Annotated in this window: 97 protein-coding genes and 2 tRNA genes (1 of these 99 only partly in view); 41 read left to right on the forward strand and 58 right to left on the reverse strand. The window is 60.5% G+C overall.

The features are described 5' to 3' along the window. Positions 1-98 precede the first annotated feature (98 nt). Complete coding sequence (locus CS903_RS04245; RefSeq protein ID WP_099332320.1) at positions 99-989, forward strand: class II glutamine amidotransferase; 891 nt, start codon at positions 99-101, stop codon at positions 987-989. An 87-nt stretch (positions 990-1,076) separates the two neighbouring features. Here the strand turns inward: CS903_RS04245 and CS903_RS04250 are convergent, their stop codons facing one another. The 7 genes from CS903_RS04250 to CS903_RS04280 all read right to left on the reverse strand — a co-directional run bounded on the left by CS903_RS04250 (position 1,077) and on the right by CS903_RS04280 (position 11,721). Then, positions 1,077-2,420, reverse strand: coding sequence for a C1 family peptidase (locus tag CS903_RS04250; protein WP_099332321.1), 1,344 nt, complete (start codon positions 2,418-2,420; stop codon positions 1,077-1,079). Positions 2,421-2,489: 69 nt separating this feature from the next. Then, a complete protein-coding gene (locus CS903_RS04255) occupies positions 2,490-3,848 on the reverse strand; it encodes a C45 family autoproteolytic acyltransferase/hydrolase (protein WP_099332322.1) in 1,359 nt (452 codons plus the stop codon). 2 nt (positions 3,849-3,850) lie between these two features. Then, positions 3,851-5,245 carry a C45 family autoproteolytic acyltransferase/hydrolase gene (locus CS903_RS04260; protein WP_099332323.1) on the reverse strand — a complete coding sequence of 465 codons (1,395 nt, stop codon included), beginning with the start codon at positions 5,243-5,245 and terminating at the stop codon, positions 3,851-3,853. Then, positions 5,229-7,382, reverse strand: a complete 2,154-nt coding sequence (locus CS903_RS04265; RefSeq protein WP_099332324.1) for an amino acid permease — start codon at positions 7,380-7,382, stop codon at positions 5,229-5,231. Before CS903_RS04265 ends, CS903_RS04260 begins: the two co-directional genes overlap by 17 nt. A 32-nt stretch (positions 7,383-7,414) precedes the next feature. After that, entirely contained in the window at positions 7,415-8,788 is a 1,374-nt protein-coding gene (locus CS903_RS04270; RefSeq protein ID WP_099332325.1) for a C45 family autoproteolytic acyltransferase/hydrolase, read from the reverse strand. Positions 8,789-8,977: 189 nt separating this feature from the next. Continuing rightward, positions 8,978-10,495, reverse strand: a complete 1,518-nt coding sequence (locus CS903_RS04275) for an APC family permease (protein ID WP_164996672.1) — start codon at positions 10,493-10,495, stop codon at positions 8,978-8,980. 182 nt (positions 10,496-10,677) lie between these two features. Beyond that, positions 10,678-11,721, reverse strand: coding sequence for a helix-turn-helix domain-containing protein (locus CS903_RS04280; protein ID WP_099332327.1), 1,044 nt, complete (start codon positions 11,719-11,721; stop codon positions 10,678-10,680). Positions 11,722-11,940: 219 nt separating this feature from the next. On the opposite strand from CS903_RS04280, the gene CS903_RS04285 reads away from it, so the two are divergent. The 6 genes from CS903_RS04285 (at position 11,941) to CS903_RS04305 (ending at position 16,161) form a co-directional block, all read left to right on the forward strand. Next, positions 11,941-12,013, forward strand: a tRNA-Thr gene (locus tag CS903_RS04285). A 41-nt stretch (positions 12,014-12,054) separates the two neighbouring features. After that, positions 12,055-12,306: a hypothetical protein gene (locus CS903_RS04290; RefSeq protein WP_129587596.1), complete on the forward strand. Its 252-nt coding sequence runs from the start codon at positions 12,055-12,057 to the stop codon at positions 12,304-12,306. 98 nt (positions 12,307-12,404) lie between these two features. After that, positions 12,405-12,614 carry a hypothetical protein gene (locus tag CS903_RS04295; RefSeq protein WP_099332329.1) on the forward strand — a complete coding sequence of 70 codons (210 nt, stop codon included), beginning with the start codon at positions 12,405-12,407 and terminating at the stop codon, positions 12,612-12,614. Continuing rightward, positions 12,611-12,775 carry a hypothetical protein gene (locus CS903_RS09350; protein ID WP_164996670.1) on the forward strand — a complete coding sequence of 55 codons (165 nt, stop codon included), beginning with the start codon at positions 12,611-12,613 and terminating at the stop codon, positions 12,773-12,775. The genes CS903_RS04295 and CS903_RS09350 overlap by 4 nt, the downstream gene beginning before the upstream one ends. Before the next feature lie 21 nt (positions 12,776-12,796). Next, positions 12,797-13,606 carry a YaaA family protein gene (locus tag CS903_RS04300; RefSeq protein ID WP_099332330.1) on the forward strand — a complete coding sequence of 270 codons (810 nt, stop codon included), beginning with the start codon at positions 12,797-12,799 and terminating at the stop codon, positions 13,604-13,606. A 185-nt stretch (positions 13,607-13,791) separates the two neighbouring features. After that, the gene (locus CS903_RS04305; RefSeq protein WP_099332331.1) at positions 13,792-16,161 is read left to right on the forward strand and encodes a glycogen/starch/alpha-glucan phosphorylase; all 2,370 of its coding nucleotides are present in this window, start codon (positions 13,792-13,794) and stop codon (positions 16,159-16,161) included. Positions 16,162-16,250: 89 nt separating this feature from the next. On the opposite strand, the gene CS903_RS04310 is transcribed toward CS903_RS04305, so the two are convergent. After that, a complete protein-coding gene (locus CS903_RS04310) occupies positions 16,251-17,459 on the reverse strand; it encodes a class I SAM-dependent methyltransferase (RefSeq protein ID WP_099332332.1) in 1,209 nt (402 codons plus the stop codon). 122 nt (positions 17,460-17,581) lie between these two features. On the opposite strand from CS903_RS04310, the gene CS903_RS04315 reads away from it, so the two are divergent. The 3 genes from CS903_RS04315 to CS903_RS04325 are packed head-to-tail and all read left to right on the forward strand — an operon-like array spanning position 17,582 to position 20,415. Beyond that, positions 17,582-17,806 (forward strand): cation transporter, encoded by a 225-nt coding sequence (locus CS903_RS04315; protein ID WP_099332333.1) that lies wholly within the window; start codon positions 17,582-17,584, stop codon positions 17,804-17,806. Positions 17,807-17,809: 3 nt separating this feature from the next. Next, positions 17,810-19,747: a heavy metal translocating P-type ATPase gene (locus CS903_RS04320; protein ID WP_099332334.1), complete on the forward strand. Its 1,938-nt coding sequence runs from the start codon at positions 17,810-17,812 to the stop codon at positions 19,745-19,747. Further along, positions 19,744-20,415, forward strand: coding sequence for a Crp/Fnr family transcriptional regulator (locus CS903_RS04325; protein ID WP_099332335.1), 672 nt, complete (start codon positions 19,744-19,746; stop codon positions 20,413-20,415). The genes CS903_RS04320 and CS903_RS04325 overlap by 4 nt, the downstream gene beginning before the upstream one ends. Here CS903_RS04325 and CS903_RS04330 read toward each other — a convergent pair. The 9 genes from CS903_RS04330 to CS903_RS04375 all read right to left on the reverse strand — a co-directional run bounded on the left by CS903_RS04330 (position 20,412) and on the right by CS903_RS04375 (position 32,523). Next, positions 20,412-21,365, reverse strand: a complete 954-nt coding sequence (locus tag CS903_RS04330; RefSeq protein ID WP_099332336.1) for a tRNA uridine(34) hydroxylase — start codon at positions 21,363-21,365, stop codon at positions 20,412-20,414. The two genes, CS903_RS04325 and CS903_RS04330, sit on opposite strands and share 4 nt — an antisense overlap. 257 nt (positions 21,366-21,622) lie before the next feature. Beyond that, positions 21,623-23,212 carry a glycoside hydrolase family 1 protein gene (locus CS903_RS04340; RefSeq protein ID WP_099332337.1) on the reverse strand — a complete coding sequence of 530 codons (1,590 nt, stop codon included), beginning with the start codon at positions 23,210-23,212 and terminating at the stop codon, positions 21,623-21,625. 24 nt (positions 23,213-23,236) lie between these two features. Next, positions 23,237-24,043, reverse strand: coding sequence for a zinc transporter ZupT (gene zupT / locus CS903_RS04345; protein WP_099332338.1), 807 nt, complete (start codon positions 24,041-24,043; stop codon positions 23,237-23,239). A gap of 58 nt (positions 24,044-24,101) precedes the next feature. Then, on the reverse strand, positions 24,102-27,377 hold the full coding sequence (locus tag CS903_RS04350; RefSeq protein WP_099332339.1) for an ABC transporter ATP-binding protein/permease: 3,276 nt from the start codon (positions 27,375-27,377) through the stop codon (positions 24,102-24,104). 101 nt (positions 27,378-27,478) lie between these two features. Next, positions 27,479-28,405, reverse strand: coding sequence for a carbamate kinase (locus CS903_RS04355; protein WP_099332340.1), 927 nt, complete (start codon positions 28,403-28,405; stop codon positions 27,479-27,481). A 7-nt stretch (positions 28,406-28,412) separates the two neighbouring features. After that, the gene (locus CS903_RS04360; RefSeq protein WP_099332341.1) at positions 28,413-29,642 is read right to left on the reverse strand and encodes a hypothetical protein; all 1,230 of its coding nucleotides are present in this window, start codon (positions 29,640-29,642) and stop codon (positions 28,413-28,415) included. Between the two features lie 239 nt (positions 29,643-29,881). Then, positions 29,882-30,904: a class II fructose-bisphosphate aldolase gene (gene fbaA / locus CS903_RS04365; protein ID WP_099332342.1), complete on the reverse strand. Its 1,023-nt coding sequence runs from the start codon at positions 30,902-30,904 to the stop codon at positions 29,882-29,884. Positions 30,905-31,069: 165 nt separating this feature from the next. Next, positions 31,070-31,711: a TrmH family RNA methyltransferase gene (locus tag CS903_RS04370; protein WP_099332343.1), complete on the reverse strand. Its 642-nt coding sequence runs from the start codon at positions 31,709-31,711 to the stop codon at positions 31,070-31,072. After that, positions 31,711-32,523, reverse strand: a complete 813-nt coding sequence (locus tag CS903_RS04375) for an exodeoxyribonuclease III (RefSeq protein WP_099332344.1) — start codon at positions 32,521-32,523, stop codon at positions 31,711-31,713. Before CS903_RS04375 ends, CS903_RS04370 begins: the two co-directional genes overlap by 1 nt. An 82-nt stretch (positions 32,524-32,605) precedes the next feature. Here CS903_RS04375 and CS903_RS04380 point away from each other — a divergent pair, with 82 nt between their 5' ends. After that, positions 32,606-33,403 (forward strand): SDR family NAD(P)-dependent oxidoreductase, encoded by a 798-nt coding sequence (locus CS903_RS04380; RefSeq protein WP_099332345.1) that lies wholly within the window; start codon positions 32,606-32,608, stop codon positions 33,401-33,403. 6 nt (positions 33,404-33,409) lie between these two features. Here the strand turns inward: CS903_RS04380 and CS903_RS04385 are convergent, their stop codons facing one another. Together CS903_RS04385 and clpB are read right to left on the reverse strand one after the other, a co-directional pair. Further along, a complete protein-coding gene (locus tag CS903_RS04385) occupies positions 33,410-34,246 on the reverse strand; it encodes a serine hydrolase domain-containing protein (RefSeq protein ID WP_242491758.1) in 837 nt (278 codons plus the stop codon). A gap of 47 nt (positions 34,247-34,293) precedes the next feature. Further along, entirely contained in the window at positions 34,294-36,897 is a 2,604-nt protein-coding gene (clpB, locus tag CS903_RS04390) for an ATP-dependent chaperone ClpB (RefSeq protein ID WP_099332346.1), read from the reverse strand. Between the two features lie 135 nt (positions 36,898-37,032). On the opposite strand from clpB, the gene CS903_RS04395 reads away from it, so the two are divergent. Beyond that, positions 37,033-39,177, forward strand: a complete 2,145-nt coding sequence (locus tag CS903_RS04395; RefSeq protein WP_099332347.1) for a prolyl oligopeptidase family serine peptidase — start codon at positions 37,033-37,035, stop codon at positions 39,175-39,177. On the opposite strand, the gene CS903_RS04400 is transcribed toward CS903_RS04395, so the two are convergent. The 8 genes from CS903_RS04400 to dnaK form a co-directional block, all read right to left on the reverse strand. Beyond that, a complete protein-coding gene (locus tag CS903_RS04400) occupies positions 39,174-40,691 on the reverse strand; it encodes an N-6 DNA methylase (protein WP_164996673.1) in 1,518 nt (505 codons plus the stop codon). The two genes, CS903_RS04395 and CS903_RS04400, sit on opposite strands and share 4 nt — an antisense overlap. A 45-nt stretch (positions 40,692-40,736) precedes the next feature. Further along, the gene (locus CS903_RS04405) at positions 40,737-41,564 is read right to left on the reverse strand and encodes a hypothetical protein (protein ID WP_099332349.1); all 828 of its coding nucleotides are present in this window, start codon (positions 41,562-41,564) and stop codon (positions 40,737-40,739) included. Continuing rightward, the gene (locus CS903_RS04410) at positions 41,557-42,342 is read right to left on the reverse strand and encodes a type 1 glutamine amidotransferase (RefSeq protein ID WP_099332350.1); all 786 of its coding nucleotides are present in this window, start codon (positions 42,340-42,342) and stop codon (positions 41,557-41,559) included. Before CS903_RS04410 ends, CS903_RS04405 begins: the two co-directional genes overlap by 8 nt. Further along, on the reverse strand, positions 42,339-43,643 hold the full coding sequence (locus CS903_RS04415; protein ID WP_306345674.1) for a Mur ligase family protein: 1,305 nt from the start codon (positions 43,641-43,643) through the stop codon (positions 42,339-42,341). Before CS903_RS04415 ends, CS903_RS04410 begins: the two co-directional genes overlap by 4 nt. 11 nt (positions 43,644-43,654) lie before the next feature. After that, complete coding sequence (locus CS903_RS04420; protein WP_099332351.1) at positions 43,655-44,311, reverse strand: heat shock protein transcriptional repressor HspR; 657 nt, start codon at positions 44,309-44,311, stop codon at positions 43,655-43,657. Then, on the reverse strand, positions 44,308-45,312 hold the full coding sequence (locus CS903_RS04425; protein ID WP_099332352.1) for a DnaJ C-terminal domain-containing protein: 1,005 nt from the start codon (positions 45,310-45,312) through the stop codon (positions 44,308-44,310). The genes CS903_RS04420 and CS903_RS04425 overlap by 4 nt, the downstream gene beginning before the upstream one ends. A 23-nt stretch (positions 45,313-45,335) precedes the next feature. Then, positions 45,336-45,905, reverse strand: coding sequence for a nucleotide exchange factor GrpE (locus CS903_RS04430; RefSeq protein WP_099332353.1), 570 nt, complete (start codon positions 45,903-45,905; stop codon positions 45,336-45,338). Between the two features lie 115 nt (positions 45,906-46,020). Then, on the reverse strand, positions 46,021-47,874 hold the full coding sequence (gene dnaK / locus CS903_RS04435) for a molecular chaperone DnaK (protein ID WP_099332354.1): 1,854 nt from the start codon (positions 47,872-47,874) through the stop codon (positions 46,021-46,023). A gap of 265 nt (positions 47,875-48,139) precedes the next feature. On the opposite strand from dnaK, the gene CS903_RS04440 reads away from it, so the two are divergent. The 3 genes from CS903_RS04440 to CS903_RS04450 are packed head-to-tail and all read left to right on the forward strand — an operon-like array spanning position 48,140 to position 50,320. Then, positions 48,140-48,595: a GNAT family N-acetyltransferase gene (locus CS903_RS04440; protein WP_099332355.1), complete on the forward strand. Its 456-nt coding sequence runs from the start codon at positions 48,140-48,142 to the stop codon at positions 48,593-48,595. A 12-nt stretch (positions 48,596-48,607) separates the two neighbouring features. Continuing rightward, entirely contained in the window at positions 48,608-49,945 is a 1,338-nt protein-coding gene (locus tag CS903_RS04445) for a M18 family aminopeptidase (protein ID WP_099332356.1), read from the forward strand. 3 nt (positions 49,946-49,948) lie between these two features. Then, positions 49,949-50,320, forward strand: coding sequence for an RNA-binding S4 domain-containing protein (locus tag CS903_RS04450; protein ID WP_099332357.1), 372 nt, complete (start codon positions 49,949-49,951; stop codon positions 50,318-50,320). Between the two features lie 8 nt (positions 50,321-50,328). Here CS903_RS04450 and CS903_RS04455 read toward each other — a convergent pair whose 3' ends face one another. Next, a complete protein-coding gene (locus tag CS903_RS04455) occupies positions 50,329-50,994 on the reverse strand; it encodes a hypothetical protein (protein ID WP_099332358.1) in 666 nt (221 codons plus the stop codon). 153 nt (positions 50,995-51,147) lie between these two features. Between CS903_RS04455 and CS903_RS04460 the strand changes: the two genes are divergently transcribed. The 6 genes from CS903_RS04460 (at position 51,148) to CS903_RS04485 (ending at position 59,297) form a co-directional block, all read left to right on the forward strand. Then, positions 51,148-52,884 carry an ABC transporter ATP-binding protein gene (locus CS903_RS04460; protein ID WP_099332359.1) on the forward strand — a complete coding sequence of 579 codons (1,737 nt, stop codon included), beginning with the start codon at positions 51,148-51,150 and terminating at the stop codon, positions 52,882-52,884. Then, positions 52,884-54,809, forward strand: a complete 1,926-nt coding sequence (locus tag CS903_RS04465; protein WP_099332360.1) for an ABC transporter ATP-binding protein — start codon at positions 52,884-52,886, stop codon at positions 54,807-54,809. Before CS903_RS04460 ends, CS903_RS04465 begins: the two co-directional genes overlap by 1 nt. 44 nt (positions 54,810-54,853) lie before the next feature. Continuing rightward, positions 54,854-55,693: an aldo/keto reductase gene (locus tag CS903_RS04470; RefSeq protein WP_099332361.1), complete on the forward strand. Its 840-nt coding sequence runs from the start codon at positions 54,854-54,856 to the stop codon at positions 55,691-55,693. Positions 55,694-55,830: 137 nt separating this feature from the next. Then, on the forward strand, positions 55,831-57,438 hold the full coding sequence (locus CS903_RS04475) for a polysaccharide deacetylase family protein (protein WP_099332362.1): 1,608 nt from the start codon (positions 55,831-55,833) through the stop codon (positions 57,436-57,438). Positions 57,439-57,506: 68 nt separating this feature from the next. Beyond that, positions 57,507-57,929, forward strand: a complete 423-nt coding sequence (locus CS903_RS04480; protein WP_099332363.1) for an ACT domain-containing protein — start codon at positions 57,507-57,509, stop codon at positions 57,927-57,929. Between the two features lie 51 nt (positions 57,930-57,980). Then, positions 57,981-59,297, forward strand: coding sequence for a DUF4921 family protein (locus CS903_RS04485; RefSeq protein WP_099332364.1), 1,317 nt, complete (start codon positions 57,981-57,983; stop codon positions 59,295-59,297). On the opposite strand, the gene CS903_RS04490 is transcribed toward CS903_RS04485, so the two are convergent. Next, complete coding sequence (locus CS903_RS04490; protein ID WP_099332365.1) at positions 59,275-60,282, reverse strand: hypothetical protein; 1,008 nt, start codon at positions 60,280-60,282, stop codon at positions 59,275-59,277. The two genes, CS903_RS04485 and CS903_RS04490, sit on opposite strands and share 23 nt — an antisense overlap. A 77-nt stretch (positions 60,283-60,359) precedes the next feature. Here CS903_RS04490 and CS903_RS04495 point away from each other — a divergent pair, with 77 nt between their 5' ends. Further along, positions 60,360-60,641 (forward strand): DUF4235 domain-containing protein, encoded by a 282-nt coding sequence (locus CS903_RS04495; RefSeq protein ID WP_099332366.1) that lies wholly within the window; start codon positions 60,360-60,362, stop codon positions 60,639-60,641. Here CS903_RS04495 and CS903_RS04500 read toward each other — a convergent pair. The 9 genes from CS903_RS04500 to CS903_RS04540 form a co-directional block, all read right to left on the reverse strand. Then, entirely contained in the window at positions 60,638-61,024 is a 387-nt protein-coding gene (locus CS903_RS04500; RefSeq protein WP_099332367.1) for a sterol carrier family protein, read from the reverse strand. The genes CS903_RS04495 and CS903_RS04500 overlap by 4 nt on opposite strands. Before the next feature lie 7 nt (positions 61,025-61,031). Then, the gene (gene gdhA / locus CS903_RS04505) at positions 61,032-62,369 is read right to left on the reverse strand and encodes an NADP-specific glutamate dehydrogenase (protein WP_099332368.1); all 1,338 of its coding nucleotides are present in this window, start codon (positions 62,367-62,369) and stop codon (positions 61,032-61,034) included. 293 nt (positions 62,370-62,662) lie between these two features. Then, positions 62,663-63,586: a hypothetical protein gene (locus CS903_RS04510; RefSeq protein ID WP_099332369.1), complete on the reverse strand. Its 924-nt coding sequence runs from the start codon at positions 63,584-63,586 to the stop codon at positions 62,663-62,665. Next, a complete protein-coding gene (locus tag CS903_RS04515; protein WP_099332370.1) occupies positions 63,573-64,589 on the reverse strand; it encodes a vWA domain-containing protein in 1,017 nt (338 codons plus the stop codon). Before CS903_RS04515 ends, CS903_RS04510 begins: the two co-directional genes overlap by 14 nt. Beyond that, positions 64,586-65,602, reverse strand: a complete 1,017-nt coding sequence (locus CS903_RS04520; protein ID WP_099332371.1) for a vWA domain-containing protein — start codon at positions 65,600-65,602, stop codon at positions 64,586-64,588. The genes CS903_RS04515 and CS903_RS04520 overlap by 4 nt, the downstream gene beginning before the upstream one ends. Continuing rightward, positions 65,599-66,057 (reverse strand): hypothetical protein, encoded by a 459-nt coding sequence (locus CS903_RS04525; protein WP_099332372.1) that lies wholly within the window; start codon positions 66,055-66,057, stop codon positions 65,599-65,601. Before CS903_RS04525 ends, CS903_RS04520 begins: the two co-directional genes overlap by 4 nt. Continuing rightward, positions 66,038-66,922, reverse strand: a complete 885-nt coding sequence (locus CS903_RS04530) for a DUF58 domain-containing protein (RefSeq protein ID WP_099332373.1) — start codon at positions 66,920-66,922, stop codon at positions 66,038-66,040. The genes CS903_RS04525 and CS903_RS04530 overlap by 20 nt, the downstream gene beginning before the upstream one ends. A gap of 2 nt (positions 66,923-66,924) precedes the next feature. Next, the gene (locus CS903_RS04535) at positions 66,925-67,866 is read right to left on the reverse strand and encodes an AAA family ATPase (protein WP_370737648.1); all 942 of its coding nucleotides are present in this window, start codon (positions 67,864-67,866) and stop codon (positions 66,925-66,927) included. 234 nt (positions 67,867-68,100) lie between these two features. After that, positions 68,101-69,939: a phosphoenolpyruvate carboxykinase (GTP) gene (locus CS903_RS04540; RefSeq protein WP_099332374.1), complete on the reverse strand. Its 1,839-nt coding sequence runs from the start codon at positions 69,937-69,939 to the stop codon at positions 68,101-68,103. 249 nt (positions 69,940-70,188) lie between these two features. Between CS903_RS04540 and CS903_RS04545 the strand changes: the two genes are divergently transcribed. From CS903_RS04545 to CS903_RS04555, 3 genes are read left to right on the forward strand one after another with little or no spacing between them, the layout of a single operon-like run. Continuing rightward, positions 70,189-70,818 carry a DUF47 domain-containing protein gene (locus CS903_RS04545; protein WP_099332375.1) on the forward strand — a complete coding sequence of 210 codons (630 nt, stop codon included), beginning with the start codon at positions 70,189-70,191 and terminating at the stop codon, positions 70,816-70,818. Positions 70,819-70,821: 3 nt separating this feature from the next. After that, on the forward strand, positions 70,822-71,883 hold the full coding sequence (locus tag CS903_RS04550; protein WP_099332376.1) for an inorganic phosphate transporter: 1,062 nt from the start codon (positions 70,822-70,824) through the stop codon (positions 71,881-71,883). A gap of 18 nt (positions 71,884-71,901) precedes the next feature. Then, a complete protein-coding gene (locus CS903_RS04555) occupies positions 71,902-72,363 on the forward strand; it encodes a septum formation family protein (RefSeq protein ID WP_164996675.1) in 462 nt (153 codons plus the stop codon). 13 nt (positions 72,364-72,376) lie between these two features. Here CS903_RS04555 and CS903_RS04560 read toward each other — a convergent pair whose 3' ends face one another. The 4 genes from CS903_RS04560 to CS903_RS04575 all read right to left on the reverse strand — a co-directional run bounded on the left by CS903_RS04560 (position 72,377) and on the right by CS903_RS04575 (position 77,362). After that, positions 72,377-73,405 (reverse strand): NUDIX hydrolase, encoded by a 1,029-nt coding sequence (locus tag CS903_RS04560; protein ID WP_099332378.1) that lies wholly within the window; start codon positions 73,403-73,405, stop codon positions 72,377-72,379. A gap of 28 nt (positions 73,406-73,433) precedes the next feature. Beyond that, entirely contained in the window at positions 73,434-75,887 is a 2,454-nt protein-coding gene (locus CS903_RS04565; RefSeq protein ID WP_242491759.1) for an RNA degradosome polyphosphate kinase, read from the reverse strand. A 28-nt stretch (positions 75,888-75,915) separates the two neighbouring features. Next, positions 75,916-76,542: a hypothetical protein gene (locus CS903_RS04570; protein WP_099332379.1), complete on the reverse strand. Its 627-nt coding sequence runs from the start codon at positions 76,540-76,542 to the stop codon at positions 75,916-75,918. 112 nt (positions 76,543-76,654) lie between these two features. Continuing rightward, positions 76,655-77,362, reverse strand: a complete 708-nt coding sequence (locus CS903_RS04575) for a copper homeostasis protein CutC (RefSeq protein ID WP_099332380.1) — start codon at positions 77,360-77,362, stop codon at positions 76,655-76,657. 83 nt (positions 77,363-77,445) lie between these two features. On the opposite strand from CS903_RS04575, the gene CS903_RS04580 reads away from it, so the two are divergent. Continuing rightward, a complete protein-coding gene (locus tag CS903_RS04580; RefSeq protein ID WP_099332381.1) occupies positions 77,446-78,093 on the forward strand; it encodes a hypothetical protein in 648 nt (215 codons plus the stop codon). On the opposite strand, the gene CS903_RS04585 is transcribed toward CS903_RS04580, so the two are convergent. Together CS903_RS04585 and CS903_RS04590 are read right to left on the reverse strand one after the other, a co-directional pair. After that, positions 78,090-78,788, reverse strand: coding sequence for a response regulator (locus tag CS903_RS04585; RefSeq protein WP_099332382.1), 699 nt, complete (start codon positions 78,786-78,788; stop codon positions 78,090-78,092). The genes CS903_RS04580 and CS903_RS04585 overlap by 4 nt on opposite strands. Next, positions 78,785-79,930: a sensor histidine kinase gene (locus CS903_RS04590; protein WP_099332383.1), complete on the reverse strand. Its 1,146-nt coding sequence runs from the start codon at positions 79,928-79,930 to the stop codon at positions 78,785-78,787. Before CS903_RS04590 ends, CS903_RS04585 begins: the two co-directional genes overlap by 4 nt. A 141-nt stretch (positions 79,931-80,071) precedes the next feature. Here CS903_RS04590 and pstS point away from each other — a divergent pair, with 141 nt between their 5' ends. The 4 genes from pstS to pstB are packed head-to-tail and all read left to right on the forward strand — an operon-like array spanning position 80,072 to position 83,970. Then, positions 80,072-81,193, forward strand: a complete 1,122-nt coding sequence (pstS, locus tag CS903_RS04595; RefSeq protein WP_099332384.1) for a phosphate ABC transporter substrate-binding protein PstS — start codon at positions 80,072-80,074, stop codon at positions 81,191-81,193. Beyond that, positions 81,186-82,148, forward strand: a complete 963-nt coding sequence (gene pstC, locus CS903_RS04600; protein WP_099332385.1) for a phosphate ABC transporter permease subunit PstC — start codon at positions 81,186-81,188, stop codon at positions 82,146-82,148. Before pstS ends, pstC begins: the two co-directional genes overlap by 8 nt. Next, positions 82,145-83,188 carry a phosphate ABC transporter permease PstA gene (pstA, locus tag CS903_RS04605; protein WP_099332386.1) on the forward strand — a complete coding sequence of 348 codons (1,044 nt, stop codon included), beginning with the start codon at positions 82,145-82,147 and terminating at the stop codon, positions 83,186-83,188. Before pstC ends, pstA begins: the two co-directional genes overlap by 4 nt. A gap of 2 nt (positions 83,189-83,190) precedes the next feature. Continuing rightward, positions 83,191-83,970, forward strand: coding sequence for a phosphate ABC transporter ATP-binding protein PstB (gene pstB, locus CS903_RS04610; RefSeq protein ID WP_099332387.1), 780 nt, complete (start codon positions 83,191-83,193; stop codon positions 83,968-83,970). Between the two features lie 30 nt (positions 83,971-84,000). Here pstB and CS903_RS04615 read toward each other — a convergent pair whose 3' ends face one another. Beyond that, the gene (locus CS903_RS04615; RefSeq protein WP_099332388.1) at positions 84,001-87,375 is read right to left on the reverse strand and encodes a PPi-type phosphoenolpyruvate carboxykinase family protein; all 3,375 of its coding nucleotides are present in this window, start codon (positions 87,373-87,375) and stop codon (positions 84,001-84,003) included. Between the two features lie 283 nt (positions 87,376-87,658). Between CS903_RS04615 and CS903_RS04620 the strand changes: the two genes are divergently transcribed. Both CS903_RS04620 and CS903_RS09355 read left to right on the forward strand, forming a co-directional pair. Continuing rightward, positions 87,659-90,316: a YhgE/Pip domain-containing protein gene (locus tag CS903_RS04620; protein WP_099332389.1), complete on the forward strand. Its 2,658-nt coding sequence runs from the start codon at positions 87,659-87,661 to the stop codon at positions 90,314-90,316. Between the two features lie 230 nt (positions 90,317-90,546). After that, complete coding sequence (locus CS903_RS09355; protein ID WP_164996676.1) at positions 90,547-90,723, forward strand: hypothetical protein; 177 nt, start codon at positions 90,547-90,549, stop codon at positions 90,721-90,723. Positions 90,724-90,731: 8 nt separating this feature from the next. Here CS903_RS09355 and CS903_RS04625 read toward each other — a convergent pair whose 3' ends face one another. The 3 genes from CS903_RS04625 to CS903_RS04635 all read right to left on the reverse strand — a co-directional run bounded on the left by CS903_RS04625 (position 90,732) and on the right by CS903_RS04635 (position 94,450). Further along, positions 90,732-91,076 (reverse strand): cupin domain-containing protein, encoded by a 345-nt coding sequence (locus CS903_RS04625; protein WP_099332390.1) that lies wholly within the window; start codon positions 91,074-91,076, stop codon positions 90,732-90,734. Between the two features lie 59 nt (positions 91,077-91,135). Next, the gene (locus CS903_RS04630; RefSeq protein WP_099332391.1) at positions 91,136-92,275 is read right to left on the reverse strand and encodes a threonine synthase; all 1,140 of its coding nucleotides are present in this window, start codon (positions 92,273-92,275) and stop codon (positions 91,136-91,138) included. 84 nt (positions 92,276-92,359) lie between these two features. Further along, a complete protein-coding gene (locus tag CS903_RS04635) occupies positions 92,360-94,450 on the reverse strand; it encodes an acyltransferase family protein (protein WP_099332392.1) in 2,091 nt (696 codons plus the stop codon). Positions 94,451-95,112: 662 nt separating this feature from the next. Between CS903_RS04635 and CS903_RS09445 the strand changes: the two genes are divergently transcribed. The 4 genes from CS903_RS09445 to CS903_RS04650 are packed head-to-tail and all read left to right on the forward strand — an operon-like array spanning position 95,113 to position 97,765. Next, entirely contained in the window at positions 95,113-95,619 is a 507-nt protein-coding gene (locus CS903_RS09445; RefSeq protein ID WP_207203753.1) for a hypothetical protein, read from the forward strand. Next, entirely contained in the window at positions 95,616-95,933 is a 318-nt protein-coding gene (locus CS903_RS09450; protein WP_207203754.1) for a hypothetical protein, read from the forward strand. The genes CS903_RS09445 and CS903_RS09450 overlap by 4 nt, the downstream gene beginning before the upstream one ends. Beyond that, a complete protein-coding gene (locus CS903_RS04645; protein ID WP_099332393.1) occupies positions 95,926-96,780 on the forward strand; it encodes a hypothetical protein in 855 nt (284 codons plus the stop codon). The genes CS903_RS09450 and CS903_RS04645 overlap by 8 nt, the downstream gene beginning before the upstream one ends. After that, positions 96,731-97,765: a LacI family DNA-binding transcriptional regulator gene (locus CS903_RS04650; protein ID WP_099332394.1), complete on the forward strand. Its 1,035-nt coding sequence runs from the start codon at positions 96,731-96,733 to the stop codon at positions 97,763-97,765. Before CS903_RS04645 ends, CS903_RS04650 begins: the two co-directional genes overlap by 50 nt. A gap of 39 nt (positions 97,766-97,804) precedes the next feature. Here CS903_RS04650 and CS903_RS04655 read toward each other — a convergent pair whose 3' ends face one another. From CS903_RS04655 to CS903_RS04670, 4 genes are all read right to left on the reverse strand, one after another. After that, positions 97,805-98,641 (reverse strand): MBL fold metallo-hydrolase, encoded by an 837-nt coding sequence (locus CS903_RS04655; RefSeq protein ID WP_099332395.1) that lies wholly within the window; start codon positions 98,639-98,641, stop codon positions 97,805-97,807. A gap of 33 nt (positions 98,642-98,674) precedes the next feature. Further along, positions 98,675-100,048 carry an MFS transporter gene (locus tag CS903_RS04660; protein ID WP_099332396.1) on the reverse strand — a complete coding sequence of 458 codons (1,374 nt, stop codon included), beginning with the start codon at positions 100,046-100,048 and terminating at the stop codon, positions 98,675-98,677. A gap of 212 nt (positions 100,049-100,260) precedes the next feature. Beyond that, positions 100,261-102,222, reverse strand: coding sequence for a glycoside hydrolase family 2 protein (locus CS903_RS04665; RefSeq protein WP_099332397.1), 1,962 nt, complete (start codon positions 102,220-102,222; stop codon positions 100,261-100,263). 490 nt (positions 102,223-102,712) lie between these two features. After that, positions 102,713-102,784 (reverse strand) — tRNA-Lys (locus tag CS903_RS04670). Between the two features lie 146 nt (positions 102,785-102,930). Between CS903_RS04670 and CS903_RS04675 the strand changes: the two genes are divergently transcribed. Then, positions 102,931-106,152, forward strand: coding sequence for an HAD-IA family hydrolase (locus tag CS903_RS04675; RefSeq protein ID WP_099332398.1), 3,222 nt, complete (start codon positions 102,931-102,933; stop codon positions 106,150-106,152). 65 nt (positions 106,153-106,217) lie between these two features. Here the strand turns inward: CS903_RS04675 and CS903_RS04680 are convergent, their stop codons facing one another. Together CS903_RS04680 and CS903_RS04685 are read right to left on the reverse strand one after the other, a co-directional pair. Then, a complete protein-coding gene (locus tag CS903_RS04680; protein ID WP_086992420.1) occupies positions 106,218-106,316 on the reverse strand; it encodes a 30S ribosomal protein bS22 in 99 nt (32 codons plus the stop codon). Between the two features lie 150 nt (positions 106,317-106,466). Continuing rightward, positions 106,467-106,676 (reverse strand): helix-turn-helix domain-containing protein, encoded by a 210-nt coding sequence (locus CS903_RS04685; protein WP_099332399.1) that lies wholly within the window; start codon positions 106,674-106,676, stop codon positions 106,467-106,469. 143 nt (positions 106,677-106,819) lie between these two features. Here CS903_RS04685 and CS903_RS04690 point away from each other — a divergent pair, with 143 nt between their 5' ends. The 4 genes from CS903_RS04690 to disA all read left to right on the forward strand — a co-directional run bounded on the left by CS903_RS04690 (position 106,820) and on the right by disA (position 111,635). Beyond that, entirely contained in the window at positions 106,820-108,352 is a 1,533-nt protein-coding gene (locus tag CS903_RS04690) for a TrkH family potassium uptake protein (protein WP_099332400.1), read from the forward strand. A gap of 49 nt (positions 108,353-108,401) precedes the next feature. Beyond that, entirely contained in the window at positions 108,402-109,073 is a 672-nt protein-coding gene (locus CS903_RS04695; RefSeq protein WP_370737644.1) for a potassium channel family protein, read from the forward strand. Positions 109,074-109,152: 79 nt separating this feature from the next. Beyond that, the gene (radA, locus tag CS903_RS04700; RefSeq protein ID WP_099332401.1) at positions 109,153-110,544 is read left to right on the forward strand and encodes a DNA repair protein RadA; all 1,392 of its coding nucleotides are present in this window, start codon (positions 109,153-109,155) and stop codon (positions 110,542-110,544) included. A gap of 20 nt (positions 110,545-110,564) precedes the next feature. Further along, complete coding sequence (disA, locus tag CS903_RS04705; RefSeq protein WP_099332543.1) at positions 110,565-111,635, forward strand: DNA integrity scanning diadenylate cyclase DisA; 1,071 nt, start codon at positions 110,565-110,567, stop codon at positions 111,633-111,635. On the opposite strand, the gene CS903_RS04710 is transcribed toward disA, so the two are convergent. The 4 genes in view from CS903_RS04710 to folP are tightly spaced (at most 19 nt apart) and all read right to left on the reverse strand, a layout consistent with a single transcriptional unit that may run on beyond the window. After that, positions 111,636-112,211 carry a hypothetical protein gene (locus tag CS903_RS04710; RefSeq protein WP_099332402.1) on the reverse strand — a complete coding sequence of 192 codons (576 nt, stop codon included), beginning with the start codon at positions 112,209-112,211 and terminating at the stop codon, positions 111,636-111,638. A gap of 2 nt (positions 112,212-112,213) precedes the next feature. After that, a complete protein-coding gene (locus tag CS903_RS04715; RefSeq protein WP_099332403.1) occupies positions 112,214-112,711 on the reverse strand; it encodes a DUF3180 domain-containing protein in 498 nt (165 codons plus the stop codon). Next, positions 112,708-114,552, reverse strand: a complete 1,845-nt coding sequence (folK, locus tag CS903_RS04720; RefSeq protein WP_099332404.1) for a 2-amino-4-hydroxy-6-hydroxymethyldihydropteridine diphosphokinase — start codon at positions 114,550-114,552, stop codon at positions 112,708-112,710. The genes CS903_RS04715 and folK overlap by 4 nt, the downstream gene beginning before the upstream one ends. 19 nt (positions 114,553-114,571) lie before the next feature. Continuing rightward, on the reverse strand, positions 114,572-115,343 hold the 3' portion of the coding sequence (gene folP, locus CS903_RS04725; protein WP_099332405.1) for a dihydropteroate synthase. It continues 59 nt past the right edge of the window; the window shows 772 of its 831 coding nt (coding positions 60-831); its start codon lies off the right edge, out of view — the gene reads right to left on this strand; its stop codon occupies positions 114,572-114,574.

Consider the following 115,343-nt stretch of genomic DNA (forward strand, 5'->3'; position numbering starts at 1 on the left):
GGAGGGTGCGACTGCACCCTCCCACTGGTTTAACCACAAGGTATGTCGGGCAACGCACTAGGGTGAGGGCAGCCGTTTCAACCCTGCAAGGAGGCAGCATGTGTCGCTGGATCGCCTACCTGGGCTCCCCCATCACGATCGATGTCCTGGTTACCAAACCCGATCACTCCCTGGTTGATCAGAGCATCAATGCCCGCTATCTCTCCCTGCCGGACTACCCCCTGGCAAAGCAGTTCAGGGGCCATGACTTCCCGACGAATGGTGACGGGTTTGGCGTGGCTTGGGCCGGTCGGGGCGGAACGATTGGCCAGTACCACGAGGTCGGTCCGGCCTGGGATAGCGACAACCTCCACAGCTTGGCGGAGCAGATAGAGACCTCCGCTGTCCTCGCCCACGTCCGTGCCGCACCCGGGGGATCCATCGCCGAGGATAACTGCCACCCCTTCGTTCACGGGGGCTGGATGTTTCAGCACAACGGTTTCATCGGGGGATTTGCAAAGCTGAAGAGGGACCTGACCATGGATGTGGATCCGGCGCTCTACCCCTACATTCGGGGGAACTCTGACACAGAGGTCTGTTTTTACCTGGCACTGACCTACGGCCTTGCGACCGATCCGGTCGGAGCCCTGCAAAAGCTCAACGAACGGGTGGAGCGAGCTCGCGCGGAACAGGGCGTTACCGAACCCTTTGTCGGATGCTTTGCCGCATCGGATGGGAAGCAGCTGGTGACGATGCGGGTCTCGAGCAGGAAGAACCTCGGCGGTTCCCCAGCACCGGAGTCGCCCTCGCTGTTCCATGCCCAGGGGGCCGTTGATATTCGCCTGGCCGACGGCACGGAGACCACGCTGCCAGCAGACACCCACCTGGTCTGCTCCGAACCACTTGAACTGGACTTTAGTGACCACACCTGGGAGCAGGTTGCCGACAGGACCATCACCGTCCTCCGCACGGGTGAGGCCCCGGCCATCACCGCGATCCCAGAGGACTAGGCGGGCAAAGTGCTGCGGGGGTCCGCGCCCTAAAGCCCGCGACCCCCGCACCCAATCTTGAAGAACCCTCTGGTTCAGCCTACCTGTTTAGAGCGGGTTGAAGGTGGTCCAGAAGGGCAGGATAATCGGCTCGGTATCGAGAACTGACAGCAGCTCATCACCCAGGTGATCCTTATGGATTACGACCTCGTAGGTAAACTGATCCATCCAGTCATCCCCCATGACGAAGTATCCGTTGTTGCCAACCTTCTGGCCATCGACGTTCGCACCCCAGCTATTTTCAACCTTCCAGCGGGTCGGCTTGTCGTCAACCAGGTCAACACCTCCGATCACCATGGCGTGGGTCGGCAGGCTCTCCCGGTAGAGGAAACGCTCGCCCTTGTCCTGGGTGAACTCGAAACCGAACGCCTCATCAAGGCCGTAGAGTCCCATCGCCATGACGCCCTTGTGAATGTCTGAAGACTGCAGAACATCGGAGCCGAACCAAACGGGCTGACCCGCCTTGAGCTGCTCGATCGCCAGCTTCTTCATGGTCTCCATGTCGACATTGATGTAGCGGTTCGGTCGGCCCTTGATGATCTCGTTGGAGAGGTCAATGCCGTAGAGCTTTCCGTAGGGCATCGAGTCGATCGGGACATTGATGATGCCCACGTAGTCTTCGAGGTCGACCGGGACGTACTTGTCATAGAACTCAAGTGCTGTCAGGCCAAAGTCCCCGTGGTAGTTCTTGTCTGTGTCGCGGTACTCGAAGTCGAAGGTCTCCGGTGGGGTCCCCAGTGCGACAGACACAATGGAGTAGACATCGTCGAGCATTCCCCTGCGGGCGGCGGTGATCTCCTCTTCCGACGCTTCCGAACGAACCATCTCACGGAGCTTCTGCGCATCCTGACGCAGCTTTCGGTTGAGGACGGTGTTGAGTTCAGCCGAGTTGATACTGGAGCTGGTCTCATCCATCGCGGTCTTTGGAACCACTCCGTACTTCTTGATGATGGCGGCGATCAGGTCCCAGTCTCCGCCGTCCTGCTGGGGCGTCTGCACCAGGAATGTCACCTTGCGGTCGTTGATGTCATCAAGGGCGGTGTCGATGATGGCCTGGTGGAAGAAGTTAGCCTTCTCGATCTTGTCGTAGAAGTAGCTGTAGTTCTGCGAGAGCTGGAACGTGCCCTTGGGCAGCTTGAGTGACTTTTCAATATGCAGGCGAAGCAGGTTGAGTGCCGCAAACATCCAGCAACGTCCGCTCTGAGCCTGGTTGGCCACGGCTTCGGAGTCGATGTCGATTGAGTAGACAAAGGGGTGGTCCTCGATGACCTCGAGGTTCTGGGTGGACTCGAGGATGCCATTCTTGGTGACCGCACGCTGCGCAATATGCTGTCCGGTCTTGTCCTTATAGCCGGTCCTCATGCGTTCAATATCGTCATTGGTGATTTGCATTCTTACCACTTCCTCTTGCATGGGGCGGGCCAGCGGGGTCCCCGCCGGGGCCGCCCTCGTAAGTGTTTTCTAGGTGAACAGCGTCCAGGGTTGCGAGGGACGACTCTTCAGGTGTCCCTCCTGCCAGTTCCACAGGGGGTGCTGGCGCAGGAACGCTTCGGCATCAAACTCGACGCCGTCGGCGCGTCCGATTCGGCCCCACATCCGCATGGCCAGGATGTCGTCCTGGCCCGCGGCCTTGCCGTCAACGGACCCTGCCGGGAAGAACGGCACGTTCCACACCCCGCCGGGGTCATCGGCGTAGTACATGGGGTCGACGTCGTAGTGACTGCAGATCCCTCTCGAAGAGGGGTTCTGGTAACCAAGGTAGGGGTCGAACGTATCGGCAAGGATCTTCTTCGCCACTTCGACATCAATCGTCCCGTGGTACTGCTCTAACAGCTCCATGAAGCGTTGGCGCCGTGCCCCGGTCTGCTGACGGGGATCGTTGAAGCCCTGATCAGCACACTCAAGGTTGCGAATCCTCGGATCGAAGGCTGCGTTACACCCGAAGTAGGCCCCGTCCTTGGTCCGACTGAGACTCTGGTAGACCAGTCCCTCTTCATAGCGAGCAATCTCTCCGGTATTGGCATCAGCCAGCAACCAGGTGTTGGCGTAACCGCCGTTGCTATCCTTGTTCATCAGTTCGACCCACTCGTCGATCGTGCTGGCGAACTGGGCCGCATTGCGGGCTCGGACGTACTCGGGCACGCGGGACTCGTCGTACCCCTTGAAACCCGCAAGCGTCGTCTCGGTAATTGCCAGTCCCGCAGAGGTGACGTAGTAGTCCGTCATCGAAGCAAGGTAACCGGCCACCGTTTGCATGACGATGCGGTTGCCGTCCTCCGGTGTCATATCAAGGAGGACGTTGAAGTATTGCCCCGCCCAGAACTCATCAAATGACTCGTGGGCGAGGACGACCTTTCCGTCCACCGTCGCCGAGCCGGTCGCAACCAGGCCCGAGCAGTGTGAACCGCGCGGCCCGTTGGGTGGGTTGGTGGCGTACTTGGCCGCCACCGTTGGCCACCAGTAGTCCGTCAGTTCCATCCAGGCGTTCCAGCCGATGAGGTCGTCCTGAGTGGTCGCCACCCCTGCCGCGGTGAAACCGTCGGCTAGACCCTGCAGTTCCTCCATCAGGTAGGGAGGAATCTTGTCCTTATGCAACCTCACTGCTGCATCAACGAAGAAGGAGTACTCCATGCCGAAGCACTCGATAGTCATTGCCCAGTAGGTAGCAAGCGCCTCCTGGTACTGCGGGGCGAGCAGGTAGCCGTGCTGGAACCCCATCTCATAGGGACTTCCAGAAACTTTCAGGTGGTGCCAACCGTCCTGTTCGGTTAGCTTCGCGTGGTTGACAATGGACCGCTGCTTATCAGTCAGTGTTGCCATGGCTACTCCTTGTTCTCAAGCGTTCCGGTCGACTCGGTGACCGTGCTTCCGTTGTCGAAGTAGGTCCATGGCTGGCTCGGCCTCGATTTGAGGTAGCCCTTCTGCCAGTCGAACTGCGGGTGCTGACGCAGGTGCTCCACGGCGTCGAATGGCGCACCATCAGCCCTGCCGAATCGTCCCCACATGCTCATGTTGAGGACGTCCCTGCCGGTTGCGAGTTTGGCGTCAACGGAACCAAAGGGGTTGAACGGCACGCCGTGAGCGGAGAGGAAGTGGAGAGGATCGGCATCGTAGTGACTGCAGATCGTCCTCATCGAGGGGTTGGAGAAACCGAGGTAGACATCGTAGGTGTCCCCGATCATCGCCTGACCGACCTGTGTGTCGATCTGCCCGTGGTGCTGCTCAAGCAGTTGCGTCCAGCGCACCCGTCGCGCACCGGTGGGCCAGCGAACATCGTTGTAGCCGTAGTCGCCGCATTCCAGGTGCATGATGCGTGGGTCTGAGGGCGCGTTGTCCCCGAAGAATGACCCATCTCGGGTCTTCTCAAGGTTCTGGTAGAGCAGCCCCTCCTGGTACCGGGCGATCTCGTTGGTGTTGGCATCCCCCACCAGCCAGGTGTTGGCGTATCCACCGTTGTTGTCTTTGTTGAGGATCTCAACCCACTCATCAATCGAGCGGGCGTACTGGGTCGCCAGGCGCGAGCGAACGTACTCGGGCGCCCGGGATTCGTCGTAACCCTGGAAGGCACCAATGGTGGTTTCGGTGACGACGAGGCCGGAAGAAGCCACCCAGAAGTCGGTGAATGAACCGACAAACCCGGGCACCGACTGCATGACCATGCGTGAGCCTTCGGACGGGGTGAGGTCAAGCAGCAGGTTGAAGTACTGCCCGGACCAGAAGTCATCAAACGAAGTGTGGGCGATAACCAGGTTGCCGTCGGTTGTAGCCGATCCGGTCGCAATAAAGGCCGAGCAGTGTGATCCGCGGGGCTCCTTCGGTCCGGCTTTCGAGTACTTTGACGCCACCGACGGATACCAGTAGTCGGTAATCTCCATCCAGGCATTCCAGCCGATGATGTCCTCGTAGGTGGCGGGGACTCCGGCGGCCGTGAACCCCGCGGCAATCCCCTTCATTTCATCTGCAATCTCCTCGGGGATCTTGTCCCGGTGCAGCTCTACTGCGTGCTCCTTGAAAAAGTCATAGGTGAGGCCGTAGTTCTGGTAAGTCATAGCCTTGTAGACGCGCTGGGCATCCGCCCACTCATCTGCCACAAGGTAGCCGTGCTGGAAACCACGGGCGAAAGGATCACCATTAATTCTCAGGTAGATCCAACCGTTGACCTCGCTACGAGAGGCCTGGCTGACCCATTCCTTCTGCTGACTAGTTAGTTTTGCCATCTTCATCCTCCTTTGGGTTCTGAAGGTGCTGACTGGGTGTGAAGTGAGCTCGTTCCTCGGCTGCGAGTGCGGCCTCGTGAGCCGCCTTGGCCTTGGCCTGCGCCTCGGCTAGTTCTCGATCTGCTAGGGCTTCTTGCGCGAGCGCTTGGGAGGCTGCTGCGAGTGCCTGTGCCTGAGCAGCTGCTTCCTGAGCGGCCGCTGCAGCCACTGCCGCGGGATCGCTTGGATCAACAGGGGTTGTGGTTGCCTTGACCGGTGCCGTGGGGGCTGGAGCCGGAGCCGCTGGAGAAGAAGCACTGGGTGCCACTGTCTTGGGCGTGTCAACCGGAGAGGACGGCGTAGCGGCCGGAGCTCCCTCGGCCGTGACCGTTTCACCGGGTCCACGCCTCGGCGAGGTGGCCGTGGTGGTTGGAACCTGGGCCATGGTTGCCTGCGCCGGAGCTCCGGTCTTACCGCGGTGCTTCTCGGGCAGGAATCCTCCGGCGATCAGCTGCTCTTCAGTGATCTGGTCGTTAGGCGAGTATGGTTTCACGATCGGCTGCCCCATTCCTGCTTGGCCATCTGACAGCATTTCGGTTGGCACATTGGACTTGACTGGAACGGGCTTCTTCAACCCCTCGATCTGCCACGTGAATGGCGGGGCCGGGTTGGTCGGATCCACCCATTCGGGCTTGCGGGCCTTGATGATTGCGAAGGCCAGCAGGATGGTTAGACCAACCATGAGGGCGATTCCACCAACGTAGATAATCGGTGATCCGACCTCCTTCGCAATCTGTGAAGGAGGGAAGAAAGCCAGCAGAATCCCGAAGCCCGATACACCTATACCAAGGACGGTGACAATCCAGGCTCCGGCCTTACCACCCGGGACCCTGAAGGAACGGGGACGGTGCGGCTGGGTGCGGCGGAGGCGAATGAATGCCAGGAACATCAGGACGTACATCAGCAAGTAGAGGATCGTCACCGTCTGCGTCAGCATGGCGTAGAAGCCCTCAACATCCGGGAACGCGACCAATGCGATGAGAATCAGGGAGATCACCGTCGCCATGAGGAACATCAGGCGAGCAGGCATACCCTTTGAGTTGGTTTTCTGTGCCCAACGCGGCAGGAAACCACCTCGGCCAGCATTCACAAGCATGAGCGGAACACCGGCGAGCCAGGAGATAACTCCGGCGAGCCCAGCGATAAGCGTCAACCAGGCAACAGCTGTAAACACCCAGGGGATACCAGCGGCCTTACCGATCTCATAGAAGGTTGAGTAGAGGGCGTAGATGATGTTGATGTCCTTCTGCGGAATCACCATCGCGATGATGACTGTACCGATCATGAAAATCAGCATCGAGAGGATGGCCGCAATGAGAATGGCAGCCGGGTACGCCCGACGTGGGTTCTTCAACTGTTTGATGTGAGCCGCGTTCATCTCCATACCTGCATAGGAGAAGAAGACACCAGCTGCAAGTGCCAGCGTTCCGAGACCCGACCACTCGGGAATCAGTCCACTAAAGGACATGTCAATGGCAGGCTTGTTACCGGCGCCAAGCCAGATAAGAACGAGGACGACCATGGCTGCCAGTGGGAGCAGGGTCCCAAACACCACGCCGTACTTTGCGACGTTCTGGAACACCGTGACCCCTCGGGTCGCGAGCAGGGTAACCGCCCAGAAATAGCAGATCCCAAAGACCAACACCACCCAGGTCGTCGGGTTCTCTGCCCACTTCATAGCGACTTCGATATCGGTCTGGAAGAAACCGAGGATGTTGGCGGTGCTCGAAAGTCCAGCAGCCTGTGAGATGGTGACCTCAACGAAGAGCAGAAAGATGGCGGTGAAGCCTAGGCCCGCTCCCAGTCCCTCACCAATCCAACGGAAGACACCTCCGGGTTCCGGCCAGCCCGTTGCCAGTTCAGCGGCCACCAGGCAGATGGGGACCAGGAACAGAAGGGCAGCAATAGCAAAGTAGGTGACTGACGCCAGGCCGTACTCAGCCTGTTGAGAGTCGTTCGCCAGGGCTGCAACAGCCGCAACATTGAGCATCGCCAAACCGAAAATGGTGATGCCACCTGAAGAGGACTTGGACCTCTTTTTCCCGGAAGAGACCGGTGGCGCGGAGGGGACCTGCGCGGTAGTTGCTTGAGAACTCATGCGTTCTTCCTTTCAGACCTAAACTTGTCGCCTCAGATTGACTGCTGAGTAGTTACAGAACCGTTGTCGAACAGCGTCCAGGGCTGCGAGGGGCGGTCGATCAGGTAGGGAGCCCATGTGTCCCACTGGGGGTGCTCGGCGTTGTACTGCTTGGCGTAAAAGGGCGCTCCATCGGCTCGGCCAAAGCGGCCCCAGAACCGCATCGCCTTGATGTCCTCAGCATCTGCAACCTTGCCGTCACAGGAGCCGAATGGTGCAAACGGTGGCGGCCCGCCGACGTCACCCGGATCGGAGTCGCAATGAGCACAGATGGTGCGCAGGCCCGGCTTTCGGAACCCCAGGTAGGGATCAAAGTCGTCAGCCAGGAATCTCTTCCCCGCCTCTCCCGTGATCTCACCCTTGTGTTCATTGAGGAGTTGCATCCAGCGGACTCGACGTGCCCCGACCTGGGTGCGGATGTCGTTGTAGCCAACAGGTGAGGCTTCCAGGTGCTGAATCCGGGGATCGTTCGGACCGTTGTCACCGAAGTAGTAACCATCCGTGGTCTTCTCAAGATTGGTGTAGATCAGCCCCTCTTCGTAGCGGGCGATCTCTCCGGTGTTGGCGTCAGCGAGCAACCAGGTGTTGGCGTATCCGCCGTTGTCATTCTTCCTGACCAGCTCTACCCACTCGTCAATGTTGTTGGCGTACTGGCAGGCCTCGCGAGCACGGACGTACTCGGGGGTTTTCTTGGGCTCATATCCCTTGAAACCACCCATCGTGGTTTCGGTGATCGCCAGACCCGCATCGGTGACCCAGAAGTCGGTAAAGGAACCGATGTACCCGGGCACCGTCTGCATGACCATGCGGTGCCCGTTAGCCGGGGTGAGATCCAAAAAAACATTGAAGTACTGGCCGTAGGCGAAGTAGTCAAAGGAGGTGTGGCCCATTACGGGCTTTCCATCCTTTGACCATGACCCCGTCGACACAAAGGCCGAACAGTGCATGGCCTGTGCCTTCTTAGGTCCGTCCTTGGCGTACTTATCTGCCACCGTGGGCCACCAGTAACCCGTCACCTCTTCCCAGGCATTCCATCCGATGATGTCGTCAACCGTGGTCGGGTAGCCCCCGGCGGTGAACCCCGCTGCCATCCCCTCCATCTCTTCGAGGATCTCGGGGGTGATCAGCGGCTTGTGCATCTCTACCGCATGCTTCACGAAGAACGAGTACTCCATACCCAGGGTCAGGTAGGTGGTTTCGGAGTAGACCCGAACCGCATCCCTGAACTCATTGACAGTGCAGAACCCCATCTGGAAGCCCCGTTTGAAGGGTTCCCCCCCAACGCGTAGATAAATCCATCCGTTGATGTCTTCGCGATGGGCCTCTTCAACCCACTGCTGCTGCTCATCCGTGAGCGTTTTCGACATACTTCCCCCTAGGAATCAAACAATGGCTTCATTTAAGTACAGTCGAGGACACCACCTGTGGTTCATGACACAATTTAGGCCCCCGGCGGCGCAAAACGTCTCGTACAAGGCATAACGGCAACTGCTCGACCCCGTTTTTGAGGCAGAAAGAGGGAACCTGACAGTGTCAGGTTCCCTCTTCCAAACGGTCTAGTCGTTCAGATGCTCTGCGGTATCCGTGGCTGCCTGGGCTGCCTCTGCAGCCCGCTTCGCTGCGTCCTGTGCAGCATCCACGGGATCCGCTGCTGCGGAGACTGGGGCCCGACCGGGTACAACCTTGGGCTTTCTGAGCAAAGCACGACCCATGGGGGTGTTTCCAGCAGCAATGTGGTCACGAATATCCTGCTGCTCAGTGACGTCAAACTTAGAACGCCTGGCCCAAATCGGGAAGCCCACCGCCACCATGGCAAGCCCGACCAGAACCTGCCACCAGCCCAGCGACGGCACCTGAAGCAGGGCGGTGACAATCGCCAGGATGGGAATGATCGGTCCCCCCGGAAGCTTCATGCCCGGGGTCTTCCACTTGCCCAGTCCCATCTTGAGGGCTGTAACATCGACGATCACCATGGCCGCGATTGCTGCCACGTTGCAGAAGATAACGATGATCTTCAGGGCTGCCGCACCAATTCCCGGGAGAACCCCGATCAAGAGAAGTGCGATGGTGATGATCGCGGTCAGAGCTACCGAGCGAACCGGGTCGCCCTTCTTGTTGAGGCGTCCCAGTTTCGAAGGCAAATCGCCGTTTCCGGACATGTTAACGATGAGGTCGGCGGAGCCCAGCATGTTGGCGTTCGCCCCGGATAGGGTCGAAACACAGGCCGCGAGAGCTACCAGGTAGCCACCCCACGACCCCATCAGTTCCTTGGCCGCCAGGGTCAGTCCGTGTTCTGCGAACCCCTCGGCTCCCGACTGCTTTGACATGACGAGGGCGATAGCCACCCCGATGTAGACAATCGCCACGATAGCGAGTGAGAGGATGATTGCCTTCGGCACCACCTTGCCCGGGTTCTCCACTGAACCGGACATGTTGGTAATAACATTGAACCCCGTGTAAGCGGTAAAAAGCAACGCCGTGGTCGAGAGAATCGACCCCCCACCGTGAGGCACCCAGTTCGAGAGCTCAGCGGGCGCAAAGTGCATGAAGCCGAAGAAAATCAGCATGAGCAGGACCACCAGCTTGAAGACCACCATTGCGGTTTCAGCTTTTCCAACCAGGGCCGCAGGACCAAAGTTGAGTAGGGCAAGTAGTACGGCCGCACCGAGGGCAAACCAGATGGACTGGTCCTTCATACCCGGGATGAAGGTCAGAAGGTAGTTGGCGAAAGACATCAGAACGTAGGCGATGCCCGTAACCCCGGCGATGTAGAAAGCCCACATCGTGATGAACCGCCACTTCGGTGACAGGACCGTTGCAATAGGGGCATATCCGGATTCACCCCGCTTCGCCCTCGACGCCACTGCGGCGAAGCACAGTGCGGAGAGCAGCATGACCAGGCCCGCGAGGACGTAGGAAATGATGGCTCCGGGACCCGCGTCCTTGACGACGATGCCCGAAAGAGCGAACACACCACCGCCGACCATCGTTCCGACCGCGAACGCGACCAGGGGGATCAGACCCAGCGTCTTGTTGCTTGATTTACCCGTGGTAGCCGAAGCACTACTGCTCAAGATCCCGCCTCCAGTTTTGCCATTTCTTGGTCGCTGTCCCAACAGTGTGGGTTGCATTGGCGAATGTGACACACCGCCCCCAATTTGCCCCTAACGCTATCCCGACGGCTTTATACCCGCAGGTAGAAGCTTTGAAGCGGCACGCGATGATGGTTGAAGTAGCACATTTACGCACTCCGCCCCTACGCTTCCTTTCCGCTCAACCTCCTACGAACTTCATCTCGGTAGATCGAGGGCAGCATGCTGTAGGCACGCGTGAAATGGTCCCGCATTCGATTAGCATCCGAGAAACCAGACAGGTGGGCCACTATGGTCAGCTCAAGATTGGGATCGACCTCGAGGATTTCCTTGGCCGTCTCAGCCCGCCGTCTACCCAATCGTGCCGCCACACCCTCGCCCGTGTAGCGGTAAAGCTGGCGACGACTAAGACCGACGAGATCAGCCAAACGATCAACCGATAGGTTCGGGTCCCGGTGGTGCAACTCAATCTCAGCATCGATGATGCGACGTACTGTCCCATCAGGGGTGCCCCCTCCCTCGCGCAGCGCTGGAATGAGGGCGGAGCGGGTGACGCCGACGAGGGCGTTTTCCGCATCCGACTCATCAGCCAGGGGGTCGGGCGTTCCCACGAGGCGTCTAAAGAGGAACCTGCTTGCAAAAGCCAACATGCCCATGGTGATCGCACTGTCCGGAAGGAGCTGGGCTGGCGTAACACGCAGACCATCAGCCAGTTCCGGCATTCGCGAGATGGGGACAGTCAGTGTCAGCACGTCACTCAACCCCGTGTAGAGGGTTGAGGTGGGGAACGTGCTGCAAACGTACCTGCCGTAACCCGGCGGTAGCTCCATGTTGATCGAACCAACGCGGACCCGACTGGCCCCGGAGTACTGAACGCTGATGGTGATCTTCTGTCCGTCAACCAGTTCGGCCTTGCTGGGAACGGCCCCCTGGATCTCCTGGCCCACACTGTTCACCTGAGACGGGGTGATCAACATCCGCGAAACAGAAGCCGAACCAACCCGAGTATCCATTACGTAGGCGGAAAAGTCTTCGGGGTTCTGGACGAGGACGTCCCCGCCTCGAGCGAACGCCTCCAGCCCCTCGGGACCGACGTAGCGCTTTGTTGCCTTGTCCAGTTGAGCATGTACATCGCCCAGAGATGTGAGTGGCGGGGCCTCCGCCACTCGGCGATGCCACTCCAGCTCATTCTGGCGAGAAATTGTCATGCTCACCGTCTCTTTTGGTCTTCGACAGGAAGGATTACCTCTACCTTCCTTACTAAATGAACATCGTAGTGAGACGAACTCTGCGTGCCATTTTCAAGGAGATTGCGGCACAAAAGCGGCCGTTTCTGTCACGATAACACACATTTGATTGCGTTACCAGAAGTGACTTTTCCGCCCAGTTTTGACCGAGACTCGACATTCAGGCAGACTTACTTTCGCGCCGCCTTAGCTCAGTTGGTAGAGCAGTTGCCTTGTAAGCATCAGGTCAGGAGTTCGAGTCTCCTAGGCGGCTCTCTTCATGCCTATTTTCCCTTCGCCCAGTGCGCTTCACCCGTGAGCGGACAACAAGGGAACCACGGCGCTCTAACACCGCATGTTGCCGAGACGAAAAGAGATGCCATGTGCCGGTGGATCGCCTCCTCGGGTTCACCCATCGCCCTAGAGAACATCCTCACCAGGCCGGTGAACTCACTGATTGACCAGAGCCTCAATGCCCAGCTTCTCGACATGCCGGTCAAGATCCCCGTCGTGTTGTCACCCAAGCGCCGCATCGCGACGAGCGGCGAGGGCTACGGCTTCTCCTGAGTGGGCCGCACCGGGCAGATCGGACTCTTCCGAGACCCTCCCCCAGCCTCTTCTACACCTCGGGACCACTCAGCCTGCAGGGCCATGGCGGGAGATCCGTGGAGATTTCGGAGGAATCCACCCTGGTTTTCTCAGAACCTCTGATCCTTGAGAGCTACGAGAATGAGTGGCTCCCCTTCCCCGATCACACCATCGGCATCTTTGAGCCGGGGAAGGATCCTGTCCTGCTCAGCGCCCTTCCTGAAAATGAGTCATCTTTAACCTCCGCCGACGGAACCCCAGGCCTAAAAGGTAGGCTGAACCCATGATTTGGCTACTTATTCTTCTCATCGTCCTGTGGGTATTCCTCGCGATCGCCGGTTTCCTCATCAAGGGCCTCATGTGGCTGGCCTGGGTCGGCATCATCGCCCTGCTCATCACCCTGGTGGTGGGTTTTGTCGCCGGACTCTTCACAAAGGACGGGGATTAGGCGCGCCCCAAAGATCACTCCGTGCAAATCTGGCTTCCGCCCTCCGAGGGCAAAACTGCTCCACTCTCCGGCCCCAACCTGACCCTTTCAGAGTTGTCATTCCCAGGTCTGGAGGACGCCCGCAAGGCCGTAATCGATGCTACCCAGAGCCTTGGTGCTGGCCCTCGGGCCGCCGAGGTCCTCAAACTCGGGGTGAAATCAGCCGAGGAGGCCGAGGCCAACCTCGACCTCTTCCACTCCCCCTGCGCGCCGGCCATCGACCTCTATACCGGGGTTCTTTTCGATCACCTCGAGGCCTCCACCCTGGACGAGGCCGCTCGCCTCCGCCTTGGTCAGCGCACCCTCATCTCCTCCGGCCTCTTCGGCGTGGTCCGCCCGGACGACCTCATCCCAAACCACCGCCTTTCCGTAGCGGTCAACCTTCCTTCTGTCGGGCCGCTTACCACCTGGTGGAAAAAGCGGCTGCCGGAGCAAGTCAGGGTCGAGGACGGCAGCACTATCTTCGACTGTCGTTCCGGTTCCTACCGGACCCCCCTGCCGACGCCGTCCTCGAACATTATTGAGATGTCTGTCGTTCACCCCCGCCACGGGGTTCGGAAAACCATCACCCACATGGCCAAGAAGTGGCGGGGCCTCGCGGCTCGTCACCTCATCGAGGACGTGACCCTTAACGATCACGCCGGTGTCGAGGACGTCCTGAGCTCCCTACACCGACTGGCCGAGGACCCCGGTAGCGGGGAGATCACCGACTTCGAGGTTGAACCGACCATGCCCAACAGGTCTGGGGGCTCAACCACCTCGGTCACCATGGTCCTTAGTCCCATCCCTTGAGTTTGCACCCTTCAATTGCCCCAAATTGCACAGTCGAACGCACAACTGTGCCTAAGCGCGCAGCGAATGAATAGCGATGAAGGGGATTCGTTTGCAACACTGTAACAGTTCGTTCCATTTACTTGTGCCCGCGCCTTCCTGGCGCGGGCTTACGAAGGTCCTTTTCAAACAAGGAGAAACTAACGATGTCTACAAGCCTTTCGTCAGACCTGGGTGCGTTCGTACGCTCGCAGTCCGGGAAAGCAGCGCGTAACTCAACGCCCGCAGAGTTTTGGCTTGGCCTTTCCAGCCTGGTCGTCGACCGCATCGCAGACCGCTGGGACGCCACCACGACCGCATACCAGGCCGGTCGCCAGGAACACTACTTCTCAGCGGAGTTCCTCGAGGGTCGCGCCCTCCTCAACAACCTGGTCAACCTCGGCATGCTCGACGAGACCGCCAAGGCTGTCGCAGCCTATGGTGTCAACCTGACCGAGGTGCTTGAGGCCGAGCCTGACGCAGCCCTCGGCAACGGCGGCCTCGGTCGCCTGGCAGCCTGCTTCCTGGATTCCTGCGCCACCATGGACCTTCCGGTCACCGGTTACGGAATCCTCTACCGCTACGGACTGTTCAAGCAGACCATCGACAACGGGTTCCAGAATGAGCACCCTGACCCCTGGATGGAAGAGGGCTACCCCTTCGTCATCCGCCGCGAAGAGCAGGCCAAGTACGTCAACTTCGCTGATATGCACATTCGCGCTGTCCCCTACGACATGCCGATCGTCGGCTACGGTACCGACAACGTCAACACCCTGCGCCTGTGGAAGTCCGAGCCGATTGAAGAGTTCGATTACGACGCCTTCAACAGCCAGCGCTTCACCGACGCGATCGTCGAACGTGAACGCGTTGCCGACCTTTGCCGCGTCCTCTACCCGAACGACACCACCTATGAGGGCAAGGTCCTGCGTGTTCGCCAGCAGTACTTCTTCGTCTCAGCCTCGCTGCAGACCATCATTGAGAACTACAAGGCCACCTACGGCTCTGACTTCTCGAAGTTTGCCGAACTGAACTCGATTCAGCTCAACGACACCCACCCCGTCCTCGCCATCCCAGAGCTGATGCGCCTGCTGATGGATGAGGAGGGACTCGGTTGGGATGAGGCCTGGACCATCGTTCAGAACACCTTTGCCTACACCAACCACACCGTGCTGGCGGAGGCCCTGGAAACCTGGGAGATCTCCATCTTCCAGCAGCTCTTCCCCCGCATTCTTGAGATCGTCTACGAGATCAACCGTCGCTTCTACCTGGAGATGACCGAGCTCGGCGTTGATCCCGCCACCATCGATTACATGGCTCCTGTTTCAGGCGGTCGTGTTCACATGGCCTGGATCGCGACCTACGCTTCCTTCTCCATCAACGGCGTTGCAGCCCTTCACACCGAAATCCTCAAGCGGGACACCTTGAAGGACTGGTACGCCCTCTGGCCGGAGCGCTTTAACAACAAGACCAACGGTGTCACCCAGCGTCGCTGGCTCAACAACTGCAACCCGAGGCTGGCTGCTCTGCTCACCCGTGAGCTTGGAAGCGATGCCTGGGTCACCGATCTCAGCCAGTTGAAGACCCTTCTTCCCAAGGTCGAGGACGACGCCCTCATGGCCGAGGTGATGGAGATCAAGCGCCAGAACAAGGCTGATTTCGCCACCTGGCTCGAGGGTCGCCAGGGCGATGTCATCCCCGTTGATGCCATGTACGACGTTCAGATTAAGCGTCTGCATGAGTACAAGCGTCAGCTGCTGAACGCCATGTACATCCTGGACCTTTACAACCGCCTCAAGGCTGACCCGACCCTGGACGTCACCCCCCGTGTCTTCCTGTTCGGCGCCAAGTCGGCCCCCGGTTACCGCCGTGCCAAGGCGATCATCAAGCTGATCAATGAGGTCGGCCGCATCGTCAACTCTGATCCCACCATGAAGAACCGCCTGGCGGTTGTCTTCATTGAGAACTACAACGTCACCCCCGCGGAACACATCATTCCCGCGGCTGATGTTTCGGAGCAGATCTCGACCGCCGGTAAGGAGGCCTCGGGAACCTCGAACATGAAGTTCATGATGAACGGCGCCCTCACCCTCGGCACCCTCGACGGCGCCAACGTTGAGATTGTCGACTCCGTCGGTTACGACAACGCCTACATCTTCGGCGCTCGTGAGGAAGACCTTCCCGAACTGCGGAAGAACTACCGCCCGCGCGACCTCTACGAGACTGTTCCCGGCCTCAAGCGCGTCCTCGACGCCTTCGTTGACGGCACTCTCCAGGATGGTGGCAACGGCGACTTCCACGACCTGCTCTGGTCACTGCTTGATGGAAACTCGCACGAACCAGCAGATATCTACTACCTGCTGGGCGACTTCGCCGACTACCGCGAAACCCGCGACCGGATGGCTGAGGACTACCGTGATGAACTGGCCTGGGCCCGCAAGGTGTGGGTCAACATCTGCGAGTCCGGACGCTTCTCTTCGGACCGCACCATCGCGGACTACGCCGAAGAGGTCTGGAAGATTGACCCGGTAGCGATCTAGGTCAACGCCAGGCACAGAAGGCTTGAACCGTGATTTCGGGGGCTCCACCACCATGGTGGGGCCCCCGATTTCTCTGCCATGGTTGATTTCTACAGGGTCTCGGCCGCAACCTCGGAGCGGATCGACCTCGTCACCGTGAACTTCTGGTTTCGTCCCAACTGGGTGGTCGGTCCCACCACCCGTTCAAGGGTGTGGCGGTGGTGCAGGTGAGAGTTGTACACCGTGAGGAGTACCCCACCTGAGCGTAGTACCCGGGCGGCCTCGTCAAAGAGGAGGTCCGATGCTGCGGAGGAAACCGTTGATTCGGTGTGGAAGGGCGGGTTGAGGACGATGAGGTCAACAGAGGAATTAGGCTGCTCTGAGAGCCCGTGATCCCGCTTCACCTGTAACCGGTCCAGCTGATCTGAGCTGAGGTTGAGCAGGGCACTCTGCTTCGTCGAAGCCACGGCTGCCGCGGAGCGATCAGTAGCGATCACCCGGAGGTGTGGATGAGCCCGGGTAAGAGCCACCGCCAGCAGTCCTGTGCCGCACCCCAGGTCGACCGCAAGCGGGGTGGCGTCTGACATCGATGGGGTCGGAAGATTGGCCTCATCCTGAAGAAACGGGATGAAGAAACGCGCCCCAATGTCGACCTTTCCGTCAGCGAATGCGCCCGGGTAGGAGGCCACCCACAGGTCCAGGTCGCGGTTGTAGGTCTTGGTCAACCCCTCCCCTTCCCCTGCACTTTCGAGGTCGTCGCGAGGGTTGGTGGCTGAGAGGACGCGTGATTTCTGGCGGGCAAGCGAGGCCCTCACTGACCCGAAGTAGCGTCCCAGAACCTCGTTCATCGCCCTGGTCATGTGCTTGACCCGGCCCCCCGCAAAGACCTGGACGTCCGGATCTGCGTAGCTGGCAATCAAACGGGCCCACGCATCCAGCTGTCGCAGGTCACGCGGTAGTTGAATGAGGACGACGCGGGCGCCCCTGACCAGCGCTGCATCGAGGGCCATGTCTTCGTAGAGATCCGCCGGAAGTTCGAGGGACTCAGCCAAGCGCCGATAGTTCTGAGCCAGGGCAAGGACAGCGGTGTAGGAGTCCTGGTGGACACGGATGTTTCTGGCGCCAAGGTGCCCGCAGGCCAGGGTGAGAGCCCCGTAACGATCCCCGATGATCACCACCGTGCCCTCCGCTGCGGCCTTGATCGCCTCTTCTGCTGTGTCAACGAGAAGCCGATCCGTCGCATCGAAGGCGAAGAGGTTCTGCGCTTCGGTGTCGGGGTGTCGCGATAGTGCGTCAAACGGAAAGTTCACGGTGCTCATTCCCCCAGCGTAGTGCGCCTCAACCCGTGCCCCGAAGCTTGACCTCGGTCAAGGCGTCCCGCGATGAGACCCGATGAAATAGAGGAAGTCGACAAGCGACCCACTCTCTAGGAGGAAACACCATGGCTCAGACAATCACCCTCACCACCGAACAGTTCACCTGCCCCTCATGCGTCGCCAAGATTGAGAAGACGCTGGACCGGACCCCGGGAGTACTGGAGTCCAAGGTTCGCTTCACCTCAAACAAGGTCGAAGCCTCCATTGATGAGGCCGTCACCGACGCAAACACCATCGCGGATATCGTCTCCGGCCTCGGCTACGCGGTCCTGAAGACGAAGGTTCGATAACTCATGGAAAACACGACTCCAAAGGGGTGGGCCTGGATGTGGTACACCCCGCTGGGGCGCCGAGCAGTAGCCATGGCGTCTTCAGGAACGCTGATCGTGACGGCCCTGCTCGCAGGTCTGCTCGGCGCACCAGCCGCCCTCGGTAACGTCCTGCTGATTGCCGCCAGCGTCATTGCCGGGACCCCCATCGCGGTTCGGGCCTGGCAGGCCCTCCGTGTCCGCACCTGGTCCATCGACCTCCTGGTTACCATTGCGGTTCTCGGGGGGATCGCCATCGGGGACTACTTCGAGTCCTCGGTCGTTGCCTTCCTTTTCCTTTTCGGCGCCTGGCTTGAGGGACGCACCCTTGCAAAAGCCCGTCGTTCTATTCAGGGCCTTATCGACCTCAGCCCCACCACCGCTACCGTGGAAAGGGATGGGGAACGGGTTCGGGTAGACGCTGATGACCTCGATGTTGACGACCTCCTGATCGTGACCACCGGTGAACGGATTGCGGCAGACGGTGTCATTGTTTCGGGAACCGCCACCATCAACGAGGCCTCCATTACCGGAGAGTCGGTGGCTGCGTTCAAGGAGCCCGGCGACACGGTTCACGCCTCTACCATCGTCGAGGCCGGTTACCTGGAGGTTCGTGCCACCGAGGTGGGAGATGAGACCACATTCGGGCGCATCGTCGAACTGGTTGAGGAATCTCTAGAGTCACGCACCCGCGGAGCACAGTTCCTGGAGCGGTTCGCCAAGTACTACACCCCGGGGATCCTCATTGCTGCCGTCGTCCTCTTTATTTTCACCCGCGACATTGAGAAGGCCCTGGTCTTCCTGGTGATCGCCTGCCCCGGCGCCCTCGTTATCTCCGTACCTGTTGCGGCTGTGGCCGGACTGGGTAACGTGGCACGCAATGGCGTCCTCATTAAGAACGGGGAGGCGTTGGAGGCCCTGGCACGTGCCAACACCCTGGCCGTTGATAAGACAGGGACCATCACCTTTGGTGAGCCGAAGGTGACCCTGGTTGAATCGTTTTCCAAGCATGATGAGGACGATCTGCTCTCCCTCGCTGCAGCCGTCGAAACCTCCAGCGAACACCACCTGGGGCGTGCTGTGGTTGAAGAGGCAACCGAGCACGGGATGGTCTGGGATGATCCCCAGGACGTTGATGTCGTTAGTGGCCGGGGGATTAGTGCGACGACCTCAAACCGTCGGGTGCAGGTTGGCAACGCCACCTACCTGGCAGGCGAGGGAATCCACCTCAGCCCCAGCGAAGAGAAACGTGTCCACGAGCTTGAGGACCGGGGTCAGACCGTCCTCCTCATCGCCATTGACGCAAGGTTTGCCGGACTAATCGCCGTTGCCGACCGGATTCGCCCCCAGGTCAGTGAGGCCGTAGCCGCACTGCGTAACTCAGGTTTGAAGGAGGTCGTCCTCCTCACCGGTGACAATGAAGGCGCTGCCCGCACCATCGCGGAGGAAGCCGGAATCACCCGGTGGCAGGCGCGGATGCTGCCCCATGAAAAGGCAGAGTTTGTCACCCGCCTTCAGGATGAGGGCCGCAGGGTGGCCATGGTGGGTGATGGCGTCAATGACGCTCCGGCTCTGGCCACCGCCGAGGTGGGTATCGCAATGGGACAGTCCGGGACCGATATCTCCATGGAAACCGCCGGTGTTGTCCTGCTCAACGACCGCCTCGACCAGCTGGCGCACGCCTCCCGCGTCTCAAGAGCCACCCTGCGCATCATGAAGCAGAATACGGCCCTGGCACTGGGTACGGTCGCCATCCTGATCGCCGCGGTGCTCTACGGTTCCCTCGGTTTGGCCGGTGGCATGTTTGTGCACGAGATCAGTGTGCTGCTAGTTATCCTTAACGCACTTCGGCTCACCCGCTACCGGGGTCCACACCTCCAGGAGGGGCGAGTGCGCCAATCAAGGAAGGAACTGGTTGCGTGAGCACGCCCCAGGACACCTGTGTCTCGAAGGTCCCCCTCTTTGCGACGCTGACCTTGGATCAGCAGCTTGAGGTGGCACAGTTCGCTTCAGCGGTTCGCCGCGGGGCCGGAGAGACACTGCAGCTTCCCGGGGACACCGACTCTGTCCTAGTCGTTGTTCACCGGGGGGCTATCCGTGTTTCCAGGCTGGCAGCTGACGGTCAGGAACAGCTGGTCCGACTGCTACACCCCGGGGACTTCGCCGGTGAAATCGACTATGTCACGGGGAAAAGCGCAGGACACATGCTGACCGCCGAAACCGATGTTGAAGTGTGCCAATTCCGCCACAGTGACCTTGAAACCCTGATCAAGCAGTTCCCCGACATCGCGGTGCAGATGCTGCAGGCCGTGACAGGAAGACTGCGCGACGCGGAGCAGGCCCTTTCGGCTGCGACCAGCACCGATGCGACCGCGCGCCTCGCTCACTACCTACTCGGCTTGACCCGGGTCGAGGTCGGTGACTCCATTGCTGTTTACCTGCCCACGACCAAACGACACGTCGCCTCACTGATCGGGGTGACCCCCGAGACCCTCAGCCGCCGCCTCAAGCAACTTGCAACCAAGGGACTGATTGAGGTGGAGGGTTCGAAGATCACCCTGCTTGACCTCAGCGCCCTCGAGAAGCTCTAGGCAGTCGCCGCCGCATGTTCCGCGCAGGGATGGTCGCCCTGATCATGCAGATCGCAAACCACCATGCGGGTCTTGCAGGACTGATCGACGCAGTTGGCAAGCAGCGCAGCTGGCTCCCCACACACGTCACAGCTACCAATCACCTTGGTTTGATCTGAGAAGTTAATGGTCTCCCGGGCATCAAATACAGCCAGCGAACCCTCCCAAAGCCCCTTGTCACCAAACGCCTCGCCGTAGCGGACGATACCGCCATCAATCTGGTAGATCTCAGAGAAACCACGGTTCTTCATGAGCGCGGAAAGGATCTCGCAGCGGATTCCCCCCGTGCAATAGGTGACGACAGGCCGGTCCTTGATGTCGTCAAAGGCGCCACTCTCGATCTGCTCGATGAAGCCATGGGTGGTTTGCACATCGGGGACAATTGCTCCGCTGAAACGGCCGATCTCAGCTTCCCAGGCATTACGACCGTCAAAGAAGACGACCTCATCCCCACGCTGTTCCACCAGATCATTGACCTGCTGGGGGCTGAGGTGGGTCCCCCCTCCGATAACTCCTTCCGGTCCTACTTTGACCTCTTCGGGGGCACCAAAGGCAACCAGTTCATCGCGAACCTTGACCGATAACTTCGGAAAGTCAACGATCTTCTTCCAGGGGGCACTGCGATCAAAACCGCCGTTCCACTCTGGCTGATCCTCTTCGAAACCCGTCCCATCCGACCACTTGATGGTCTCGGAGAGACCACGGAACGCCGGGTACTCACGGGTCTTCTTGATGTACTGCTTGCAGGCAGCAATCTCACCACCCACGGTTCCGTTGATGCCGTGGGGCGAAATGATGATTCGTCCCCTGAGTCCCAGTCTCTCGCACAGCTCACGCTGCCAGAGCATTACAGCCTTCGGGTCCTCAACGGGCGCCATTACGTAGTAGAGCAGAATCTTCGGAACAGTCATGCTTCGATGATAGAACGCCCCGGGCCAATCACCTTCAAGAATCAGTGTGATCCGAGGACGAGTAATGCACTAACGGAACTACCGGTAGCTACACCCCCGCGGTCTCTTTCAGGTCAAGCAGTTCAACCGCAAGCGCCTAAACGCGGTTGCCGGCAAAGCGCCGCATGTAAGCGGCGGCCATCTGGGATTTGCCAGCGTTATGAACGCAGACGAACAGGACTGAGGGTCGCTTGGTAGTCATAGCCATCTCCTAGTTCTCACTGACTAGCGGGGTAGGGGACATTCTCAACGATGGTTCCGCGTCGCACCAGCAGGCCCGCATCCCTCGCGACATTGAGTTCCCGCGACTTGATGATGCGTGAGTAGGTCAGGGCGCTGTCTTTGGGGATGCGTCGCTGGGTTGGGTAGTCGACGTAGATGAGACCGAAGCGCTTGTCATAGCCCCAGGCCCACTCAAAGTTGTCCATCAGTGACCAGTAGAAGAAGCCGCGGACGTCGGCGCCCTCATCCCTGGCGTCCAGGGTGGCGGCGAGGTGAAGTTCCAGGTAGGCCTCGCGCTCTGGATCGTGAACTACGGGGCCGTCTGCTGTCTCGGTAATTCGGTCTGGCATGGCCGTTCCGGTCTCGGTGACATAGAGGGCGGTGTTGGCCTCTGCGGTGTAGTCGCGGCTGACTCGAAGCAGCAGGTGCTTGAGCAGAACCGGGTCAATCTCCCACTGCATATCACTGCGCGGCAGGTAGGTGTCAGGACCGAAGAAGCCCCGTGATGCTCTCATGGGGGACGAGGTCGGCCAGGTGGTTGCCGGGACGGCCACTGGGGGCAGCTCGAGGACGTCGAAACCGATCTTCTCCCGCAACTGCGGGCTGAGCTGGCGTGATCCGGTGACTATTTCACCCTGGTAGTAGTTCACACCCAGGGTCTGGATCGGCGTGGAAATGACCTCGAGGTCACCCGGCCTGACTGCCGCTTCAAACGCGGTTACCGACTCGGGTTCCAGTTCACGGTATTCCTCTACCGTGTCGGCGGGATAGTGGCCCTTGAAGAGGGGGTCGAGGAACCAGCGGTTGGCCTGCCCGTCGACGAGGCGGGCGGCGCGGCGGTCCGCTTCACTTTCGGGGTCGAGGGGTTGGGCCGGGGTCAGGTTGACGGTTAAACCCAAGTTGAGTTTGTCATCGGCCTCGCCCAGAGCCTGCACAGCCAGGCCGTGACCCAGCAGAAGGTGGTGGCTGGCCAGCATGCCCTCACGAAGGCTGCGGTGTCCGGGGGCGTGTTCACCGCCGGTGTAGGAGAGGAACGAGGAGCACCACGGTTCATTCAGGGTCGTCCATACCCCAACCCGGTCCCCGAGACGCTCGTGAACCTGCATGGCGTAGTCACGGAAGCGCATGGAGGTGTCGCGGTTGGTCCACCCGCCCCGGTCTTCCAGAGCCTGGGGGAGGTCCCAGTGGTACAGGGTGAGCCAGGGTTTGATGTGGCTGGCCAGCAGTTCATCCACCAGGCGACTGTAGAAGTCGACGCCTTCACGGTTCAGGGTCTTGCCGTCGGGGTTGACCCTTGCCCAGGAAACGGAGAACCGGTAGCTGTCCAGGCCCAGGCGGCGCATCAGCGCCACGTCATCCCGGTAGCGGTGGTAGTGGTCGCAGGCAACATCGCCGGTGTCCCCGTTGACGACGGTCCCGGGGGTGTGGCTGAAGGTATCCCAGATCGATGGGCCCCGTCCGCCCTCAGACGCAGCGCCCTCAATCTGGTAGGCGGCAGTTGCGGCCCCGAGGAGGAAGTCCCGCGGAATCGGCCTGGGGGTTTCCAAACGCGCATCATTGAGCGCTGATAACAGTCCTGTTTTCATGTCCCCACGATAGACCAGGGTGGGTCACGGTGTGGCGAAAAGTATAAAGCTGACGGCCATCACGGCCATCCCCCCGAGCATTCCGTAGATGGTCTGGTGCTTGTCCGTCTGGTAGCGCCAGGCCCCGGGAAGCAGTTCGTCGAGGGCGAGGAAGACCATCATGCCTGCCACCAGGCCGTAGAAGATTCCAAAGAACTGCGGGGCCACAACCCACTGCATGACACCGGCAGCAACCAGCGCACCCATCGGTTCGGTGAGCCCCGAGAAAGTCGCCCACCAGAATGCCTTCTTGCGTGAGCCAGTCGCCGCGAAGACGGGGGCCGCCACGGCAATCCCCTCAGGGACGTTGTGAATCGCAATCGCCAGGGCCAGGGACAGCCCCACCTTGGGATCCTGGTAGGTGGTGAAGAACGTGGCCATCCCCTCGGGGAAGTTATGCAGTCCGAGGACGGCGGCGACAAGGATCCCCGACCTCATCAGCTTCCGTGTCGACCGTTCCTCGCGGACGTCGAGGTCGTGTTCCCGCCCCTCCATCTCATTCGGATTGAGGACGTCCGGCAGGATCCGGTCGATAAGGAGGACGGTGCCGATGCCGATGAAGAACGACGCCCACACGACCGTCAACGAGGTCCGCTCCGAGGCAGTCTGGCCCATGTACTCAATGCCGAGGGGAATGATCTGACCCAGGGAGATGATGATCATCGCCCCGGCAGCAAAAGCCAGTGCAACTGCCAGGTAGGAGCGTTCGAGCGTCCTCTTACTGAGCGCCAGCAGACCACCCACAGAGGTGGCAAGGCCGGCAAAGAGGGAGACGAGAAGCGCAGGGATCATGCCCTAACCGTACGCTTTCGTCCTCCTTCCTAGTAAATTGGCCGACTAGCGACGGAGATTACTCTGAACGCAGTGCCTCCACCGGGTCCTTCCGCGATGCCGCTGAGGACGGGATCAGACCCGCCATGAACGTCAGTCCCATGCTGATCGCAATCAGGATCAACGCGGCAGTCCAGGGCAAGATCGCCACGTTCGCAATGCCGAACCTCCCGTAGACGATGGCGTTGGCCGGCAGGGTAATCAGCAGTGTCACAAGGATGCCCATCACTCCGGCTACGAACCCGACGATTAGGGTCTCCGCATTGAAGACGGTCCGAATGTCCTTCTTCGATGCACCGATCGACCTGAGGATACCGATCTCTTTTTTACGTTCGAGGACGGAGATATAGGTGATGACACCAATCATGATCGAGGAGACAATCAGCGAGATCGCCACGAATGCAACCAGGACGTAAGAGACGACGTTGATGATGTCGGTGACCGAGGACATGAGTGTGCCCACCAGGTCCGTGTAGGTGATGACCCTGTCGTCCTCACCCTTGTCTTCCATCTGCTGGTTGTAGTCGTCGAGGACGTTGATGACCTCAGCTTTGGCTTCGAAGTCCTTCGGGTAGATATCGATCTGGCTGGGTCGGGCAAAGTCGGCGTAACCGAGGGCGGCCAGGTTACCGTCGAAGGAGCTCTGCGTGTTCTGCAGCATGGCGATCATGAGGGCGCTGAGCTCATTTTCATCCATGTTGAACTGGAAGGCCTTGGCGAATGCCGCCTCATCGATTCCCATGGCGGCTGACATGTTGGCGGTTAGGTCCGACATGGCAGAGTTCAGAGCCCCGCCAATCTGCTGCTCCAGAGCGGAACCGATCTGGGCCTGCACCTGGGTGGAGATCGCGTTCATGGCCTCAGCCATATAGGCTGCCATGGCGCCCTGCAGGGAGGCTTGAAGTTGCGCCGAGTTAGCCTCGATAGCCTCCTGCACGGACTTGGCGATTGCGTCCCCAATCTGCTTGGTGACGGCCTCTTGAATCGCGGTGAGGTCGCCCTCCACCCCCGTGACGTACTGATCCAACTTGGCCATGACTGCCTGACCCTCGGGGGTGGCCATGAAGGCATCGAAGGAGGCCTGAGGATCGGTGCAATCGTTACCCGCCATACAGTAGGCGGCGTATCCAGTGGCCAGTTCGGTGGCGATCTCGGTGGCTAGTTCGGGGTTGAGGTCGACCTCTATCCCACTGAGGTCGATGCTGCCCAGCACCTCATTGATATCAATATCGATCATGGAGCCGAGGTCGAGGTTGCCCATCAGATTTCCCAGATCAAGACTGGGAAGGGCGCCTGGATCAATGTCCAGAGAGGGCATTCCAGCCATGCTGAAGTCAAGGGCAGAGGGATCAAGTTGCAGCTGCGACTCATCAAACGTGAAGGCAGCCGCGATGGCATCCTGGTCGATGGTCACCATCTTCGACATATCGAACCCATCATCACCGTCGCCGGCCTGCTCCTCGGCAAAGGTGCGCCCGGTGAAGATGTTGACGTTCGGGTTATCCAGCTGGGCCTTGACGACCCCGGTCTCAGCTGCCTGATTGATCAGGTGTTCTATCAGGTCCGGGGTGTAGTAGAGACCCGGCGTCAGAGCGGTTGCCGTCACCCCGGAGCGCGGCTGAATGATGGCGCTGATGTTCAGGGTCTCGCCCTCATCCACCAGTTTTCTGAGGAACTTGCTGTCCCCACTCTTGTCCGCCCAGACGTCATAAGCCTTGTCATAGACGTAGTAGTCCGCTGAATTCACCATGCGGAAGGTGACGTTCATGATTTCTTCGTAGGAGAAGGCAAGCGTCTCGTCATCCAACTCGGGAATATCCTCGCCGTTGGCGACAGCCTGGACCATGGCATCCATTTCGGATGGGTCCCGCAGGTTCATGGCGTAGAGCAGGAAGTCGGAGATTCCCCCACCGGGGGTAAGGACGAGGACGGTCTCGTTGTAGTACTTGGGCCAGTCCCCCGCCACCACGTCATACTGCTGCTCGATGAGGGCCGGGTCCCCAATCATCTCCATGAACGCATTTGAGTTCATGGCGGCCAGAGGTCCGCCGCTCGCCCCACCAAATCCAAGCGCAGCAAAGGTGGAGTCCGGGTTGACCTGACGGACCTTGTCGTCGTCGGATACAGAGAAGATCTGCGGGGTGACGTTGTACTTGTACTGGATCAGGTTGGTGAAGTCGTCGATGTTGCCACCGTTGTCATCCAGGTACGTCTTGAGCGCTGCGATGTCGTTGGAGCCAACCGAGCCGAAGGCCTTCTGCAACATGCGTACTTCTGACACCTCCCCCGCAGGGGTATCGGCGTCACCCGCCGCGGCCTCCCCCTGGACATCAGCGGAGAGCCCGAGCAGGGCCGTCATGTCCATACCCTGGCTCTGAATGGTCAGGGGGTAGACAGAGAGTGTGTCTTCTTCGATCCCGCGAACGTAGGCGTTGACACCATTGGCGAGGGCGAGGATGGTGGCGATCCCGATGATGCCGATTGAGCCGGCAAAGGCCGTCATCAGGGTGCGGCCCTTCTTCGTCATCAGGTTCTTGAAGGAAAGGGATATGGCGGTCAGGAAGGACATGGAGGCGCGCTTGGCGGCCTTCTGCGAAAGCTTCGCCTCCTCCTGAGGGTCGAATGGGTCTGTGTCCGCGAAAATGCGCCCGTCCTTGAGGGAGACGATGCGGGTGGCATACTCCTCGGCAAGCTCCGGGTTGTGGGTCACCATGATGACCAGACGATCCTTGGCGATCTCGGTCAACAGGCCCATGATCTGGACCGAGGTGGTTGAGTCGAGTGCGCCGGTGGGTTCATCAGCCAGCAGGATCTCGGGGTCATTGATGAGGGCGCGGGCAATCGCGACGCGCTGCATCTGACCGCCAGAAAGCTGACTGGGCAGCTTGTTGACGTGGTCACCAAGACCAACCTCAATGAGGGCTTCAGTGGCCCGCTGCCGACGTTCCGCGCGATCCACACCCGTGAGGGTCAACGCCAGTTCAACATTGGCGAGGACGGTCTGGTGGGGGATCAGGTTGTAGCTCTGGAAAACAAAGCCGATCCGGTTGTTGCGGTAGGTGTCCCAGTCACGGTCACTGTAGTTCGACGTGTTGATGCCATCGATGATGAGGGCACCGGAATCGTAGTGGTCGAGGCCGCCAATGACATTGAGCATTGTGGTCTTGCCCGAACCTGACGGTCCAAGAACTGCCACAAACTCATTGTCACGAAACGCAATAGAGACGTCATCCAGAGCGACCTGGGTGAAATCGGCGACGGTATAGGATTTACGGATGTCAAGAAGCTGGAGCATTGGTGCCCTCCCCGCGTGAGTTTACCGAGAGAATTCCCAGTTTCTTCGGGCCATAAGCCGCAGGCGAACACAGATGACCACCCTCGGGGCCCCGACCTTAACTAGGTGTAAATCAAGGCCTCTGCGACGTCGTTGCTGACCCTGGTTCCAACTTTCCCCTGCAGGATGTCATCAACGCGTCCAAGCGGACCGATGAAGGCAGTTCCGCCGCTCTCAGCCATGGCGCAGGCCGCCTCAACTTTGGGACCCATCGATCCGGCTGCGAAGTTCATTTTGGCCAGGACAGAAGGCCGAGCCGCGGCGATATTGCGGGGCTGATCTTCCCCATAACCCTCGACCACGTAGTCGGCGTCAGTGAGGATAAGAAGGACATCCGCACCCAGCTCTTCTGCGAGGACCGCTGAGGCAAGATCCTTGTCTACCACGGCCTCGACCCCCAGCTCTAGGCCGTCGTCCAAGACCACCGGGGCACCGCCACCACCGACACAAATCACTAGGAAGCCCTGTTCAACCAGGGTGGCGATCGCAGCGGACTCAAGGATCTGGGCTGGCTGAGGTGAAGGCACCACCCTGCGGTATCCGACCCCATCAGCCTTGATATCCCACCCGAAGTGCTCGCTGTGAGCCTGCGCCTCTTCCTGGCTGTAGAGAGGGCCGATGAACTTGCTGGGGTCCCCGAAGTCGGGGTCACTAGAACTGACAAGCGTCGTGGTGAGCACCGTGGCAACCTGGTGGCCTGGACCCAGGGCATTCCTCAACTCCCGCTGCAGCGGGTAGCCGATCATGCCCTGGCTCTGGGCCCCAAGAATATCCAGCGGGTAGGGAGGCACCTCCGGGTAGGCAAGGTTCTGCAGGTCAAGCAGTCCCACTTGGGGACCGTTACCATGCGTCAGGACCACCTGGTGCTCGCGCGCTAGTTCCGCCAGCTCCCCCACCGTCGAGCGAATGTTCTCAAGCATCCGCTCAGCGCTGATAGGTTCACCCCGCCGAGCAAGAGCATTGCCCCCCAGGGCGACCACGACTCGCATACTCTGTTTAGTTATCCCTTGCTTCGTGACGGTCCAGGCGGCGCGCAGTGAGACGAGCCAGCGTGGTGTCGGCAAGTGCATCCACCAGTAGGAGAATCGCGGCGCCCGTGGCTACCTTGCCGCCGGTGGTTCGCAATCCCTCACGCTTGCGGCCCGCGATCAGCAGTGCGGTTGCCGCAGTAATCTCTCCGACAGCGATGGCTGGAATCAACCAGGGCTTCTCACGAACGATGTTGGTATAGGTATCCCAGAACTTGGTCTCTCCGCTGCGCTCATCCAGCAGGATGTCAACGCTGCGGCCGATGGCGTTAGAGATGCCACGGGCATGGTGAACCTTGGCTCCGGTGACCTGCTCGAGGGTGAGCCAGCCCAGCAGGAACTCTGCCGCCTGGGGGTCAAGGCCCAGGGCGCGGATAAACCTGGTGATAGCTGCTGAGCCACGCATCTTCGAAGCTTCAAAGGCGGCCTCAACGTCGACCCCGGGAACCGCATCGTGAATCGCGGTGATCTCTGCGCGACCACCGACGAGGTTCTGGACCTCTACCGGGATCTCACCATCCCAGCCCTTGGCGCCTGCAATAACGATCTCGTTCATTCCCCAGTTGTAGGTAATAGTCGACTCTGGGTCATCCTCGGGCATGAGGTGCGCGTGGAACTCATCCCCCTGCAGGGTCAGCCGGACCAGGGGCGGATCACCAAAGTGCCAACCGGAGCGGTGGGCTGGGACCTGCGCCAGCAGCACGCGTCGGGTTTCATCGTGGGGCAGCTCAGCTACATCAACACCCTCAAACGCGGCCAGAAGGGGAATCGCTGACGATGGCGTCGCGCTGATCTCAACCACCCGGATGGGGAGTGCCTCGGCCTTGTCGTGGTCGTGCTCGCGGGGATCAACACCCTCGAGAGCCTCCACATCGTCCTCGGCCTCTTCACCCTCTGGAGCTACAAACTTGTCAACCTGAACGTCACCCAGCATGACCTCTGCCGCAAACTTCTCGGCTATGGCGTTGGCAAAGAACTCAACACTGGGACCGGCCTTGAACACTTTGCCCCGCTTGCTCAGGGTCGCAAGTTGATCATCCTGGGCTGCCACGTTGACACCAACCAGTTCGGGAGTGGCGTCGTACCAAACCAGAGACGCAACAATCCCGCTCTTCTTAAACTCTTCGGCCAGGGCAAGCGGATCCAAGGATCCAGCAATGATCATGCCCTCAATCTTCGACCAGGTTCCTTCAGCCATGGTTCTCCCTTTCGGTCAGATCCCCGTATTGCCGGCCCCTAGGGCGGGCGGCAAAGTCAGGGAAGTCACACTTCTCCAATTGCAACACGTCGCGGCTCTTTTGTCTCCCCCGACGGGGACCAGTTTGGGGAAAGACGATATGTGCGCCGCACTGTGGATGTTCCGAACATCGGTTCGGAGGGCAGGGAACCCCGCCAACAACGAGGTTGGCGGGGTTCCCTGTTTCGCTTAGAAGGAAGCTACATCTTCTTCCCGGCAGAGCCGAGCTGAACGCAAGCCTCAACGACGCGAGCAGCCATGCCAGCCTCAGCAGCCTTGCCCCATGCGCGTGGGTCGTACTGCTTCTTGTTGCCAACTTCGCCGTCGACCTTGAGGACGCCCGCGTAGTTCTCATACATCCAGGCAGCCACCGGACGGGTGAATGCGTACTGGGTGTCGGTATCGATGTTCATCTTAATGACACCGTTAGCGACAGCGGTCGCAATCTCTTCCGCTGATGAACCGGAACCACCGTGCATGACGAGGTCAAACGGACGATCACCCTTGCCGTAAGCAGCCCCCACGGCCTCCTGAATCTCACCCAGGATCTCCGGGCGCAGCTTGACTGCACCCGGCTTGTAAACACCGTGAACGTTGCCGAAGGTCAGAGCGGTCAGGTAGCGACCGTTCTCACCCAGGCCCAGCGCCTCAGCGGTCTTCATGCCGTCGGAAATGGTGGTGTACAGCTTTTCATTAATCTCTGCCTCAACACCATCTTCTTCACCGCCAACAACACCGATCTCAACCTCAAGAACGGTCCTTGCAGCAGCAGCCATGGGGAGCAGACGCTGGGCAATCTCAAGGTTCTCAGCCAAGGGAACAGCCGAGCCGTCCCACATGTGTGACTGGAAGGCAGGCAGACGACCTGCAGCTACCTCAGCCGCCTCAATCTCAAGCAGAGGAATGACCCAGGACTCAAGGTTTTCCTTGGAGCAGTGGTCGGTGTGCAGGGCGACGGTGACGTCGTAGTTCTTGGCGACCTGGTAGGCGTAGGCAGCCATGGCAAGTGAACCGGCAACGCGGTCCTTGACGGTCGAACCCGACCAGTACTCAGCGCCACCTACCGAAACCTGGATGATGCCGTCGGAGCCTGCGTCGGCAAAGCCCTGCAGTGCTGCGGTCAGCGTCTGTGATGAGGTCACGTTCACGGCCGGGTAGGCAAACTTGCCTTCCTTGGCGCGGTTCAGCATTTCCTGGTAGACCTCTGGGGTTGCGATTGCCACAAGGACCTCCTAATTATTGGCGCAAATCTCTGCACCGAAGTGTGTAAGTCTCGCAGGCCCCATTGTCCCACATTCGGGGACCTTTCCTGTAGGCCTAGGACCTAGGTTAAGCGAGATTATTCTGCCTCCAGCGTGCACGCTTTCCCGGCAGGAACGGCTCTGCCGCTAGTGAATGTGCTGGCTACTCCACGCAAACATCGCGATTGCCGCCGCGTGGCCGACGTTCATCGAGCGGGTCGAACCGTACTGGGTGATGTGGAACACCCCGTCGCAGGCGGCGACCATGTCGTCACTGAGCCCGGCAGACTCCTCTCCCATCACCAGCACGGTGTCTCGCGGCAGAGTGCTGGCCTCAATCGGCTCTGAACCGGGTCGGTTGTCTATTCCCGCAATGTAGAGGTGTCGGGGTCGAACGTCCTCGAGAAAACTCTTCACATCCGGGTGGTGCACGACGTTGAGATAGCGATCCGTCACCATGGCACCGCGCCGGTTCCAGCGTCGACGTCCCACGATGTGCACCTTGCTAACCCCCAGCGCATTGGCCGTCCTGACGATGGAACCGATGTTGAAGTCGTGGCCCAGGTTCTCAATGGCCACTTCAAAACCCAGTGACCGAGCTGCGATCTTCTCCCTGATCGCTTCCCGGAACATGTAGCGGAACTCGTCCTCGACATTACGGTAGTCACCGTTTTCTAGAAGTTCCGGGTCCCACTGGTCACCGACCGGCCACTCCCCCTCCCAGGGGCCGACGCCACGTCGCTCGCCCTCGCCCTCATCTGCAAAGGAGCGTTCACCGATGTCGGACACTAGAAGCGCATCCAGTCTTCGTCGAGGTCGACAATGACCGGGACGTGGTCTGAAGCCCCGGTACCCTTGCGTTCGTCACGATCAATCTCGGCACCCGTGACGCGTTCAGCCAGCGGCGGGCTGGCGAGGGCGAAGTCGATCCTCATTCCCTGGTTGCGGGGGAAACGCAGCTGCTGGTAGTCCCAGTAGGTGTAGTTATCGACCCGCGAGCGAGTCACCTCTTCGAAACCATCGTCAAGAAGGGCCGCAAACGCCGCGCGTTCCGGCTCGGAGACATGGGTCTTACCCTCGAAATAGCCCACGTCCCAAACATCGTGGTCTTCGGGCGCAATGTTCCAGTCACCCACCAGCATGATTTGCGCCTCGGGATCATCCGCCCGACGCTCGGCAACGTAGCTGCGCAGTGCGGCAAGGAACTCGAGCTTGTAGGTGTAGTGCGGGTGGTCCAGTTCCCTGCCGTTAGGGATGTAGAGGCTCCACAGTTCAAATGGTTCGCCATCTTCGGGATGCACGGTCGCACCAATCGCGCGGGCCTCAACCGTGTCGTTTCCCGACCACACGGGTTGGCCCGGGAACTCATGGCGCACATCCGTTAGCGGCAGACGGGAGGCAATCGAGACGCCGTTCCACTGGTTGTAGCCGACCACCTCGACGTCGTAACCGGCCTCATCAAATGCGGCCAGCGGAAACTGCTCCGGTTTGCACTTCGTTTCCTGCAGGGCGAGGACGTCAACGTCCGCCCTCTCCAAAAAGGCCACGGCTCTGTCGACGCGGGCGCGAATCGAGTTGATGTTCCACGTTGCAAGTCTCATGCCCTAACCCTAACCAGAGATTTTGAGGTGGACACATGGGGTAACTCGCACACGTTAGGTAAGGGAGCCCTACTATGAGGGAATGGGAACAGCACTTATAACAGGCGCAACCTCAGGTATTGGCCGGGAGTTCTGCTGGCAGCTCTCCAATGCCGGCCACAACCTGGTGATTGTGGCGCGTGACCGCGACCGCCTTGAAGAGTTGGCGGACAACGTTCGCCGCGTCAACCGAGTCACCGTTGAGGTCTTTGATGCAGACCTAGCTGAACCGGCAGAACTGGCGGCGGTGTGCCGAAGACTATCCGTGAACGGAAGCGATGAGGACGGTGGGTTCGATGGCGAACTGGCACCGGTCGACATCCTCGTCAACAATGCCGGTTTCGGCTTTGGGACCAGCTTCCTCAAGGATGACTTTGAAAACCAGCTCTACGGCCTCGACGTCATGGTCCGCGCCGTCATGGCAACCTGCTACTACGCGGGGCGTCAGATGCAGGAACGGGGCAGCGGAACCATCATCAATATCTCCTCCGTGGCAGCCGATACGGGAATGGGCCCCTACTCCGCACATAAGGGTTGGGTGCGGGCCTTCTCTGAGGGACTGCATGAAGAGCTGCAGGGCAGTGGTGTCAAGGTGGTCTGCTCCATGCCCGGCCTCACCCACACCGACTTCCACAGGCGCTCCCAGGGTGGTGGCTTCGGGAATCCCCCCGAGATGATGTGGATGAACCCGAACCAGGTGGTGAAGGAAACGCTTGAGGCGGCTCAGCGGAACCAGGCGCTCGTAACCCCCTCACTGCGCTACAAGGTCATCTATCACGCGCAGCGGATTGCGCCACGGTCGGTGGTTCGCGCTGTCGTCAACCGCCTGCCGCACAGCTAGCGAGGGTTAGGCGCCGGCACTCTCAAGAATCTTCTCTCCGAGCAGGGGCCAGTTCTCTTTGTGCCAGGGCCCGAACGGCTCCGAACCAAGGAACACCGCGGCCAACTTCCGCTGCGGGTCCACCCAGAGAAATGAGCCGGACATGCCGAAATGGCCAAAGGTCCTCGGCGAGGCCTCAGGTGGAGTCCAGTGGGGGTGCTTCGAACCCCTGATTTCAACCCCCAGGCCCCAGGTATTGTCGCGCATCATGCCGTAACCCGGCAGGATGCCGCGAAGACCCGGGAGCGCCACCTCGCGCATGGCGCTGGCCATCTTGGGGCTGAGGATCTGTGGCTCCATCAGCTCCTCGGCCAGAATGGTCAGGTCGATGGCCGAGCCAAAACCCGAGCGCGCCGGAGAGCTGGGAACCGTAGTCGACTGCAGTCCGAGCGGAGCGACCACCTCACGATCAATCCACCTGCTTGTCTTGAGGCCGGTTACGTCACGCATGAACCTACCGAGGACATCAAAACCCTGGTTGGAGTAGATGCGCCGACGTCCCGGAACATCCCGAAACTCAGTGCCACTGCCTTCTGCTGCCAGTCCGGAGGAGTGGGACAGCAGGTGGGCCACGGTGAAGGGGATCCCGGGTTGATCAGGCTCCCGGTCAGGCGCGAGCCCCACCACAGTTGGTAGGGCAGTCTGCCCCCGTTCAACCGCGCGCAGTGTCGCCAGGGCGGTGATGATTTTGGTAACCGATGCCAGGGGAAAGACCCGGGTGACGTCACCCTGTTCCCAGATCACACCGCCGTCAGCAGAGATGGCAGCGATGGAATGATCAAACGGAACAGGGTACGTACTCACCCCTTCACGATAGCCCGAACCAGACGCAGCCGAGCTTGGCTTTCCTCTCAGTTAGCGGGCTCGACCTTCAGGGAGTCACTGTCGTCGGCCACGGAAACCAGCACTGTCTGTCCGTCCTCGACCTCATTGGCAAGAATGAGGATGGCGAGCCTGTCCCCGATCTCTTTTTGCACCAGGCGACGCAGCGGTCTAGCCCCGTAGGCCGGGTCGTATCCGAAGTCGGTGAGCCAGCGCCGTGCCGCGTCATCGATCTCAAGAGAGATGCGGCGCGAAGCCAGCCTGCGGCTCATGTTCTGCAGCTGCAGGTCAACAATCTCTCCCAGTTCTTCCTTATCGAGAGGCTTGAAGATGACAATCTCATCCAGCCGGTTGAGGAACTCTGGTTTAAAGTTCTGCCGCACGGCGTGCATCACGGCCTCACGCTTACCCTCGGCTGAAAGCTCCGGGTCAATCAGATAGCCGGAGCCAAGGTTCGAGGTGAGGATGAGGATGGTGTTACGGAAGTCAACCGTGCGCCCCTGACCATCTGTGAGGCGACCATCATCGAGGACCTGCAGCAGGATGTTGAAGATCTCGGGGTGGGCCTTCTCGACCTCATCCAGCAAGACAACCGAGTAGGGACGGCGACGCACCGCCTCTGTCAGCTGACCGCCCTCGTCGTAGCCAACGTAGCCGGGAGGGGAACCAACCAGGCGCGAAATCGCGTGCTTCTCTGAGTACTCAGACATATCGATGCGGATCATGGCGCGTTCGTCGTCAAAGAGGAACTCAGCCAGCGACTTGGCCAACTCCGTCTTACCGACGCCCGTCGGACCGAGGAAGAGGAATGAACCAGTGGGACGGTTCGGGTCCGAAACCCCGGCGCGAGAGCGACGCACTGCGTCCGCCACGGCCTTGACGGCATCCTTCTGGCCGATGAGGCGGCGCCCCACCCACTCTTCCATCTCAAGCAGCTTCTCAGTCTCTCCCTGGAGCAGGCGACCGGTGGGAATCCCGGTCCACGACTCAATCACCTCTGCGATTTCAGTGGGACCTACCCGCTCTGCGATCATCGGCTCTACCGTCTCGCTGCGCTCTTCAATCTCTGCCAGCTCGGCAGCCGCAATCGCATCCTGGATCGCAGGGATCTCTCCGTTTTGAATGCGCCCGGCCTCGTCGTAGCGCCCCTCGCGCATCGCCACCTCAAAGGCCGTGCGCAACTCATCCAGTTGGACGCGCAGGTCACCGACCCGGTTGCGCCCCGCCTTCTCATTCTCCCAGCGGGCCACCAGGGCATTCAGCTCCTCACCCGTCTCTGCGATACTTTCACGCAGCTTGAACAGGCGGTCCTGGGTGGCACTGTCCTCAGCCTCCGGATCGGACTCATTCAGGTAGGCCTCTTCCATCTGCAGGCGGGACAGCGACCTCTGCAGCTCATCGATCTCTACCGGTGAGGAGTCCAGTTCCATCCGCAAGCGCGAAGCGGCCTCATCAATCAGGTCGATCGCCTTATCAGGAAGCTGGCGTCCCGTGATGTATCGATCCGATAGCTCAGCGGCGGCGACCAGCGCACCGTCGGAGATGGTCACCTTGTGGTGAGCCTCGTACTTCGGGGCGATGCCACGCAGGATGGCCACCGTGTCTTCAACCGAGGGTTGACCGACGAAGACCTGCTGGAAGCGTCGTTCCAGTGCCGGGTCCTTTTCAATGTTCTCCCGGTACTCATCCAGGGTGGTGGCACCGACCATGCGCAGTTCACCGCGGGCCAACATGGGTTTGAGCATGTTGCCCGCATCCATTGAACCCTCTGAGGCCCCGGCACCGACGACCGTGTGCAGCTCATCAATAAAGGTGATGACCTCTCCGTCTGAGTTCCCAATCTCGTCGAGGACGGCCTTCAGCCTCTCTTCGAACTCTCCACGGTACTTCGCACCTGCGACCATGGCGCCAAGGTCAAGGCTGATGAGTTTCTTGTTCCGCAGCGACTCTGGAACATCGCCCTCGACGATGCGCTGTGCCAGCCCCTCTACCACCGCGGTTTTGCCGACCCCGGGTTCACCGATGAGAACGGGGTTGTTCTTAGAACGACGGGAGAGAACCTGAACCACGCGGCGAATCTCTGAGTCGCGGCCAATCACCGGGTCCAGTTTTCCTTCGCGGGCCACTTCGGTCAGGTCACGTCCGTACTTCCGTAGAGCCTGGAAGGTCCCCTCTGGGTCAACCGAGTTGATTGGTTCTGGGCGCAGCTTTTCTAACTGAATTTCTAACTCATCCGGGGTTGCCCCATCCGAGCGAAGGATGCGTCCGGCCTCTGAATCCGAAGCGGCAATGGCGATCAGCAGGTGTTCGGTAGAGACATAGGCATCCCCCTTCACCTCTGCCCTCTTCTGAGCATCGGTGAGGACGTTCATCAGGGCACGGGATGTCTGAGGTTGTGCGACCGAGGATCCGCTTGAGGTAGGCAGCGCCACCAGGGCTGTACGCACCTGCGCGCCAACCTGCCCCCTTTGCGCGCCGACGGCCGCAAGTAGGGAGAGGGCGATCCCCTCGGGTTGTTCAAGTAGGGCTTCCAGAAGATGCAGGGGTTCGACCTGCGGGTTGCCCGCCGCCGATGCCATTTGCACCGCCGCAGAGACTGCTTCCTGCGCGCGGGTAGTCAGTTTGATGCTCACCGATTCCTCCTCAAGCTGGGTTGCGAGTTCACTTTACCTTCGTCTTCGATCTTAGATCTCCCCTACGACAGCCGCGAGGGTTCGGGGTCCCACCAGGGAGTTGCCCGCGGAAACTGGCGGTGCAATAGTGGGCAAATGACTGATTTTTCGCCCATCACGAACCACGATGATCCCCTGCAACGGCTCACGCCTGCCTTCCTTGAGGAGGTCCTCGGCGAGGAGGCGCTGGCCTGGGTGCGGGCCCGCAACGACATCGCCAACCAGACTCTGGCCACCCCGCCACCTGGCCTACCGGGAGTCCAGGAACTCGAGGAAGAGATACTGGAGATACTGGAGAACCCGGACCGGATTCCCATGGTGCGCGTGCGCGGCGAGTGGGCTTACAACGTGTGGACCGATGGCGACAACCCCAGGGGTCTGTGGCGCCGCCAGCCCTACGCCGACTACCTGGCCGGAGGGACTGACTGGGATGTCCTGATCGATGTCGACGCCCTCGCCAAACGAGAGGGTAAGTCCTGGGTGTGGCACGGCGCGTCCGTCTGTTTCGATAACCCGGACCGCGCCCTCATCACACTGTCTGATGGTGGTTCCGACGCGGACTCCACACGCGAGTTCGACCTCGTCACCCGCGACTGGGTCGAAGGTGGCTTCTACCGCCCCGAAGCCAAGGGAAGCTTGACCTGGCTGACGGAAGACATCTGCTGGGTGGCCCAGTCCGGCAACCCCGAGACCACCTCTCCTTCAGGCTACCCACTGCAGGCCGCACTTCTGCGCCGGGGACAGAGCATCGAGGACGCCGAGGTGATCTTCACCGCCCCTTCCACCAGTATGGGGGTCTGGCCCGCGACCATTCGTGACAGGCTTGGGGTGCGGTCGGTTCTCGGCGTAATGGAGGACTTTTACACCGCGGATCACTACCTCATTCCGGCCCGACCGGAAGAGGTTGATAGTCGAGGTGTCATCCCCATTCCCGCCCCGCGTTCCAGCGAGGTTTCGGTGTGGAATGACTGGACCCTGGTGTGGTTGCGTGAAGACTGGCAACGCGGTGAACGCCTCCACCCTGCGGGTAGCCTGCTCTCATTCGCCACGGATATTCTGCTTGCTTCACCTGAGGACGCCGTGGCCGGGGAACTTTTCGTACCCACCTCAAACGAGGTTCTAGAGGACCTCACCGCCACCCGCGACTTCATTGTTTTAACCACCATCCGCGATGTTGTCTCCAGGCTCACGGCAGCGCACCCTCCACTGGATGAGGTCGAGGGCGAGTGGGTTCAGACAGACCTTGAGTCCCCCGGATCCGGGGCCAACTCGGCATTTTCCACCATTGTCGCCAGTGCACTTGACGCCACCCGCAGCAACGACCTGTGGCTGGTGACCACCGGGTACACCCAGCCCTCCTCTTTATGGCTGAGCAAACTCGAGTCATCCGCCGGGGCGCCCACCACCGTCGAAACCACTCTGGTGCGGCAGGCTCCGACCCTGTTTGATGCGGACAGGCTTACCGTGTCTCAGCATTTCGCCACCTCGGAAGACGGAACCAAGATCCCCTACTTCGAGGTCAGAAACGAGTCGGTCGAAGGGCCGACCCCAACCCTGCTCTACGGCTACGGCGGTTTTGATGTCAGCCTGCTGCCCTCCTATGCCCCTGCCGTGGGACGCGCGTGGCTGAACCGGGGCGGAGTTTACGTCGTCGCCAACATTCGGGGCGGTGGAGAGTATGGGCCGCAGTGGCACCGCAGCGCACTGAAAGAGAATCGTCCTCGTGCCTACCAGGATTTTGTGGCCGTGGCACGCGACCTCGTGAGCCGCGGTGTCACCACCCCGCAGCAGCTTGGGGTTCAGGGAGGCTCAAATGGCGGCCTCCTGGTGGGCAACATGTACACCGGGTATCCGCAGGACTTCGGCGCTGTCCTCTGCCAGGTTCCGCTACTGGACATGGGTCGGTACCACACACTTCTGGCAGGTCACTCCTGGGTTGCTGAGTACGGTGACCCCACCGAGCCTGAAGAGTGGAGCTTCATCCGCACCTTCAGCCCGGTGCACCAGTTCGATCCGGACCGGGACTATCCGGCCTTGATGCTGACAACCTCTACCAAGGATGACCGGGTCCATCCGGGTCACGCCCGTTCACTCGGGTACCTGGCTGAAAAGAGCGGCAAGTCCGTCCTCTACTACGAGAACATTGAGGGTGGTCACGCCGGAGCCGCAGACAACCGGCAGCGGGCCCACAACCAGGCCCTAGGCTGGGCTTTCCTTTGGCGTGAGTTGGGCCTGAACTAGGCGGCAAACATGTCCTGGGCAAACACCGCCTGCAGGCTGGCGGGCACCTCGGGCAACACAGCCTGATCGATCTCTGCGATGAGATCCGAAGGACGCCGGACGTTTTCATTCTTACGTCCGGCGTTCAGCTTCACCTTAAGGTCCTCGGTGTCGCTGGCGACCAGGCGCTGCACCAGGTCGGGACGTTCCCGTACCACCCGGTCCAGACTTTCTGGAAGCGGCAGCGTGGTTAGGGTGCGCTTCTGCAGGGTGATTCCACCGTCAAGGCAGCGCCACCACCAGTAGGAAAGCGAAGAGTTGAGGGCCAGGTAGGCCTTATCCCGCGCCTGGGAGGTAGGGAAAAAGAGGACGTGCTGACTCTTGCGGTCAAGCGGTCGGGCGCTGGCCGAAATGTAGTAGCGCGGAGTGGAAGCCACCCAGAGGGGATAGGCACTCTGTTCCCTGGTGAGCAAATCGGACATGCGCCGCCCTCCCCACAGTGAGTCCCACAGGCGCTCGGTTCCCGGCATGATGCGGGCCCAGTCCCCCGCCGGGCCGTGCCGCAGGGGAACCAGGTAGCCCTCGATCTCTCGCCACATTCTCTTTCTCGAGGTCGAACGCCAGCGGATGATGGGCGTGACCTGCCAGTTCGGGTTGATTCCTCCGTCTCCAATCACCCCGGAGGCCGGACCCCCGGGCAGCACGACGGTGATGCAGGATCGAACGAAGTTGGCCTTGCTTGAGTTCTCCGAACCGTACTTGACACCGCTGAACACCGTGTCGGGGACGTTATCAAAGACATAGGCGCGACCGCGTCGGGTCTCTAAGCCCCTCCGCACCGTCCCGTACTTGGCTCCCCCGAGGAAGGAGGACGGCGTAATGGCGATAACCCCCTTTGAGCCGCGCACCGCCTTTTCCAAGAAGTAGGCGTAGAGCTCACGGGTATGAGCCGTACTCAGGTAATCGCGAGACTCACATCGGCCGTAGGGAGGGTTCATCAGAACGTAGTCGGTCCCGACATCCACGTCCTCATCCAGAAAGTCTACGGCCCGCGAATGAGCAACTAGTGCCGGCAGAACCTCCTCACCGTCAGGGCGCGCGAAAGCGGCCGTGAGGATCGCCTGAGCACTTGCCAGCGCCACCTCATCCTTATCAACCAGGTGCAACTGTTCGGTCAGGAAGGCACTGGGATCCTGCTGGGAGCGGGTGAGGTGCCAGGACAGGTTCCCCACCCCGCAGGCAGGATCAAGCCAGCTTCCCCCCGGAAAGCGCGCGGCTTGGGACACCATGAAAAGGGAGACATCATCGGGGGTGAAGTACTGACCCGCCGCCCGGCGGGCCTCGTGATCAGAGTGCGCCAACAGGCCCTCATAGACCACCCCGAGTTCACCGATCGTCATTCCTGCCAGCGGTGAATCCACCATGGCAGTCGCGCCGAGATGCTCGGTCAGCTGCTGCGCCAGGTCGGGACGCGCGCCCGATAGCGAACCGGCGAGAGCACTCTTCCAGTTCGCCACCGCTGAGCTGCGGTTCACCGCAGAAAGGTTCGCTACGGCCCTGGAGACAGCACGGCGGTTCACCTAGAGGGGGTAACCCGACCTAATGGCTTGACGCTGACGATTACGTTTCACCAGCCAGACAATCCCGGCGATGAGAACGCCGAGTCCGATCAACCCCACCACCGAGGACCAGGCCAGCGCCTGCATGGTGGCGGGCATCATCCCAGCCAATGTCTCTCCGTCAAGGACGACGATGGTATCTGTGGATGACAGACCGGTGCAGGACAGGGTGTACTGACCCGGTTCCATGCCCCGGGCAACCAGAACCGCTCCCTCCAGTTCGGGTGCCAGCTCCGTATCGTTCCCACCCGCATCGGTGATGAGGCAGCTCTGCGGCAGGGTTGAACTGGTGACGACACCCACCGTTCCCGAGCTATCCACGGTGACAATGCCACCGTTAGTGGCCTCCATTGAGCTTTCAACAATGCTGCCGATACCGACACTGGAAAGAATCAGGCCGACGAGGACGATGGGGGCAACCACCACCATGAGCAGGATGCCACCGACGATGCTGAGCACCGGCCCCGTCCTGGAGGGAAGCTCAGTGGGCGGAACATACCGGCCCCCCTGGTAGCCGCCGTAGGGGGTTGAAGCAGGGTGCGGAGGGGTGGCCTGCTGGCCGTAGTGAGGCTGCTGGTAGGGCGAACCGTAACCGCCAGCCGGGGGCTGCGGTACCGGCCCCGGGTTCGGCTGAGGGTTCGTGGGCTGGCCCCCGTAGACCGGCCACGGCGCGTTTGAATCGGAGGGACCCGGAGGGGTGGCTCCGGGCTGACCCTGGCCATAGACGGGCCAGGGGTTGTCCCCCTGACCTTCCGGAGGAGGGTTCGGACCCCATCGGTTGTCACTCATTTGAGTCCCCTTCTACACCAGTTGCAAGCAGACGTTCTACACCAGTTGCAAGCAGACGTTCACGACGAAGTCGCTGGACAAACGGCACTTCGAGTACCGGCAGCTCAGCAGGATCGACCCCTATCGCAGCCGCGATAAGGAAGTCCGCCAACTGGGGGTTTCGCACCAGCGCAGGCCCGTGAAGATACGTTCCGATGATACTTCCCTGAACTGCACCCTCATAGTGGACCTCATCGTCCTGTTCGCTTAGAGCACCGTTCCCCACCCCGGAAAGGACACGGCCCAGGGGTTGGGCATCGGCCCCCAGGGACGTGCCACCCCCGTGATTCTCAAATCCGGTCAGCAGTTCACTCAGTCCCGGAATCAGAGGTGCGGCAACCAGTTCACCGATGGCCCGAGAACCTCGCGGCATCGTCACCACATCGAGCAGGCCCAGCCCCTCAACCTCTCGTCCCTCAGCGTCCGTGTAACTGCGCCCCAGGACTTGCAGGGAAGCGCAGATGGCCAGGATCGGCCTCGCCGACCCAGCTGCCCTGAACAAGCCCCGGTCCCCCCGCATGCGCCCGGCCGCAAGCGCCTGCGCCGTGTCTTCTCCCCCACCGAGGACGTAGATGTCGAGGTCGGCCGGAATGTGGTCGGACAGACTGACCATAAGTGTTTCGGCGTCAATCCCCCTACGCTGCGCTCGCTCGCGAAGAACGTCACCGTTGCCGGTATCGCCATAGGTGCCAAGCACCTCGGGGTAGATGACACCGATGCGGAGTTTGCTTTCAGTCATCGTCCACTTCCCTCGGTTGGTCCAACCTCCGTGTGGCGGACTTCCAGTTCCTTCTTGAGGTCGCGGAAAGCCGTGTAGTTGGCAAGGACCTGGACGGCCCCGGGCTCCATTCCAAGAACGGCCTCGAGGGGGCTGTCCACCACCTCGACGTGGATCCCGGCGTACTCAAGCCGAACCGCCAGGTCTGCGGCCCGCTCACCACTGGCGGTGACTCGGCGTGCGTCGAGGGCGGCCAGAGGTGCAAAGTCAACGTCCCAGAGCCAGGAGGTATCGGTGCCGTCGGCCCGCTGCGCGTTGACTGCCACAACCACCTGTTCTGTGGTGGGGGGAATAGCAGTCTGTGATTCCTGCCAACCCGCAGGGTTCTTCGCCAGCAGCAGGTTGGTAACCCGGCCCTGGACGTCGTAGGTCTGGTAGCGTCCCGCCACCCCGTCAACACCCTCCACCGCATGAACTGCGCGTTGAGGAGAGACCCCCAGGGCCACGGCAGCCGCGATGGCCTGGGCACTGTTTCCCCTGTTGGCGCGTCCCGGCAGGCGAAGCCGGACAGTTAGTTCGAGGCCGTCCGGACCGTGGAGGACGAATGAGCCATCGTCATTCACGGTTCCGATCCACCAGTCCGGACTCGGGCGCCTGTAGCTGCCCTCGCCCTCAACAACCCAGTCCTCACCCTGGCGAAGGACGAGGGAACCTGTGCGAGGAAATGAGACCGCATCGTTCTTCCACGGGGCTCCGGCAGCCACCCAAACCACGTTGGGGGCATCCCAGGCGGCGGAGACAATCAGGGGATCGTCACAGTTGGCGACAATGACTGCCTGCGGATTTTCGTTGACGGCCTCGCGGATGCGCTTCTCAACCGCCCCGATCTCTCCGACCCGATCCAGCTGATCACGGGAGAGGTTGAGCAGGATAATCGCCTCGGGACGAACCCGACCCGCGATATCAGGCATGTTCATCTCATCGACCTCGAGGGCTGCGAGATGCGCCTTGCGGCCGACCATCAGGGCGGTTGTCACCCCGGTCTGCATATTGTCGCCACCGAGATTCCCGGCCACTCGGCCAAGATTGCCAAGGGCGGAGGCCACCATCTTCGTCGTGGTGGATTTCCCGTTGGTTCCGGTGATGAGGACGGAGCGTTTACCAGCCGCCAGCTCATCAATCATCGAGGGGTTGAGCCGCAGGGCGACGCGCCCCCCGAACATCCCACCGGCACCCTTCCCTAGAAGTTTGGAGGCGTTTCGGGCTGACAGTCCCGCCAACATCGCGACTCGCGACCTCGGGGAGAGATTGTTTGGTCGCAACTTCGTCCCTCTCATGAGCTCTTTCCACGTCTATGGCGCTTTCTCGCCAGGGCACTGAGCTGCAGTTCCGCAAACAGCTGCCACCCGGTAAGTCCCTGCTTAGACAGGGCCGTTCCGGGACGCACTGGCAACTGTACAGCCGGGTTTCTTCTTTGCGCCTCCGTGAGCCCAACGAGTTCAGCCCCGGTCCGACTCGGGACCGGAAGACGAACCTCCCGGCTCATCTCGATGGCCTCCGAGACCTCGTCCTCACCGTGGACCGGGATGGACAAGGACGAGACCGGACGGGGGCGGAACTGGACCCTGCCGGTAGAGTCCGCCGTGTAAACACCCTTGACCGGGACGCGACTCTTGGCCAGCGCACCGTGAAGGTCAACCAGTTGCGCCTCCAGTTCACGGACCCGGTCCTCAAGGGAAAGGATGCGCTGCACCCCGGCCAGGTTGATCCCACTCTCTTGGGTGAGCTGCTGGATGTAGCGGAGGCGCTCAATATCTGAGTGAGAGTAGCGGCGTCCTCGCCCTTTGGTGCGACCCGGAACCACCAGGCCGATTCGGTCGTACTGGCGTAGCGTCTGGGCGTGCATTCCCGACAGGGTGGCAGCGACCGACACGGTGTAGGTCGCCTGCCCCGTCACTCCACCTGAACCTGACGCTACTCCCTGACTCATTTGGCAGCCGCCACCTTCAGTGCTTCACGGGGATCCCAGTTTCCGAGCTCCGCAGCTAGTGCCTCGATACTGGCCTTGGCACCCTCAGAAAGCTCCGCCGGCGTGGTGATCTGTAGTTCAACGAGGACGTCGCCGCGTTTACTGGCTCTCTTCACGCCTCGTTCACGAACGCGCAGAACACGTCCTGACGAGGTGTTGGCAGGAACTTTGACACCCACTTTGGTTCCATCGGGAAGGGGGACGTCGATCCTCGCCCCGAGGGCTGCCTCGGGGTAGGAGACGGGTACCTTGACCCGCAGGTTGGCCCCATCCATCGTGAATGCAGCACTCTTCTCAACGGCAACCTGAACCACCAGGTCGCCGGCTGGACCACCAGCCACACCCGGCTGGCCCTTGCCGCGCAGACGGATCTTCTGTCCGTCACGCACCCCCGCCGGAATGCGCACCTTCATGGATTTCCCGTCCATGGTGAACTGCAGGGTCTCGCCCTCGTACGCCTGCTTGAATGTCAGGGTGGTCGAGGTCGAGATATCCCCACCCTTCTGCGGGCGCGGAGCGGCGCGCTGACCGCCGAAGGGCGAACCGCCACCAAAGGAGGCGTTTCCCCCACCGAACAGGGAGGAAAAGATGTCTTCGGCGCCGCCGAACCCAGCCCCACCCCCCTGGTACTGACCACCCGGGGCACCCCCGCCGAACATGCCGCCAAAGAGGTCCTCAAACCCCGCTGCCTGGCCCCCACCTGCACCCTGGAACGGAGCTCCCCCGGCTCCCATGGCACGGATCGCGTCATAGCGCTCGCGCTGGTCCTTGTCGGAGAGGACCGCAAACGCCTCACCGATTTCCTTAAACTTGGCCTCTGCCTTGGCATCACCGGCATTCTGGTCCGGGTGCCACTTGCGGGCGAGCTTGCGGTAGGCCTTACGAATTTCCTTCTCGTCAGCCTTCTTGTCGACCCCGAGGACCTTATAGAAGTCCTGGTCCAACCAGTCCTGTTCTGCCATCGGTACTCCTTCTTAGTCTCACCCTAGGCAGGGTTGTCAACGATCACCTTGGTGGGACGCAGGACCCGGTCACCAACCTTGAAGCCAACTTGAAGAACCTGGTTGATGACGGCCTCCTCAACATCCGGGTTGCTGTTGGCCATGAGTGCGTCATGCAGGTTCGGATCAAAGAGATCCCCTGCCGCACCGAACTTCTCGAGACCAAACCGGCCTCCCAGAACCTCATCGAACTTATCGGCGATAGCCGCGAACGGTCCCCCTTCGAGGGCCCCGGCAGCGCGTGCAGCCTCGATGTCATCCAGGATGGGCAGCAGTTCCTCAACCACATCCACCCGGGCCTCGACCTTTCGGTTCGCTGCCTCTGCCTTGGAGCGGCGCACAAAGTTGGCGTACTCCTGACGGACGTTGTAGGTCTCTGCTTGGCTGCGAGCCAACTCGTCCCTAACCTCTTCGAGCTCACCCTGCACCTTCAGCAGCTCGCTACCGTCACCAAAGTCATCTTCAAAGGCCGCGAAGTCCGCATTCTCAGGGGTGTTCTCACCCGGCTGTTCCTGTGGATCCTGCTGCGGATCCACGCTGTTGTTTTCAGTCATACTCTCTTCTCCACCTGCCCTGCGGCAACGCGTTCTACTCCAGTCTTTACAGACGGCAGAGGGGGCCGCAGACGCGACCCCCTCTCCCGGTTATCTGCCCTGTGAGGAACAGCGGTTACTTGTCGTCCTCGTCATCAACGATCTCAGCGTCGATAACCTCTTCCTCGGCGTTGACATCCTCCTGGCTGGGCAGGTCTTCCTCGGCTGCCTCAGCGGCTGCCTGCTGGTAAACCTCTTCACCAATCTTCATGCCGACCTCGTTGAGGTGGTCGAATGCCTTCTTGACAGCATCGGTGTCTTCGCCCTCGAGCGCCTTCTTGACATCGTCAATAGCCGACTGAACGGAGGAGCGGGTGTCCTCAGAAACCTTGTCCTCGTTGTCCTTGAGGAGCTTCTCAATCGAGTAGGCCGTCTGCTCGGCAAGGTTACGAGTCTCCAAATCCTCGCGACGCTTCTTGTCTTCCTCAGCGTGCTCTTCGGCTTCCTTGACCATGCGCTCAATATCTTCCTTCGGAAGGGCTGAGCCACCGGTGATCGTCATCGACTGCTCCTTGTTCGTACCCCGATCCTTAGCGGAAACGTGCACGATGCCGTTGGCGTCAATGTCGAAGGAAACCTCAACCTGCGGAACACCACGGGGAGCCGGGGCGATACCGGTCAGCTCGAAGGTTCCGAGCGGCTTGTTGTCGCGGGTGAAGTCACGCTCACCCTGGAAGACCTGGATCAGAACGGAACTCTGACCGTCCTCAGCGGTCGAGAAGACCTCGGTCGCACGGGTCGGGATCGCAGTGTTGCGCTCGATCAGGCGGGTCATTACGCCACCCTTGGTCTCAATGCCCAGCGACAGCGGGGTCACGTCAATCAGAAGAACGTCGGAACGCTGGCCCTGCATGACACCGGCCTGGAGAGCAGCGCCAATGGCGACTACCTCATCCGGGTTCACCGTACGGGTCGGCTCCTTGCCACCGGTCAGCTTCATAACGAGGTCGCTGACGGCCGGCATACGAGTCGAGCCACCCACCAGGACTACGTGGTCAATGTCCGAGATGGAAACATTGGCTTCCCGAATGACGTCCTTGAACGGCTTCTCGGTGCGATCCAGAAGATCCTTGGTCATGTCCTCAAACTTGGCGCGCGACAGCTTCTCATCCAGGTGGATGGGGCCGGCCTCACTCATCGAGAGGTACTGCAGCGAGATGTTGGTCGTCGTTGCGGTCGACAGCTCACGCTTGGCCTGCTCAGCGGCTTCCTTGAGGCGCTGTACCGCCACCGGATCCTTACCCAGGTCAACGCCGGTCTGTGACTTGACCTGCTGGATCAGCCAGTCAACGATGCGCTGGTCCCAGTCGTCACCACCGAGGCGGTTGTCGCCGGCGGTCGCACGAACCTGGATGGTCGAGAACCCGTCCTCGTCCTTAGCAACCTCAAGCAGCGAGACGTCGAAAGTTCCGCCGCCGAGGTCGAAGACCAGAATGTGCTCTTCTTCCTTACCCTTGTCGAGGCCGTAGGCGAGTGCAGCAGCCGTGGGCTCGTTGATGATGCGCAGGACGTTGAGGCCCGCGATCTGACCGGCATCCTTGGTTGCCTGACGCTCAGCATCGTTGAAGTAAGCCGGAACCGTGATGACCGCGTCGGTGACGGGCTCACCCAGGTAGGACTCAGCGTCATGCTTCAGCTTGGACAGCACCCGCGCGGAGATTTCCTGAGCGGTGTATGCCTTGCCATCAATCTCCTGTGACCAGTTGGTGCCCATGTGGCGCTTCACTGAGGAAATGGTGCGGTTAACGTTGGTGACTGCCTGACGCTTGGCAATCTCACCAACAAGAACTTCGCCGGACTTGGAGAACGCAACCACCGAGGGGGTGGTGCGAGCGCCTTCGGCGTTCACAATAATCGTGGGCTCGCCACCTTCCAGCACCGCCAGTGCGGAGTTGGTGGTTCCCAAGTCAATACCTACTGCACGACCCATTTGTCGGCCTCCTGTTTTTACTTAGATGGTCTACAGACCCAGGCTTTCCCTGCCTTGAGCCTCATGGACTCAACTCTAAAAGTTGATACGTGCGGACGCAACCCCCAATTCCGCCAAACTTGAGCGCGCTAGACTCAACTTTGCAGTTTTCCTTGCAATTCCAACAAAAATGCAGTGTTGGAGTTTTGTGTGAGCCCTACCACTTTTGAACTGGATGTACTGTTAAAGGGTTCAAAGTTGGCACAGACAAGCGAAAGAGCGCCTTATGACCGTCGATCTCGTCACCGAAGTCACGCCCGATCTGGTTGAGGCCTTTGAGTCCCTCACCCCCCAGCTTTCCTCCTCCGCCAAGCCCCTTGGCAAAAAGGGCATCAAGAAGCTGATTTCCCAGCCCGGCGTCTACCTCTTTACCTTCCGCGCCGTTCCGGTGGGTGAGGCACCCGTCCCGAACCTCGACCCCATCCTCGGCATGCTCACGCTTGTGACCTTCGAGATTCCGACGGGCAAGCGGGCCTGGATCGAAGACGTTGTGGTTGATCAGGGCGCTCGGGGAAGTGGAGCGGGACAGGCCCTGGTTGAGGCAGCCATTGACCAGGCGAAGGTCCTCGGCTGCTCCACAGTCGACCTCACCTCCCGTCCGTCTCGCGAAGCCGCCAACCGCCTATACGTTCGTTGCGGGTTTGAACGCCGCGAAACCAACGTCTACCGCTTTACGGAGTAGACACCAGCAGAAATGAGTAACTCGTTGAGTAACAGCGAAGTGGAAGAGAAGTCGGCCCTGACCCCCGCAAGCCCGGAGGTCATCGACTACGCGGCCGACTACGCAGACTTCATCCTCTCCAGCCCGACCTCGTACCACGCAGCCGATCAGGGAGCCCAGCTGCTCACGGAAAGCGGCTTTACCGAGGTCGATCGCAAGGGAGAGTGGCCCACCGCAGCCGGCCGGTACTTCCTGGTCGAGGACGGCGCCCTGGTTGCCTGGGTGCAGGATCCGCGATCCCACGGGTTCGCCATCACAGCCACCCACTCCGACTCCCCCGCCCTCAAGCTGAAGCCCATTCCCCAACGCACCACAGCGGATGGCTGGGGGCAGCTCATGGTTGAGGTCTACGGTGGGCCGCTGAACAACGCGTGGCTGGACCGTGAACTACAGGTTGCCGGCGCCGTCGTCGACTGGGATGGCAACCGTCGCCTCATCCACACCGGTCCGATAGCCTTCATCCCCCAGCTGGCCCCGCACCTGGATCGCGGCGTCAATGCCGAGGGCGTCAAGCTGGATCCCCAGCGTCACATGCAGCCCGTCTGGACCATCGGTGAGGAGCGGGACGTCATGGCCGTCATCGCTGACCTGGCCGGTTTTGACTCTGCCGCAGACATTGCCGCAAGCGAACTGTTCCTAGTCCCCACCCAGGCCCCCGAGGTCTTCGGCGTCGACAACCAGTTCTTTGCCGCGGGACGTCAGGACAACCTGTCATCATCGTTCGCCGGCTTCCACGCCCTCACCAAGCTGGTTGCTGAACTGAATGAGGACGAAGCACTCCCGCGCATCCCCGTCCTCGCCATGTTCGATCACGAGGAGATTGGCTCGGGGACCCCAACGGGTGCGCGCGGGCCGCTTCTCGAAGAGGTCCTGGAACGCATCTCTTTGGCACTGGGGCTTGATGGTGATGCTCGCGCCCAGGCCCTCGCGACCTCCACCCTGCTCTCCGCCGATGCCGCACACAGCGTCAACCCGGGCTATGAAGACAAGCACGGACCTGAGACACGCCCGGTGATGGGTAAGGGGCCGGCACTGAAGATGGATGCCGACCAGAGTTACGCCACCTCTTTGGGAGGTGTGGCCACCTGGCGCAAGGCCTGCCGCGACGCGGGTGTTCCCACCCAGGTCTTCGTCTCCCACAGCTCCATGCGCGCCGGTTCTACGGTCGGACCACTCCTCGCCACCCGGTTGGGAATCGAGACGGTGGACGTGGGGATCCCTATCCTCTCCATGCATTCCACCCGCGAGATCAGCCACGTCGTTGATCCCGTCTACCTCTCAAGTGCCATCAGGGCTTTCTGGTTGGGCTAGTTCATGCGCCTTGACACCTGGCTCTGGACGACACGGCAGTTCCGTTCCCGTTCGCTGGCAACGGCGGCGGTGCGGGGCGGTCACGTGCGCGTCAACGACCAGCCGGTCAAGGCGTCCTACAAAGTCGTTCCCGGGGACCTGATCAAGGTTCGTGAACAGGGTTTCGACAGGATTATCGAAGTCGTCTCACTGCCTCCAAAGAGGCTCGGGGCTCCGCTGGCGCGTGAGTGCTACATTGACCACTCACCGCCGCGGCCCCGCTTTCACGGGGGTATCCCCATGCGTGATCCGGGCTCCGGTCGGCCCACAAAGAAGGAACGGCGCGAACTTGAGGAACTTCGTGGCAAAGAGTGGGCAAAGCATTCTCGCCGCTAGCGAACGGCCTACTTCAGTCCCGCCGCCTCGAGAGCTCCGGCCCAGGTTCCAAACCTCTGGCGCATAGTGGCGGCAGCCGGCCGAGGGCGCCCCTCGGCACGCTCTTCTTTGACCCACCGTCCGTAGCCGGCGTGGGTTAGGGCCGACCCCTGTTCCTCACAGTGGGCCTGGAATGCCCGGAGCGCACGGGTGAAGTCTTCATCCGGGAGGGTGTTCCTGCCGCGGGTTCGGCCGCCCCCGCTCGGAGCAACCCCGAAGTGCCCGAGGGCCTCAGACCATGATCCCCCGCCAAAGCGTGCGGCTACAGTCTGATTGCCCGGGGGCCAAGCAGCCTGTCCGGCTGTGAGCTGAACCTGGTTCTTCGCTGCAATCTCAATGCGCGTACGTTCATACGCCGCGCTGGAGATCTTCACGGAGCGACCCCCTCTGACCTGGTCCCTTAGAGAGAGTGCGAGCCGAAGCAGCCTGTCGGCGCCCGGTCGGTAACGCTCTTCAATCGACTGGCGGACGTGGTTTCCAAATGCTTCAACCGCCGCACTCTCGACCTGGTCCCCCTCAGAACCGGAAGCGGTAGCCACGACCGCCCAGAAACCCAACTCGACCGCTTCTATGGGCAGACTGGCTCCCCGACTGGACCACGTTACCTCTGTTTTCACAACCTTTTTGATAGCCATTACGCACCCGTTTCTGCCGTCATGCCCCCTGGTTCGAACCCTACCGCCGTCAATCGCGCTGGGCGGAACGTGAGACAGAGTTCAGTGTGGCTCCTGCGATTTCACAATAGAGTAGGAACTTAGTCAAAGAACGAGAAGTCAGCGAGGGAGCCTATGCTCTGGCGGGTTACATGGCCCTATCTAAAGGAACACTGGGGGCAGCTCCTCATAGTCATTGCCCTGCAGGTCGTCGCAACGGTAAGTGCGCTCTTCCTGCCCGACCTCAACGCCTCGATTATCGATGAGGGCGTGGTCACCGGAGACGTCAACCGAGTGTGGCAGCTCGGCTTCATAATGTTGGCTGTTTCCGCAGCTCAGGGAATCAGCGCCGGTTTCGCCGTTTACATCGCAGCCAAACTAGCCATGGGTCTCGGTGCCGACCTGCGCACCAGGGTTTTCAACCGCGTGCAGGACTTCTCTTCGCGTGAGGTTCACGAGATCGGGGCACCGTCCCTCATCACCCGCTCCACCAACGACGTCCAGCAGGTCCAGATGGTCGTCCTGATGATCTTCAACTTTATGATCGCAGCTCCTATCATGGGGGTCGGTGGCATCATCATGACCCTGCGCATGAACGCCAGCCTCGCAAGTCTGCTCATCATCCTCGTTCCAGTCATCACCGCAATTATCGGTGTTGCATTCCTCATCCTGGCGCCCCTGTTCCGCAGCCAGCAGGATCGCCTGGACAACATGAACACCGTCCTGCGTGAAGAGCTGAGCGGAATCCGTGTCATCCGAGCATTTGTCCGCCAGGATGATTTCGGTTCGCGCTACACGGGCGCCAACGACTCACTGCGGTGGGTCGCCATGCGAATCGGAACGGTTTTTGCCGTCATCTTCCCGCTTCTTCAGCTGGTGTTCTCCCTGGGGACCATTGCCGTGGTGTGGTTTGGCGGCCACCTGGTTGACTCCGGTTCAATGGAAATCGGCGCCCTCCTCGCCTTCATCTCTTACTTCGCCATGATCTTCGGGGCCACCATGACGTCCTCGATGCTCTTCTTTATGCTGCCGAGGGCGGCTGTGACCTCACGCCGCATCAACGAGGTGCTCACCACTCCCCTCTCAATCACGACCCCCGAGGTGGCAGAGAACTTCCCCTCCGGTCAGGTCACCTTCACCCTGGATGACGTTCGGGTTCAGTACCCCGGCGCGGAGGAGCCCGTCCTCCACAACATCAACGTCGACCTTCTGCCTAACACGACAACCGCCGTCATCGGTTCAACCGGTTCCGGTAAAAGCACCTTTGCCAGCCTGTTCCCCCGCCTTCTCGACCCCTCCGGTGGATCGGTGCGTGCGAATCAAACTGATGTCCGTGAGCTCTCGCTGGAAACCCTGCGCGATAACATCGGCTTCGTCCCCCAGTCCGCCTACCTTTTCTCCGGAACGATCGCCTCAACTATCTCCGGGACTGACAGTCCCACAGAGGCTGAAAGGGAGCGGATCCAGTGGGCACTTGATGGGGCCCAGGCGACCGAGTTTGTCAGCGCCCTCGAGGACGGCCTCGACACCCGTGTCGATCCCGGAGGACGCAACTTTTCAGGTGGCCAACGCCAGCGACTCACCATGGCCCGCGCACTCTACAAGTCGGCTGACCTCTACGTTTTTGATGACTCATTCAGCGCCCTCGACTACGCGACAGATGCGGCCATCCGCAACAGTCTGCGCCGCTACGTCGGGGAGGCCGCAGTCCTCATCGTTGCGCAGCGTATCGCGACTATTCGCCACGCCGACCAGATCCTGGTTCTAGACAACGGCGAAATCGTTTCCCGAGGACGACATGAGGAGCTGGTCGAAACTTCGCCCACCTACCGTCAGATCGTTGAGTCCCAGATGGCATTGGAGGAAGACTGATGAGCGGTCCAGGTCACGGTCCCGGTGGTCCGGGCGGTCGAGCACCCGCCAAGGCTAAGGACTTCAAGGGCACGCTGAAGCGTCTTCTCAAGATGCTCAGCAGCTACTGGTGGATGCTCGGGGCAGTCGCCCTGCTCAGCATCGGCGGGGTCATCCTGGGAGTGCTGGCACCCCGGATCCTCGGCTACGCCACCAACACGGTGTTTAACGGGTACATCTCCTCGAGGATGCCCGCGGGTTCAACCAAGCAGGAAGTGATCGAAGGCCTGCGAGCCCAGGGCGAGACCCGCATGGCTGACATGCTGGGCCCAATGGATATCGTTCCGGGGCAGGGAGTCGACTTCAGCGCCCTGGCCAACCTGCTGCTTGTGGTTGTCGCCATCTACGTCGGGTCGGCCTTCCTCGGGTGGGCTTCCGGGCAGATTGCCCGTGTCGTCGTCCAGAACACCGGGTGGAACCTGCGCCAGCGGATACAGGACAAGATCAACCGCCTGCCACTGTCATACCTCGACCGTCACAGCCGCGGCGACATCCTCTCTCGCGTTACCAACGACGTCGACAACATCACCCAGACCCTGCAGCAGACCATTACGCAGTTCCTCTCCTCAGTGTTCATGATCATCGGCATCGCAGTCATGATGCTGACGATGTCGTGGTCACTAACCCTCATTGCCCTCTTCGTTATCCCCGTCGGTGCGATCGTCGCAGGCATCCTGATGAAGAAGGCCCAGCCGCAGTTCCGCAAGCAGTGGAAGGCTACCGGAGCAGTTTCCGGCGTTGTCGAAGAAAGTGTCACCGGGCATACCGTTGCCACCCTGTTCAACCTGCAGGAGAAGTTCGACGCAGAGTTCCGCGCGGAGAATGATCACCTCTACCGCTCTTCGTTCAAAGCCCAGTTCATTTCGAACCTGGTCAACCCGGTGATGAGCTTCGTTTCCAACCTCTCCTACGTCGTCATCGCCGTGGGTGGTGCCGTGATGGTTACCGCCGGAACCCTGACAATCGGTGAGGTGCAGGCCTTTATTCAGTACTCGCGCCAGTTCACCCAGCCGGTGGGCCAGCTAGCGTCGATAGCCAACCTGCTGCAGTCGGGCCTGGCATCCGCCGAAAGGGTCTTTGACTTCCTTGACGCCCCCGATATGGCCCCGGATACAGGGACCAAGAAGCCCTCCGGTGAGGGTCACGTTGAGTTCCGAAACGTTCGCTTCGGCTACAACCCCGATAAGCCCGTCATCAAGAACCTCAACCTAGACGTTGCCCCGGGTCAGATGGTGGCCATCATCGGCCCCACGGGTGCCGGGAAGACCACCCTTGTCAACCTGCTGGAACGCTTCTATGAGGTCGACTCCGGAGAGATCCTGGTGGACGGTATCAACATCACCGAGATCAAGAAGGACACACTGCGTCGCCACATCGGAATGGTCCTGCAGGAGACCTGGCTGTTTGACGGCACCATCGAGGACAACATTGCGTTCGGCCGCAGTGGTGCCACGCCGGAGGAGGTGCGCCGGGCCGCGCGGGAGACTTCGGTCGACCGCCTGATCCGCCAGCTCCCAGAAGGTTACGAGACCAGGATCTCTGACGATGGTGACACGCTCTCAGTCGGTGAGCGTCAGCTGTTGACCATCGCCCGCGCCTTTATCGCAGACCCGGAAATGCTCATCCTCGATGAGGCGACCTCATCCGTTGACACCCGAACCGAAGTCTTGGTTCAGGCGGCGATGGATAACCTGCGCCAGGGGCGAACCGCCTTCGTGATCGCCCACCGTCTCTCGACGATCCGCAACGCCGACCTCATCCTCGTGATGCAGGACGGAGATGTGGTCGAACAGGGCACCCACGACCAGCTGCTGGCAGTCGACGGAGCCTACGCTCGTCTCTACCGTGCCCAGTTTGCCGGCCCCTACGATCCCACCAACGAGTAGATTAATTTCTAAGAATCGCGCAGTCCCCTCGACAGGAGAACCTCATGTCCGAAGTCCCGAACCTCACCACCGGAAGTGGAATCGAGATTCCCCAGGTTGGCTTTGGCACCTACAAGGTCACGGAGGGGACGGCAGCGATTGTTGAGAGTGCTCTCGAGGTTGGCTACCGACACCTCGACACCGCCCAGATGTACCTCAATGAACCCGAAGTCGGGGATGGCTGGCGAGCCGCCGGGGTCCCGCGGGAGCAGCTCTTCATCACGTCGAAGCTCAACAACCCCAACCACGAACCGAGGGTGGCCCGAGAGTCCTTCGCGCAGACACTCGACGATCTGCAGACAGACTACGTCGACCTCTTCCTGATTCACTGGCCCCTTCCGATGTATTACGGGGGTGACTTCGGCGCCACCTGGGCCGTCCTGGAAGAGTTCCTTGAGGACGGTCGGGCCCGTGCCATCGGGGTCTCCAACTTTGAGATCCACCACCTTGAGAAACTACTGGAAACCGCCCGGGTGGTTCCGGCGGTCAACCAGATCGAATCCCACCCCTACTTCCAGGAACCAGAACTCCACGCCTTCAACGCCCGCCACGGCATTTTGACTGAGGCATGGTCGCCCCTGGCCCGGGGTACCGTCCTCAAGGATCCCACCTTGACGCAGATTGCCCAGGACCACGGAAAGTCCACCTCCCAGGTGGCACTGCGTTGGGCGTTGCAGCGCGGCGACATCATCCTGCCCAAGTCCTCAACCCCAGAGCGGCAGAAGACCAACCTGGAACTTTTCGATTTCGAGTTGAGCGAGGACGAGATGGCGCAAATCTACGCCCTTGACCGAGGGGAAGAAGGGCGGACCGGCAAGCATCCCGATGTTATGAATAGGATGTGAAACGACCCGCAAATTTGGCGGCTCCCCCGCATTTTGCTAGTGCTTTCGCCAAGAACGGCGCTAGTGTAGCTACTTGACCAGCAGATTCTAGGGCCCCTTTTTGAGCCCTAGCGGCCGGACGAAAGAGACTGCTTGCCATGAGCGCCAGAACAACACGACGGACGAACGCCTCGATTATCGCAGCCGGTGTAGCTGCCACGGCCCTGGTTCTTGGGGCCTGCACCACCTCGACCGGTTCCCAGAGTGGGGAATTAGGTTCTGCCAACTCAGGTAAACCTGCCGCGAAGATCACCCTGGCTGAGTACTTCGTGCACCCCACAGACCTGGTTGTTGAGGGTCTGACCGGCCAGAAGATAACCAACTCGACCGGTTCTGCCGCGCGCTGGGCCTACCTGCCGGGACAGCAGCCCTTCAATGATGTTCTGGCCGAAACCGTAGGCGCCCAGCTGGAAGCCCAGGCTGCGAGGCACGACGCAGTCTACTCTCCGGAGACCCACGAGCAGAGCCAATCCTGGCTTGAGCGAGGCTGTGTCGCCGGCTCAACTGCCCTCGGTGCCCGCGAGATCCTCGACGATCCGAACCTCGCCCTCCCCGCCGGTGGTGACACCACCCTGGCGGTCGTCTGCGACACCATCCTGGCCTCCGGAACCAACTACGGCCAGAAGCTCCGCTTCGTCCGGGGAAATGCCACCGAGGTCGCCAGCGACTTCGTAGAGATCATCTACACCAACACTGCCACCGGCGAGGTCGCCAGGGGACGCGACCTCATCAACCCCGCGGCCCTACCTGCTCTCTACGAAGCAGTTCTGGACCTGCTCAAGATCGATCCTCCGATGAGTGGCGACCAGGTGCTAGCCCCCGACGCCGCTACCCTCGGCGACCTCGGCGCCTCCCTTTCAAACATCGGCTTCGATGGTAACGGGGACGTCCTGGTCACAGTCGACCAGAACTTCATCGCTTTTATCGCGGCGGGAGACCCGAAGGTAGAGGTCCTGCCCACCACCCTGCGCATTCCCGCGGAGCGCGCAGCTGAAATGCTCACCCCCCTCGGTGCAGGCATCTCGGCCTCGATGACCGAGGGCGAGGCCTGGGCTGGTCCGGCCCCCGAGCCGTCGGGGCGTGAGTTCGTGGACTGCGACCTCGTCCCCTGTGTCGCGGTCACCTACGACGATGGCCCCTCCTACCTCACCCCGCAGGTCCTTGACGTGTACGCCGAGCGTCCCTACGCGGCAACCACCTTCTTCGTCCTCGGCCAGAACATTGCCGGCAACGAAGAGATCGTCAAGCGCGCCTTTGACGAGGGCAACGAGATTGCCAACCACTCTTGGAGCCACCCGGCCTTGACCACCCTGGATGACGCTTCGGTTGCCGCTCAGATCAACGACACCAATGCGGCCATTACGGCGGTCACCGGGGCACCCGTGCCCATGCTGCGCCCCCCGTACGGGGATTTGAATGCGCGTACTCTAGCAGCCGGAGCCATGCCTGCAATCCTCTGGTCCGTCGATACCAATGACTGGCAGAAGCCGTCCTACGACACGCTTGTGAACCAGGCCGTATGGGAGGCGACCCCCGACGGGATCGTCCTCATGCACGATATCCATGAAGGCACAGTTGCGGCGGCCGCAGACATTGCGGATGGCCTGCTCCTACGCGGTTTCACCCTGGTGACTGTCTCCCAGCTGTTTGACTACGCTCCCCTCCCGGCCGACTTCTTCTACTCAGCCGTAGACATGCGCGGTTAGTTCGGCCACTCCCTCTCTTTCTGAGACGGGCTCTGTGCAAACGCGAGCCTTAACTAGACTCCTATCCCATGGAGTCACATCATTCACTAGACGCAACCCTGGCCAACCTGAACGCACAGGTTGAAGGTACCTACGTGTTCGCCACCACCGACACGGTGCCCGCCGGGCTTGAGCCGTTCGCGGTGATCCGCGAAGCAGAGGGCCTCACCCTGATCGTTGAGGCCGTCGAGGCGGCACGCTACGGCCTGGATTGCAGCAAGAAGTTTGCCCGCATTCAACCGGCAGCTGTGACAGAGCTGGTCTCGGTTGGCCTGACCGCCACCATCGCCCAGACGATTGCCTCGCGCGGAATCCCCTGCAACGTCATCGCTGGTTTCTTCCACGACCACTTCTTCGTTCCGGCCGGTAAGGCTCAGGAAGTGGTGGGAATGCTGGCCAACCTCTCGCAGCAGGCGCGCGGCTGGTTGGTGGAAGAGTCCGAGGACGAGTAGGCGTTTCTCGCGCCTTCCCACCCCGGGGGGAACCCGGGGTAACATTGGACCATGACGTTACCGGCGACGTATCGCGATGAAGCAATCGTACGGATGGCAGACGGCACGGTAAAGCAAACTAACCTCCTCACAGGAACTGAAGTGTGGACGGTCCCCGGACGTGGTGATCGCCCTCTTCCATCTGCTTTACCTGAACCGCACCCAATCGACTTTGAAAAAGGTGGCGCTTTTTGTGCCTTCTGCGAGAAGAGGTACCTCGAGACCCCGCCTGAGAAAGAGCGGCTGGTCCGGGTGGGTCAAGAGCAGTGGAAACACCTCTCCGGACTTGGGGCTGACGAACTCTTCGACACCATCGCCGACTTCCGGCGTATCCCCAACCTGTTTGAGATCGTTTCCTACAACTACTGGCACCTCAATCACGGGCATATCCCCTCTGAGGAACAGACCAGGCGGATGGCAGAGTACCTGGCTTCCGACTCGGGCTACGACCACATCATGCGCCTTGTGCAGGCCCGACTCAGGGCTTCGGGAACCAAGGAAGAAGACATTGAGGGTCTGAGCGACTCCGAGCTGCTGCAGCAGGCCAATGGCTTCTTCTCGGGTGGCCACGACCTCATCGTCCCCCGGCATCACTATCGCTACGGGGCGACCCAGACCGACCAGCTGGCGGCCTCGGGAACAATGACGCCTGAGGAGCATGAGCAGTACATTCGCCTCACCATCAGCTCGATGAGGAATCTCTACGACCTCAACCAGTCCGTGCGCTACGTGGTGGCATTCCAGAACTGGCTCAAGCCCGCCGGAGCTTCCTTCGACCACCTCCACAAGCAGCTGGTTGCCATTGATCAACTCTCGGTGCAGTCCCAATCTGAGCTGGAGAGACTGAGGAAGAACCCCGCAATCTACCGGGACATTCTGCGGGTCGCCACCGGGCGCAACCTCATCATTGCCCAGAACGACCACGCCGTCGCACTCGCGGGCTTTGGTCATCGCTACCCGACCGTGGCCGTGTGGCCCACCGGAGAGGCCTACACCCCCTGGGAAGCCAGTCCGGAGCAGATTCGAGGCGTCTCCGACATGCTGCACGCAGTGCACGCGGCGACCGGAGCAAAGATTCCCACCAACGAAGAGTGGTACTACCGTCCCCCGTCTGTGAACATTCCGATGCGCTGGCGCATCCTCGTCAAGTGGAGGATTTCAACCCTGGCGGGCTTTGAGGGTGGAAGCCGGATCTACCTCAACACCATTGACCCCTGGCGCGTCCAGAGACGGGTCGTCAAGAGGATGCTTGACCTGCGTCAAAAGGGTTCGATCGCTCCGATGGCAATCGGTTCGGAAACCGCGGTCACGACTGATCTTCTGGACTAGAAGCCGCGGGGGCAAACAGCTCGGTCCATTTCTTGAGCCCCGCGATAACTTCCTCGACTGGAAACGGCTCCTGTGCCTCTACGTCCTCACCCAGGGGGAATGCGAGGGCGTAGTCGGCGACAATCGCCTGACCACGAGCTGAGGTGAGTAGGTCCGCTAGCTCAGACACCAGTGCCGAACGTTCCGGGTTTGCTGTTACCGCGAGCAGCGACGCCTGCCTCTGCACACAGGTATCGGCGAGGACCCGGTAGCGGGTGTCGGTTCCCAGGTTATTCGGGTGTCGCAGGGGTTCCAGAACCGACCCAATCATGCCCGCCACTACCGGGGACGCGGTTTCCGTACCGCTCTGTGTCCCTTCCGCCTCTTCCCGGCTTGCCTGCCAGGACTTCCAGTGGTCCTTCCACAGGGGAAGGAGGGCGAGGGCGTAGGGCGAACCCATCGGGTTGAAAGTTGCGACAATCCCCTCCAGCTCCTTGGGCTTCACGGCCGCCAGCTCACTCGGAATCGCCAGGTTGTTCGCCGAGAACCAACTGCGGTCAACCAGCACGCAGGCGCTGTCACTGCCGTAGGGAACGGTCTTCATCTCCCCGTCCGTCAGGTCCAGAGCCTCCTGGACCCCGCTGGTGTTCAACCACGTCTCATCAACTCCCAGGAGCGCATCCACATCCTCCAGGACCCCCTCAAGACCTCCCTCGGCTACTGCCGGTGGGTCGAGGACGACCTGGCGGAACCCAAAGGAAAGCTCCTTTGAAAGTGCTTCAAGCCCGTCCAGGGGAAGCATCGAACCCTCGGGAACTGCAACTGTCACAAGTTCGGTTGTCTCACCACTCTGCGCCGAACCTCCCCAGGTCAGTCCGGGTTCAGCTGGAATACTGGAGGTGCAGGAGGCAAGCAGTATGGCCGCGGCCCCAACCGCAACGGCTGCGCGCACGGGGCGGCGAAAGTCAGCACGTCTGACAGAGTGAGTAGAGGTCTCAGGAGTCACGCTATGAGGCTACCCTTGTACCTGGTACAAACTCTCACTGGCGCGCGTCACGGCGCCATTATCGAAAGTGAACACGAATGAACGTCCAGGCGAAAATCATCGGACTTGCAACCATGGCGGTCTCCTCATTTGTTGTCCCCAAAATTGCGACCATGGCGTGGAAGGTTGCGACTGGAAGCGAGCCGCCTTCGGAGGACACCGGTAGCAAGCTGGCCCCGATCCTGGTCTTCTCCGCCCTGTCAGCGGTCCTGGTGGCATCTTCGCAGTACCTTATGTACGGAATGACCGCCAAGTACCGCACCGACGCCAAGCTCGGCGCAGACGCCCCGACTCTTCAGGACGAGGCCACGAAGTCCTAGTTTCCGTAGCTCCGTCCCAGAAGGGGAAGGAGCGGACCGAGGTCAGCCATGACTCCGGAGGCATCAACTGCCCCGGAGTCCACTGCCTCCTGCCACGTCAGCAAACCTGTGGCCAGTTCCAGCCAGGTCTGGGCTGACATTTCAACCACCGCGGGTGGGGTCCCACGACGATGGTTGGCGCCCTCGAGGATCTGGGTGGCCCCAAACGGAATCACCCGCACCTCAACGGCGCCCCCCGGAGCCAGATCTGTGATCAGCTGCAGGGTGTAACGCACCGCCAGGGCAATGATGGGGCGGGCGGCACCGGTGGAACCGGCTGCGGACTCACGCCAGCTGCGCCAGGCCGCCTCGCCCTCATCAGTCCCTATTCGTCTTACTGCCACAGCTGCCCTAGAAGACACCCTGGGCGTGCATGGCGGCAGAAACTCGCATGAACGCACGAATATTGGCGCCGACAACGTAGTCGCCAGGCCGCGCGTACTCATCAGCCGTCTCGAGGCAGTTGGTGTGAATATCCCGCATGATTTCCGCCAGGTTGCCCTCTACCTCCTGGAACGTCCAGCGGGCCCGAGCGGCATTCTGCTCCATCTCCAGGGACGAGACGGCCACACCACCCGCGTTGGCCGCCTTACCGGGAGCGAAGAGAATGCCCGACTGGGCGAATACCTCAACCGCGTCGTGGCTGCACGGCATATTGGCGCCCTCGGCAATGATTTCGCAGCCATTCTTGGCTAGTTCACGCGCATCGTCCTCATTCAGTTCGTTCTCAGTCGCGCAGGGAAGCGCGACGTGGCACGGAACCGACCAGGGGCGCCCCTCCGCGTGGAACTCAGCCCGGGGGCGACGTTCGGCATACTCGGCGACGCGACCACGGCGCCCCTCTTTGATCTCTTTGAGGAGGTCGAGATCAACTCCGTCGGGATCATAGACCCACCCGGAGGAGTCGGAGAAAGTAACCGGCTTGGCACCGAACTGCAGGGCCTTCTCGATGGCGTAGATCGCCACGTTGCCGGAACCCGAAACCGTGACAATCTTGCCCTCCAGGTCCTCACCGCGCTTCAGGAGCATCTCACGGGCGAAGAAGACGACTCCGTATCCGGTGGCCTCGCGCCTGGCGTGTGAGCCACCCCAGTCGAGCCCCTTACCGGTGAGGACGCCGGTTTCCCAGCGGTTCTTCAGGCGACGGTACTGGCCAAACAGGAACCCAATCTCACGCTGCCCCACCCCGATATCGCCTGCCGGGACATCCGTCTTGTCCCCGATGTGACGGGACAGTTCGGTCATGTAGGCCTGGCAGAAGTTCATCACTTCCCAGTCGGATTTGCCGTGGGGGTCAAAGTCGGAACCACCCTTGCCACCGCCCAGGCTCTGTCCCGTGAGGGCGTTCTTAAAGATTTGCTCGAAGCCAAGGGACTTGATGATGTTGCGGTTGACGGACCTGTGAAAACGCAGGCCGCCCTTGTAGGGGCCGAGCGCCGAGTTGAACTCAACCCGGTAGCCGCGGTTGACGCGGACCGTTCCGGAGTCATCGACCCAGGGGACGCGGAAGAGGATCTGCCTCTCGGGCTCTACCAAGCGCTCAAGCAGCGCGTGATCAGCCAGGGAGGGGTCTCGATCTACCGCCAGTGAAATGCTGTTCAGGACCTCGAAGACTGCCTGCTGGAACTCTGGCTCGCCGGGGTTCCTGCGCTTGACTTCCTCTAGTGTGCGTTCAACTTGCGGGTGCATGTGTTCCTCTCCCTCTTCTCCCACCGGTCTGTGGGCCCACGGGGACGCGGGCAGAGTCATTAAACGCTGTCTGCCCAACTCGCGTTAGGGCCGTCCATTTTTCGAAAATCAAAAGTGGTGTTGAAGTGAAGTTCACGGTAGAAAGCCAGGTTCGACCCGTTGGCCCCCACGCGAGCTTTATCCACAGGGTTACACACAGGGCATGGGAATCATCTATGACATCCTGTGAATATCTTGGGGAAAACCCTGTGGGAAGTAGAGAAATTGCAGGAAAAAACGCCAGTGTCTAGCCCCTACCAACCCCCCGTACCAGGGTTGCGGCCGTATGACTCTTCCTTTTCTCGCTGCCGCTCACTCTGGTCCTGGTTCTTTTTCTCTAGGGCTTCTCTACGCTCTTTCTCAGCCTCGGTCTCTTCCGGGTTTTCCCCGGACGACCCACCGGATCCTTCGGAGTTACCGTCGCTCTCAGACTCGGTTTGATCCCCCTCTCCCCCATCGGTTCCGTTGCCGTTGAGCTGGTTCAGCTTCTCTTGGAGTCGGTCGGCTGACTCTCCGGTAGCCTGCTCTATCTCTGGGTTGACCTGCTGGTTCTGTTCTTCCTGGCCCCCATCACCGGAGCCTTGAGGATCCCCTTCCTGCCCCTGCCCGGACCCCCCTGAGACCTGGCACGGAGCCACCCAGCGCAGCGCCTCTTCGTAAAGCTCGGTCGCTCGGGCGTCAAAGAGTTGGGCGACGGCCTCATCCCCCAGCAACTCTGTGGCAGCTGAGAGATTGAACCGGATCGTGCACTCATAAGAAAAGGCCCCGATACTGCCATCTTCCTGAACCGTCGCTTTGGGAACTCTGTCAAAAGCGCCTAAAAGCAGGTCCCTTCCGCCCTCAACCTCACCTTCATCCACAAGGGCGCTTCCGAGGTTGTAATCAGTAAGCCACGCCTGTGGAAAACTACGCGATATTTCCCACTGATTTTGGTAGTTAGCGGCTGTCTGTGACCAGTCGCCCTCAACTGCAGACCGGGACGCAGACCAGCTCCATACCCAGAGGAACACCAGTGCAGACCCAGCAAGAATGAGGACTACTACCACCGGCATGGTCCACCACAGCAACTTCAAAAGGCGCGGGTTGCGTTCGGTGGGGGGCGGAGCGGGGTTCGTAATAGCCCCAAAGGGCTGACCAACTTCGCCGGGACGGGAACGACTTGGATCACCAGAGCGCATTCGTCCTCCTCAGCCGCATAAGTCGGGCGGTGAAAACCGCAGTTTCCCAACCCACCAGGGCCGCCAGCACCAGGGCCGGAACCCACGTCAGGTACCAGTAGGTGACCACTGAGGAGCGCCCCTCAATCACCGACTGCGCCCCCTCGATAAAGTCATTCCCCAGCTGGTTGAGAACAGGTTGGTCCGGGTTCAGAAGGAAGGCAACCCCGAGGGTCGAGGCAAGCCGTTGGAGAGAATCTTGATCGAGGACGGAAATCGCCCGCTCTCCGTCCTCATTCAACATGTACTCTTCCGTGATCCCGATGCCCCCCACACCAAAGACGCGCATGGGACCCCCCTCCTCGGTACCGTAGCCGAGAACAGCGCCCCCGTCGATAAGCTGCGCCACCTCGGCCCAGGGGTTCTCAGTCTCGGCTTCGCCGCCCTGCTGCGTCGACTCTCCGTCAGAGATCACCACCAGGTAGCGCAGGTTCTGCGGACGTTGCTCCGCGGAGTTCTGCAGCAGGTCAAGAACAGTCTGCGCAGGCCGGTCCAGGGTCGATCCGGTAGAGAACTCCGAAACCTCCTGGTGCAGGTTGTCTGCAAAACGAGCCACGGCCGAGCTATCGGTGGTCACCGGGAGCTCAACCCGAGAGGAGGAGTCCCAGGTAATAACCGCGAACCTCGCGGAGGGGGCGGATTCCACCAGCACGCGAATGTCCCGGCGGGCAGCATCAAGACGGGTCGTACCCCCCGGACCGTCCTCTGCTGCCATCGATCCGGTGCGATCAACCGCAAAGACGATTTCGACGTTGGAGACAACCTCCTCCTGTTCCACCGGCAGCGCCGGACCGGCAAATGCCACGGCCAGGACCAACACCATGGCACCGCGACGAACAGCCGTGAGCAGGCGAACCCTGCGAGGTTCACCCGTCCCACGCCAGGCCGTGATGATCACCAGACCGAGGCCGACAAGGGCAAACAGGACCAGGGTGAACCAAGAGATCAAAGGCTGGAAGATCATCTTCGCCTCACAGCTGCCACGGCGAGAAAGGCCAGCAAACCCACGGCAGTCCACGCTAGGGCGGTCTTGGGAACGGTGCTTTCAACCGTCCTCACCTCCCCCTCGAGGTCCGCCAGCTGCTCCGCTTCAATTCGGTCAATGATCTGACTGATTGCCGCGGGGTCCGAGGCATCGTAGAAATCGCCCCCGGCCCCTTCAACCAGGGCTTTCATCTGTTCGCCCTCGGCCTTGAGAACCCCACCTACGGCTGGGTAGAGGGCAACGATGTCGATGTTGCGGCTCGCTGCGCTGTCAACGGCTTCGGCGAGCGTATAGATTTGCTCCCCCATCACCTCGTTGTCTGTCGCCAGTATGATCGTCCTCGAACGAGTTGTGTCCAGGGCATCAAAACCCATGACGCAGGTGGCAAGTCCGTCACCTACCAGGGAGGAAATCGGTTGACCGTCGGGAGCATCCACTCCGTCGAGGTAGGCCGATAGCTCAGCCGTGACGAGGACGTACTCTCCGTCCGGACCGATGTAGCCACGGTCAATCACCCCGGCTGCCTCATTCAGTACCGAAGACACCAGCTCGTAGTCATCCGTAAGCGGAAAACGTGTGATGGTCTGTGCGCTCCACAGCTGCAATGCGAGCCGCTCTCCCTCAAAACTCTCAACCATCTTCTGGAAGCTCCGCAGGATCTGCCCGTCGTAGGGCAGCATCGACCCGGAGGCATCGAGGCAAAGGACGATGTCGCGACTGGCAAGGACGGGGTGCTCAACGGCGCGTTTCACCGGGAGGCCCGCGGAAACGGCGATACCCCCCACCAGGATGAGGAGGGCCACGAGTGAACCGCCCGTGGTCAGCATTGTCGTTCGTCGTGCCTTCTGGAAGGCTGGCAGTCGACGCATCGCGGCAGTATTGGCAACCCAGCGCACTGAGCGATCAGACTGACCGCGCTGGGCCCACCAGGTTGCGGCCGCCACAATGGCCAGCGCAATCAGAACGAGGGCGAACAGCCAGGGGTACTTCATCCGTTCACCACCTCCGAAGCTAAGTCGGCCCCGCGACGCACCTGCTCTGTGGCGCGTTCCGGCGGGAATGTCTCATCTTCACACCACTCCAGTGCGCTGACGAGGAGGGGCCACGACGGGAGGTGAGCCGCCACCTCGGCGGATGTCTGTGACTCAATGTTTGAGCCCGTCTTCTCTGAAGCAGCCGCACGCACCAGGGAGGCGAGGGCGAAGTGGGAGTCGCGGGCACTTCGCCTGCCTTCTTCAAAGTCGGTAAGGACCTCTTGGATGTGACGGTTATAGCGGGCTCGTTGCAACTGTCCCAGGGTGCGAACGCCAATCCTCTTCTCAACCCTGCGGACACGGTAGAGAACCAGAAGCGTTATCACCCATGCCAGGGCGAGGACAATGAGGAGCGTCCCGAGAAGCCACACCCAGTTGGAGTAGACCAGGGGATCACGGAGCTGAGGAGCCACGCCCACCCCCTCCCATGACACTAATGAGGGCGTCCAGGACACCGTCTCTTCCCCCCAGGCGGACATAGCGAAGGGGAATGGCGTCGAGCAGTGCATCCACCTCTCTGCTGCGGAACCGCCGGTACATCCGCCACTGTGACTCAAGAATCTGGTCGCCCTCTACAAAGGCTGGAATGGCGCCGGCCTCAACATCTTGGATATCGGCGGATTCACCGATCCCGGTCGGATCGTAGTCCCCGATAAGAAACACACCGACCTCATGGCGCGCGCTCAACCTACGAAGGACCGCGGCCGTGTGGGCATTAATCTGACTTTCGTCAGTAATGACAAAGATGACCGAGCGACGTCGCCCGACCTCGACGTGACGCAGGACTGCCAGGAGGTCCGATGGTCCCCCGCTGGTCTCAGAGGCAGATGCCACCCTTATCAGCGTCTCAGAGTGCGCCACCCCCGCGCGGGCCGGCATGGTCCTGACAGACCTGGCGTTACCGCTGACGAGGCCGAGGAGGTCCCCGTGGGAGGAAACCAGCCAGGCCAGGGCTCGCACTAACTCTTCGGCGGTCGCACTCTTCGGTTCGCCGTCCTCTCCGGCAGCCGCCATGGCGGCCCCCGTGTCCGAGGCAATAATGATGCTGAGCACTGCGGTCGACTCAAACCGTTTGATTACCGGCTGAGAGAGCCGGGCAGTTCCCTTCCAGTCCATGGCAGAGATATCGTCCCCGGGTTTGTACTCAGCCATATCCAGAAACTCATGGCTGCTTCCCGCGCCCTCGCCACGGTGGTACCCGTCCAGAAGAGAAAGCAGCTTCTTCTGAACCGGGTAGGAGACCAGCCGAGAGTAGTCGTGGAGGCGCGGTGACGACATGCTTAGGGAACCGGAACCACGTTGAAAGCAGCGTCGATCAAACCGGTGACTGAAACCGAATCTGCCACCGCATCCCAGGTCCGCACCAGCCGATGGCGGAGCACCGAGTGGCGCATAGCTTTGATATCAGCTGGAATCACGTAGTTACGCCCATTCATGAGGGCGATGGCCTGGGCCACTTTCATCAGGGCGATACCACCACGCGGTGAAGCCCCCATGCGCAGGTACCTGTCCAGGTCAGGCAGGGGGCTGGGTCCACCCCCGCGGGTTGTGTTGACGATATCGACGATGTAGCTCTTGATAGCGGCGTGGACGAAGACCCTGGCCGAGTATGCCTGCAGCTCCTCTAACTCTTCCAGAGAGATGGGCTCACCGACTACGTCCTCGGCAAAAACCCCCCTGTCAATCATTTCAAGGACCCGCACTTCTTCAGAAGCGGAAGGGTAGGAAATGACGACCTTCATGAGGAAGCGGTCCATCTGTGCCTCGGGGAGGATGTACGTGCCCTCTTCCTCTATCGGGTTCTGGGTGGCCATAACCATGAAGGGTCTGGGCAGCCTGTGGTTCTCACCGCCGATTGTCGTCTGCCCCTCCTGCATCGCCTCAAGCATCGCGGACTGGGTCTTAGCTGATGACCGGTTGATCTCATCAAGGAGGACGAAGTTGGCGTGCACCGGACCAAGCTGGGTGACGAAAGCCCCGGTGGCCTGGTTGTAGATCTGCGTGCCCACGATATCGGAGGGCATCAGGTCCGGGGTGCACTGAATGCGTCGGAAGGTTCCGGACACGGCGCTGGCCAGGGTCTGTGCGGCGGTCGTCTTTGCCAGTCCGGGGACAGACTCAATGAGGAGGTGCCCCCGGGCCATCAGGGTGGCCAGCAGGGTGCGTCGCAGGTCTTCCTGTCCCACCACGCGCAGTTCGTAGAGGGCTTCAACCCTGGAGATGAGTTCCTGGGCCCTCTTCGTCTCAGCCTCACTCAGGTGGCGCGAGGTTTCCACCTCGACCTCAACTTCGTTAGTCACGCGACCTCCGCTGTACCGGTTTGAACCCTGTTGCTTCCAACCTAGTTTCGCACGAGCCACCGACACCAAGACTCCCCGTCTAGCGATAGCGCTCCCACAAACGGCCGAAGCCCCGACCAGCCAAAATGGCCAGCCGGGGCTTCGTCCTACGAACTACTAGTTCTTAGCAGCGGCAATGCGCTCCTGAAGCTTGGCAAGCTCGGCGCGAACCTCTGCGGGAACCTTGTCACCGAACTGCTCGAAGTAGGTCTCCGAGTCAGCGGTCTCAAGCTCCCAGGCTTCCGGATCGATCTCGTAGAGAGCGTTCCAGTCTTCCTCGGTGAAGCCCTCAAGTCCCTCGATGTTGAAGTCTTCGAACTTGGGGTAGCGACCGGTGACACCATCGACTGCTTCAACCTCACCGGCTGAACGACGAACGATCCAGTCGAGGACACGGGCGTTGTCGCCATAGCCCGGCCACAGGAACTTGCCGTCGTCATCCTTGCGGAACCAGTTGACCTGGTAGATCTGGGGGAACTTATCTCCCAGCTTCTCACCCATCTCAACCCAGTGGCTCCAGTAGTCGGCCATGTTGTAGCCACAGAAGGGCAGCATGGCGAACGGGTCGTGACGCAGCGAACCGGCCTTGACGTCGGTCGCGGCGGCAGTTACCTCAGAGGCGACGGTTGCACCGATGTAAACGCCGTGGTCGGGACTGTAGGCCTCGGCAACCAGCGGAACATTGGTGGCGCGACGTCCACCAAAGAGGATGGCGTCGATCGGGACACCCTGGGGGGCCTCCCAGTCCTCGGAGATGATCGGGCACTGCCATGCCGGGGCGGTGAAGCGGCTGTTCGGGTGTGACGACAGGGTGCCCGACTCGGGGGTCCAGTCGTTGCCGTGCCAGTCGATCAGGTGGGCCGGGGTGTCATCAGACATGCCCTCCCACCAGACATCGCCATCGTCGGTCAGTGCGACGTTGGTGAAGATGGCGTTAGCCCTCATCGACTCCATGGCCATCGGGTTCGTCTTGTACGAGGTGCCCGGGGCAACTCCGAAGAAGCCGGCCTCAGGGTTAATTGCGTAGAGGCGACCATCCGGACCCGGACGCATCCAGGCGATGTCGTCACCCACGGTCTCAACCTTGTAGCCCGGAATGCTGGGCTCAAGCATGGCGAGGTTGGTCTTGCCACATGCCGACGGGAAGGCTGCGGTGACAAAGAACTTGCGGCCGTCTGATTCGCGGGTCAGACCCAGGATCAGCATGTGCTCGGCCATCCAGCCGTTGTCGCGGGCCATGGTCGAGGCGATGCGCAGTGCGTAGCACTTCTTGCCCAGCAGGGCGTTGCCGCCGTAACCGGAACCGTAGGACCAGATCTCATTGGTCTCTGGGAAGTGGGTGATGTACTTGTCATCGTTGCAGGGCCAGGTGGTATCTTCCTGACCTTCTTCAAGGGGGGCACCAACCGAGTGAACAGCGGGAACCCATTCCTTACCCTCTGCAATGAGGTCCATTGCGGGGGTTCCGATGCGGGTCATGATGCGCATGTTGGTGACAACGTACGGTGAATCCGTGATCTCAATGCCCAGCTGGCTGATCGGACCACCCACGGGTCCCATCGAGAAGGGGATCACGTACATGGTGCGGCCCTTCATGCAGCCGTCAAACTTGCCGTGAAGGATTTCCTTCATTTCCTTGGGATCTGCCCAGTGGTTGGTGGGACCCGCATCCTCTTCCTTCTCAGAGCAGATGAACGTGCGAGATTCAACACGTGCAACGTCGGAGGGAAGTGAACGTGCCAGGAATGAGTTGGGACGCTTTTCTTCGTTGAGGCGGATCATCATGCCGCTCTCAACCATCAGGTCGGTGAGTCGCTTCCACTCTTCCTCGGTGCCATCCGAGAACTCAACGCGCTCAGGCTTCGTAAGCTCGGCGATCTTTGTCACCCAGTCGATTACATCTTCAGGAGCGTTGGCCGGGGCTGCGGCCCGGACATCCATTTCAGTGACGGACATATGTTGCTTGCCTCCTAGTAAAAGGGCTTGCCATGGGGCTGGTCGCCCCTTCAATCTGCCCCCTAAGTATCCCAATAGAACCGGGGATTTTTCTGGTCGTTAAGTCCCCCGCGTGGTCTGACTCACATTGCTGAGATCACATTGTTGCCGGGGTGAGAGATAGCGGGTTAACAGCCTGCAAATCTACCGGTTAGGCTGTTCGTGTTATCGATTTAGTGCCCAAAACTTTCTAAGTAAACGGAGAACACTGTGGCAATAAAAGCTGACCGAGGACCAACGTTTTTTGACCTTCTTACTAAGCAGGCCGAAAAGCTAGTGGATGCATCGGCTCTACTGCGAGACATCTTCAACTCAAAAGGTTCGGAACGTGTTGAAGTACGCGACCGTCTTCACGACGTCGAGCACGAAGCAGATGAACTGAACCATGTCTTCATCTCGAAGATCAACCAGTCCTTCATCACCCCGTTTGACCGTGAGGACCTGGCACGACTGGCCCACCTGCTCGATGACTGCGTCGACCTGATGGATGAGGCCGGCGACATGATCGTCCTCTACAAGATTGACGACATTCCCGCCCCATTCGAGGATCTCCTGCGCAAGCAGGTTGAAGTTCTTCGCAAGTGCTCGAAGCTGACGGCTCAGGCCATGCCCAAGCTGAAGAAGCCCGTGGACCTGAAGCCCTACTGGCTTGAGATCAACATTCTTGAGAACCAGGGCGACCAGGCCTACCGTCGCACCATTGCCAACCTCTTCGATTCGGGTCTCGACCCCATCACCATCATCAAGCTGAAGGACGTTGTCCTCACGCTTGAAAAGGCCACGGATGCCTTCGAGTCGCTCGCACATGCGGTCGAGGGCATCGCGGTGAAGGAGTCCTGACAGGTGGATCTAAACCTGATCCTGGTTATTGTAGTCATTGCGATTGCACTGCTGTTTGACTACACCAACGGTTTTCACGATGCTGCTAACGCCATCGCAACTTCCGTCTCGACGCGTGCTCTAAAACCCCGCACCGCGCTCGCGATGTCCGCGGTCATGAACCTGATCGGTGCTCTTCTTGGCACCGAGGTCGCAAAGACCATCGGTAAGGGCATCATCGACATCGACTCATTTTCTCTGGCTGATGATGCCGCCATGCAGAGGGCGGGTCTGATAATCGTTCTGTCCGCACTGGTCGGCGCTGTCACCTGGAACTACATCACCTGGTGGTTCGGTCTCCCCTCCTCGTCTTCCCACGCCCTCATCGGTGGACTGGTCGGAGCAGGTTTGGCTTCCGCAACCCAGGTTGAGTGGGCAGGTATTCTGCACACCGTGATCATCCCGATGATCACTTCACCAATCATTGGTTTCGTCCTCGCCTTCATCCTGATGAAGTTGGTTCTGCGCTGGTTCGCGAATAAGCCCTACCACAAGACCATGGGTCGCTTCCGTTACGCACAGACCGCCTCTGCTGCCGCCATGGCCCTCGGCCACGGCCTGCAGGATGCGCAGAAGACCATGGGCATCATCGTCATGGCGCTTCTTGCGGGTGGCTACGGCGAAACCCACAACATCTACGACCTCACAACCGGAGAGATGACAATCCCCCTCTGGGTCAAGGTCGCAGCTGCAAGCGCCATTGCATTCGGCACCTACTCGGGTGGCTACCGCATCATGAAGACCCTCGGTTCGAAGATGATCGACCTCGACCCGGCCCGAGGCTTCGTCGCCGAGTCGGTTGCAGCCGGCATCCTCTACACAGCTGCCTACGCGCTGCACGCCCCCATCTCCACCACACAGACCATCACCGCCTCCATCCTCGGTGTCGGTGCGACCAAGCGCCTCAGCGCGGTTCGCTGGTCAGTGGTCGGAAACATCATGGTGGCGTGGGTTGTTACGCTCCCAGCAGCTGCGGGTGTCTCCGCCGTTATGTACTTCGTCTTCCACTGGGTCATTCCGGTCTAGAGAAGATTGGTTCATACCGTGTTGCTGACCAGGCAGACCTCAACCACCAGGCCAAACCGCCTTCGCGCCCTTGCGGGTGCGGGGGTGACCGGCCTGGTGGTTCTGCTTGGAGTGTCCGGGTGCTCCGCCCCCTCCACATCCCTGGAGACCGGTGACTGTCTGCGTGATCCCTACGCTGGGTCCCGCTCCATACATGTCGTTGACTGCGAGGATCCTCACCGGGGTCAGGTCGTCGGTCTCTATGAACCTGTCGGCGGACCCTACCCTGGCGTCGACCTTCTCTCAGCTGAGGCCGAACTTCCCTGTGAGGAAGCCTTTGAAGAGTTCATCGGGACCAGCCCTCTGACCTCCGTGTTCGACCTCTTCCCCCTGATTCCCTCAGAACAGGCCTGGGAGGAAGGCGATACCCTGGTCGCCTGCATCGCCGCTATCCACGGCGAGGGCGAGTCATCCTCTAGCTTTGAGGGCTCCCACCGCTAGGCTTCCCTACCGGCTATCCCAGCGAAAACTTGGTGAGGGGCTGGTGACGCTCGACCCCGATAACCCGTGGCGCCGAAGCGTGCGAGACGTGAATCACCAGCATCTCTGCCCGGTCAAGGTTCTTCTTAGGCTGCTCAATCAGCGCCATCATGCGCCGTGGGGTGATGTCACGAATCGGTGCCAGCAGCGCCTGGTATCCAGGACGGTGCATGCTGACCGCTCGAGCCCCCTTCGGCTTGTTTAGTAACTTCTCAACCAGCGCGCTTGAAGGACCGGGATCAATGTTGACCGCCTTCTCTGTCAGGAACGCATGCGTCTTGAACTTCGCCCCACCGACTGCTGAGTACGGGACCACCGTCTGAACGCAGCGCATCCAGGGGGAAGAGTGAACGACATCGATCCCGAATGCAGACATGAGGGGAACGAGGTCGAGAGCCTGAGCCCCACCAAGGCGACTCAGGGGCCGCATTCCCTCTTTGCCATCCCACTTGGCCCGGTCAACCGCCCGAGCATGGCGAAGGATGACCGTGGTTGAAGTGATCAGTTCACCGCGCCCAGCACGGTTGATGACTTCCGTCAGCAGGCGACGGTCGCCCCGGCGCGTCAGCATTAGGCGGGCGCGGGCCGGAGAAACCCACTGGACGATGTCTATTTCTTTCTTCGGCGCCCTCTTGACGGGCTTCCTTGAGGCCAGGGCCGGCTTGTCCTCAAGCAGCATTCCCGTCCAGTAGTAGACCTCTTTGAGGTGACCAGAGCCCAGGCGGTAGCGCTGGGTGGTCAGGGGTGTTCCGAGGGTGACGGCGTAGCCGGTCTCTTCTTCAACCTCACGGACAGCCGCGGCCGGCAGGGTCTCGTTTGTCTCAGCCTTGCCCTTGGGCCAGCCCCAATCCCGATAACGAGGGCGGTGGACCAGAAGAAACTCCAGGTCGGTTGGCGCTAGAGGCTGTCCCGGCACAATCTCGACGCCGGGCACCGCCCTCCACACAACCGCCCCTGCGGAGCGAACCATACCTTTGGGGAACACGAGCGCACGACTTGCCATACGGCAACCTTACCGACCGAAAGCGGTCCTAACGTCCAACTACCCGGGAGGATGCCTCTTTCATCAACTCCACCTGGATGTCTCGCAGCGGGGCTCCGTACTTGTCGTGGGTGCGCCTGTTCCAGCGGCCACTCTTCCTCAGGCTCCAAGCGGAGGTAGAGGGAGACGCCTCCGTCCTCACCAGTCCGGCAAGGTAGTCGGCATGGTCGCGGTTATCGATTCGCACCAATGCCTCCACCCGGCGATCAAGGTTGCGGTGCATGAGGTCGGCGGAACCGATCCACACCTCTTCCTCACCGGAGGGTCCGAAAGCAAAAATTCGGGAGTGCTCTAGGAAGCGCCCCAGAATGGACCGCACCCGGATGTTCTCAGACAGACCCTTGACCCCCGGTTTCACCCCGCAGATGCCACGCACGACAATATCGACGCGAACCCCGGCCTGGCTGGCTCGGTAGAGGGCATCCGTAATCTGCTCGTCAACGATCGAGTTGACTTTGATGCCGATCCAAGCGTCCTCACCGGCTAGCTTCCGTCGCGTCTGCTCTTCGATTCGCTCGATGAGTCCGCTGCGAATCGACACCGGGGCCACCAGCAGCCTGCGGAAGGTCGACTTGGGCGCGTATCCGGAGAGCTGGTTGAACAGCCTGGTCAGATCCTGGGTCACTTCCGGATCGGCGGTAAGCAGCCCGAGATCTTCGTAACCCCGCGCGGTCCCCGGGTGGTAGTTGCCGGTCCCGACGTGGCAGTACCGCTTAAGAATCTCCCCCTCCTGGCGCACAACCAGCGACAGTTTGCAGTGGGTCTTCAAGCCGAGCATGCCGTAGACGACATGGACCCCGGCCTTCTCCAGTTTGCGAGCCCACTCAATGTTCGCCTCTTCGTCAAAACGTGCCTTGACCTCGACGATTGCGACGACCTGCTTGTTGTTCCTAGCGGCCTCAATCAGGGAGGAGACTATGGGTGAGTCACCGGAGGTGCGGTAGAGGGTCTGCTTAATGGCCAGCACCTGGGGGTCCCGCGCAGCCTGACTGATGAAGTGCTGGACCGAAGTGGCGAACGAATCGTAGGGGTGGTGTAGGAGGACGTCGTGGTTGGAGACAGTGCCGAAGATATCCTGTGGCTTCGAGGACTCAACCTCGGTCAGTCCCGCCGGGGTGACCGGCACGAACGGCAGGTACTTGAGGTGGGGCAAATCGAGGGCGTGCAGCTCATTGAAGAGGGTGAAGTCAAGCGGCCTCGGCAACTTGAAAACATCATCATTGCTCAGTTCTAGCTTCTCGGTGAGGAAGTTGAGAACAAACGGACTCATGGCCTCTTCGACCTCAAGTCGCACAGCATCACCGAAGCGCCGCCTACGCAGCTCTTCTTCCATCGCGGTGAGCAGGTTTTCGGCGTCATCCTCTTCGACAATCAGGTCTTCGTTTCGGGTCACGCGGAAGGTGTAAGCCTCAATCACCTCCACCCCGGGAAAGAGGTGGTCGAGGTGCGCGATGATGAGTTCCTCGATGGTGAGGAAAGTGGTCCCAGAATCCCGGCGCACGTACTGTTCAGGGCGTCCCTCGCGAAGTGCGGCGTCCGCGTTGATAAGCCTGGGCAGTGTCTCTGGAACACGGACCCTCGCAAAGTGCTGCTTTCCGGAGACCGGGTTCTTAAGGACCACCGCAATGTTGAGGGACAGGCCCGAGATGTACGGGAAAGGGTGGCTGGGATCGACCGCAAGCGGCGTCAGAACCGGAAAGACCCGGTGGCGGAAGTAGGAGGAGAGCCGGTCACGCGTCGTCGACTCAAGGGTGTCCCAGTCCCCGAAGTGGATGCCCGCAGCGGCCAGGGCGGGCACAAACTCATCCTTCAGGTTGGCGGCCTGACGCTCTACCAGCTCACGAGTCTCCGAGGTGATGTGCTCCAGGACCTCGCGAGGGGGAAGACCCGATGCGCCGGGCCGGGCAATTCCCGCGTTGATGCGGCGCTTGAGACCCGCCACGCGCACCATGAAGAACTCGTCAAGGTTGGAGGAGAAGATACCCGAGAACCAGAGCCGTTCCAGCAGGGGCACCGACTCATCTTCCGACTGTTCGAGGACGCGCTGGTTGAACGCTAGCCAGGACAGCTCCCGATCCGCGAAGCGCCCCTCAGGAAGAGGATGGTCGAGGCCGAGCGGTCCCGAAGTATCGACGGGCACCCCGCTGGGAATGAGAACTCCGATGTCATCGAAGTCGTCGTCACCGAGCAGTCCCTCTCCCAGATCGTACTCATCGTCCTCGTGCTCTTCGCCGACCAGCATGTCAGAGTCCGCGGGAAGCAGCAGTTCGGAGGGACGTGCCGTCTCAAGCACGGGGATCACCTCGGGACGGTCAACCGCGAAGTCAACCGTATCAAACTCATCCACGTCCCCGGCTGCTCTGAGTGCAGCCCGATCACTGGCAATCGTCGGTTTCTCATCCGTAGTCATGTTGTCCTTTTCAAAACCACCGGTTTGCGGCATTTGTCAGTGTCCTGGCCGAAGACCCTGGTTAGTCCAGTGTGCCCGCCGCGGCCTGCCGAGCGCTCTCATCCAGTTCGCGTGCGGTGTCCAGCAGGGCCTGGGGGCGACGGGTCACGGTGTGCGCGAGCAGGTGACTGTCCTCTTCGATCCAGCTGGGACCAAAGCGCACCCCCATGGCCATGACACGCATGGCCTGGGCTGTGGCAGCAAAGACGGGAGCCAGATCATCCTCGTTGGCGTAGCCAGCCAGCACGCCCTCGATACCCCGAATCACCTCGGAGAGAGGTGGCTGCACATCGGCATCCAAACCCTTCTCTCGCATCGCCTCAACACCCTCGTGGTAGCGCTCCTCGATCACCTCGGGGTTCATCTGGTGCCACTGCCACAGCAGGTAGACGCGCCAGAGAGCTCCGGGCAGCGTGAACTCGGGTGAGCGCGCCCAGGCGGCGGCGATAATATCAACACCTTCGGAGCGAACCGAGGACTGCAGTTGGGCTACTGCCTTTTCATCAAAGTCTCCGCTGGTCACACCCAGCAGGGCCCAGGCGGTGGTGTGGGCAATCTCGGACTCAGCTGCCGGATCCTCGTCCCCGACAATCATTTCCGCATCAGCTTGCTCCAGTGACGCGGGACGACGGAATGACCTTTCAGACATGGGCTTCCTCCTCAAAATCGTGGGTACTGGATATCTTGGTGGGTAAACCGCGGGACATCTTCGTAGCCTGAGACTCTTTACTCTAGGGCCCTAATTCTACGGTACCGCAGGGCTAATTGCTTCTGGTCAGAGAACGTACTGCGGCAACAGTTTCCTCTACAACCTGCTCTGAGGTGCCGGTTTTGCCAGACCTCGGAGCACGGAAATGCACTTCGCTCAAACCAGCAGACCTGATGACCTGAGCGATGTTGTGGGCACGCAGCCCCCCGGAACCGATCACAGCCAGGTCCGGTTGCGCGTTCCTATAGGCTCCGAGGGCGGCCGGGTTTGCCAAGCCCGTTGTCGACCCTGCGCTAAGAATCCCCGTGTAACCAAGTTTAGAGAGTAGTCCGAGGGCGGCGGTGGGTTCGGCAAGTTCGTCAAACGCGCGGTGGAAAATCAGGCTGTGCTCCCCCGCGGCTTCCCGCCAGCGCTGTGCGCCAGCCTGGTTAATGACGGCACCATCGGGTCCCCGCTCTAGGCCACCGACGACGAACCCCAGGGGGACCTCAGCTCCCGAGAACGTCCTCCTGATTTGCTCAATCAGTCTCGCCTGCTCCTCGACCTCGTCCTCGGACAGAAAGAAGCTCTCCCGGTTCTCCCGCACCAGGACCCGCACGCCGTGGGTTGGCGCGACCGCAAGCGCCTTTCCAATCGACTCCAGGGAGGGAGTCAAGCCCCCGACGTCCAGTTCGCGGCAAAGCTCGACACGGTCGGCACCCTTCCTACCTGCGATCTCTACCCCGGCGACGTCATCTACACAGACCTCGATGATCACCACGACCGCCTCTCTTCAACGATCCTCCACGCTAGCCGAGATTCACGTATGGTCGGAAGGGTCGGCAAAAACTTCGAGAAAGAGGCATGGCGTTGGCACTGAAGGGTAAAGAAGTCTCGACGGCACGGGTCATCAACATTGTGCTGACGTGCATCACACTGGTCCTGTTGATAGTCATCATCTGGATTGATGTCACCTCCTCCGTGTGGCAGGAAACGGTGATCCTCTCCGGCGTCGCAGCTGGTTTCGTAACCTTCCTTTTCACCGCCCTGTTTCTAGAACGTGCCCTTGCTCGGCGCGAACACCTCAAGTGGGCTCCCGTCACCCTGCTGGCCCTGGCCGATATCCTGCACACTGTCGCCGATGATAAGGAAAGCGATATTCACAGGGGGCAGGTTGTCGCACGCTCCCTGGCTCTCCCGACCTCAACGGATCCTGGGGTGCTGGACGATCTCCTCGTGAATGTGGTTCATGAGCGCGATGAGATTGCCGTGACGCTTTCCCGCTGGTCCCAGTTCTTGGCTTCGAGTGCCGATGTCCAGGTTCTCATGAACCACATCGCAGACCTGGCTATTCACCTGGATGTCGTTCGGGATCGCACGATCGAGGTCGAACGCGGTGAGTCCAACCTTGAGTCGCTGCGGGACGAGGTGGAGAACTACAACCAGACCACCGTAAAGGTCATCGCAGAGATCCTCTCGATTCAGTCCCAGGTTCAGGCCGAGGCCGCCTAGGCCTCTTCGAAGCGGTACCCCACTCCACGAACCGTGCTGATCAGCTTGGTCTCTGAGCCCTCCGGGGTGATCCGCTTCCGCAGTCTCTTAACGTGGACATCCAGGGTTCGCTGGTCACCGAAGAAGTCGGCCCCCCACACCTGGTTGAGCAGGTGGGTGCGGGAGACTACCCGCCCACTGTTCCTCATCAGTTCCCTCAGCAGTTGGAACTCTTTGAGTGGCATCTCGACCTCGACCCCACCCGCGGTCACGGTGTGGCGCCCGGAGTCGAGAACTACAGAACCGACCTCAAGAACCTCGTCCTCCGGGTCCTCAAAGTCGACCCCCGCGGGCCGTGACCGTCGCATCACCGAACGGATTCGAGCAATCAGCTCCCTGGAAGAGTACGGCTTGGTGACGTAATCGTCGGCGCCGACCTCTAGGCCGACGACCTTATCAATCTCCGCTCCGCGCGCGGTGAGCATGATGATGGGAACATCGGAGGTGAGTCGCACCCGTTGACACACCTCAATCCCCGACATTTCCGGCAGCATGACATCAAGCAGGATGATGTCGGGCTCCTTACGGGAGAACTCCTTTAACGCAGAGAGTCCGTCGGACACCACCTTGACCTTGAAACCCTCCTCCTCAAGCAGGAATGACAGTGGCAGCGCAATCGCTGCCTCGTCCTCGACAAGAAGTAGGCGTTTTCTCATGGGTGCTCCCCCTGTTCGGTCTCAGTCGACGCTACTGGAACCGCCGGCATTGAGAAAGTGAAGGTTGCTCCAGCGCCCGGCTGAGAGATGACGGTAACGTCACCGCCCATGCGACGGGCCGTGTTGCGCGCGATGGACAGACCCAGTCCGGTTCCCCCGGCTGAGCGATTGCGGGCCGGGTCAACCCGGAAGAAACGCTGAAAGACCTGCTGCTGCATGGCGGTTGGGATACCCTCTCCCAGATCGGTAACGGAGGCCGTTGCACACTCCCCCTGCCGCCGAACCTCAACTGTCACCGACGTGTGGGTAGGGGCGTAGCGAATCGCGTTCTCCACCAGGTTGCCAAGCGCCACCTCAAACTGCTGGCTGGTGTCCCAGGCCCGGAGCAGCTCACCCGCTGGGGTGTGAACCAGGGTGACACCAACCTGTTCGGCGAGGGCCGCGTGACCGGCAACCACCTCACGAACGGCCTCATCGACCTCGAAGGAATGCTGCTGAGCCGCATCATCAACGCCGTGGGTAGCGTGCTGCACCTCGGAGAGAAGAACTATGTCACGGGTGAGCGAGGTGAGACGACCGGCTTCTTCAACCAGGGACTGGGCGAACACCTCGGAACGGCTCCCCTGCTTTACGGTCTTGGCCAGCGCTTCTGCGAGTAGGGAGATGGCTGCGGCGGGAGTGTTCAACTCGTGGCTGGCATTCGCGATGAAGTCCTCGCGCAGGGCGGCGGTCTGGTAGCGCTCCATCTGGTCGATGATGATGGCCGCCACCTTCGGTCCGGGAAGTGGCATCAGATAGATGTCTTCGGGGTACTCGACACTGGCGGGACGCGAGGTGGCCTCCCCGGTGAGGAAGCTTTCCATCAGCGCCCGCTGGAACCACTCCTGTCTGGTCACCCGGCGAACTAGGCCCTGGCTTGCCTCGTAGGCCGGGTTGACATAGGTGCGCCGCATTGACTCGCCAAAAACCACCGCGGGCATCGGAATCGTAGCCAAGAGCGCCTCGGTGGTGGGATCCAGCTTCTCCCGTGTCGGGGGTACCCTCTCGAGGCGCCGCATAGTCAGGATGACCAGGCCTGCCGTAGCGAGCAGGGAAAGGAAGACCCCGGCGGCGATCAACACCGCCATAAGCTGTCTATCCATGGGTCTATTTTAGGCCGCCAGCTTTTCTGAACCTTATCTGCGCCCACCATCAAGCAGAGTTCAGCAAATCTTCACCGTTCGTTCACACTCTGTTCACATTGGTTCAAACCCAGGTTCACACGGGGTCGAAACACTTGGAGCATGAGCAAACGAAAGAATCTGCTTCGCGCCGCGGCCCTGGTCGCAGCCCTTCCCCTGGCCCTGGCTGGTTGCGCTGCCAATGAGCAGGCCACCCCCGACACTTCGACAGAAGGTGCTGAGTCTGGCGCCGTCTCCTCTGCCATCTCGGGGATCTACAGTGGCGCAGGCGCCTCTTCACAGGAAGCCGCACAGGCCTCCTGGGTGGCCGCCTTCCAAACCGCCAACCCGGATGTCACCATCAACTACAACCCGGTTGGTTCCGGTGCCGGTCGCAAGCAGTTCATCGAGGGGGCCGTGGCCTTCGCCGGCTCGGACTCCTACCTGTCCGAAGATGAACTGACCTCTACCTTCACCCCCTGCGCAGCTGACACCGATGTTCTCAGCCTGCCTGTTTACATTTCCCCGATCGCAGTTGCCTTCAACCTTGAGGGTGTCGATGCCCTCAACCTTGACGCCGAGACGATCGCAGCCATTTTCAAGGGTTCAATCACCTCGTGGAACGATGCTGCCATCGTTGCCCTGAACCCCGGTACCGAACTGCCGGAACAGCCGATCACGGTTGTCTACCGATCAGATGACTCGGGTACCACCAAGAACTTCGCGGCCTACCTGTCTGATAACGCGGACACCATCTGGGATGCCGAGCCTGAGGACAAGTTCCCCTACTCCTTTGCAGGAGCCGAAGGAGCACAGGGGACCTCGGGGGTAGTTCAGGCGATCTCCGCTGGAACCGGCACCATCGGCTACGCCGATGCCTCCAAGGTCGCCGACCTGGCGACCGTTGCCCTCAGGGTTGGCAATGAGTTCGTTCCCTACTCAGCCGCAGGTGCCGCAAAGGTGGTTGAGGTTTCCCCGGTCGTTGAGGGTCGCTCGACCCACGACATCGCCATCGACCTCGACCGCACCACCACCGAGTCGGGTTCATACCCACTGGTCCTTATCTCTTACCTGCTGGTGTGCCAGCAGTACGAGGACCCCGCCACAGCCGAGTTCATCAAGGCCTACGCGGGCTACATCGTCAGCCCCGAGGGACAGCAGGCCGCTGCGGCAGGTGCCGGTTCAGCCCCACTCTCGGAAGCCACCACCACCAAGGTAGTTGAGTCCATTGACAGTATTGGCTAACGAAAATGCCAAGGTCGACCGCCCCAACCCGGGTTCCCATGCCTCCCATGTCTTTGCTGACAGGGCGTTCAAGGGACTCGCGGTGGGGGCGGGCGCCCTCATTCTGGCGATCCTCGGGTTCGTCACCGTCTTCCTGCTTGCCGAGGCCTGGCCGGCATTTATCGCGGGGGATGAGGTCGGAGGCGCGCAGCCCCAGAGCATCTGGCAGTACGTAGCCCCGTTCGCCTTCGGGACTCTCTGGGTGGCTCTGCTCGCCCTCATCCTGGCCACCCCGGTGGCCATCGGTGTCGCACTGTTCATCTCCCACTATGCGCCGCGCAAGCTGGCGACTCCCCTCGGCTACCTGGTGGACCTGCTGGCTGCGGTACCCTCCGTGGTTTTCGGCCTCTGGGGCATCCTGGTGCTGGCACCTCTGATGCAGCCGATCTACGTCTGGCTCAACAGGTACTTCGGATGGACTGCCTTCTTTGAGGGCCCCGTCTCCGGAACTGGACGAACCGTGCTCACCATCGCCATCGTCCTCGCCGTGATGATCCTTCCGATTATGACGGCGGTGTGCCGCGAGTTGTTCCTGCAAACTCCACCCCTCCAGGAGGAGGCCGCATTGGCTCTGGGAGCCACCCGCTGGGAGATGATCCGCCTGGCAGTTCTTCCCGGCGCCCGCAGCGGAATCATCTCCGCCATGATGCTGGGCCTCGGCCGCGCTCTCGGTGAAACCATGGCCGTCGCCATGGTTCTCTCCCCCGCGGCGGTCATCTCATTCGCCCTCATCACCACCCAGAACCCGAACACCATTGCGGCCAACATCGCCCTCAACTTTCCGGAGGCTTTTGGCCTGCAGATCAACACCCTGATCGCCACCGGTTTGGTGCTCTTTGCGATCACGTTGGTCATCAACATCGGGGCCCGCTGGGCCATTTTGCGTCGGGCCCAGTTCTCAGGAGCAAACGCATGAGTGAAGACATTCGTACCCCCAGGGGGACCTCGAAGACCGACCGTCCCTCGGAACTGGCGGCGGCGGGCCCCGCCATCCTCGCGGAGATCATTGCGCTGCCCGAGCTGGCACACGACTCTCACCGCAGCGTGCCCCTCCCCCCAGCGCCCTCCCCCTTCAAGACCGACAGGGCCGACCGCGACCTTCGCGCGCGCCGACGAAAGAACCGTCTGGCGACCATCGCCGTCTACGGGACGTTCGTCCTCGCCATGATTCCGCTGGCATCCCTGGTCTTTACGGTCGTGTCGCGCGGCGCCGAACGCTTCGATACCACCTTCTTCACCAACTCGATGAGGAACATCGTCGGGGACGGCGGAGGCGCCCTGCACGCGCTGGTCGGAACCCTGGAGATCACGGGCCTGGCGGCCCTCATTTCGGTTCCCATTGGCCTGATGACTGCAATCTATCTGGTTGAGTACGGGAGGGGCCGACTGGCGCGGGCCGTAACCTTCTTCGTGGATGTCATGACCGGCATTCCCTCGATTGTGGCCGGCCTCTTCGCCTATGCCCTCTTCCTGCTGGTGTTCGGGCCGGGTTCGCAAAATGGGGTGGCCGGGGCGATTGCGCTCTCCGTCCTCATGATCCCCGTAGTCGTTCGCTCCTGTGAAGAAATGCTGCGCCTAGTTCCGAACGAACTGCGTGAGGCCTCCCTTGCCCTCGGGGTCCCCCGCTGGCGCACCATCACCAAGGTCGTCCTCCCCACCTCAATGGCCGGCATCGCCACCGGTGTGATGCTGGCGGTGGCCCGCGTCATCGGTGAAACCGCCCCCCTGCTGGTCGCCGTGGGCTTCACCCAGTCGATGAACTACTCCCTGACCGACGGGCCGATAATGACGCTTCCGGTCTTCGTCTACAACTCCTACATGTCGCAGGGCGTGGATGCCGCCGCCTACGTCGACCGCGCCTGGACCGGCGCCCTCACCCTGATCCTCATTGTTATGGCCCTGAATCTGGTTGCACGCCTGATTGCTTCCCGTTTCAGGCCGAAAGGAAGCCGCTGAGCATGGCTATGCAGATTGATACCCAGAACCTCAATGTCTACTACGGTGACTTCCTCGCCGTAGAGGACGTCACCATGACCATTGCGCCGCGTTCGGTCACCGCCCTCATCGGGCCCTCCGGCTGCGGGAAGTCCACCTTTCTGCGCACCCTAAACCGTATGCACGAGGTCGTACCCGGCGGGCGCGTCGAAGGTACGGTCATGGTGAATGGCGAAGACCTCTACGGGGCGAAGGTCGACCCGGTGGATGTTCGGCGCAATGTGGGCATGGTGTTTCAGCGCCCCAATCCCTTCCCCACCATGTCGATCGCAGACAACGTTCTGGCGGGCGTGAAACTCAATGGTGGACGACTCTCGAAGTCTGAGTCGGCGGCGATCGTCGAGAAGGCTCTGCGGGGAGCCAACCTCTGGGAAGAGGTCAAGGACCGCCTCGACAAACCCGGATCGTCCCTGTCGGGCGGACAGCAGCAACGCCTCTGCATTGCACGTGCGATTGCCGTGGAGCCCGAAGTGATCCTGATGGATGAGCCCTGCTCCGCCCTCGACCCCATCTCAACCCTGGCGATTGAAGACCTCATCGGTGAGTTGAAAGAGGACTACACCATCGTCATCGTCACACACAACATGCAGCAGGCAGCCCGAGTGTCAGACAAGACCGCCTTCTTCAACCTGGCGGGCGCGGGAAAGCCGGGCCGACTGGTGGAGTTTGATGACACCTCACGGGTCTTCTCAGCCCCGAAACACCAGGAGACAGCAGACTACGTCTCCGGCAGGTTCGGTTAGCCCCACGGCGGGGGCTAACCACCCCCGCTGCTAGATGTGCCAGTTCGTCTGGCGTCCCAGCGTCCCTGAGTAGTTCTCCAGGGGCGCTGCCTGCAGTTCAGCCAGCTCCTTGGTGAGGGCATCCCGACGCTCCTCAAATACTTCCCGGCGATCCTCAGTGGCACCATGGGGTCGCGAAAGGAAGTCCTCAACCGCCGCAACTGACCTGGTCAAGAAGGCGATATGACCATCCTTCTCAGACTGGAGGCGCTCACGGTACCAGTCCGAAGCCAGGATTGACTCCCGCTCAAACTGCGCGCGGAACTCTGGGTCCTTCAGCGTCAGGCCATCGGCGGTTTCCCCGTTGGCCATCACCTCAAGGAGGGCGCGAATCGGGGGGATGCCGAGGGCGATGGTGCCGTCATCAATGTAGGACTGAGCCACACGCCTGTGGGTCTTGACGATGGTCGCAATCGACTCTGCGTAGACCTCTTCGTCCTGGAGCTCCGGAGCCAGCATGGCCGGGGTGAAGACCAGGTTCGGGTGCAGGAAAATGCGTCCGAAGTACTTGGTCGCAAACCTCTCGGTCATGCGGTAGCCGAGGCGACTGGCCGGAACCTCTTCACCATTGATGACCAGGTCCGGAACCGGCTCCAGGGCGCCCTCGGCAATCAGGTTGGCAGCCTTACGTTCATCGTCGTTCATACGTGAGAACAGCTCTGGGATCAGCATCGAGATGTCGTGATCAACCTTCACCTTGGGGCCGACGTAGCCGGCACTGGAGAGCCAACCATCGTAGCCGGTGAGCGCGAACGAGAGCAGGGCCGCATTGAGGTCGACGATAGAGGGAAGGGCGTTGAACGGTCCCTTGGTCATCGCACCCTCTGAACCGGCACCCGTGGTCGAGGGCGACTTTCCGGTCATGGAGGAAATGAACTCCATGAACAGCTCGGGAAGTTCCATGTAGTGCAGCGGTCCGTAGGAGGCGAGCGGGGGCACCCCATTTTCAGCGGGGTTGTTGCGACGTCCGGCCACGACGATGTCCACCGGTTGCTTGAACTCAGCATCCATGGGCACCCGCGCGTACAGGCGCGAGGCCAGGTCGGCGTTGGCGGTGGCGAGGGGGTGGGCCAGGTCGGGGCGAATCTGCAGGTAGCGCGGGTTCTTCGACGGCTTGCCATCAACAATGCGCGGCTGTGAGGAGGAGACGACGTAGGCCGGCTGATCCTTCGGACCGAAGGCCGCCTGCTTGATTACCTTACGCATCGGCTTCGTAAACTGGCTGAAACCAACCGCATCCTCGACCATGGCCACTGCCTGTTCCCGTGTCAGTGCCTCGTAGTTCGAGAGGAAGACGCCGGGACCCGCAATATCCTTCTCAGCCTGCTTGTCGTACCCGCGGATAATCGCGTCATCCGGGCGCTGGAACAGCAGGTTCTCGCAGTTGTCCACGTACTTGCGTGAAGGGGCGCCGTCCTTACCGGGAACCACGATGGAGGCGGTGATATCGTCCTCAGTCTGGACCTTGGCTGCGGGGTGGAAGTCATAGCGCAAACCGAACAGACGCCACGAACCGTCCTCTTCGTAGCCCACGCGAAGCATGGAGACACGCACCTTGTCCCGGTCGGCATGCACCATGGTGCCCTTGCGGCCGTTGACCATCCCGGTGGTGAAGTGGCTGGCCCAGTCATCGCCCCACTCGGGCTGGTAGTAGCGCTTGACGATCAAAACCAACTCAATGATGTACCCGGGCAGGGTGTTGAGCCACGCATTGTACTCATCGGTGTAATCAGGGCTCGGGGTGAGCAGCTTGACGACGGAGCCAATCGACCGCTTATCCGAGAGGACGGAGCGACTGTCAGCGCTGATGTTCGCCGGATCGATGAAGCGGTTGGTGAAGTCCTTTTCGAGGATCTCAGCCACGCGCGCCATATCCGCATCGAAGTCGGGCGAGTAGGAGTCCCCGTTGATGACAGCATCGGTGATGGCCTTTGAAATTTCAGACTTGCCGCCACCGGAAACCGTGGCCGGCTTGTGGCAGGTGGTGGAGCGCGGCGATGTGCCGATCAGGGTCCACTGGGTCGGATCATTCTCTATTTGCATCAGCTGGGTGTAGTAGCCATCCGGGGCAACATAGAGCTTCTCGCTGCGCAGCGGGATCGACTGGGTCTGCCCCTCGTGCTCCCACGACACCGAGTTGTCCCACAGCGAGTAGGTTGCACCCGCCGGCACCAGGATGTTTCGCTCATCCTCGAGGTCGAGGACGTACCCCTCGGGCTGGGTAGCAAAGCGCTGCGGGTCGCGCCAGACAACCTCTGCAAGCGAGTAGGAGGTATCGGACTCCTTGTCCGTGAAGTGCTGACCGAGGTTGTAACGCGGGTAGACCCTCGCCCCACCCGCGTGCTCCTCCTCGACCTCACCAAACAGGTTGGCGGAGTAGGAAATCTGCGCCTTTACTTCCTTCTTGCAGTAGCCGAAGTAGTTGTCGGCAATGACGGTGGTGATGACACCGCGTTCGTCACGCGCACACACCTTGAATGCGGAACCACCGTTGTAAAGCTCGTCCGAATCTTCCCAGCACATGCCATCGCGGCGCTGACGCTCCGTCGCGTCCTCCCACTTCGGCAGGCCCAGTTCCTTCTTGGTCACCTTCGTCAGGTGGGGGGCAAGGACGACGAGGCCGGTGGTTCCCGTCCACGAGTCGGGATCGAGCGAGGCATCAAACTCAGGCACGTAGGGATCGCCGCCGTTGCCAAAGATTCCCTCAACGAAGTCGAGGTTCGCCACCAGGGAACCCGGGGCGATGAAACGCACCTCCATGGTGCGCTCAGCACTGAACTTCGGCACCTCCGGGACCACCACGGGTCGCAGCTGGAGGGAGACCCACGCGCCAACCGGATTTTCCGAATCAGAGCTGTAAGGAAGGGTCATGGCGTCTTCTGGCGGCTGGAAGGCACGCTCCATCAAACGGCCAAACACCGCGCGCGGGACCTCAATCTTGTCATCCTGAACCGGCAGTCCCCCGTCGGCAATGTGAAAGACGCCCTTGGTGGTACGGCGGTCATTGGCGGGGTTGTGGAGGACACCGTTGAGGGTGCGGTACGAGGTCAGCAGATCCGACTCAAACTTATCCCCACCAATTGGCAGCGACAGGGTGCGAGCCAGACCCGGCTGGTCGAGGACGAAGGTGACGCGCGGCAACTGGGGTGAGACCCCGGTGCCATCCAGATAGGAATCAAGGAACGACTGAATCCGGCTGTCAACCGCCGAAAGTCGGTGTGAGAGCCTGCGGTCCATTTCCCGCTGACGCGCAATTATCGGCTGCACCAGCTTCGCTTCATCCGTTGCACTTGCAACAGATGGGATCGGTAAACCGATTAGGTTCAGTCGAAGATTTACGGCCGCGATATCCAGATTGTTCTCCATGCCCCAAGCTTAGGCTCCCCCGTCGAGGCAGGGAGGTACCTGTCTTAGATCCATGCGATAGGTAGTATTCCCAGGCCCGCCTGAGAATCTAGTCACCATGAGTTTGGGGGTGTTTTTCGCCAAAGGTCCCAGAGACGCCGCAAGCTTTCAGTTAAACCACCGACTCTCTGTGACCACTCTGGATGACCAGCGTCACTTCCCATCGAAAACCCTTGCAATCAAAGGTAAATTTCAGGTGTTTTGATTGGCCAGGCAGGGGCGTTGACTCCCGGAGGGTTCAGTGATGAGTAAGGTTCCGACTTCTGAGAAGCCGAAAGTGGTCGGAAGACCAAAGATGACCGGCAGCACCCTAGCGAACCTGCTGGTGGTCGTCGCCATCATCTTCATCCCCCTCATGTACGGCGGCGTACTCACCTCCGCCTACCAGGACCCGGTCGGGCGCATCAACCACATCCAGGCTGCCGTGGTTAACGAGGACACCCCGTATCAGGCGCAGCTGGTCTCCGGTGAGACCGAAACCGTCGATGTCGGCGCCATGCTGACGGACGCCCTCGTCAATCCGGCAGAGGGCGAGGACACCGGCTTTACCTGGCACGCCATGACCGCGCAGGAAGCCGAGAAGGACATTCTGGACGAGTCGATCCGAGCCATCCTCTACATCCCCGCCGATCTCTCCCAGCAGGTGGCGCAGATCGGTACGGCCGAGGCCGCCCAGACGATCCCCTCCCAGATCAGGCTCGTCACCGATGACGGCATCAACTACCTTTCCGGAACCCTGGCCATGACCGTGGCGGCAACCCTCGAGGACCGCATCACCTCAGAGGCATCGGCAACGTACGCCGAGGCCCTTCTGGGCTCACTCGGGACCATCCGCACCGGCATGGGAACCGCCGCAGACGGGGCTACCCAGCTGACAGATGGTTCGACCACCCTGGCCAGCGGCCTCACCCAGCTGAACGAGGGCGCTGCAAGCGCAGCCACCGGATCGAACACGCTGTCTGACGGCGCCGACCAGCTGGCAGCCGGTCTGAACCAAATGGCGGATCAGGTTCCAGCCCTTCAGGAGGGCGTCAGCGCCCTCGACAGCGGCACCGCGCAGCTTGCCGGTGGAGCCAGTTCCCTGAACAGCGGGCTGAACCAGTACACCTCCGGCGTCGACCAGGTGGCAGCCGGAGCCAGCACGCTGCGCTCCCAAACCCCTGAGCTGGCGCAGGGGATTGCAGAACTCCAGGACGGCTCTGCCCAGGTCGCTGCGGGTAACAAGCAGCTGGACGAGACATTCAAGAAGATCAGTGAGCCGATCGCCGGCCTCGCCCCCATTCCCGGCGAGATTCGCGACCTCCTGACCGGACTTTCAGGCAACATTGCTGGACTCTACGAAAAGTGCGTCGCCCAGAACGGAGCCTCCGACCCCCTCTGCCTCCTCGTTGAACAGCTGACAACACACCAGGACGAGATCCTCGGAAAGATCGATGACATCACCGCCAATGCTGACGAGGCGATTGCCGGTGTGGCTGCGGCACAGGACGCCATGGACCAGCTGGCCGACGGATCCGAACAGGTCAGCCAGGGTCTCACCAACCTCAAGTCCTCAGTGGGATCGACCTCGGACACCGCTACCAACAAGACTGTCCTCGGAGCAATCAACTCCATTGATGACGGGCTGACGACGCTTGCGGGCAACTCGCAGTCCCTGCGCAGTGGCGCAGAGCAGCTGCTGGCCGGCAGCCAGGCACTAAAGGATGGAACCGGCACACTCTCCTCCAAGGTTCCCACCCTGGTGGACGGTGTCACGCAGCTGGACTCCGGAGCCGGTGAACTGGCGTCGGGCGCCACGGAACTGAGCACAGGTCTCGGTACTCTCGCAGAGGGAATCTCCACAGCGGCCGACGGTTCCAAGTCCCTCGTGCAGGGTAGCGAACAGCTCAGGGATGGTCTGGTTGAGGGCGAGGCACAGATCCCCAACTACTCATCCTCGGAAGCCAATGAGATCGCTGCGACCTCATCCAATCTTCTTGAGATCACCCCGGTTCGCGACCATGAGGTAGCCGGCACCGGAGCCGGCTTCAGCCCCATGTTCCTCTCCCTGGCCCTCTGGGTCGGCGGCATCGCAATCTTCCTGGTGCTGCCCGCCCTCGACCGCCGTCCCGGTCCCGGAGAAACCTGGTGGATGGCTGCGGCGCGTCCCGCTGCCACGGCATCGATCTTCGCGGTGGCACAGGCAACCTTGGCTGTTGTCCTCACGAACCTGCTGGTTGAACTGCACGCCGCTCAGATCTGGGGCATGATCGGCATCGCCGTCCTCGCCTCGCTGACATTCGTCGCCATCAACCAGGCGTTCATCGCCACCATGGGTTACCGGGGGCGGTTCGTCTCGATCGTCCTCCTGCTGCTGCAGATCGCGTCGATGGGGGCCACGTTCCCGATCGAAACGATGCCCAGGTTCTTCAACTGGATCCACCCGCTGCTTCCGATGACCTACACCCAACTGTCGTTCCGGGCCATGATCGCCGGCAGCGGTAGGCCGGGCATCATCGGCGCCACCGTGGTGGTCCTGCTGATCTGGATGGCCGTGGCGGTCGCCCTCATCCTGCTTGGTGCCTACCTGCGCGAACGCAACCACCCGCTGCCCTACGACGCCGCACTGCTGCCTGACAACTACCCGAACGAGGACGAGGTCGGGGCAGCCACGCTGGCACAGCGCCGCGACATTAAGAAGGAACTAGTCGAGTTCGCTCGGGCACGTCTGGCTTGGATCGACTCCCGGGGGGCGGGTCACGCCTCTTTGGGAACGCTAGGTCCCCGATCGACTTCTGAGGAGAACTCCGAGGACGACCCGGCCGTTGAGCCGGCGGACGTGGTTGAGGAAACCAAGGAAATCGAGGAGGTTGAGGAGCCCTCGAAGGAGGAAGCCACAACGCCCTCGGCCAAGCAGTCCTAGGGGGTCAGAAGCCTTCGCACCAGGGCCTGGGCCCTGGTGACGGCCCACTTTGCCGGAACAGTCTGCATTCTTCTTGCTGCCGAGATCTATCCACTGCTGGCCCGCCGTCCCGAGCTGTACATCATGGCCCGCATCTACACCCTGGCGGCACACCTGCTGATTCGGGCCTGCTGGGACATCTTCCCCGTTATCATGCCGATCTCGGTCTTCGATCCGGTCTTCAACCACTGGTGGGGGTCTTCAACGCCGTCATCGCAGTCGCGTACGTCTTCTGGTTCACCTGGCAGCTCAACACCGGAAAGGCCTCCGTGTCCTTCCGCAGGGGCAGTGCCCGTCAGGCTTACATCGACAGCCACCCGGAAGAGATGCGCCGTCTGGAAGAGGACCGGGACCTGCAGAACGGCTAGGGCGCGAACTACTTCGCTCGGTTCCTGTTCACCGCCACGGTCAAGAGCATTACCGAGTCGTCGAGTGCTTCCACCGCGTGAAATGCGGGAGGGATGATGAGAAAATCTCCCTCCCGCATTTCCTGTTTTGAGCCGTCCTCGGTATTCACCAGCCGAACGTGACCCCGCAGGACCTGCAGGGTGGCTTCGCCCGGACTGGCGTGTTCAGCCAGTTCCGCCCCCGACCTGAGGGCAATCAAGGTCTGACGCAACGAGTGCTCATGACCCCCGTAGATGGTGTGGGCGGCCCGCCCCGAGGATGTTTCACGGGCTCTTTCAAGTTCTACTTCGCCAAGTTCTGTTAGTGAGATCATGCTCACACCATAGGGGGGGAGAACTGCCACCAATCCAGAGGGGGTCCGCCGCCGGTTAACTAACCAAAGATTGCGACCATCTGCTCGGCGGCCTTCAAGCCCGACCCAGTCAGCACAACAACCGTGGTCTGCTCCGGTTTGATCACGCCTGTAGCAATGAAGTGCTCAAGGGTTGCCGCAGCAACGGCGCTGGTTGGTTCGGCATAGAGTCCGCGCCTGGCAAGACCCCGCGTTGCACTGGTGATCTCGTCCTCGGGAACCGCATATCCCAGGCCTCCGGAACGCCGCACTGCGTCAACGACCTCGGGCAGCCGCACCGGATGCGCAATCGAAGCGCCCTCAGCGCTGGTCGACGACCTCGGTTTTCTAGATGCGGGATCGACCTCGTTCACCGTATCCACAATGGTGGCCCAAGACTCTGGTTGCCCCACGAGCAGTCGCGGACGCTTCTCAATCGCCCCGGACTCCAACAACTCTGTAAATGCTAGGTCGCAGCCGAGGACGAGGCTGCCCGAACCCGCTACCATAACCACATTATCGGGGGCTTGGAAGCCAAGCATCTCCCACATCTCGTAGCCCAGGGTCTTGATGCCCTGGATGAACATGGGGTGCCAGTTGTGACTGGCATAGGGGATGGACTCAGACTGGCGGACTGCTTCGGCAGCGACCTCGTCCCGGGCCCCTGGAACCCGTTCGACCTCGGCCCCAAAAGCGCGGGCCTGCAGGATCTTGGCCTCTGAGGTTGAGGCCGGAACGATGATCTTGGCCCGGATTCCCGCGGCCGCGGCGTAGGCGGCGACGGATGAACCCCCGTTGCCCGAACTATCTTCGAGGACGTCCCGGGCCCCCAGGGAACGAAGGTGGGAGATCATCACGCTCACGCCCCGGTCCTTGAAGCTGGAGGTGGGGTTGAACCATTCCAGCTTGAAGTGGATCCGCAGTCCTGACCATTCGCCTTCGACCAGCGGGGTGTACCCCTCCCCCAGGCTCACGGCCCCGGCAACATCAACCGGAAGAACTCGGTGGTATCGCCAAATCGACCGCCGACCCGTATCGACCTGCTCCCTGGTTAACCCGACCAAAGGGGTCACGGCCAGGGGAGTACCGTCTTCGCCCCGCCATCTTGGATCGGACAGCTCATACAGGTTGCCTGAGCGATCGACAAGCCGGGGTGTTGGCACATCAGCTGCTAGTTTCACTTTCCACCGCCTGCGTTCCGAGAACTGCAGCCCCCATTGGGCATTTCATTGCGCACCTTCAGGATCTAGGGCTCCATACTCCCTTCACCCCCTGCTGGAGCGCACTCCTTCGAGAAGGCGAGTGATCTGCTCAGCTACCACATCGCCACGAAGCTGGACCCAAGTACTGGTGAGGTGGTGGGAGTCGCGGTACATGGTAACCACCCCATCATTGGCACGGCACATGTCCCCCTCACAATAGATGTCCGCCAGGTCCATGAAAGTCACACCCTCGATCTGCGGAACATCGAGATCCTCAAAAGGCCGGTAGAAATCAGCCTTTGAAATGGCGCACTTCTCCAGGGGATTTGATTCCAGGCACACGGGTGCTAGGTTCCCACCTGCTGGATTATCCCGTAGCCCTAGGACCTGAACCCCGGCGGCAGACAGGGTCTCAAAAGCCTTCGTGTAACCATCGGGAATCCACTCTCCACTCATCCGGGCTCGCGTCCCCATGGTCACAACGAGGTCGACGTCCTCATCCAAAAGGGACTGCATGACCTCTTCATTCCACTCGGCGCAAGTCGAATCCAGTTCAAACTCGGAATCAACATCGCTTGAAAAGAGACAGCTCGATTTAATGTACGTAAGGAGGCGGGCATCTGCCTCCTCTGCGGCCCTTTCAGCAACCTCAACCCACTGCTGGGAGTGGGATCCCCCGACCACCGCAACGGTTAGGTCCGAGTCTTCATCCCCCCACTCACAGGTGAGTACTTCGGGCTTCGTAATCTCTTGCACACAGCCCTCCTCGACCACACGTCGGTAGAAGTCATCCTTCGCAATTGAGGGGTGCGGAACAAGGTCGTCGTTGGAGTTGGCGGGTGTCAGCTCACCCAGGTCCGTAATGGTGATCTGGTCAGAGAGCTTGGCTGCTGCCGCCACGTCGAGGGCGTCCCGGCGGTCCAACTGTCCGGTCCAGAAGGTAATGGCCATGGCGGGCAGCGCCAAAAGGAGAACCAACACCATCAAAGTGGCGCGCCAGGATCGCGTCAAAACCTTTGACTTCCGAAGCGGGTCCTCAATCAGCTTGGTTGTCGCCACTGCCAGCACTAGGGCGAGGACGATGATACCCAGTCCTCCGAGCAGGGAGACCTCCGATCCAAACTGGTAGCGGTATGCCACAAGAAGGGGCCAGTGCCACAGGTAGAAGGCAAACGAAGAGTCGGCTATCACCAGGACGGGCTTCCACGTCAGCGGCTTGGGCTCGACGCGGTTCCAAGAAGAAGTGATGATCCCCAGGGCTGCAAGGACCGGGATCAGCGAGAGGTAGCCGGGGAGCAGTCGTGACAGATCCAGAAATGCACCAAGGAGAAGAAGCGTCAGAAGGCCGAGCCAACCAAGGATCTTCGCAGTTTGCCGGCTGCGGAACTCTCGCCTCATGAGCAGGAAGAGCAGTGCCCCCGCCATGAACTCCCAGAGTCGGGCAAAGGTGTTGAAGTAGGCCGCAGGCTGGTTGGTTTCAGTGGTGTAGACAGAGTAGGCGAAAGAAACCACAAAGATGGTGCCGCTTAGGACAATCAGTGCTCGTCGTGGGTCCCGATCTGAGCCGTGTCGCGCCCGAACCAATGTGACAATCAGCCACGTGGCCAAAGCGAACAGGATGTAAAACTGCACGTTCACTGCCAGGGCCCAGAACTGCTGGAACGGCGAGGCAGCGTCATCCTGCTGTGCATAGTCGGTTGCGGCACCGATCAACTGCCAGTTCTCGAAGAAACCAACCGAGGCCCAGGCCGAACCAAGCGCTGCCCGTTGGGCACTTCGCGGCATCCAGAGGGCTGCGATCATGATGGTTCCGAGGATGACGACGACAGCAGAGGGAATGACGCGGCGAGCGGTCCTCAGGAGATAGTCACGCAGGCGAAGAGCCAGGTCCCTGAAGCTTGTTGACCTGTGGAATGACCTGTACAAGGATCCCACCGCAAAGTAGCCCGCGACGACGAAAAAGACATCGACCCCACCGGAGACCCTGCCAAACCAGATGTGGTAGACCGCAACCAGTAGTGCGGCCACGGTTCGCAGCCCCTGCACACCAACCAGATAGCGCCTGGGAGCCCCTGTCCCGCTTTGGGATACTGCGGATGCTTTGACCGCCAGATAACCAGACGGTCGAGAGTCGTGTTGAGCCGGGGTGGCCATTGAAACTCACTTTCAAATCCTGCGTCACCTACGGAAGCGAACTGGCAACACCGCAATTGGGCGGTACCTTTGTTGCTCCCCCAGCAGGCTACCGGGCCCCGCTCTGCCAACTCCTCGAACCCCTGTCCCTGTGCGTGAGATCTCGTCAATATGAAGCCTTGAGCTTGAGTTCGGCTCTCACTTTGGGCCCCGCGGTCCTCCGGAGGCGCCTTGGTCCTTCACCGGTGCAGATTTAGCCAGATTTGGGTCCCAAATGGCCCCTGCGCAGGACCACCGCACCCCCGGAGGACCAAGGCGGCGTAAAGGTAGCGATCTGCTCCCCGTTTTCCCTACGGAACTGCGACTCTATGCTGGTCGCCGACTTCGCATCCCCGCCCGGCCTAGCAGACCGTCTCTAGCCATGAAACTGACACAAAGGAGTAGAAGGTCGAGATGGTCAAGACGCCTGATTTCAGCAAAATGAAAGACATCATCGGTGATGCGAAAGACGCGGTTGGAAAGGCTGTCGGAAGTGCCGCCGATGTGGTCGAAGTGCCTCTGAGAAGATCGGTTCCCAGATCGATGAGATGAAGTCACAAAGAGCGCAGAACGCCGCGGAGAAGGAAGCTGCGAAGCAGCCCACCCCTCATGAGTAAGCAGTCATTGAATACAACGACGCCTACATGGAGTTGAACGACGCAGGAATGCAGCTCTTTGGCCAGCGTGAGCGCACGGTGGATTTGCTCGACTTGATCGAGTTTCTCGTGAACAGCATTGCCCGAACCTCCAAGTCATTCGACGCTGATTTCGTCGAAATCAAGACCCACAAGCAGGACTTTAGTTCTCTTACACAGTTCGCCGAAAATGAGCTTGCGACCGTCCGGAAGAGCGCTGTTGGTGCTGGTGCTGGTGTGGCCACTGGAGCGAGCGTTGCTGCAATCGCCCCGACCGCAGCCATGTGGGTCGCCACCACCTTCGGCACAGCATCCACAGGAGCTGCTATTTCCTCACTCTCCGGCGCTGCAGAAAAAATGCTGCCCTCGCATGGCTGGGTGGGGGGACCCTCGCCGCAAGCGGTGGCGGAATGGCAGCAGGGTCTGCATTCCTTGCCCTTGCGGGACCTGTGTGGTGGACTATCGCCGGGGCCACGGTACTCACCTCTGTGGTGGTCATTACCAACACGAAGTTGAGGTCAAAAAAGGAGAAGGAAAAGGTCCTCTCGGAGGGCAAGAGGAATACCGCGAGCACGGACCGCATGACTGCCAAGGTCGCAGCACTGGCGCAGAAGACTGAAGTACTCCGTGAGCGTCTTGTCGAGAGCTACGAGGGCTCCCTTCCGACCTTCGGAGAGGACTACGCAGAACTCAGCCGTGATGAGCAGGTCCGACTCGCCTCCCTCGTCAACAGCGCCAAGGCCTGTTCTGTGCTTCTGAGCGAGCGCTTTGAAGAGAAGTCCGATGAAATATCAGATGACGAGACAGTAGAGGTGCCAGACGGTGAGTGATGCCGAAAAGCTCATCAAGAGTAACCAAGAGCAAGCAGTCGCCTCATGGATCAACTACCTCAACCAGGTTCGCCTGGATCGTCTTGTCGATGCACTAACGAAACAGGACATGAACTTGGGTAACGCTCTGTCAAGTGTTCAGGATGCCTTGGAGCAGATTGGCCGAAGCGTCGTCGACGTGAACCGTGGCGGACAGAAAGGAATGCACGGCTTTATCGCCGAGATCTCGGAAATGGGCATAGGCAACGCCAGGGAACAGATCCTCGGTAAACCCTCCGTGTACGAATGGGTCAATGACAACGGGCCTATCGACCTGCTGCGCGACGGCGTCGCCATCCAGCAGAAGTTCGTGGCAGCAGGGGTACGCTACGGTCTCGGCGCAATCTCTGAACACCTTGACAAGTACCCGGACTTCATCAAAGCAGGGAGTAAGTACCAGATCCCCAGCGACCACTATGCCGTTATCGACCGATGGCTAAACATGTCAGGTGAGGATGCCCAGCGGTCCCTGAGCCACAGCGGAGATGGGCCCTCGTATAGAGACTGGCTGCGTGTCCAGGAATTCTTCAAGGAGGGCACAGTACCCGTCGATTCGCTGGAGCCATCGACCCTCGGGTACGCGCAGGTGCAGCGCGGAACCTACCAGGCAACTCTGGATGGAGAGAAAAAATCGCTACGCGAAACTGACAAATCAATACGCGAAGAAGCGTACCAAGAGAGCTGCCCGGGGCTGCCCGGTAGAATAGGCATCCATGGAGACACCCCAAGAAGACCTAGCTTCTCGCTCACGCCCATCAATGAAGGACGTGGCAGAGCTCGCCGGAGTTTCACAACGGACCGTCTCTAATGTCCTTGGTAAATACCCTCACGTCACTCCTTACACTCGAGATCGAGTGCTGGCCGCAGTCGAGCAACTCGGGTATCGACCCAATATCGCTGCCCAGCAGCTACGGATGGGTGTCACCAAGACAATCGCATTGGTGCTTCCCAATCTCTCCTGGCCTTACTTTGGCGAGATCGCCCACCTGGTGCAGAAGGAGGCTCAGCGCGCCGGCTATCGACTGTTGATCGCAGAGACCGAAGGCTCTAGAGAACGTGAGGCCGCTGTCCTCTCGAACCTCGGTACCAATCTGATTGATGGCGTTATCCTCTCCTCAATTGAGTTGGATACAAAGGAACTCGATGACCTTCGGATAGACGCTCCCCTAGTCCTCCTTGGTGAGATGATTTCTGGCGCAACTCATCCTCACTACACAATCGACAATGTCGAAGCGGCTCGCGAGCTAACCTGGCACCTCCACAGCCAGGGAGTACGGCGATTCGCTCTCCTGGGTGCCACAGCAACCAAGGCAACTGCCTCGGCTGGTGTGCTTCGTCGAGCAGGGTTTGAGCAGGCATTGGTCGAGGCGGGAGTCACGACTTCAGCAGGAACCGCACGGTATGATCATCTCCCCGCCTCACCGTGGACGGCTGAACGAGGGAGAGCCCACGTTGCCGAATGGGTTCGAAGAAATCCTCTGCCAGACGCGATCGTTGCCCTCAATGACCTACTGGCCGCAGGAGCTTTGCGCGCATTGAGCGACGCGGAAATCAATGTTCCCGGAGAGGTCCTACTCACGGGATGGGACGGAACAGTAATCTCCAAGTACGCGACCCCATCGATGACTACGGTGTCCCCTAACAAAGCTGCAATCGCTCAGCACGCGGTGCGGGGGTTGATTTCACTCATTGAAGGCAACCCAACCCCCGCCGGCGACGTCTTTGTCGAACATTCCATCAAGATCCGCGAATCATCACTCCCAATCAAAACAGGGAGAGAGTTCCTGGACTGACACTCCAAAGTCTGCTCGCCTAACACTGGTGGCGTTGGGCTAAAACTCTATCTCCATCCCGTCGTATGCAATAACAAAGCCCTCTGGCTCGGCCACTTCACACATTGACTCGTAGGTGCATGGGATGTTGTGAGTGAAGTGGTTTGCCACAAAGATCGTGTCTGGTTTCACCAAACCCATTTCCTCCATACGCTCACGCACCTGTAGATTCTCACTAAAGTTCATGTGCACCTCGGACTCAATATCCGTGTTACCAAAGGTACAATCAAGCGAGACATAGTCAAAGCAAAGCCCCGACTCTGCTAACGCAGCCCAAGTCTTGTCCGAGATGAACCCGGTATCGTGCGCGTACAAGAGGGACTTCTCCCCATGGGAGATAGCGTAGATAACACAGTCACCGAAATTGAATCCGTGGCGTGCGTCAAGCGTCAACACGTCGTACTTGTCTAGCACTCTAAATCTGTCACCATGCTTGACCTCGTGAAACTTCAGCTTCGTTTCGTCAACCATCTGCTCCAGCATGAGAGCACGCTCGTACATTCCCCGAACCGTGTGTGTCGAGTAGACATCCAGGCAACCTGTGAGCCCGTTTGAGTAGTACCCCATTCGGTAGGCCAAGTCCTCACCGTAAAAGTGGTCCGAATGCCAGTGTGTTACTAATAGTGCTTCGATGTCAGAAAGTGGAAATGGGTGCTCCAGAGTGTGCAGGTAAGTATCCCCGGGGAAGTCGATCAGCAGTTCATCGTTGATCAGCGCCTGAGTCTGAGTACGAATCTCCCGACCACGTACGGTTCGTGCGTTTTCACAAGTCTCACAATGGCAGAAAATTGCCGGTACTCGTTCGGCTGCTGCCGTCCCCATTTGTCGAATTTTCATCGCATATCCTCCTCTTTTCTCGTAATGGAACTTCTAGTCGACTACGTCAACCAGCGGGTCGACTTCAGTTCCGGTCCCAACCCCGGCTGTCGTTGACCGATCCTGTTCCGTCGTCACTGTTGAGCGTCCACCATTTCGCTTGATGAGGTAGGCGCCAAGTATGTTCACTAGGACCGATACCAAACAGAAAACACCCATGATGATGAACATCCGACTGTAGGCATCTTCGGTTGAGTAGTTGTCAAGCAACGCGCCAAAAATCAGGTATCCAAAAAAGGCTGGTGAGTACCCGATTGCCGATGCCAAAGACATAGCAGTCGCCGAGATCCCACGGCTGACCCCGTACTCTCCGATCGGAGCGTAGTAGACAGCGCGAACCGCGTAGCAGCATAGGGAGATGAGTAGCGCTACCCCAATGACAACGAACATGTAGCCATCACCCCTTGGGATGACCAGCATTAGTACGCAAAGCAGACCGATTACTGCAAAGACAACGGCCATCCACTGTGCACTGGACTTGAACTTCCAGCTCGCCATCATGCCTGAAAGTGGCGACGCAATAATTGCCATAACCCCAATGTTAAGAATCCCGAAGAATCCCATGACGCCCGAGGAAAGGCCGAAGGTGCTCTGGATTATGGGAAGGAAGTAAGTGTTGGCGGCGACAAAGACCAGGTATCCGCCCGCAGCACCAAAGCCGGTGGTCCAAACAATCGGAAGCTTGGCAGCTTTTGCCAGCATCAGCAGTGCCTCTTTTTTGTTGGTCTTCTCTTTCTTCTGAAGAATCGTGCTCTGCAAGAAATCATTCGGGATCAGCTTCAGGACGACCAACGAGTACAGGATCATGAACACCGAGTAGAACGTCATCGCCAGTCGAACACCGAAAACGCTTGAACCACCAATGAAGAACAGCCCCAACGTCAAACTGTTGATAATCAGACCATTGACTGAACGGATTGCCTCCTGGGTTGAGAAGGAGGCGGCTTGCGTGGCATCCGATGCTGTTCCACGGGTAGCCTTCTGCACAGTGGGCCAGTAGATCGCGTCCCCAAACAAACCAAATGCAATAAAGGTAATAACCAGATACCAGAACGGAAGGTCGGGAACCAGGGATGCGATTAGAGCAAAAATGCCGTAACCGACCATGTCAATCGCGATCATCTTCCTGATTGGAATCAAGTCCTGAAGCCAGCCGAGTAGAACATATCCAAAGATCTGGACAAATCCCACGAGTCCGAGCAGGAACCCCAGCTGCGTATTACTCACCCCGAGCGCTTCACGAAACGGCTCATAGAGCACGCCTCGTATGGAACCCCACCAGTAGATGCTGGTGGAGAAAGTTACAGTTAGGAAGACCGTAAAGCTGAGCTTATTCATTCCCAGATAACGGAGAAACTTCTCTTTCATTGGTCACGCTTTCTTCTATGCGTATATGGTTCAACGTATTGAGAGCTGACGGATCCCTCGTTCTATGTGCGACATTGCATTGGAAACCGTCGTGATTGACTCACCCACTGAGCCCCGCTTAAGTGTCTGGACCACGGGTGAGCTATGTACGTAATGGTTCATCGGCGAACCGAGGATGTTATTGGCCTTCTATTGCCACTATGGTGCCATCATCACTCCCTCGCTAATACCGGGGAACTGGCACGAACCTCTGTTATGGTGCGCGGACGAATCTGGCTCCGGTGAGGCTCAGTATTGGTAACGATGCTGTGGATACTTGCGGTGGGCAGCTTGGGCTTCCGATTGGCGTCGCATAGCCCATTGGTTTCCTGTCCGGTATCAGTGAGCTGCGTGTAGCAGATCCCGCCAAGTACCGGAGAGGCATATAGTGCAGCAAATAGCTCGGCGAGATTTGCCTCGAAGCCTTCTTTGGTCTTCGCAACTCGGTAACCCCACGCGTCTTTGAATGACTCCTGCAGGGAAATACCACCGAACTCAGTGACCATGATTGGTTTGTCGTCTTGCCAAGTGGTGGAGAGGAGTATCCTTCGACCCTGTGGGCCAGTGCCCGAGACAGTTTGCCGAATTGCCTCCACGTCTTGATAGGCGATTTCCAACTCTTGCCCGGTTGAGCCGTAGTCATGAGTGCTGACAATGTCCGTGTCGAGCTGTTCCCATCCGTCATTGGCTATCACGGGGCGCGTTGGATCAAGAGCGCGGGTCGCACTTACCAAAGCGTTGACGAAATGTCTCTGTTCGGGCACATCAGCGATAGAAGAAACTCCCCAGCTTTCATTGAATGGTACCCATACCACGATGCTCGGGTGCGATTTGTCGCGGGCAACCAGGGCAACCCACTCGGCAAGAGTCCGCTGAACTGCTAACGGACTAAACCCATATGCTGATGCGCTCTCACACCAAACCATGATTCCGAGGCGATCTGCCCAGGTGAGATAGCGACGGTCTGCAGATCTCTCGTGAACACGAACCATGTTGAATCCTAGGTCGCGAACCAGTCTCAGATCTTCAAGAATTGCTTCGTGAGAGGGCGCCGTAAAGTAGCTTTCTTCCCAGTAACCCTGGTCCAGCACACCGCGCTGGAAGACAGGCATGCGGTTTACCTGGAGGTAACGGTTATCCAAAGAGATCTTTCGAACTCCCAAGTACGACAAAACTTGGTCGTCTGAAACAGGGTCATGGTACGTCACCCGGGCGTCGACAAGGTTCGGGTGATCTGGCGACCATGCTAGTTCGTCCCACTCATGGCGATTTCTCAGGCATGGAATATTCAGCGTGACTTGAGAGTGAGTCACCGAAGTGAGCACCGTGGCCTTGGCGAGCAGGCGACTTCCCATCGACAACTCAATACACAGGGTGCTGTTCGGCGATACCGCCCCACGAAGAGTCACATCGGCCGTGACAAGGGCCCGATCCAAGTCCGAAGACCAACTGACAGAGGCAATCGACGTCTCCGGCACACGTTCAACCCAAACGTCGCGCCAAATACCAACGGACTGTTGGTACCAGATGCCGTGCGGTTCTTCATTCCAATCTTGTTTGCCACGAGGTTTGTCTATATCCTCCGCTCTGTCCTCTGCGCGGACCACCAACACCATTCCATCGACGATGCTCGCGAAATCAATGACAACTTCAAACGGAGTAAACCCGCCTTCATGTCGGACCACATGTTGGCCGTTAACCCAAACATCAGCCACAAAGTCCACAGCTTCGAAATGAACCACGACTTTCGAGCCAGTCCCCTGCACCTCGTCCGGCCTGACTACACGGCGGTACCAGCAGATATCGGGGACCTCACCACTCCATTGGGAAAGCAGGCTGCCGACGGGATAGGGGACCACGATGCTGTCAGCAAAGACTTCGCTTCGGTTGTACCAGCTTTGGGATATTCCAACATCCTGCAAATCAGGAGCAAACTCCCAAAGACCGTTGAGTGACGTCCATGAAGGTCGACAAAGCTGAGGCCGGGGGTAACCTGCGTCGCTCCATGCGCGAAAAGTATCTGCTTTGATAAACATGCGAACATATTTGCAGAGTTCTTGAACTTTTGCAATCGTAGCAGACCTGTGTTCTAGCTCACCTTTAATGAGTATATTGGCCTTTGCTAGCCCTGCCATTCTCCTGAACGGTAGCCATGACTCCGGGCCGGGCCGGGCTCCCTGGTGTCAACCTTGCCGCCAACGTACTTCCTACGCCCGCTTCAGCACAGATCGCAGCTGACTCAGGATCAAGTAGCGAAGCAAGGATCACGTTTTGGAAAAAGACAATGACGTCGGGGAACTAACCAATGTTCCCTAGCAGACTCATTCCTTTAAAGGAGCGATCAAGATGACCATGGCAGCAGCACTCGGTTTCCTCGGAATCGGCTTGCGCATCGCATTTGCCGTGATGCTACTGTGGCTTCTCTACCGGATCGGCAGCAAGATCGGCAAGCAATGATCTCGGAAACCTGCCTGTAAACGAACCCACTAGGCCTTCGACTTGCGGCCCTCCAGATGAAGAGTCTGGGGGCTGAGTTTTACTTCGAACTGCCAAGGACATGGAAACTGGCTTCGCAGTCCATCTTCCTGGGGACAGTTCAATGTGGGAAAGGCGGCCCTTGCGTAGTAGGCCCACCGGGACTCGAACCCGGAACCCACGGATTAAAAGTCCGTTGCTCTACCATTGAGCTATAGGCCCATCGGAAGTCATTGTAATAGGCTCCTTCGCGCTAACAAGACACGGCGGATGTAAAACGTGGCGAAGCTCAAGCAGAGTTGCCTGAGTTGAAGCCTTCCTGATTACTCCCGCCAGCTATAGCCTTTGCCCATGGAACAGGAACCTAAATGCTAAACCCAGACATCGAAGCGGTCCTATTTGATCTTGATGGTGTGCTGACCCCGACGGCAACCATTCATGAAGAGGCCTGGAGGCGCCTGTTTAGCAGGTTCTTCGAAGACCACGAAGTGGCCCCCTACACCGATGAGGACTACTTCGAACACCTCGATGGTCGGGCTCGCTACGACGCCGTAGCAGCCATCCTTGAGGCTCGCGGCATTCACCTTCCCTACGGCGATCCCTCTGATCCGCCGGAAGCGTTCACCATCTGCGGCCTCGGCAACAGGAAGAACCTAGAGTTCAACCACGCCATCGCTTCCGAGGGCGTCCAGCCCTACCCCGGCTCCCTCCTCTTCCTCGATTACATCGCCGGAAACATGCGTGACAAAGCCAGCATGAAGCGCCCCCCGTTGAAGGTCGCTGTGGTGTCCTCCTCAAAGAATGCCCCCGAGGTCCTTCGCGCCGCCGGACTGTTCGACCACTTCCCCGTCATTATCGATGGCAACGTGGCGGCTCAGGGCGGCCTTCCCGGCAAACCAGATGCTGCCACCTACCTGGAAGCAGCCTCTCAGCTCGGTCTTGCACCAGAGGTTTGCGCCGTTGTCGAGGACGCCGTCTCAGGGGTTCAGGCAGGCCGTAACGGCAACTTCGGAATGGTGATTGGGGTTGACCGGGGTGCGGGGGCAGACGTCCTCGCAGAAAATGGCGCCACCCTGGTCGTAGACGACCTCGCGCAGCTAGTCCCCCACGAGTCCGTCGCAGAGATGCGTCCCGGTTTCGATATCCCCTACCGCTATCCCGTTAACAACGACCCCGACTGGCAGATCAGCGAGGCCCAGTTCACGGTGGAGGGGCCCGATGTTAAAGCCTCCCTTCTGGCGCAAACCAACGGTTACCTTGGTATGCGCGGTGATGTCGGGCTCCGCTTCAATGAGAACACTCGTGGAACATTCCTCAATGGTCTTCACGAGGTCTGGCCAATCACCCACGCTGAGGATGCCTACGGTTTCGCCCGTATCGGCCAGTCGATGGTCACCCTCCCGGACGCGACCGGTTTCGACGTTTTCGTGAACGGGGTGTCGATTACAGATGAGGACGAGGGCGAGATCCTCTTCCGCAGCCGCACTTTCGACCTGCAGGCAGGCGTCCTCATCGAACGAATCACCTGGCGCGGCGCAGAAATGGGTCCGGCTCATCGCAAGAGCGTGCGGGTCGAACAGCGTTCTGCCGTAGCACTGTTCGACTCCCACCTGGCGACATTGCAAATCTCAGTGACACCGCTGACCGGCGACTGTGAACTGGAGATTCGCTCGATTGTCGACACCCCGGCCCTCCCCCCGGTGTTGATCACCGAGGGCATCATCCTCGAACTGGATGATCCCCGAAAGGCCAACAAGCTGATTGCCGGTGCCGTAGTTGAGACCGAGGTCTTTCCCGGCACCCACGGAGCCACAGTTTCGTATCGGGTGCGGGCCTCCAAAATGGCCGCCGCCCTCTCCGTCAGCAACCGTTCAGAGGTGGTGACAGCGATCCATGATGGCGGGTCCGTCGAAGCCGAGTATGTCGCTACCACGCCCGTGGAGCCCAACCTCGGTGAAAGCCTGGCCTGGTCGTCTTCTGCCCTCGTGGAACGGGGAAACTCGCTGGTGATGACCAAGCGGTTGGCCTATGCCCGGGACGATCTCTTTGAACCGTGGCCCGGCAACCCCACCCCCCGCGCCGAAGCTGCCCTGGCTACTGTGTCTGCGATCGACCCCGAACAGTTCTTCACGAAACAAGCCGCCCGCCTCGCAGAGCTTTGGGAGCGCGCCGACATCACGATTGAGCAGTCAGCCGCCCCCATGTCCCGAATAGCGACGATCATTGATGATCCGTCCGAGGGGTCAATCTCGCTCCAGGCCGGGGTGCGCTGGTGCCTGTTCCAGATCCTCCAGGCCAGTTCGTGCATCAGTGACACGGGGGTTCCCGCCAAGGGGCTCACCGGTTCCGGGTACGACGGTCACTACTTCTGGGATTCCGAAATCTACCTGGTTCCGGCCCTCATTTACACCAATCCCGAGGCCGCCCGGCAGCTGCTGCACTACCGTTACCGCACGTTAGATGCCGCGCGGATCCGCGCGATCGAGATGCATGAGAGTGGCGCCCTCTACCCCTGGCGCACCATCGCCGGCCTGGAATCTTCGGCCTACTACCCCGCGGGAACGGCGCAGTACCACATCAATGCGGCAATCGCGTATGCCCTGGACCAGTACCTCAACGCCACCGGTGACATGCAGTTCATGCTGGCGGAGGGCGTGGACGTCCTCGTCGAGACCGCTCGCATGTGGATGTCCCTGGGCTTCACCAGCGGGCGCGACGGAAAGTTCCACATCAACGGGGTGACGGGCCCCGATGAGTACACCGCGGTTGTCAACGACAACACCTACACCAACTTGATGGCCCAGGCGAACCTGCGGTACGCCTACCACTGGCTCACGGTCGCGAAGGATGACTTCCCTGAGGACTACGCGGAGATTATCCGCCGTCTTGCCCTCTCTGATGAAGAGGTGGCCTCGTTTGCAAGCATCGCGGACACCATGTTTATCCCGTGGAACGAAGCGCTGGAGATTTTCCCCCAGGATGTCGACTTCCTCGACAAGCAGGTGTGGGACTTTGCCGGGACCCCTCCCGAGAACTACCCGCTGCTCCTCAACTACCACCCGCTGGTCATCTACCGCCACCAGGTTCTGAAGCAGTCCGACACCGTCCTCGCGCTCTACCTGCTGGGCTCGCAGTTTGAAGACCACGTCAAGAGGTCGAACTTCGATTACTACGATGCCATTACAACCGGGGACTCATCGCTTTCGTCGGCCGCTCAGTCAATCGTTGCGGCCGAGGTCGGGCACCCCGAACTTGCGGCCACCTACTTTGAGAGGCTTTTGAAGATCGACCTGGCGGACCTGCACAGGAACACCGATGCGGGGTTGCACATCGCATCTCTCGGCGGAACATGGAGCGCCCTGATCATGGGCTTTGCCGGCCTGCGTGACGACACCGGCACGCTTCGTTTCGCACCGCGCCTTCCCGTCAACTGGTCGGGGATGCGGTTCACCCTGCAGATCCACGGCTACTCACTACACGTTCACGTCACTCGCAACGGTATCCAGTTCGACTACGACGCACCTGATTACGTTGCGGTTGAAGTCGAAGTTGAGGGCGAGACCATGAGCATCCACGGTCGAGGGCTCTAAGGCCAAGAGGGTACGCGAAGGCCCCGCTCCTACACGGGGCGGGGCCTTTCGAAGACTGCGTCAGGTTACTTCTTGTTGCGACGCTGGTGGCGGGTCTTGCGCAGCATCTTGCGGTGCTTCTTCTTCGACATCCTCTTGCGGCGCTTCTTGACCACAGAACCCATAGGGTCACTCCCTCCAACAACATCACTTCTTGATTGGTCGGTTTTTCACCGAACCAACATGGCTTTGAACGTCCCCACAATACTACGAAGGGGACCTACTGATAAACCTCAGCCGAAAACCGGCCAAACGTCACAGGTTCGAAGGCAGGCTCAGCTGCCGACCTCACGGTCCTCACCGGCGTTCCACGAAGCTTCAAGAAGCTGCGCCACCCCTGACTGCGGCACGCGGAAACTCTTGCCCACCCGAATAGCCGGCAGTTCCCCGGCGTGAATCAAGCGGTAGACAGTCATCTTGGATACCCTCATGACGTCCGCGACTTCACTTACCGTCATGAAGCGGGGTGAAGGCTGAGTTTCCATCGACTTACCTAATCCCATTAAAAAGAACCGGATTGAAAAACTGGCACGGGGCGGAGACCCGTAGGTCACCCCTCCCACACCATAGACTGAATACTAGCGCAGGATGCTACAACTAGCCGGATGATTTCAGGGGAGGGTTTCCATTGGGTTCACGAAGGGGCGACTCGCGTCACGGCTTAGGTTGGCGCCGCGACCCTCTGCGTTCTGAAGCCCTGGACAGCGCCCTGGGGGATTCGCACTTCGCAGACTCAGAACCGGTCGGTCACGTCGACACACCCCTTCGCACGGATCACCTCCTCATCCGTTCCGGTGGGGGGCGCTCGTGGCTGCACCGCTCAAGGCTCTCCTTCAACCAGTTCGCCATGCGCTACCCGGCACGCCTCACCCTGCTGGTGTTCACCTTCCTGATCGCGGTCACGACCCTCTTGCTCTCACTTCCGATCGCAAACACGGGACGGCACTTCACCCCTTTCATCGACGCACTATTTACTGCGGTTTCTGCCGTCTGCGTCACCGGCCTGTCTGTGGTTGATACCGCCACCTACTGGTCGGGATTTGGTCAGGCTGTAATAGCCGCCGGTATCGCCCTCGGCGGCCTGGGCGTCATGACCATGGCGTCCCTGCTGACACTGGCTGTCTCTCGGCGCCTCGGCCTCACCCAGAGACTGATGGCACAGGATGACACCCAGGGGCGCATGGGGGACGCGGTCACCCTGGTCAAAGCCGTCTTTATCACCACCGTCATTGCCGAGGTCGTCCTCTTCCTAGTCATCGCCCCCGCTTTCCTTAGGCAGGGGCGCCCCTTCCTGACCTCGGTTTGGGACGCCCTGTTCATTTCGATCTCGTCGTTCAACAACGCCGGCTTCGTGAATATGGAGGGCGGGGTGGCGCCGTATGTCAGCGACTGGTTCGTCCTGCTCCCCCTGGTGCTGGCTGCATTCGTCGGTGCGATCGGCTTTCCCGTCTTCGTTGACCTACGCCGGAACTGGCGCAAGCCGCGTTCGCTCAGCCTGCACAGCAAGATCACCATCACTACCTACATCAGCCTCGCCGTCATCACCGGCCTTATCATCGCGGCACTGGAGTGGAACAACCCCTACACATTCGGAGCCCTCGACTTCTCTGGAAAGTCCCTCAGCACCATCGTCGGAGCCATTAACACCCGCTCCCTGGGTGTCAGTGCCATTGATGTTTCACAGATGACAGGCGCCTCCTGGCTGGTTCAGGACATCTCGATGTTCATCGGCGGTGGGTCGGCCTCACACGCCGGTGGCATCAAGGTGACGACATTTACCATCCTGCTCTTGGCGGCATGGGCAGAGGCCCGAGGGCGTCGGGACGTCGAGGCGTTTCACCGCCGCCTTCCCCTCGGCACTATTCGCCAGGCAGTCGCCGTGCTCCTTGCCGCCGTGGTGCTGGTGCTCGGAGCATCGGCCGTCCTGCTGGTTATCACCCCGTTCACCCTGGACCGCATTATCTTTGAGGTGATCAGCGCGTTTGGAACCGTGGGCCTCTCCACCGGGATCACCTCCGCACTCCCTCCCGCGGCGAAGTTCGTCCTCTCCCTGCTCATGGTCATCGGAAGAATCGGTCCCATGACATTTGCGGCCGGGCTGGCACTGCGTGAAAAGCAGAGCTTCCTGCGCCTTCCAGAGGAGCGCCCTATCGTGGGTTAACCTTCGGACCCCTGACTGCAATCAGTTCATCCGTTTCTAAGGAGCAGACGTGGCATCACGAACCAAGAAGACCAGCGGCACCCTCGTCGTCGGGATGGGGCGCTTCGGCGCCGCCGTCGCAGTCACGCTTGAACACCTTGGTTTTGAAGTCCTTGCAATGGAGAAGGACTACAGCAGGGTTCAGCACTACAGCGGCATCCTCCCCCTGGTTCAGGGGGACGGCACCGACCCGGATGCCCTGGAGCAGGCGGGCGCCAAGGACTTCTCCAGTGCGGTTGTCGGGGTGGGAACATCCCTCGAGGCCTCCGTCCTCATCACCGCCAACCTCGTCGACATCGGGGTGGAGAACATTTGGGCGAAGGCCACCTCGCGTGAGCACGGAAGGATTCTGCGACGCATCGGAGCCCATCACGTGGTCTACCCGGAGTACGACGCGGGCCAGCGAACCGCACACCTCGTCGGTGGTCAGATGCTCGACTACATCGAGATGGACAAGTCAGAACTGGTGATTGCCAAGATGCGTCCCCCGCGAGAACTGGACGGTTTCACGCTGGGCGAGTCCCAGGTGCAGACCAGGTATGGCGTTCACATCATCGGTTGTCTGCGCGGCGGGAAGCCCTTCCGCTACGCCGATGCGACCACGCGGATTGACCTTGAGGACGTCCTGGTTGTCTCCGGTAGCTCTGTCGATGTCATCCGCTTCTCGGAGAGACCGCGCTGAGTCGGCTTTTCCACAGCGTTCCTCTGATGTCGGAGGGACTGGGTACCCTCGGGGAAGAAGAACCAACCGAGGGGGAGCCGTGGCCCGGATCAAGACTGCCTACCGCTGTGCCCAGTGCCAGTGGGAAAGTCCCAAGTGGCTGGGGCAGTGCCGCCAGTGTGAGGCCTGGGGAACCCTGGAAGAGTACGTTCCGGTCCCCGTAGCCACCGGTAAGGGCGCCCCCATGATCAGTTCCGGATCCGGGATGGGGGCCGTGGCGGTGGCTCTGGACCAGGTGCGGGTCGAGGACGCTGATGCCCGGCCCAGCGGAATGGGAGAGTTTGACAGAGTACTGGGTGGTGGCATCGTCCCCGGTTCTGTTGTCCTGCTTGCCGGGGAACCCGGGGTGGGGAAATCAACCCTGCTGCTAGATGTGGCGGCTCGCTATGCCCGTGCAGCCACCGCCTCCGGGTTGGGTCCGGTCCTCTATGTCACAGGCGAAGAGTCGGTGGCCCAGGTTTCCAAGCGCGCGCACCGCATCGGCGCCCTCGAATCAAACTTGCTTCTGGCAGCTGAGGGCGATGTGGGGTCCGTCGCCTCCCTGGTGCAAACCCACAGTCCCTCGATGCTGATTGTCGACTCGGTGCAGACCATGACGTCCTCCCTTGCCGAGGGATCACCGGGTTCTGTCAGCCAGGTGAAGGCAGTCAGCCAGGTGGTTATCAACGCTGCCAAGGCCAATGCATTGCCAACGCTCCTTGTTGGCCACGTCACCAAGGACGGCACCATCGCCGGCCCCCGGACCCTTGAACACCTAGTCGATGTCGTCTGTCAGTTTGAGGGAGAGCGGACGGGATCACTGCGGCTGCTGCGCACTGTAAAGAACCGCTACGGCTCAACGGATGAGGTCGGATGTTTCACGCTGGTCGACAGCGGAATCCGGGAGGTGTCGGACCCATCGAAGCTGTTCACATCAGGCTCAAGGGGTGAGGCGCCGGGTAGCTTTGTCACCGTGACCCTCGAGGGGAACAGACCGCTCCTCACTGAGATTCAGGCCCTGGTTGCCCCCGGTAGCGGCGGAAGTCCGCGACGGACCACTTCGGGTCTTGAGTCCTCCCGTGTCGCCATGATCATGGCTGTCGTACAGGCCCACCTTCGCCTCGACCTCTCCCAGAAAGAGGTCTACGTATCGACGGTTGGGGGAGCCAAGATCGTCGAACCCGCCGTCGACCTCGCCATTGCCCTGGCGATCTGGTCGGCAGCCCGCGGAAAGAGGCCTTCGGGTCACATTGTTGCTCTCGGAGAGGTCGGGCTCACCGGAGAAGTGAGGGGCGGAACCGGCCTGTCAAGAAGAGTTTCTGAGGCCGCACGTCTCGGTTGGGACACAGCTATCGTCCCCGCGGGCCAAATCAGTGAGATACGGGCTCCCAGGGGCGTTAGGCTGTTCCCAGTCGATAGTCTTGGCGAAGCTGTGCGCCATGCGTTTAGCTAACAGGAAGGGGCGTGTGGCAGGTGGATTCGGGCAGTATTGAACTGCGCAAGGCCCTTCAGTTGGTTGCCCCCGGCACCGCACTTCGTGAAGGTCTGGAACGCATACAACGGTCCCATACCGGCGCACTCATTATCCTGGGCTACACCCCTGAGATTGAGGCGCTCTGCTCGGGGGGCTTTGAGCTTGAGGTCCCCTTCTCACCAGCCCGCCTTCGCGAACTGTGCAAAATGGATGGCGCAGTCGTGATCGATTCGGACACCTGGATGATTCGTAAGGCGAATGTTCAGCTGATCCCCGATCCCACCATCCCCACGAATGAGTCCGGAATGAGGCACCGCACCGCCCAGAGGGTTGCTCGCCAAACCAACATCCCCGTGCTCTCACTATCAGCTTCGATGCGTCTGATCTCAATCTATGTTGGCAAGCTGCACCACACGGTAGAGGAACCAGAAACGCTGTTGGCCCGGGCCAACCAGGCGGTCGACACCCTAGAGCGCTACAGCCAGCGCCTGGATGAGGTGCTGGCTTCGATGGCCATCTTTGAGATGCGTGAGGCCGTGACGGTTCGCGATATTGCCACCGTGGTTCAGCGAATGGAGATGATCCGACGCATCACCTCAGAGATCGATGGCTTCCTCAGCCAGCTGGGAGATGAGGGCCGTCTGCTCTCACTCCAGGTCGATGACCTCCTGCGCGGCGCAGCGTCAGAGCGAGCCCTGGTACTTCGCGACTACGTTGCCGACCCCTCGATGCTAGAGGTAGTAGAGGAACGTCTGGCGGCCCTCTCGGGTGAATCACTGGTTGACCTGGCTCAAATCGCTGAGAGTTTGGGGATGTCGGTCTACGATCCGGCTGACCTTGATGAAGTGGTGCGTCCCCGTGGGATCAGAGCCCTGGCAGTCATCCCGCGCCTCCCCTGGCGCCTCATCCAGCAGATCTCTGACCGCTGGCCCACCCTGTCAGATCTTCGTGAGCTGACCGCAGAGGACTTCCAGCAGATAGAGGGAATCGGACCCTACCGGGCCCAAACCATTGTTGATCACCTGCGGCAGCGAGCCAATGCAGCCAGCAATCCCAATCTGCCCTGGTAGTTAGCGGATCTGTATCGACACGGTTTGCGGCGTTGATGCGCCCGGGGCCAGTGCCGTCAGGGTGTAGGTGCCCTGCGAGGCGGTGGCACCCCCGGTTTCTGCGGCCACGGCATCACACCCCTCGTAGATGTGACCGTTCCACGTCAGTGAACCCTCCCAGGTGTCCCCCGGTGCCAGCAGCAGAGTCTTAGACCAGTCCGCATCGCAGGCAGATGGTGACCACACCACAGTGGTTGCTCCCGCGAGCTTAATGTCAACCTCTGAGGTTTCGACACTGCAGTCGACCTTGCCGGTGTTCTCCAGCTGCACACCCAGGGTGAACCCAATCCCCTCGTCGACAACACCTGAAGAAGGTGTTAGGCGTACCCCCAGGTCATCACCGGCGCAGGGCAGAATCTCCACCGGCTTCGGAGCCGCACTCTCAGTAACTTTGGCGTGCTCCTCACCGAGAATACCCATCACCCACTGCACCCCCTTGGTGATGCCAAAGATGAGCCCGATCAACAAGGCGAGCAGGATGGCGGTCGAAATAATCCGTCTAGCCCAGGGAACCTGCTGTGAACGACTAGCGGTCACGCCTAACCCACCTCCGGGGCACGGGGACCGGTCTTGCGCCCCGAAGATACCGAACTGTCATCATCACTGCCTGAATCCCTGCACCAGCGCTCAACCAGAATGGCGACTGCGCAGGCGGCAAACGCGGTGACAGCCCCCGCCAGGCCGCTCCAGGCCGACAGTGCTGTAGCAGGAGCCCAGAGCCGGGTAAAACCAACGATCGCTACCCCCGCCAGGAACCCACCGCAACCGGAGGTGACGTAAGCGGTGGCTCGCGACAGCACGGCAACGCGCGCTGCGCCAATAGGGGTCACCCAGGTGTCCTTACGAGCCCGCAGGCGACGGACTGCCTTTCCCCCGACCAGTAGCCAGATCGCGATGAGGACAAAGAAGAGAGAGATCAAGGGGGTGACAACAAAGGGGTGGGCTCCGGCCCGGACCAGGAGCGCTGAGGTTAGAGCTCCGAGGGCAAGTGTGACAACACCGATTGAAGCAACCAGAAGAAGATTAAGTGGTTTCATGCCTTGTGTTTGCCACTTCCATTACCCCTCTTCGGCAAGCGGAAGACCGGAACCGAGCCCGTCGGGGTGGGACGAACTGTGACGTGGCGGGCCACCTTCGGAATCGATCCTGCAGGGGTGATGGGAGAGCGCTCCTCGGTTGTGGTAGGGCCGTTCAATCTGGGACGCTCCGCCTCTGTTTCAATGGCGTGGCGCCGGGCGAGAGACTGTTGAACATCAATCCCTTCCAGCGGAGTCTGGATGGATTCAACCGCGTGAACATCATCCGGGGCATCGACCGAATCAACCACTCGGACCCGTCTACTGCGTTGGGCGAACTCCCAGTTCGGGAGGCTTGGAACCCGACTCTTCACCTGCGGTGAAGGGTCCACAACCTTAGCTGGGAGATCCTGGGACGCTCGGGGAAGCACCGGGGTGGGCGCCGCCTCTCGCACCGGGGTGGGTGCAACCTGCGACCTGGGCCGAGGTGGTGGCGGAGGCTTAACCACTGTGCGGGGCTTCGCCTGGGCCCGGGCGCGTGGAGTCTTCCGCGCTTCCCGCTGTTCCCTGTCAAGCAGGCTCTGGAAAATCGGATCGCCCTCAACATCTGCCAGGCGAACACCCTGACCGCGAAGCACCACCTGCGGGGAGGTTCCATCGAGGTGAATCTGCCTCGACCGGGCAGGGCGCGGGGCCAGATGCACCTCGACCGCTGCACCGGGGTCATTCCCCTGCTGTTCCAACCAGTCGGGATACTCAAACAGTATGCCCCCGAGGTCGTCCGTCCTCGGCAGCAAATCCCGAGCAAACCCGTGTCGGGGTAGGTGGGCCTGCGAATCCGCGAGAAGCCAGGGGTAGAGCACAAAGGCACGCACATGAGCCCGCGGGTGGGGCAGCGTCAACTTCTTCAGGTTGAGCAACATGTGGTCGAGGTCGATGATGTCTATGTCGAGTGTTCGGGCTCCCCAGTGGCTGGTCCGCACACGACCAAATCTCTGTTCAATGCCCTGGGTCGCCTCAAGCAGTGCCGGGGGTGCCAGAACCGTCTTGGCAACCACAATCGCGTTGTAATAATCGTCCTGAGGGAGCGCGCCCTGTTCCAGGACGGGCTGCGTGCGCACCAGGGGTGATACGGAGTCAATCTCAAAGCCGTCCACAGCTCCCAGGGCCTCGACGGCACCCCGCAGGTTCTGCACCGCGGGACCCTGATTAGCGCCGAGCGCTAAGACCACGTCATAGACGTGCGGCTTGGGTCGGGAAGGGGTGGCGCGGTAGGTGGGTTCCGGGCTTGGACGTCCGTGCTTCCCCGTGTGCCGGCTCCTTGGCTCCGGCCTCACCTCTGGTGCAACCTTGGCCGGCTTGGGCGCAGGTGGGGCAGGCGGGGGCGGAGTTAGCACCTTCGGTCGCCCCTGGTTGGTTTCTACAGGAGGACGGTTCGTCGCCGGTTGCACCTTCGCTGCGGAGGGCAGGTTGGCATCGATGGTTGGTACACCCTGACGCCTCTCTCGTATCACGGTGACGGAGACGTCTGTGAACTGCTGTTCCAGCGGGGCCATGGGCTTGTGAACAGTGACTTTGGCGCGATGTACCCCGGGGTAGCCGAGGGCGATTTCTGCCAGTCGGGAAGCAAGAGTTTCAATGAGGAAGACTGCGGGTCCAGAGAGGACAGCAACCGCGTCCTCAGCCACCTTGGAGTAGTCAACGGTGTCGGCAACATCGTCCGACTGCGCGGCCTTACGGGCATCAACATACAGGGTCAGGTCGGCGACAAACTCCTGGCTGCCGTCTCTCTCAAAGTCATACACGCCGTGGTTGCCGACAGCCGTCAGCCCACTCAGCGTGATGACATCCCACTTGCTCACCGCAGCCCCCGCCTATCAATCATGACAGCTCGTCAATAAGACGAACGTGTCCGGCAACGTGGTGGACCCGAACGGCCCACACTCCCGCCTCCACACACCTCTTAGTTACCTCTAGCGTTCCACCCTCAACATCATCCGGGTACCGACTGACAACGAACCTCTTTCTCGAGGCCCCCACCAGAACGGGAAGGCCCCGCGCAGTAAGAGAACTGAGGGAGTACACAACGCCCCAGGAATCTTCAGGCTTCTTTGCAAATCCTAGCCCGGGGTCAATGATCATCTGGGATTGACGCAGCCCGTTTTCCAAAGCGAGGCGTAATTGGCCCTCAACCTCTTCGAGGACATCACCCACAACCTCGATGTAGTCCTGGTTGAGATCCTTCTGGGACGGGAAACCTCGCCAGTGCTGGATGACCATCGGCAGTCCGGCCTCGGCAGCGACCCGGGTCATCTGCGGATCGTGAACCCCGCCTGAAACATCATTGATGAGGTCGGCGCCCTCTTCAATGGCCCGGCGCGCCACCTCGGAGTTGACGGTGTCGATCGAAGTGGTGATATCGCGACGTGCCAGGGCGGCAACCACGGGACCGACCCTCTCCCACTCTTCCTCAACGGAGACCCTGCGGGCCCCCGGTCTGGTCGACTCTCCGCCAACGTCGATGATGATGGCGCCCTCATCCATCATCCTCAAGCCGTGATCCACGGCCATGAGCGGATCCAGCCAAAGGCCCCCATCCGAGAAGGAGTCCGGGGTAACGTTGAGGACACCCATGACGGAGGTCTTGCCGCCG

Origin of the sequence: Actinomyces minihominis (genome assembly GCF_900187855.1) — a bacterium.
Lineage (GTDB): Bacteria > Actinomycetota > Actinomycetes > Actinomycetales > Actinomycetaceae > Scrofimicrobium > Scrofimicrobium minihominis.

Coding starts and splice junctions, on each gene's coding strand:
- CS903_RS04440 (WP_099332355.1), top strand. CDS start 48,140: ATGACCGTCGATCTCGTCACCGAAGTCACGCCCGATCTGGTTGAGGCC.
- CS903_RS04520 (WP_099332371.1), bottom strand. CDS start 65,602: ATGAAGTACCCCTGGCTGTTCGCCCTCGTTCTGATTGCGCTGGCCATT.
- CS903_RS04515 (WP_099332370.1), bottom strand. CDS start 64,589: ATGATCTTCCAGCCTTTGATCTCTTGGTTCACCCTGGTCCTGTTTGCC.
- CS903_RS04410 (WP_099332350.1), bottom strand. CDS start 42,342: ATGACTGAAAGCAAACTCCGCATCGGTGTCATCTACCCCGAGGTGCTT.
- CS903_RS04330 (WP_099332336.1), bottom strand. CDS start 21,365: ATGACTGTTCCGAAGATTCTGCTCTACTACGTAATGGCGCCCGTTGAG.
- CS903_RS04270 (WP_099332325.1), bottom strand. CDS start 8,788: ATGTCGAAAACGCTCACGGATGAGCAGCAGCAGTGGGTTGAAGAGGCC.
- CS903_RS04655 (WP_099332395.1), bottom strand. CDS start 98,641: ATGAAAATTCGACAAATGGGGACGGCAGCAGCCGAACGAGTACCGGCA.
- CS903_RS04310 (WP_099332332.1), bottom strand. CDS start 17,459: ATGAGCACCGTGAACTTTCCGTTTGACGCACTATCGCGACACCCCGAC.
- CS903_RS04260 (WP_099332323.1), bottom strand. CDS start 5,245: ATGGCAAAACTAACTAGTCAGCAGAAGGAATGGGTCAGCCAGGCCTCT.
- CS903_RS04715 (WP_099332403.1), bottom strand. CDS start 112,711: ATGAAACCACTTAATCTTCTTCTGGTTGCTTCAATCGGTGTTGTCACA.
- CS903_RS04530 (WP_099332373.1), bottom strand. CDS start 66,922: ATGTCGTCACCGCGCCTCCACGACTACTCTCGGCTGGTCTCCTACCCG.
- CS903_RS04355 (WP_099332340.1), bottom strand. CDS start 28,405: ATGCGAGTCGTGGTCGCCCTGGGGGGCAATGCTCTTGCTCGGCGGGGT.
- CS903_RS04380 (WP_099332345.1), top strand. CDS start 32,606: ATGGGAACAGCACTTATAACAGGCGCAACCTCAGGTATTGGCCGGGAG.
- CS903_RS04675 (WP_099332398.1), top strand. CDS start 102,931: ATGCTAAACCCAGACATCGAAGCGGTCCTATTTGATCTTGATGGTGTG.
- CS903_RS04570 (WP_099332379.1), bottom strand. CDS start 76,542: ATGTCTGAAAGGTCATTCCGTCGTCCCGCGTCACTGGAGCAAGCTGAT.
- CS903_RS04495 (WP_099332366.1), top strand. CDS start 60,360: ATGAACGTCCAGGCGAAAATCATCGGACTTGCAACCATGGCGGTCTCC.
- CS903_RS04590 (WP_099332383.1), bottom strand. CDS start 79,930: ATGGATAGACAGCTTATGGCGGTGTTGATCGCCGCCGGGGTCTTCCTT.
- CS903_RS04395 (WP_099332347.1), top strand. CDS start 37,033: ATGACTGATTTTTCGCCCATCACGAACCACGATGATCCCCTGCAACGG.
- CS903_RS04615 (WP_099332388.1), bottom strand. CDS start 87,375: ATGGAGAACAATCTGGATATCGCGGCCGTAAATCTTCGACTGAACCTA.
- CS903_RS04650 (WP_099332394.1), top strand. CDS start 96,731: ATGAAGGACGTGGCAGAGCTCGCCGGAGTTTCACAACGGACCGTCTCT.
- CS903_RS04680 (WP_086992420.1), bottom strand. CDS start 106,316: ATGGGTTCTGTGGTCAAGAAGCGCCGCAAGAGGATGTCGAAGAAGAAG.
- CS903_RS04475 (WP_099332362.1), top strand. CDS start 55,831: ATGAGCGCCAGAACAACACGACGGACGAACGCCTCGATTATCGCAGCC.
- CS903_RS04430 (WP_099332353.1), bottom strand. CDS start 45,905: ATGACTGAAAACAACAGCGTGGATCCGCAGCAGGATCCACAGGAACAG.
- CS903_RS04425 (WP_099332352.1), bottom strand. CDS start 45,312: ATGGCAGAACAGGACTGGTTGGACCAGGACTTCTATAAGGTCCTCGGG.
- CS903_RS04460 (WP_099332359.1), top strand. CDS start 51,148: ATGCTCTGGCGGGTTACATGGCCCTATCTAAAGGAACACTGGGGGCAG.
- CS903_RS09445 (WP_207203753.1), top strand. CDS start 95,113: ATGGAGTTGAACGACGCAGGAATGCAGCTCTTTGGCCAGCGTGAGCGC.
- CS903_RS04375 (WP_099332344.1), bottom strand. CDS start 32,523: ATGAGACTTGCAACGTGGAACATCAACTCGATTCGCGCCCGCGTCGAC.
- CS903_RS04450 (WP_099332357.1), top strand. CDS start 49,949: ATGCGCCTTGACACCTGGCTCTGGACGACACGGCAGTTCCGTTCCCGT.
- CS903_RS04455 (WP_099332358.1), bottom strand. CDS start 50,994: ATGGCTATCAAAAAGGTTGTGAAAACAGAGGTAACGTGGTCCAGTCGG.
- zupT (WP_099332338.1), bottom strand. CDS start 24,043: ATGATCCCTGCGCTTCTCGTCTCCCTCTTTGCCGGCCTTGCCACCTCT.
- dnaK (WP_099332354.1), bottom strand. CDS start 47,874: ATGGGTCGTGCAGTAGGTATTGACTTGGGAACCACCAACTCCGCACTG.
- CS903_RS04565 (WP_242491759.1), bottom strand. CDS start 75,887: ATGCCGCAAACCGGTGGTTTTGAAAAGGACAACATGACTACGGATGAG.
- CS903_RS04485 (WP_099332364.1), top strand. CDS start 57,981: ATGACGTTACCGGCGACGTATCGCGATGAAGCAATCGTACGGATGGCA.
- CS903_RS04625 (WP_099332390.1), bottom strand. CDS start 91,076: ATGATCTCACTAACAGAACTTGGCGAAGTAGAACTTGAAAGAGCCCGT.
- CS903_RS04540 (WP_099332374.1), bottom strand. CDS start 69,939: ATGTCCGTCACTGAAATGGATGTCCGGGCCGCAGCCCCGGCCAACGCT.
- CS903_RS09350 (WP_164996670.1), top strand. CDS start 12,611: ATGATTTGGCTACTTATTCTTCTCATCGTCCTGTGGGTATTCCTCGCG.
- CS903_RS04665 (WP_099332397.1), bottom strand. CDS start 102,222: ATGGCAGGGCTAGCAAAGGCCAATATACTCATTAAAGGTGAGCTAGAA.
- CS903_RS04340 (WP_099332337.1), bottom strand. CDS start 23,212: ATGAAAACAGGACTGTTATCAGCGCTCAATGATGCGCGTTTGGAAACC.
- CS903_RS04465 (WP_099332360.1), top strand. CDS start 52,884: ATGAGCGGTCCAGGTCACGGTCCCGGTGGTCCGGGCGGTCGAGCACCC.
- gdhA (WP_099332368.1), bottom strand. CDS start 62,369: ATGCACCCGCAAGTTGAACGCACACTAGAGGAAGTCAAGCGCAGGAAC.
- CS903_RS04580 (WP_099332381.1), top strand. CDS start 77,446: ATGGCGTTGGCACTGAAGGGTAAAGAAGTCTCGACGGCACGGGTCATC.
- CS903_RS04360 (WP_099332341.1), bottom strand. CDS start 29,642: ATGGCTGAAGGAACCTGGTCGAAGATTGAGGGCATGATCATTGCTGGA.
- pstA (WP_099332386.1), top strand. CDS start 82,145: ATGAGTGAAGACATTCGTACCCCCAGGGGGACCTCGAAGACCGACCGT.
- CS903_RS04250 (WP_099332321.1), bottom strand. CDS start 2,420: ATGCAAATCACCAATGACGATATTGAACGCATGAGGACCGGCTATAAG.
- CS903_RS04405 (WP_099332349.1), bottom strand. CDS start 41,564: ATGAGTGACAACCGATGGGGTCCGAACCCTCCTCCGGAAGGTCAGGGG.
- CS903_RS04510 (WP_099332369.1), bottom strand. CDS start 63,586: ATGCGCTCTGGTGATCCAAGTCGTTCCCGTCCCGGCGAAGTTGGTCAG.
- CS903_RS04245 (WP_099332320.1), top strand. CDS start 99: ATGTGTCGCTGGATCGCCTACCTGGGCTCCCCCATCACGATCGATGTC.
- CS903_RS04685 (WP_099332399.1), bottom strand. CDS start 106,676: ATGGAAACTCAGCCTTCACCCCGCTTCATGACGGTAAGTGAAGTCGCG.
- CS903_RS04470 (WP_099332361.1), top strand. CDS start 54,854: ATGTCCGAAGTCCCGAACCTCACCACCGGAAGTGGAATCGAGATTCCC.
- CS903_RS04305 (WP_099332331.1), top strand. CDS start 13,792: ATGTCTACAAGCCTTTCGTCAGACCTGGGTGCGTTCGTACGCTCGCAG.
- CS903_RS04315 (WP_099332333.1), top strand. CDS start 17,582: ATGGCTCAGACAATCACCCTCACCACCGAACAGTTCACCTGCCCCTCA.
- CS903_RS04320 (WP_099332334.1), top strand. CDS start 17,810: ATGGAAAACACGACTCCAAAGGGGTGGGCCTGGATGTGGTACACCCCG.
- CS903_RS04620 (WP_099332389.1), top strand. CDS start 87,659: ATGAGTAAGGTTCCGACTTCTGAGAAGCCGAAAGTGGTCGGAAGACCA.
- CS903_RS04635 (WP_099332392.1), bottom strand. CDS start 94,450: ATGGCCACCCCGGCTCAACACGACTCTCGACCGTCTGGTTATCTGGCG.
- CS903_RS04255 (WP_099332322.1), bottom strand. CDS start 3,848: ATGGCAACACTGACTGATAAGCAGCGGTCCATTGTCAACCACGCGAAG.
- pstS (WP_099332384.1), top strand. CDS start 80,072: ATGAGCAAACGAAAGAATCTGCTTCGCGCCGCGGCCCTGGTCGCAGCC.
- CS903_RS04350 (WP_099332339.1), bottom strand. CDS start 27,377: ATGCTCCAGCTTCTTGACATCCGTAAATCCTATACCGTCGCCGATTTC.
- CS903_RS04420 (WP_099332351.1), bottom strand. CDS start 44,311: ATGAGTCAGGGAGTAGCGTCAGGTTCAGGTGGAGTGACGGGGCAGGCG.
- CS903_RS04585 (WP_099332382.1), bottom strand. CDS start 78,788: ATGAGAAAACGCCTACTTCTTGTCGAGGACGAGGCAGCGATTGCGCTG.
- pstB (WP_099332387.1), top strand. CDS start 83,191: ATGGCTATGCAGATTGATACCCAGAACCTCAATGTCTACTACGGTGAC.
- CS903_RS04445 (WP_099332356.1), top strand. CDS start 48,608: ATGAGTAACTCGTTGAGTAACAGCGAAGTGGAAGAGAAGTCGGCCCTG.
- CS903_RS04660 (WP_099332396.1), bottom strand. CDS start 100,048: ATGAAAGAGAAGTTTCTCCGTTATCTGGGAATGAATAAGCTCAGCTTT.
- CS903_RS04480 (WP_099332363.1), top strand. CDS start 57,507: ATGGAGTCACATCATTCACTAGACGCAACCCTGGCCAACCTGAACGCA.
- CS903_RS04560 (WP_099332378.1), bottom strand. CDS start 73,405: ATGGCAAGTCGTGCGCTCGTGTTCCCCAAAGGTATGGTTCGCTCCGCA.
- CS903_RS04280 (WP_099332327.1), bottom strand. CDS start 11,721: ATGACAATTTCTCGCCAGAATGAGCTGGAGTGGCATCGCCGAGTGGCG.
- CS903_RS04265 (WP_099332324.1), bottom strand. CDS start 7,382: ATGAGTTCTCAAGCAACTACCGCGCAGGTCCCCTCCGCGCCACCGGTC.